Raw genomic sequence first — 115,343 nt, 5'->3', positions numbered from 1 at the left:
GTTCGACGAGTACCGCGCCGAGGAGGTGCGGGCCCGCAAGATCCCGGTCGACTACGCCTCGCACTCGCCGCAGGTGGAGGAGATCCGCGCGGAACTGCACCAGGCGCTCGCCGGGATCACCCCGCGCCGCAGCGAGATCGACTTCTACTCCACCGTCACCGGCGAACCCCTCGACACCACCCAACTCGACGCCGAGTACTGGTACCAGAACCTCCGGCAGACCGTTCAGTTCGAACAGGCCACCCGCAGACTTCTGGACGACGGCCACACCACCTTCATCGAGGTCAGTCCTCATCCGGTCCTCACCGTCGGCGTCCAGGAGACTGCGGACGACGCGGGACGCGACGTCACCGTCGTCGGAACGCTCAGGCGGAACGAGGGCGGGACGGAGCGGCTTCTAACGTCGTTCGCGACCGCGTACACCGGCGGAGCGACGGTCGACTGGGCACCGGGCCGCACCGCCGCGGACCCGTCGTCGGTGAAGCTCCCCACCTACGCCTTCCAGCGGCAGCGGTACTGGCTCGACGCCGCGGCGGGCGGCTACTCGCCTCCGGCCGGGCATTCGGGCACCGACCATCCCTTCCTCGGATCCGTCGTGGCCCTGGCGGGCGGCGAGGAGCTGGTGCTCACCGGGCGGCTGTCGGCGAGCGGCCATCCGTGGCTCGCCGAGCACACCGTGGACGGGGTGCCCGTGCTGCCGGGGACCGCGCTGGTGGAACTGGCGCTCGAGGCAGCCCGCGCGGCGGGCTGCGCGGGCGTCGACGAGCTCACGCTGGAGTCCCCGATGGTCCTGCCCGCGGACGGGGCCGTCCGGCTCCAGCTCCGGGTGGGGCCACCGGACGACTCCGGCAGGCGCGCGGTCGGCATCCACTCCCAGCCCGATGACGCCCCAATGGACGCCGACTGGGCGCGGCACGCGTCGGGAGAGCTCGCCTGCGAGGACGTCGCCGCCGTGCCCGAGCCGCCCGCCGTCTGGCCTCCGGAGGGCGCGGAGCCGCTGGACCTGGGCGCGCTGTACGAACGGCTCGCCGACCAAGGGTACGGCTACGGGCCCGCCTTCGGCGGCCTGCGGGAAGCGTGGCGGCTCGGTGACGAGGTATTCGCCGAAGTGCAGCTGGGCGACGAGCACGACGCCGCGGCCGCCCGCTTCGGCATCCATCCGGCGCTGCTCGACGCCGCGTTCCATCCCACCCTCGGGGTCATGAGCGCGGCGGACGGAACGGTGCTGCCGTTCTCCTGGAGCGGCATCCGGCTGAGCGCGCGCGGGGCGACGGGACTGCGTGTGTCGGTGTCCCCGGTGGGCGCGGGCGCGGTGCGGGTGAGCCTGACCGACCTCGACGGCGGTCCCGTAGCCACGGTCGGCTCGGTGGGCTTCCGCGCCGCCGCTTCCGTCAATCCGGGAGGTGGTGAGTCTCTTCTGCGCCTGGACTGGACCGAGCTCGCGACGTCCGGCGCGCAGGGCGAGGACGCCGCAGACGCGGCGAGTCGATGGGCCGTGCTGGGCCCGGACGGCGCCGGCATCCCCGGGGCCGCCCGCTACCAGGACCTTTCCGCCTTGCTGGAGTCGGCGGCGGATCCGCTTCCCGAGGTCGTGTTCGTCCCCTGCCCCGAAAGCGACGGCCTCGGCGGCGCGGCTCCCGAGGCGGTGCGGCAGGCCTGCCACGAGGTGCTGGCGCTGATCCAGGCGTGGCTCGCCGACGAGCGCCTCGCCGCCGCGCGGCTCGTCCTGGTGACCCGCGGCGCGGTGGCCGCGGGCGGGACCGTGCCCGACCCGGTGGGGGCGGCGCTGTGGGGCCTGCTCCGTTCGGCGCAGGCCGAACAGCCCGCTCGTTTCGTGCTCGTCGACCTCCCGGAGGCGGGCGCGCTCGCCGACGCGGCGGCGCTGCTACCGGGCGCGCTCGCCCTCGACGAGGCGCAGCTGGCGCTGCGCGGCGATGCCGTGCTCGCTCCCCGGCTGGTCAGGGAGCCGGCGGTTCCGTCCGCAGTGCCGGACGGCCTGGCCGGCGGCACCGTGCTGGTCACCGGTGCGACGGGCCTGCTGGGCGGCCTGGTCGCGCGGCACCTGGCGGCCGAGCACGGCGTCCGGCACCTGCTGCTGGCCAGCCGCCGGGGCGCGGACGCGCCCGGCGCGGCGGCGCTGGCGGCCGACCTCGCGGCGCTCGGCGCCGAGGCGTCGCTGGTGGCCTGCGACGCCTCCGACCGCACCGCGCTCGCCGGCCTGCTCGGCGCGGTGCCCGCCGAGCGTCCGCTGGTCGCGGTCGTCCACGCGGCCGGCGTGCTCGACGACGGGCTGCTGCCCTCGCTGACCCCCGATCGTGTGGACGCGGTGCTGCGTCCCAAGGTCGACGCGGCCTGGAACCTGCACGAGCTCACCCGCGACCTCGACCTGGCCGCCTTCGTGCTGTTCTCGTCCGCGACAGCCACGCTCGGTATCACGGGGCAGGCGGCCTACACGGCGGCGAACGCCTTCCTGGACGCGCTGGCCGAACGGCGCCGGGCCGCCGGCCTCGCCGCGACGTCGGCCGCGTGGGGTCCGTGGGCGGACGCCAGCGACATGACGGGCCACCTGGACGAAGCGGACCTCGGCGCGATGACGCTCGGGGCGATGGCGCCCCTGACCGCCGAGCAGGGGCTCGCCCTCTTCGACGCGGTCTGGGCGGGCGGCCCGCCCGCGCCGGTGCTGACCAGGCTCGACCCGGCGGCGCTGCGGGACCAGGGCCGGTCCGGCCTGCTGGCGCCGGTGCTGCGCGGCCTGGTCCCCGCTTCGGCGCGGCGCGCCGGAGGCGGCGACGGCTCGTGGGCCCGGCGGCTGGCCGGCGCCTCCGAGGCCGAACGGGACCGGTTGCTTCTGGAGCTGGTGCGGAACCTGGTCGCCGGGGTGCTCAAGCACGGCTCACCGGAGACGATCGCCGCCGACCGGCCGTTCAAGGAGGTCGGCTTCGACTCCCTCACCGCGGTGGAACTGCGCAACCAGCTCAGCGCCGCCACCGGGCTCCGGCTGCCCGCCACGCTGGTCTTCGACCACCCGACTCCGGGCGCGCTGGCCCGGCGGCTGCGCGACGAACTGCCGGGCCGCGAACGGAACGGGGCGGCGGCGCCCGCGCGGACGCCGGTGCGGGCGGCCACCGACAACGAGCCGATCGCGGTGGTGGCGATGGCGTGCCGCTATCCCGGCGAGGTCCGCACACCCGAGGACCTCTGGAGGCTGCTCGCCGACGGCCGGGACGCGATCGGCGGCTTCCCCTCCGATCGCGGCTGGGACGTCGACGGACTCTACGATCCGGACCCCGACGCCGCCGGCAAGGTGTACGCGCGCGAGGGCGGCTTCATCGAGGGCGCGGACGGGTTCGACGCCGAGTTCTTCGCCATGAGCCCGCGCGAGGCCATGGCGACCGATCCGCAGCAGCGGCTCCTGCTCGAGGCGTCCTGGGAGGTCGTCGAGCGTGCGGGCATCGACCCTGCGTCGCTGCGCGGGAGCCGTACGGGCGTCTTCACCGGCGTCATGTACGACGACTACCGCGGCCGTCTCAACCCGGCGCCGGAAGGCTACGAGGGCTACCTCGCGACCGCCATGACGACGAGCGTCGCGTCGGGCCGCGTCGCCTACAGCCTGGGGCTGGAAGGCCCGGCGGTGACCATCGACACCGCATGCTCGTCGTCGCTGGTCGCGCTCCACCAGGCGTGCCACGCGCTGCGGCGGGACGAGTGCACGCTGGCCCTCGCGGGCGGTGCGACGGTGATGGCGACGCCGACCGTCTTCCTGGCGTTCAGCCGGCAGCGGGGGCTGGCGCCCGACGGGCGGTGCAAGCCGTTCGCGGCCGCCGCCGACGGTACCGGCTGGGGCGAGGGCGCCGGGATCCTGCTGCTGGAGCGCCTGTCCGACGCCGAACGCAACGGACATCCGGTGCTGGCGGTGATCAGGGGCTCGGCGGTCAACCAGGACGGGGCCAGCAACGGCCTCACCGCCCCGAACGGGCCGTCGCAGCAACGCGTCATCCGCGACGCCCTCGCCAGTGCAGGGCTGAACACCGCCGACATCGACGCGGTCGAGGCACACGGCACCGGCACCACCCTCGGCGACCCGATCGAGGCGCAGGCCCTCATCGCGACCTACGGGCAGGACCGCGACCGGCCGCTCTGGCTGGGCTCGGTGAAATCCAACATCGGCCACACCCAGGCCGCGGCCGGGGTCGCCGGGATCATCAAGATGGTCATGGCCATGCGGCACGGCCTGCTGCCCAAGACCCTGCACGTCGACGAGCCCAGCCCGCACGTCGAATGGGACGGCGGCGACGTGGCGCTCCTCACCGAACCCGTCGCCTGGGAGCGGGGCGAACGTCCGCGCCGCGCCGGAGTGTCATCGTTCGGGATCAGCGGCACCAACGCGCACGTCATCATCGAACAGGCGCCGGCCGCGGCGCCTGCCGCCGAGGCTGCCGCGGAACCTGAAGCGCCCGACACGGCCGCGGCCACGGCACCGCCGGTCGCCTGGCCGCTGTCGGCCCGGACCGAAACCGCACTGCGGGCGCAGGCCGAGCAGCTCGACGTGTTCCTCGACGCCGAGCCTTCGGTGGAGCCCACCGGTGTCGCCCATGCCCTCGCGACGACCCGGACCGCGTTCGAGCACCGCGCCGTCGTCGTCGGCCCGGATCGGAGCGCCCTCCGCAGCGGTCTCGCGGCGCTGGCGCAGGGGGCGCAGGCACCGAACCTGGTGCAGGGTGCGGCGCGAGAGCCCGGAAAGACGGTGTTCGTGTTCCCCGGGCAGGGGTCTCAGTGGGTTGGGATGGCCACCCAGTTGATGGACGAACACCCCGCGTTCCGCGACCACATGCACGCCTGCGCCGACGCCTTGGCACCCCACACCAACTGGTCCCTCATCGACACCCTCAACGACACCCACCACCCCCACCTGGACCGCCTCGACATCGTCCAACCCGCCCTCTTCGCCGTCATGACCTCCCTAGCCCACCTCTGGCAAACCCACCACACCCACCCCCACGCCGTCATCGGACACTCCCAAGGCGAAATCGCCGCCGCCTACACCGCAAAAGCCCTCACCCTCACCGACGCCGCCACCATCATCGCCCTCCGCAGCAAAGCCCTCACCACCCTCTCCGGCCAAGGCGCCATGGCCTCCATCGCCCTCCCCGCAGACGAGGTCCAGGACCTTCTCGCACCACACCGGGAGCACCTCGATATCGCCGCCGTCAACGGCCCGTCGTCGACGGTCATCTCCGGCAAGGCCGGGCCGGTGGAACAGGTCCTCGCCGAGTGCGAGGCCAAGGGCGTCCGCGCGCGCCGCATCCCGGTGGACTACGCCTCGCACTCCCCGCAGGTAGAGGAGATCCGCGCAGAGCTGCTCGAGACCCTCGCCGGCATCACCCCGCACCGCAGCGAGATCGACTTCTACTCCACCGTCACCGGCCAGCCCCTCGACACCACCCAGCTCAACGCCGAGTACTGGTACCAAAACCTCCGCCAAACAGTGCAGTTCGAACGCACCACCCGCACACTCCTCGACGACGGCCACACCACCTTCATCGAGGCCAGCCCGCACCCGGTGCTGACCATGGGGGTGCAGGACACGCTCGAAGCCGCCGGAGCGGCGGACGGCACCGCCGTCCTCGGCACGCTGCGCCGCGACGACGGCGGGTTCGACCGGTTCCTCACCTCGCTGGCAGAAGCGCACGTCCGGGGCGTGCGGGTCGCGTGGAACACCTCCCACCCGCGGCCGGTCGCGCTGCCGACGTACCCGTTCCAGCGGCGGCGCTACTGGCTGGAGGATGTGCGGGAGGCGCCGATGCTGGACACGGTCGTCGAGCTCGCCGACGGCCGCGGCGTCCACTCGGGCAGGATCTCCCAGCGCACCCATCCGTGGCTGGCCGATCACGCCGTGACCGGCACCGTGGTGCTCGCGGGTGCGGCGTTCACCGCGCTGGCACTGCAGGCCGGAGACGCTGGCGGCCATCGGCGCGTGGAGGAGCTCACCCTGCGGGCGCCGCTGCCGATCCCCGAGCGGCAGCCGGTCGAGGTCCAGCTGACCCTCGACCCGGTGGACGACGCCGGCCGACGCGCGTTCACCGTGCACGCCCGCGCCGACGAGGACGAGCCCTGGACCGCCTACGCGACCGGCACGCTGGTCGCCGCCGCGGCGCCCGCTCCGGCGGCGCTCGGCGGGCAGTGGCCGCCCGCCGACGCGGTCCCGGTGGAGCTGGGCGGCTTCTACGAGCACCTCGCCGACCACGGCTACGAATACGGCCCCGCCTTCCAAGGGCTCACCGCGGTCTGGCGGGACGGCGACGACCTGTACGCCGAAGTGGCGCTTCCCGAGCAGGCGCACGGTTCGGCGGCGCATTTCGCGCTCCATCCCGCGCTGCTCGACGCCGCGCTGCATCCCCTGCTGCTGAGCGGTGTCTCCGACGAGCTGCGCCTTCCGTTCGCGTGGGAGGGCGTCACCGTGCACGCGACCGGCGCCACCGAGCTGCGGGTCCGGCTGTCTCCCACCGGTCCCAGAACGACCCGGCTGGCGTTGGCCGACGCGACCGGCGCGCCCGTCGCCGACATCGACGCCCTGACCGTCAGGCCCGTCCGTCCCGAGCAACTGGCCGGCGCGCTGAACGGGCCCCGCCGCTCCCGGCACCTGTACCAGCTCGACTGGCTGCCGGCGCGGGCTGCGGACGCGGCGCCCCCGGACACCTCGCTACCGGTGTACGGAGCGCCGCAGCTCACCGCGGCTCTGCGTCAGGCGGGACTGGCGGCGCACAACGTCACCGACCTCGACGACATCACCGAGCCCGCGACGATCCTCGTCGCTCCCCGGATCGAGTCCGCGGATCCGCCCGCCGCCGCTCGCCGCGCGGCCGAGCACATGCTCGGGCTGGTCCAGGAACTGCTGCCGGACACCGGCGGGCACCGGCTGGCGGTCATCACGCACGGAGCGGTCGCCGTGCGGGAGACCGACCGTCCCGACCTCGCCGCCGCTCCGGTCTGGGGGCTGCTCCGCACCGCGCAGACCGAGGAACCCGGCAGGTTCGCCGTCATCGACGTCGACGACGACCCCGCGTCCCTGCGGGCGGTCCCGGAAGCCCTCGCCGAGGACGAGCCGCAGGTCGCGATCCGCGGCGGCGTCCGGCACGTGCCCCGCCTGGCGCGGCGCCACGCCGACGGGGCGGGCACCGGCCCCCTCGTCGATCCCGGCGAGACCGTCCTGATCACCGGCGGGACGGGCGCCCTCGGCGCCCACCTCGCCCGCCACCTGGTCGCCCACCACCAGGCCCGCGACCTCGTCCTGGTCAGCCGGCGCGGACCCGACGCGGACGGCGCCGCCGAACTCCTCGCCGAGCTCACCCGGGACGGCGCCACCGTCACCATCGCCGCCTGCGACACGGCCGACGCGGCGAGCCTCACCGACCTGTTCCGCCGTCACCGCCCCACCACCGTCATCCACGCCGCCGGGGTCCTCGACGACGCCACGCTGCCCGCGCTCACCGCCGAGCGGCTGCGCACGGTCTTCGAACCCAAGGTCGACGCGGCCTGGAACCTGCACCTCCTCGCCCAGGACGACACCGTCAGGCGCTTCGTCCTCTTCTCCTCCATCGCCGGGTCGATCGGCCCCTCCGGGCAGGGGAACTACGCCGCGGCCAACGCCTTCGTGGACGCCCTGGCCGCGCACCGCCGCGCGCTCGGGCTCCCCGCCACGGCCCTGTCCTGGGGCCGGTGGCGAGAGGCGAGCGGCATGACCGGGATGCTCGCCGAGGCCGACCTCACCCGGATGTCCCGCAACGGCGTGGCGCCGCTGTCCACCGAAGAGGGACTCGCCCTGTTCGACCAGGCGGTGGCGGCGGACCGGGCGGTCCTCCTGCCCGCCCGCCTGGACCTGCCCGCGCTGCACGCGCAGGCCGACGCGGGGCTGCTGCCCGCGGTGCTGCGCGGCCTGGTGCGGTCGACGGCGCGGGCCCGCACGGCGAACGCCGCCGACCCGCGGGCGCTGGCGGACCGGCTGGAGCGCCTGGACGAGGCGGACCAGGAGCGGACGCTGGTCGAGGTCGTCCGCGAGACGGTCGCCACGGTCCTCGGGCACGGCGCCCCCGAGACGGTCGACGCCGGGCGGGCGTTCCGCGAGATGGGCTTCGACTCGCTCACCGCGCAGGAGCTGCGCAACCGGCTCAACGCCGCGACCGGCCTGCGGCTGCCGGCGACGCTGGTGTTCGACCATCCGACCGCGACCGCGCTCGCGCGGCACCTGCGCGGCGCGCTGGCCCCCGCGGGCGGCGGCGCCCGTCCCGGCGGGCTGTCGGCCGAGCTGGACAGGCTGGAGTCCGCGCTGGCGGCGCTGACGCCGGACGGCCTCCCGGAGGCGATCCCGGACGACGTCGAACGCGACCGGATCACGATGCGGATGAAGGGCCTGCTGGCCCGCTGGAACGACGTGCGGGGCGCCGGGCCGCGGGAGTCGGCCGAACTGCTGGAGTCGGCGAGCGACGACGAGCTGTTCGACTTCCTCGACCAGCGCCTCGGAGGCCGTCCTTAGGTCGGCTTAGCGGCGGCTTTAGCGGATCTGGCGAAGCTGGGACCCGAGCAACGCTGGAGGTCGCCCCATGGACAGGACGAGAGACTCTCGCACCGAATCCGGCACGGCTCGCGCGGTCCTCGAGGGAGGGCCCGTGGACCTTCCGACCGAGCTGCGCGTGCTCCGGCACGCGCCCGCCGGCAGGACGCTCAAGCTGCCGCACCGCGGCGGTTACGAGCACTTCGAGCTGGCCGAGGAACCGCGCACCGGGGACGGCGAAGGCCCGCTGGTCTTCAGCTGGACCATGCGCACCAAGATCGCCGAATAGCCCGGCCGAGAGGGGGCGCGTGCCCGCGATGGCGAACGAAGCAAGGCTCAGGGACTACGTCAGGCGGCTCGCGATCGAGCTGGAGGAGGCCCAGGAGCACGCCCGCAGGGTCGAGGCGAGGGCGCGGGAGCAGATCGCGGTCGTCGCGGCGGCCTGCCGCTACCCCGGCGGCGTCCGCTCCCCCGAGGACCTGTGGTCCCTCGTCGGCGGCGGGCGCGACGCCATCGGCGAGTTCCCCGGCGACCGCGGCTGGGACCTGTCCGCGCTGTACGACCCGGACCCCGACACCGCCGGCACGTCCTACTCCCGGCACGGCGGCTTCCTCCACGACGCCGCCGAGTTCGACCCGGACTTCTTCGGGATGAGCCCCCGCGAGGCCCTGGCCACCGACCCGCAGCAGCGGCTGCTGCTCCAGACGTCGTGGGAGGCCATCGAGCGCGCGGGCATCGACCCGGCGTCACTGCGCGGCACCGCGACCGGTGTCTACGTCGGCGTCATGTACAACGACTACCGCACCCGCCATCACCACACTCCCCACGGCTATGAGGGTCTGCTGGGGACCGGCAGCGCCGCCAGCGTCGCGTCCGGCCGGATCGCCTACACCTTCGGGCTGGAGGGTCCGGCCGTCACGGTCGACACCGCGTGCTCGTCCTCGCTGGTCGCCCTCCATCAGGCGTGCACCGCCCTCCGCAGCGGCGAGGCGACCCTGGCTCTCGCCGGCGGCGCGACGGTGATGGCGACGCCCGAGGTCTTCATCGAGTTCAGCCGTCAACGCGGTCTGGCACCGGACGGACGGTGCAAGTCCTTCGCGGCGAGCGCGGACGGCACCGGCTGGTCCGAAGGCGCAGGAGTGCTGCTGCTGGAGCGTTTGTCGGACGCGCAGCGCAACGGACACCCTGTGCTCGCGGTCGTGCGCGGGTCCGCGGTCAACCAGGACGGTGCCAGCAACGGTCTCACTGCACCAAACGGCCCATCGCAGGAACGCGTCATCAGGGCTGCGCTGGCGAACGCCCAGGTGCCCCCGGACCAGGTCGACGCGGTGGAGGCGCACGGTACGGGGACGACGCTGGGCGACCCGATTGAGGCTCAGGCGCTGCTGGCCACCTATGGGCAGGACCGTGAACAGCCGCTGTGGTTGGGGTCGATCAAATCGAACTTGGGGCACACGCAAGCCGCCGCGGGTGTTGCTGGCGTGATCAAGATGATCATGGCCATGCGACACGGTCTTCTGCCGCAGACGTTGCATGTCGACCAGCCCAGCCCGCACGTCGACTGGAACAGCGGCAAAGTCCACCTGCTCACCGAACCGGTGCCCTGGAAGGAGAACGGTCACCCGCGCCGCGCCGCCGTCTCCTCATTCGGCATCAGCGGCACCAACGCCCACGTCATCCTCGAACAACCACCGGCCCCCGCCGAACCTGACACCGCGCCCGCGCACTCCGGACCGTTCGTATGGCCGGTCTCAGGCCATACCGAAGCGGCGCTGCGCGATCAGGCGGCCCGGCTGCGCGATCACCTCACCGACGAGCCCGCGGACCAGGTCGGGTACTCACTGGCCACCACCCGCACCACCTTCACCCACCGCGCCCTCATCCTCGACAACCACCGCGAAGCCCTCGCAGCGCTCGCGGACGGCCAACCCCACCCCGCCATCGCCTCCGGAGTCGCCAGCACGGGCAAGGTCGCCTATCTGCTCACCGGCCAAGGCAGCCAACGCCCCGGCATGGGTTCGCAGCTCTACGACACCTTCCCCATCTACGCCGAGACGTTCGACCAGATCAGCGAACACATCGGCCTGGACTTGCGCGGCGTCGACCCTGAGCAGCTCAACCAGACCCTCTACACGCAGACCAGCCTCTTCGCTCTCCAGGTCTCCCTCGCACGGCTCTTAGAAAGCCTGGGGCTGCGGCCTGATTACCTGCTCGGGCACTCCATCGGGGAACTGGCCGCCGCCCACCTCGCTGGCGTGCTCACCCTCCCCGACGCCTGCACCCTCGTCGCCGCTCGTGCCCGTTTAATGCAGGACTTGCCTGGCGGCGGCGCCATGGTCGCCATCCAAGCCACCGAAAACGAAATCGATCCCGACCTCATCGCCGCCATCAACACCTCCGACTCCCTCGTCATCTCCGGCGACGATGACGTCATCACCCCCATAGCCGAAGAGTTCAAGGCGCGAGGACGCAAAACCAAACGGCTCACCGTCAGCCATGCCTTCCACTCCCACCACATGGACGGCATGCTCGACCACTTCCACACCACCGCCGAAACCCTCACCTACCGCGCACCCACCATCCCGGTGATCTCCAACCTCACTGGTCAGGCCATCGACGAATTCGACGCCGACTACTGGGTCCGCCACGTCCGGCACGCGGTCCGCTTCGCCGACGGCGTCACCACACTCCACAAACACGGCGTCACCACCTACATCGAGCTCGGGCCCGATCCCGTCCTCACCGCACTCGCCCAAGAAACCCTCACCGACAGCGACGCCGCCTTCGTCCCGGCGCTGCGAGCCAAAGAACCCGAACGGCGGACCCTTTTCACGGCCATCGCACACGCGCCGAGGCCGAATTGGGAAGAGCTGTTCCCTGAGCCGCACCCCGCCACGGTCGAACTGCCCACCTACGCTTTCCAGAACCAGCCCTACTGGCTCGACCAGGCGGCGGGGCGTCCGCTGGAAATGGCCGACGGCCGAATCGTCCACTCCGGGCGCATCACGCCGGCGTCGTGCGTCGAACTCGTTCTGCGGGCCGGTGACCGGGTCGACGAGCTCACGCTGGAGCGGCCGCTCGCGTCGCCCGTCCAGGGGCAACTCGTCGTCGAGCCGCCGGACGGGCAGGGCAGGCGCGCGTTCGCGGTCCACTCCCGGGCCACCGACGACGAACCGTGGGAGCGGTTCGCGACGGGAGTCCTGGCGCCGGACGCGGCCGCGGCGATGGTGCCCGGCGCGCTGCTGGACGGTCTCCTCGCGGAGCTCCCCGACGGCCGGTTCCCGCACCTGTGGAACGGCGTGACGTTCCACGACGCCGACGACACCACGAACCTGGTCGTCGACCTGGCCCCGACCGGCGAGGAGGACACGGTCTCGGTCCTGCTCACCGATCCCTCGGGCGCGCCCGTCCTCACCGTGGACAGGCTGGTCACCCGGCCGGTCGAGCCCGGTGAGGCGTCGGCCGTGACCCGTTACGACGTCCTGTGGAAGGCCGTCGCCGCGCCTGACGAGATTCCCGAGATGGCGGTCCTGGCCGACGAAGCGCTCGCGAACGAGCTCGGCCTCCCCGTCTGTTCCGACCTTCCGGCCGTCGATGGTGCCCTCGTCGTCGTGGTCCCGGCCCTCGACGAGCGAGAGATCCGGGAGCTGCTCGGCACGGAAATCCCCTCGGGTGTCCGGGTGGCGTTCCTGACGCGGGGCGCGGACACCGACCCCACCATGGCGGCGATCTGGGGCCTGGTCCGGAGCGCGCAGCTCGAACGTCCCGGACGTTTCGCAGTGATCGACGCCGATGCCGAGCCCGCGTCCCTGAACGCCGTCCCCGCCGCGCTGGCCACCGGCGAGGAGCAGCTCGCCGTCCGCGCCGGAGAGGTGCGCGTGCCGCGCCTCGGCCGCGCGTCGGAGCGGCCCGGCGACGCGCCCCAGGCAGCGGGCACGGTCCTGGTCACCGGCGGGACCGGCGCTCTCGGCGGTCTCGCCGCCCGCCATCTGGCGTCCGCCCATCGCGCCGAACGGCTCGTCCTGGTCAGCGAACGCGGGCCGGCGGACGAAGGCGCCCGCGGGCTCCGCGCCGAGCTCGCCGGCCTCGGCGCGGAAGTCCACGTCGCCGCCTGCGACGTCACCGACCTCCGGGCCCTCCGGCGGCTGGTCGACGAGCATCCGCCCACCGCCGTGGTGCACACCGACCCGTACGCCGCCGACGCCGCCCGGAACCTGCATCTGCTCACCCGCGACCTCGACCTGACCGCGTTCGTGCTCTTCTCGTCGGTCGCGGGCACGCTCGGCTCGTCCGCAGATCCGGACCTCGCGGCGGCGAGCGCGGCCCTGGACGCGCTCGCCCGGCACCGCCGGGCCGCGGGGCTGCCCGCCACCTCGATCGCTTGGAGTCCGGAGCCGCTGCCGGAGGACCGGGCGGCGGCCGTGTTCGACGCGGCGCTGGCCTCCGGCGAGCCCGTCTTCGTTCCGGGACCGCTCGACGCGGGCGGGTACGGCGACGCGCCGCCGGCCGTCCTGCGGGACCTGGCCCGGAGGCCCGCCCGGCGCCGCGGCGCAACTCCCGCCTCGCCGCTCGCCCAGCGCCTGGCCGGGCTGCCGGAAGCCGAGCAGCGCGCCCTCCTGCTGGATCTCGTCCGGTCGCGGGTGGCGGCGGTGCTCGGGCACGCCGACGCCGGGGCCGTCGACTCCGGACGGGCGTTCAAGGACATGGGCTTCGACTCGCTGGCGGCGGTGACCCTGCGCAACCGGCTCGCTGAGGCCGCGGGGGTGCGGCTTCCCGCGACGCTGGTCTTCGACCATCCGTCGCCGCGGGCGCTGGCCGAGCACCTGCGCGGCGCGCTGCTCGGGCAGGGCGCCGGCACGGCGGCGGACCTGCGGCCGGGACGGCGGGCGGCCGACGACGAGCCGATCGTGATCGTCGCGATGGGCTGCCGCTACGCGGGCGGTGTCCGTGCGCCCGAGGACCTGTGGGACCTGGTCGCCGCGGGCCGCGATGCGGTCGCCGAGTTCCCTGCCGACCGCGGCTGGGACGTGGAGGCGATCTACGATCCCGACCCCGGGCGGTCCGGGACGACCTACACGCGGGCGGGCGGGTTCCTCTTCGACGCGGCCCATTTCGACCCTGAGTTCTTCGGGATGAGCCCCCGCGAGGCCATGGCGACCGATCCGCAGCAGCGGCTGCTCCTGGCGACCACCTGGGAGGCGTTCGAACGCGCCGGGATCGAGCCGTCGTCGTTGCGCGGGAGCAGGACGGGCGTCTTCGTCGGAGTGGTCTACCAGGACTACGGCGCCCGGCTGCATCCGGCGCCGGACGGCTTCGAGGGCTCGGTGGACATCGGCAGCGCGGGCAGCGTCGCCTCCGGCCGGGTCGCCTACACCTTCGGGCTCGAAGGCCCGGCCGTGACCGTCGACACCGCGTGCTCGTCGTCGCTCGTCGCGTTGCACCAGGCGTGCCAGGCACTCCGCAACGGCGAGTGCACGCTGGCCCTCGCGGGCGGCGCGACCGTCATGGCGACCCCGAACACTTTCATCGAGTTCAGCCGGCAGCGGGGGCTGGCGCCCGACGGGCGGTGCAAGCCGTTCGCGGCCGCCGCCGACGGCACGGGCTGGGGCGAGGGCGCCGGGATCCTGCTGCTGGAGCGCCTGTCGGACGCGCGGCGCAACGGCCACCCCATCCTGGCCACGATCCGCGGGTCGGCGGTCAACCAGGACGGCGCCAGCAACGGCCTCACCGCCCCCAACGGCCCCTCGCAACAGCGCGTCATCCGCGACGCCCTCACCAACGCCGGCCTCACCCCTGCCGACGTCGACGCCGTCGAAGCGCACGGCACCGGCACCACCCTCGGCGACCCGATCGAGGCGCAGGCCCTCATCGCCGCCTACGGGCAGGACCGCGACCGGCCGCTCTGGCTGGGCTCGGTGAAATCCAACATCGGCCACACCCAGGCCGCGGCCGGGGTCGCCGGGATCATCAAGATGGTCATGGCCATGCGGCACGGCCTGCTGCCCAAGACCCTGCACGTCGACGAGCCGACCCCGCACGTCGAATGGGACGGCGGCGACGTGGCGCTCCTCACCGAACCGGTCGTCTGGGAGCGCAACGGTCACCCCCGCCGCGCCGCGGTGTCGGCGTTCGGCATGAGCGGCACCAACGCGCACGTCATCATCGAGCAGGGCCCAGAGGAGGCGGCGCCTGCCGCCGACGAGCCCGCGGATGCGGGCGGCGCCGGGGCCGACCTGCCGTGGCTGATCTCCGCGAAAACCGAGCAGTCGTTGCGGGCCCAGGCCGAGCGCCTCCGCGCGCAGGTGGCCGAGGACGACGGCATCGACCTGCGCGGCGTCGCGCGCACGCTCGCGGGCAGGGCGACCTTCACGCACCGGGCCGTGGTGGTCGCCAGGGACCGCGCGGGTTTCCTCGCCGGTCTCGAAGGACTCGCCCAAGGTGAGGAAGTGGCCGGGGTCGCGCGGGGTGTCGCGGCGGCCTCACCTGGCAAGACGGTGTTCGTGTTCCCCGGCCAGGGATCTCAGTGGGTCGGGATGGCCACCCAGTTGATGGACGAACACCCCGCCTTCCGCGACCACATGCACGCCTGCGCCGACGCCCTGGCCCCCCACACCAACTGGTCCCTCATCGACACCCTCAACGACACCCACCACCCCCACCTGGACCGCCTCGACATCGTCCAACCCGCCCTCTTCGCCGTCATGACCTCCCTAGCCCACCTCTGGCAAACCCACCACACCCACCCCCACGCCGTCATCGGACACTCCCAAGGCGAAATCGCCGCCGCCTACACCGCAAAAGCCCTCACCCTCACCGACGCCGCCACCATCATCGCCCTCCGCAGCAAAGCCCTCACCACACTCTCCGGCCAAGGCGCCATGGCCTCCATCGCCCTCCCCGCAGACCACATCACCGAACTCCTGCGGCCCTGGGAACACCGGCTGAGCATCGCCGCCGTCAACGGCCCCTCGTCCGTCGTCATCGCCGGCGACGCCGACGCCCTCGACGGCCTCATGGAGCACTGCACCGCCGAAGGCGTCCGCGCACGCCGCATCGCCGTCGACTACGCCTCCCACTCGGCCCACGTCGAAGAGATCCATGACGAGCTGATCGACCTCCTCGCCGGGATCACCCCGCAGCGCAGCGAGATCGACTTCTACTCCACCGTCACCGGCGAACCCCTCGACACCACCCAGCTCAACGCCGAGTACTGGTACCAGAACCTCCGGCAGACCGTTCAGTTCGAACAGGCCACCCGCAGACTTCTGGACGACGGCCACACCACCTTCATCGAAGTCAGCCCGCACCCCGTTCTCACGGTCGGGCTGGCCGAGACGTTCGACGCGGCGGGCGCGGACGGCACGGCGGTGGCGATCGGGTCGCTGCGCCGCGGCGAGGGCGGGCGTGCGCGGTTCCTCACCTCGCTCGGCCAGGCGCACGCGCACGGCGCGCAGGTCGACTGGGACACGGTCCTCCCGGACGGCCCCGCCCAGCCGGTGCCGCTGCCCACCTACCCGTTCCAGGAGCGCCGGTACTGGCTGGACGCCGTGCCGGCGCGGGACCAGGACGTGGCGTCGGCGGGCCTGGCGCCCGCAGGGCATCCGCTTCTGGGCGCCGCGGTCGAGGCGGCCGAGGACGACGAGCTGCTCTTCACCGGACGGCTCGCGCTGAGCACCCATCCGTGGCTCGCCGACCACGCGGTCATGGGCACCGTGCTGCTGCCCGGGACGGCCTTCGCCGAGCTGGCGCTGCACGCCGCCGCCCGGCTCGGCTGCGACCGGATCGAGGAGCTGACGCTGGGCGCGCCGCTCATCGTGCCGGACGAGGGCGGAGTGCGGATCCAGGTCGTCGCGGGCCCGGCCGGCGAGGAGGGCGACCGTCCGATCGCCGTGTACTCCCGGCCGGAGGACGACGAGGCCGGAGGACCATGGACCCGGCACGCGGTCGGCACCCTGGGCGGCGAGGGCGCGGTCGCCCCGCAGGAGGACACCGGCCAGTGGCCGCCGCCCGGAGCGTCCGCCATCGACGTCGGCCCGCTCTACGACGAGCTTCTCGACCTCGGTTACCAGTACGGTCCGGTCTTCCGCGGCCTGCGCGCGGCATGGCGGGACGGAGACACCGTCTACGCCGAGGTCGCCCTGCCCGAGGACGCCGACCCGGCCGGATTCGGCATCCATCCGGCGCTGCTGGACGCCGCATTCCACGCGATGGCCCTCGGCACCGGTTCCGAAGGCGGTACCCGGCTCCCGTTCTCCCTGTCGGGGGTCGCCCTGCACGCCACCGGCGCCACGACGCTGCGGGTCCGGTTGACCGTCACCGGCGCCGACGGCGCGACGCTCGCCGTCACCGACCCGGCCGGGCAGCCCGTCGTGACGATCGACGAGCTGACGATCCGTGCCGTGCAGCCGGAGCAGCTGGCGGCCGCGGCGACCGGCGCCGGACGGCGCGACTCGCTCTACCGGACCGACTGGGTCGCCCTCCCGCAGGAGGGAACGCCTCCGGACGGCGAATGGGCGGTCCTCGGCCCGGACCCGAAGGACCTCGCCGGAGCACTGCGCGACGCGGGGATCCCGGCCCGCACCTACCGCGACCCCGGCGAGCTGACCACCACCCCGGTCATGGCCCTCGCCTCGTTCACCGGGGACGGCGGCTCCCCGCACGAACCCGTCCACCGGGCGCTGGACCTGCTCCGGGCATGGCTCGCCGACGACAGGTTCGCCGCCACCACGCTCGCGGTCGTCACCCACGGTGCGGTGGCGGTGGGCGAGGACGAGGACGTCCCCGACCTGGCCGCGGCACCCGTGTGGGGCCTGGTCCGCTCGGCGCAGACCGAGAACCCGGACCGGTTCGTGCTGCTCGATCTCGACGGCGAGGAAAGCTCGCGGCGGTCCGCCGCGGCCGCGCTCGGCTGCGGCGAGCCGCAGCTGGCGATCCGGCGGAGCCGGCCGCTGGTGCCGCGGCTGGCGCGGGCCGCCGAGGACGGCGCGGCGCCGGCGCTGGACCCGGACGGCACGGTCCTCGTCGCGGGCGGGACCGGGGTCATCGGCGGACTGGTCGCCCGGCACCTGGTCGCCGAGCACGGCGTCCGGCACCTGCTGCTGGCCGGCCGCCGCGGCCCCGAGGCCGAGGGCGCCCGGGAACTGGCCGCCGAGCTGACCGCCGCGGGCGCCACCGTCACCGTCGCCGCGTGCGACCTGGCCGAGCGCGACGCGGTGGCGGGGCTGCTCGGCACCGTCCCGGCCGACCACCCGCTGACCGCGGTCGTCCACACCGCGGGCGTCCTGGACGACGGCGTCCTGCAGTCGCTGACCCCCGAGCGGCTCGACGCCGTCCTGCGTCCCAAGGTCGACGCGGGACGGAACCTGCACGAGCTCACCCGCGACCTGCCGCTCACCGCGTTCGTGCTGTTCTCCTCGGTCGCGGGGGTCCTCGGCGCCCCCGGCCAGGCCAACTACGCCGCCGCCAACGCCTACCTCGACGCCCTCGCCCACCACCGGCGCGCCGCCGGGCTGCCCGCCACCGCGCTCGCCTGGGGCCTGTGGGCCGAGGCCAGCGGGATGACCGGCCACCTTGAGCAGGCGGACCTGGCCCGGATGGGCCGGACCGGCGTGCAACCGCTGACGACCGGGGAGGGCCTGGCCCTGCTCGACGCGGCGCTGCGCACGGGCCGCGCGGCCGCCGTACCCGCGAAGCTGGACATGCGGGCGCTGCGCGCGCAGGCCGCCGCCGGCCTGGTCCCGCCGATCCTGCGCGGGCTGGTCCGCACCACGGCGCGGCGCGCCGCGGGCGACCGGCCGTCCGGCGGCGCGCTGCTCGACCAGCTGGCCGCCGTACCGGGGCCCGACCGCGAGCGGGTGGTCGCCGAATTCGTCCGCGGGCAGGTCGCCACCGTGCTCGGGCACGCCGGACCGGCCGCCGTCGACGCCGACCGCGGCTTCATGGAACTGGGCTTCGACTCCCTCACCGCCGTGGAGTTCCGCAACCGCCTCAACGCGGCAACCGGCCTGCGGCTGCCCGCCACCGCGCTGTTCGACCACCCCACGGTGACCGCGCTCACCGCGCTGCTGCTGGAGAAGATCACCCCGCCCGACGCCGACCCCGCGCGGGCCGCGCTGGACACGCTCGAGTCCGCCCTCCCGGACCTCCGCTCCGACCGGGACGCGCGGTCCCGGCTGTCGGACCGGCTGCGCGAGTTCCTCGTGCGCCTCGACCAGGAGGAGCACGCGCTGGCGACGGCCCCGCTGCGGGAGATCGGCTCCGCGACCGACGACGAGATCTTCGACTTCATCGACAACGAGCTCGGAATTGAGAGTTGACGTCGCATGGCCAACGAGGACAAGCTCCGCGACTACCTCAAGCGGGTGACCAACGACCTGCAGCGGGCCAGGCAGCGCCTGAACGAGGTCGAGGCGCGGGCGCGGGAGCCGATCGCGATCGTGGCGACGGCCTGCCGCTACCCCGGCGGCATCGGCTCGGCCGACGACCTGTGGAACCTGGTCGCCCGCGGCGAGGACGCCGTCAGCGACTTCCCCGCCCGGCCGGGCTGGGACCCGCGGCGCCTCTACGACCCCGACCCCGACCACCCCGGGACCGTCACCACCACCCGGGGCGGGTTCCTGCACCGCGCCGCCGAGTTCGACCCGGACTTCTTCGGGATGAGCCCCCGCGAGGCCCTCGCCACCGACCCCCAGCAACGGCTGCTGCTCCAGACCACCTGGGAGGCGCTGGAGAACGCCCGCATCACGCCCGCGTCACTCCACGGCACCGCGACCGGCGTCTACGTCGGCATCATGTACAACGACTACCGCACCCGCCATCACCACATCCCCCACGGCTATGAGGGGCTGCTGGGGACCGGCAGTGCCGCGAGTGTCGCGTCCGGCCGGATCGCCTACACCCTCGGCCTCCAGGGTCCGGCCGTCACCGTCGACACCGCGTGCTCGTCCTCGCTCGTCGCCCTCCACCAGGCCTGCCACGCTCTCCGCACCGGCGAATGCACGCTCGCCATCGCCGGCGGCGCGACGGTGATGGCCACGCCCGAGGTCTTCATCGAGTTCAGCCGTCAACGCGGCCTGGCGCCGGACGGACGGTGCAAGTCCTTCGCGGCGAGCGCGGACGGCACCGGCTGGTCCGAAGGCGCGGGAGTGCTGCTGCTGGAGCGTTTGTCGGACGCACAGCGCAACGGACACCCCGTCCTCGCTGTCGTGCGCGGGTCCGCGGTCAACCAGGACGGCCGAAGCAGCCAGCTGAGCGCCCCGAGCGGGACATCCCAGCAGCGAGTGATCCGGGCGGCGCTGGCCAGCGCGGGGCTGACGACGAGCGACGTCGACGCGGTGGAAGGCCACGGCACGGGGACGACGCTCGGTGATCCGATCGAGGCTCAGGCCCTGCTCGCCACCTACGGCCAGGACCGCGAACAGCCGCTCTGGCTGGGGTCGATCAAATCCAACCTTGGCCACACTCAAGCCGCCGCGGGTGTTGCGGGCGTCATCAAGATGGTCATGGCCATGCGCCACGGCCTCCTCCCCCGAACCCTGCACGTCGACGAGCCGAGCCCGCAGGTCGAGTGGTCGGCCGGAGCGGTCGAGTTGCTGACCGAGCCGGTTCCCTGGAAGGAGAACGGCCACCCGCGCCGCGCCGCCGTCTCCTCCTTCGGAGTCAGCGGCACCAACGCCCACGTGATCCTCGAACAGGCGCCCGCGATCGAGGAGCCGGAGGCCGACCCGACGGCAACGGGCCCCGCCGTCTGGCCGATCTCCGCTCGCACATCCGCCGCCCTGCGCGACCAGGCCGCCCGTCTCCGCGACCACCTCACCGACGAGCCCGTGGACCAGGTCGGCTACTCACTGGCCACCACCCGCACCACCTTCACCCACCGCGCCCTCATCCTGAACAACCACCACGAGGCCCTCGCAGCGCTCGCCGCCGGACAACCGCACCCCGCCATCGCCTCCGGAGTCGCCAGCTCAGGGAAGATCGCCTATCTGCTCACCGGACAGGGCAGCCAACGCCCCGGCATGGGCCAAGAGCTGTACGACACCTTCCCCATTTACGCCGAGACGTTCGATGAGATAAGCGAACACATCGGATTGGATCTGCGGGACATCGACCCCGACGACCTCAACCAAACCCTCTACACCCAGACCAGCCTGTTCGCCCTCCAGGTCTCCCTCGCCCGACTCCTGGAAAGCCTCGGTCTGCGGCCGGACTATCTGCTCGGCCACTCCATCGGGGAACTGGCCGCCGCACATCTCGCCGGCGCCCTCACCCTCCCCGACGCCTGCACCCTGGTCGCCGCCCGCGCCCGCCTGATGCAAGACCTGCCCGGTGGCGGCGCCATGGTCGCTATTCAAGCCACCGAAAGTGAAATCGACGCGGAACTGATTGCTGCTATCAACACTCCCGATTCCCTCGTCATCTCCGGAGACGATGACGTGGTCAGCAGGGTCGCCGAAGAGTTCAAGGCGCGAGGACGCAAAACCAAACGGCTCACCGTCAGCCATGCCTTCCACTCCCCCCACATGGACGGCATGCTCGACCACTTCCACACCACCGCCCAATCACTCACCTACCGGGCCCCCACCATCCCGGTAATCTCCAACCTCACCGGCCAAATCGTTCAACAATTCGACGCCGACTACTGGGTCCAACACGTCCGCCACACCGTCCGCTTCGCCGACGGCATCCACACCCTCCACCAGCACGGCGCCACCACCTACATCGAACTCGGACCCGACCCCATCCTCACCGCCCTGGCCCAAGAAACCCTCACCGACGCCACCTTCACCCCAGCACTCCGCACCGGACACCCCGAAACCCACACCACACTCACCGCCGCCGCCCACGCACCCAAACCCGACTGGGCACGCCTCTACCCCGAGCCGCGGCCCACGGTCACGCTCCCCACCTATCCCTTCCAGAACCGGCCCTACTGGCTCGAAGAGCGCGCCGAGGCAGGGCTGCTGGAGACCGTGGTGGAGATGCCCGACGGGCGGACGATCCACAGCGGCCGGCTCTCCCGGCGCACCCATCCGTGGCTGAACGACCACGCCATCGCCGGTGTCCTCCTGGTCCCCGGCACCGCGTTCGTCGAGTTGGCGCTCCACGCGGGCGACCATCTGGAGGAACTCGTCCTACAGGCGCCGCTTCCCGTGCCGGAGGACGGCGACGTGCAGGTGCAGGTCATCGTCGAGGTTCCGGACGAGTCCGGGCGGCGCGGCCTCACGGTCCACGCGCGTCCGCACGACGACGAGCCCTGGACGGCGCACGCCACCGGCACGCTGGCACCGGACGCGGCCGAGGCAACGCGGCGGCTGGAGCAGTGGCCTCCGCCGGGTGCCGTGCCGCTCGACCTGGAGGGTCTGTACGAGCGGCTCGCCGACCAGGGGTACGGCTACGGCCCGGCCTTCCGGGGCCTTTCGGCGGCGTGGCGGCTGGGCGAGGAGCTGTACGCGGAGATCGGCCCGCTCGACGAGGGCTCGGGGCATCGTCTCCATCCGGCGCTCCTGGACGCCGCGCTGCATCCGCTGCTGGCCGATCCGCAGGAGCCGGAGGTGCGGCTCCCGTTCACCTGGTCCGGGGTCGCGCTGCACGCGACCGGCGCGACGGCGCTGCGGGTCCGGCTGGTGCCGTCCGGCGACGACTCGGTGTCCCTGACGGCCGCCGATCACATGGGGGCTCCCGTCGCGACCGTCGAAGGGCTCATCACGCGCGCCGCGCGGCCCGTGCATACCGAGCCGATCTTCGAGCCCGGCTGGACCGCGGTCCCGGTCCCCTCCCCCGCGCCCGCCGGTTCCTGGACGGAGCTCGGCCCCGGCGACTCTCTCCCCACTGACGAGATCCCCGCCATCGTCGCCGCGTCCTGCCGCACCGAGGTGAACGGCGACGACGTCGCCGGGGCCGTCCGGGCGGCCACCGGCCGGGCGCTGCAGCTCGCGCAGGACTGGCTGGCCGACGACCGGTTCGCCGCCTCCCGGCTCGTCTTCGTGACCGAGGGCGCGACGGACGGGCGGGACCCGGCCGCCGCGTCGGTGTGGGGGCTGATCCGTTCGGCCCAGCTCGAACATCCGGGCCGATTCGCGCTCATCGACCTGGACGGCGAGGAGGTCACGGCCCAGGCGCTTCCCATGGCGCTCGCCGCCGGCGAACCGCAGGTCGCGGTGCGCGCCGGCGCGCTCTTCGCACCCCGCCTGACCCGGCTTCCCGCACCGTCCGACGAGCCGTCCTCCTCGCTCGCGGCGGGGGGAACCGTGCTGGTCACGGGCGCCACCGGGACGCTCGGCAGGCTGGTGGCCCGGCGGCTGGTCACCGACCACGGCGTGGACCGTCTGCTCCTGGTGAGCCGCCGCGGCGCCGAGGCGCCCGGCGCTTCCGGCCTGGAGGCGGAGCTGACCGCGCTCGGCGCGACGGTCCGGCTCGTCGCCTGCGACGTCGCCGACCCCGACCGGCTTCGTTCGCTGCTGGAGGAGATCCCGGCCGAGCATCCGCTGACCGCGGTCGTGCACGCCGCGGGCGTGATCGACGACGGCGTGATCGACGCGCTCACCCCGGCCCGGCTCGACACCGTGCTGCGGCCGAAGGCCGACGCCGCCTGGAACCTGCACCTGCTCACCCGGGACCTGGACCTGTCGGCGTTCGTGCTGTTCTCGTCCGCCGCGGGCACGGTCGGCAGCCCCGGGCAGGGCGGGTACGCGGCGGCCAACGCCTTCCTCGACGCGCTCGCGACGCACCGGCGGACCGAGGGCCTGCCGGCGACGTCGCTGGCCTGGGGGCTGTGGGCGCAGGCCAGCGGCATGACCGGAGACCTCGACGAGGCGGACCTGGCCAGGATCGCCCGGTCCGGCATGACCCCGCTCACCGCCGAGGAGGGCCTGGCCCTGTTCGATCGGGCGCTCGCGCTCGACCTGCCCGTGGCCGTCCCGGCCCGGATCGACATGGCGGCCCTTCGCGGCCTCGCCGGAACGGACCTGCTGCCCGCCCCGCTCCGGGGCCTGATCCGCGCGCCGGGCCGGCGGACCACCGCCGCGGGCGCCGGGACGGCGGCGCCCGGCCTGGCCGCGCTCGCCCCGGACGAGCTGGAGGACGCCGTCCGGGCGATCGTGCGCGCCCAGGTCGCCCTGGTCCTCGGTCACGCGGCGCCCGACGACGTCGACGAGTCGCGCGCGTTCAAGGAGCTGGGCTTCGACTCGCTGACCGCGGTGGAGCTGCGCAACCGGCTGAACGCGGCGACGGGGCTGCGGCTGCCCGCGACCCTGGTCTTCGACCATCCGACGCCCGCCGTGCTCGCCCGCCACATCCGGGACGAGATCGGGGGCGGCGGGACGGCGGCGCCCCAGGCGGCCGCCGCGGCCGTCGACGAACCGGTCGCGATCGTGGGCATCGGCTGCCGCTACCCCGGCGGCGTCGCCTCGGCCGGCGACCTGTGGGACCTGGTCGCGGGCGGGGTGGACGCGGTGAGCGGCTTTCCCGAGCAGCGCGGCTGGGACGTGGCCGCGCTGTACGACCCGGACCCGGACGCGAAGGGCAAGACCTACACCCGGCACGGCGGCTTCCTGCACGACGCCGCCGCCTTCGACCCCGGGTTCTTCGGCATGAGCCCGCGCGAGGCCCTCGCGACCGACCCGCAGCACCGCCTCCTGCTGGAGACCTCGTGGGAGGCGTTCGAGAACGCCGGGATCGATCCGGCCTCGCTGCGCGGCAGCCGCACCGGCGTGTACGTGGGCGTGATGTACAACGACTACCGCACCCGCCTGCACACCGCCCCCGAGGGCTTCGAGGGCTTCCTCGGCACGGGCAGCGCGGGCAGCGTCGCCTCCGGCCGGGTCGCCTACGTCTTCGGTCTCGAAGGCCCGGCCGTCACCCTGGACACGGCCTGCTCGTCCTCGCTAGTGGCCCTCCACCAGGCGGCCCACGCCCTCCGCCAGGGCGAGTGCACGCTCGCGCTCGCGGGCGGCGTCACGGTCATGGCCACGCCGGACGTGTTCGTCGATTTCAGCCGGCAGCGCGGGCTCTCGCCGGACGGGCGGTGCAAGCCGTTCGCCGCCGCCGCCGACGGCACAGGCTGGTCCGAGGGCGCCGGCGTCCTGCTGCTGGAACGGCTGTCGGACGCCCGGCGCAACGGCCATCCGGTCCTCGCGGTGGTGCGCGGGTCCGCGGTCAACCAGGACGGCGCCAGCAACGGCCTGACCGCGCCCAACGGCCCCTCTCAGCAGCGGGTCATCCGGGCGGCGCTGGCCAACGCGGGCCTCGGACCCGCCAACGTGGACGCGGTCGAGGCGCACGGGACCGGCACCACCCTCGGCGACCCCATCGAGGCCCAGGCGCTCCTTGCGACCTACGGGCGGGACCGCGATCGCCCGCTGTGGCTCGGCTCCGTCAAGTCCAACCTCGGGCACACCCAGGCCGCCGCCGGGGCCGCCGGGATCATCAAAATGATCATGGCCATGCGGGCGGGGACGCTGCCGAAGAGCCTGCACATCGACGCGCCGTCCCCGCACGTCGACTGGGACGCCGGCGACGTCAGCCTGCTCACCGAGGCCGTTCCCTGGAAGTACGAGGGGCGTCCGCGGCGGGCCGCCGTCTCGTCGTTCGGGATCAGCGGCACCAACGCCCACGTCATCATCGAGCAGGCTACCCTCGCCGACGAGGACGACCCAGCCGATGACGGCAACGACGATGGCGGCACCGTCGTCGCGTGGCCGCTGTCCGCCCGGACCGAGGACGCGCTGCGCGACCAGGCCCGGCGGTTGGCCGCCCACCTGGACGACCACCCGGAGCAGCCGCCCGCGGCGATCGGGTACTCGCTGGCCACCACGCGCGCCTCGTTCGAGCACCGCGCGGTCGTCGTCGGAGATGACCGCGCCGAACTCGCGGCGGGCCTGGCGGCGCTCGCCGCCGGAGATGGCGCGCCCAACCTGGCTCGCCCGCCCGTCTCGTCCGGCGGCACAGCGTTCCTGTTCACCGGCCAGGGCAGCCAGCGTCCCGGAATGGGCCTGGAGCTGTACGACGCCTTCCCGGTGTTCGCGGAGGCGTTCGACGAGGTGTCCGCGGGGCTCGGCCTCGACCTGCGCCGCGTCCTGGCCGACCGGAACGACCTGCTCGACCAGACCCTCTACACGCAGACCGGGCTGTTCGCCCTCCAGGTGGCGCTCTTCCGGCTCCTGGAGTCGTTCGGCGCCGAGCCGACCCACCTCATCGGCCACTCCATCGGCGAGCTCACCGCGGCCCACGTCGGCGGCGTCCTCACGCTGCCCAACGCGTGCGCGCTGGTCTCCGCGCGCGCCCACCTGATGCAGGAGCTGCCCGGCGGCGGCGAGATGATCGCGATCCAGGCCACCGAGGAGGAGGTTGCGCCGAGGCTCACCGGCGGGGCGTCCATCGCGGCCGTCAACACCCCCGGTTCCCTCGTGGTCTCCGGCGACCCCGCCGCCGTCACCGCCATCGCCGCCGAGTTCACCGGCATGGGCCGCAAGACCAAGCGGCTCAACGTCAGCCACGCCTTCCACTCGCCCCACATGGACGGCATGCTCGACGACTTCCGGACGGTCGCCGAGAGCCTCGCCTACCGGCCGGCCGCGATCCCGATCGTGTCCAACCTCACCGGCGAGCTCCAGCGCGACTTCACGCCCGGCCACTGGGTCGAGCACGTCCGCGGCACCGTCCGGTTCGCCGCCGGAGCCCGCCTGCTGGGCGACCTCGGCGTCACCACCTGCCTGGAACTCGGCCCGGACCCCACGCTCTGCGCCCTCGTCCAGGAGACCCTCGAGGACGGGCCCGTGGTCGCCGTCCCGGCGCTCCGCAAGGGACGGCCCGAGCCCCACACACTGCTCATGGCCGTCGCCCACACCGCCGCGCCCGACTGGCGCGCCCTCTACACCGAGCGCGTCCCCCGCACCGTGGAGCTGCCCACCTACCCGTTCCAGAACGAGACCTACTGGCTCCCCACACCGCCCTCCACCGGCAACGCGACCGACCTCGGGCTCGTCCCGGCCGAGCATCCGATGCTGGCGGCCGCGGTCACGCTCGCCAACGGCGAGGGCCATCTGCTGACCGGACGGCTCAGCGCGCACGCCCACCCCTGGCTCACCGAGCACGGCATCGCCGGGACGCCCCTGCTGCCGGGCACCGCGCTGGTCGAGTTCGCGCTGCACGCGGGGCGGCGGCTCGGCTGCCCCCGGGTGGAGGAGCTGATGCTCCGGGCGCCGATCGCGGTCGCCGAACCCGTCCACGTCCAGGTCCACGCCGGCGCGCCCGACGACGCCGGCCGCCGCCCGATCACCGTGTCCGCGCGCCACGAGCAGGCCGACCCCGACGACTGGACCACGCACGCGACCGGCACCCTGGCGCCCGCGCCCGAGGCCGCTCCCGCGTCCGGCGCCGCCGAATGGCCGCCGCCGGAGGCCGCACCGGTCGACGTCGACGACCTCTACGAGCGCCTCGCGGACGTGGGCTACCAGTACGGGCCACTGTTCCAGGGGCTCCAGAAGGCGTGGAAGGCCGGCGAGGACCTCTACGCCGAGGTGGCGTTGCCGGACGACGGCCCGGGCACGGGCGAGGGCGAGTACGCGATCCACCCGGCGCTCTTCGACGCCGCCCTGCACGCGAGCGTCCTGACCACGGAGGACGCCGCGCAGGCGCGCGTCCCGTTCGCCTGGTCCGACGTCACGGTTCATCAGGCGAACGCCACGGCCCTGCGCGTCCGGCTAAGCCCCACGGGTGAGGAGTCGATGTCCCTGACCCTCACCGATGCGGCCGGGGCGCCGGTGCTCACGGTCGGCGAGCTCACCGCACGGCCCCTCACGCGCGACCAGCTTCCCGGCAACGCGCACCTCAACGCGCTCTTCACGCTCGATTGGAAGCCCGCGCCGCTCCCCGCCGGGGACGGGGCCAGCGGCACGCTCGGGGTCCTCGGCGCCCCGGACCTCGCCGAGGACCTGGCGCGGAACGGCATCGACGCGACCGTCCACGCCGACCTCGACGCGCTGCGCGCCTCCGTCGCGGACGGCCCCGCGCCGCCGGCCGTCCTCACCGCCGGACGCGACGTCCACGACGCGCTCGCGCTGATCCAGGAATGGCTGCGGGCCGACGAACTCGCCGACCTCCCGCTCGCCTTCCTCACTCAGGGCGCGGTCGCCGCCGACGACGCCGACACCGTCCCCGATCCCGCCGCCGCCACGCTCTGGGGGCTGCTGCGCACGGCGCAGGTCGAGGAGCCCGACCGGTTCCTGATCGTCGACAGCGACGGCACCCCGGCCTCGCACCGGTCCCTGCCCGCCGCGCTGGCCTCGGGCGAGCCGCAGCTCGCGCTCCGCGACGGCGCGGCCCGCACGCCGGTCCTCGTCCGCCGCAAGCCGGCCGAGCCGGCCGACCCGGGCGCCGAGACCCCGGCGCGGTTCGACCCCGACGGCACCGTGCTCGTCACCGGCGCCACCGGCACGCTCGGCCGGCACATCGCGCGGCACCTCGCCGGCCGCCACCGCGCCGGGCACCTGCTGCTGGTCAGCAGGCGCGGAGCCGAGGCGGAGGGCGCGGCCGAGCTCAAGGACGAACTCGCCGCCCTCGGCGCCGACGTCCGCTTCGCCGCCTGCGACATCGCCGACGAGGCGGCGGTGCGCGACCTCCTCGGCGGCATCTCCCCCGACCACCCCCTCGCCGCGGTGGTGCACACCGCCGGCGTCCTCGACGACGGCACGCTCGCGACGCTCACCGCCGAGCAGCTGGACGCGGTCCTGCGCCCCAAGGTCGACGCGGCCTGGAACCTGCACCGGCTCACGCTCGACCACGCGCCGTCGGCCTTCGTGCTCTTCTCCTCCACCGCCGGGACGCTGGGCTCGCCCGGCCAGGCCAACTACGCCGCGGCCAACGCCTACCTCGACGCGCTCGCCCGGCACCGGCACGCCCGGGGCCTTCCCGCGACCTCGCTCGCCTGGGGGCTGTGGGCCGAGAGCGGCGGCATGACGGGCCACCTCGACGACGCCGACCTGGCCCGCATCGGCCGCGGCGGCATCGTCCCGCTCACCACCGAGCACGGGCTGGAGCTGTTCGACGCGGGCCTCGCGCTCGGCGAGCCGGCCGCCATGACCGCGCGACTCGACCTGCCGGCCCTGCGCGCGGGCGCCCGGTCCGGGAACCTGCCCTGCGTGCTGCGCGAGCTGGTGCCGGTCCGGGCCCGGCGGGACGCCTCGTCCGGCGCGTTCGCGCGGCGGCTGGCCGAGACCCCGGACGCCGACCGCGGGGCGCTGGTCCTGGACCTGGTCCGCGCGAACGTGGCGACGGTGCTGGGGCACTCCGACGCGTCGGCCGTCGACGACGAGCGCGCGTTCAAGGACCTGGGCTTCGACTCGCTCACCGCCGTCGAGCTCCGCAACCTCCTCGGCGCGGCCACCGGGCTCCGGCTCCCGGCGACGCTGGTCTTCAACCATCCGAGCCCGGCCGCGCTGGCCGAGTACGTGCTGGCCCGGCTCGGGCCGCCGGCGGCCGCGGACGACCCCGCCGAACGGCGCCTGCGGGCGGCGCTGCCGTCCATCCCCTTCGCCAGGATCCGCGACGCGGGGCTGGTGGAGGTGCTGCTGCGGCTCGCCGACCCGGCCGCCGAGGCCGGCGCGGGCGCGGGCGGCCCGGACGCCGCCGGCGCCGAGCCCGCATCGATCGACGCGATGGACACCGAGAGCCTGATCAGGCTGGCACTGCAGGACGACGAGGCGTAACGACGGCTGGAGGCTGGAGCGGGACATGACCACGGCACCGCAGGACATCGTCAAGGCGCTGCGCGCCTCCCTCAAGGAGAACGAACGGCTCAAGAAGCAGAACCGGCTTCTCGCGGCGTCCGCGCGCGAACCGATCGCGATCGTCGGGATCGGCTGCCGGTACCCGGGCGGCGTCCACTCCCCCGAGGATCTGTGGGACCTGGTCGCCGCGGGCCGGGACGCCGTCGTCGGCATGCCGGACGAGCGGGGCTGGAACGTCGAGGAGCTCTACGACCCCGAGCCCGGCCTCGTCGGCAAGTCGTACTCGCGCGAGGGCGGCTTCGTCGACGACGCCGACCACTTCGACGCCGACTTCTTCGGCATCAGCCCGCGCGAGGCGCTCGCCACCGACCCCCAGCAGCGGCTCCTGCTGGAGACCGCGTGGGAGGCGATCGAGCGGGCCGGGATCGACCCGGCGACGCTGCGCGGCAGCAGGACCGGCGTCTTCGTCGGGGTCATGTACAACGACTACGGCGCGCGGCTGCTGTTCAGGGGGTCGGCCGGGCTCGCGGCGTTCGACGGCAGCGCGGGCAGCGTCGCCTCCGGCCGGGTCGCCTACACCTTCGGGCTCGAGGGCCCGGCCGTCACCTTCGACACCGCGTGCTCCTCGTCGCTGGTCGCCCTCCACCACGCCTGCCTGGCCCTGCGCAACGGCGACTGCGGCATGGCCCTGGCGGGCGGCGTCACGGTGATGGCCTCGCCGATCGCGTTCCTGGAGTTCAGCCGGCAGCGCGGCCTCGCCGCGGACGGGCGCTGCAAGTCCTTCGCCTCGGCCGCCGACGGCGTCGGCTGGGGCGAGGGCGCCGGCCTGCTGCTGCTGGAACGGCTCTCCGACGCGCGGCGCAACGGCCACCCCGTCCTGGCGGTGGTGCGCGGCTCCGCGGTCAACCAGGACGGCGCCAGCAACGGCATGACCGCGCCCAACGGGCCCGCGCAGGAGCACGTGGTCCGCCAGGCGCTGGCCAGCGCCCAGGTGCCCGCCGACCAGGTCGACGCCGTCGAGGCGCACGGCACCGGCACCACCCTCGGCGACCCGATCGAGGCCGAGGCGCTGCTCGCCACGTACGGGCAGGGGCGGGAGCGGCCGCTCTGGCTCGGCTCGGTGAAGTCCAACATCGGGCACACCCAGGCCGCCGCGGGCGCCGCGGGCGTCATCAAGATGGTCATGGCGATGCGGCACGACATGCTGCCCAAGACGCTGCACGTCGACGCGCCGAGCCCGCACGTGGACTGGGAGAGCGGCCGCGTCAGCCTGCTCACCGAACCGGTTCCGTGGAAGGCCGACGGCCACCCGCGCCGGGCGGCGGTGTCGGCGTTCGGGGTCAGCGGCACGAACGCCCACGTCATCCTCGAAGAGGCCCCGGCCCCCGTGGAACCGGACGCCGACGATCCGGGCACCGGGGAGGCGGGCGCTGACGGGGTGGGCGCCGACGAGGCGCGGCCCGCCGCTCCCGCGACCGGCGTCGCGGCCTGGCCGCTGTCCGCCAAAAGCGAGCCGGCGCTGCGCGACCAGGCGCGGCGGCTGCACGACCACCTCACCGGGAACCCGGGCCAGAGCCCGGCGGACGTCGGCCACGCCCTGGCCACCACCCGGTCCACCTTCGACCGGCGCGCCGTGGCCGTCGGCGAGAGCCGCGACGACCTCATGGCCGCCCTGGAGTCCCTCGCCGCCGGCAGGCCCCACCCCGGGCTGGTCCAGGGCTCGGCGACCGGCGGGAAGACCGCCTTCCTGTTCACCGGGCAGGGCAGCCAGCGGGCCGGGATGGGCCTGGAGCTGTACGCCGCGTTCCCCGCGTTCGCCTCGGTGTTCGACGACGTCAGCGGGCTTCTCGACGTGGACCTCAGGCAGGTCATCGCCGAGCAGCCCGAGCTGCTGGACCAGACCTTCTACACCCAGACCAGCCTGTTCGCCCTCCAGGTTGCCCTCTTCCGGCTGCTGGAGACGTTCGGGCTGCGGCCCGACCACATGCTCGGCCACTCGATCGGGGAGATCTCCGCGGCCCACCTCGCCGGCGTCCTCACCCTGCCCGACGCGTGCAAGCTGGTCTCCGCGCGCGCCTGGCTGATGCAGCACCTCCCGCCGGGCGGCGCGATGGTCGCGCTGGAGGCGTCCGAGGACGAGGTCGACCCGGGCCTGGTCGCCGCCGTCAACACGCCGCGGTCGGTGGTCATCTCCGGCGACGAGGACGTGGTCGGCGCGGTCGCGGAGGACTTCAGGTCGCGGGGCCGCAAGGTCAAGCGGCTCCCGGTCAGCCATGCGTTCCACTCCGCCCGGATGGACGCCATGCTCGACGGCTTCGCCGAGATCGCCGGGGAGCTGCACCACGCGCCCGCCGCCGTCCCCGTGGTCTCCAACCTGACCGGCGAGACCCGGCACGAGTTCTCCGCCGACTACTGGGTCCGGCACGTGCGGGAGGCGGTGCGCTTCGCCGACGGCGTCCGCCACCTTCACGAGCAGGGCGTGACGACCTTCCTGGAGCTGGGTCCCGACCCCACGCTCACCGGGCTCGTTCAGGAGACCCTCGGCGACGCCCGGCCGACCGCCGCACCCGTGCTGCGGCGCGACCGGTCCGAGGCCCGCACCCTCCTCACCGCCGTCGCGCACGCCCACGCCGCCGGGCGGACGGTCGACTGGACCGTGCTCCACCAGGGCCGCCGGACCGCGCACGTGGCGCTCCCCACCTACGCGTTCCAGCGGCGGCGCTACTGGCTCGACGTCCCGTCCACCACGACCGACCCGGCCGACATCGGGCAGATGACGACGGGCCACCCCCTGCTGGCCTCCGCGGTGGCGATCGCCGAGGACGGCGCGTACCTGCTGACCGGGCGGCTGGCGGCACAGGGACACCCGTGGCTGACCGACCACGCGGTCATGGACACGGTCCTGTTCCCCGGGACCGGGTTCGTGGAGCTGGCGCTGCGGGCGGGCGCCGCAGTCGGCTGCCCGGCCGTCGAGGAGCTGACGCTGGAGGCCCCGCTGGTCATGCCCGAACGGGACGGCGTCCAGATCCAGGTCCGGGTCGCGCCGCCGGACGGATCGGGCGGCCGCGCCCTGACGATCTCCGCGCGCCCCGAGGACGGAGGAGACGACGCCCCGTGGACGCGGCACGCCGCCGGCGTCCTCACCGAGCAGCCGGCCACGCAGGAGGAGTCCGGCGCGGACCTCGGCGCATGGCCGCCGCCGGGCGCCGACCCCGTCGACACCGGCGGCCTCTACGAGCGGCTGGCCGAGCAGGGGTACGAGTACGGCCCGGCCTTCCAGGGGCTGCGGGCGGCGTGGCGGGACGCGCGCGGCGAGGTGTTCGCCGAGGTGAGCCTCCCGGCGGACCGCCAGGCCGACGCCGTGGCCTACGGCATGCACCCCGCGCTGCTGGACGCCGCGCTGCACGCGCTGGCCGCCGACGCCGAGGCGGGCGGCGGGTCGATCGGGCTGCCGTTCTCCTGGTCCGGCGTCGCGCTGCACGCGACCTCCGCCACGACGCTGCGGGTGCGGCTGTCACCGGACGGCGACGGGCGGCTGGCGATGCTCGCCGCCGACCCCGAGGGCGTCCCGGTGTTCACGGCCCGGTCGCTGGCCGTACGGCCGATCTCCACGCAGCAGCTCGCCGACCTGCGCGGCGAGGACCCGCTCTACCGGCTGGACTGGACGCCGGTCCCCGCGTCCGCGGAGGCCGCACCCGGATGGGCCGTCCTCGGCGACTCCCCGCTCGCGGCCGGCGGCCCCGTCCACCCCGACCTGCCCGCGCTCCTGGCCGGCGTGCCCGCCGGAGAGGACCTCCCCCGGCTCGTCCTCGCCCCCTGCTTCGGCGACCCGGCCGGCCGGAACGGGGACGACCTGCCCGCGACGGCGCGCGCAGCGACCGAACGGGTGCTGGAGCTCCTCCAGGAGTGGCTGGCCGACGAGCGGACCGCAGCGTCGCGGCTGGTGGTCGTGACGCGGCGGGCCGTCGCGGTCCGCGCCGGCGAGCACGTCGCCGACCTCGCCCACGCACCCGTCTGGGGCCTGCTCCGCGCGGCGCAGATCGAGAACCCGCACCGCTTCGTCCTCGCCGACGTCGACGATCCGGCGGCCCCGGAGACCGCCGCGGCGCTGGCCGCCGCGCTCGGCGCCGACGAGGTCCAGCTGGCCGTCCGCGACGGCGCGGCGTTCGCGGCGAGGCTGGCCAGGGCGGGCGCCGACCCCGTGCTGGCGCCGCCCGCCGAGCCCGCCTGGCGCCTGGGCAGCGACGGCACCGGCACCGTGGACAGGCTGGCGCTGGTCCCCCACCCCGACGCGCTCCGCCCGCTGGCGCCCGGCGAGGTCCGGGTGCGGCTGCGCGCGATCGGCGCGAACTTCCGCGACGTGCTCATGGTGCTCGGGCTGGTGGCCGACGAGCGGCGGCTGTCAGGCGAGGGCGCCGGGATCGTGCTGGAGGTCGGCCCCGAGGTCACCGGCTTCGCGCCCGGCGACCGGGTGATGGGCCTGTTCCCGGGCGGCGTCGGCCCGATCGTGGTCGGCGACCAGCACGGTCTCGCCCCCGTCCCCGCGGGCTGGTCGTTCGCGGAGGCCGCGGGCGCGCCGATCGTCTTCCTCACCGCCTACTACGGGCTGCGGGACCTCGCCCGGCTCCAGCCCGGCGAGTCCCTGCTCGTGCACGCCGCCGCGGGCGGCGTGGGCATGGCCGCGACCCGGCTGGCCCGGCACTGGGGCGCCGAGGTCTACGGCACCGCGAGCCCGGGCAAGTGGGGCGCGCTGCGCGCCGAGGGGCTGGACGACCGGCACCTGTCCTCCTCCCGGACGCTCGACTTCGAGGAGCAGTTCCGCGACGCCACCGGAGGCCGCGGCGTCGACGTCGTGCTGAACTCGCTGTCCGGCGAGTTCGTCGACGCCTCGCTCCGCCTGCTGGGGGACGGCGGGCGCTTCCTGGAGATGGGCAAGACCGACGTCCGCGACCGCGACGCGGTGGCCGCCGACCATCCGTCCGCCCGCTACCTTCCGTTCGATCTCGCCGATCCCGGTCCCGAACGCGTCAGGGAGATGCTCGGCGAACTCGCGGAGCTCTTCGCCGAGGGCGCCGTGCGGCCGCTGCCCGTCACCGCGTGGGACGTGCGGCGGGCCCCGGAGGCGATCCGGTATCTCAGCCAGGCCCGGCACGTCGGCAAGGTCGTCCTCACCCTGCCGGCCGAGCCCGACCCCGAGGGCGTCGTCCTCGTGACCGGCGGCACCGGCGGACTGGGCGGGCTGCTCGCCCGCCATCTCGCCGCCGGCGGGACCCGGCGGCTGCTGCTCACCAGCCGCCGCGGCACCGCCGCCGACGGCGCCGCGGAGCTGGCCGCCGACCTCGCCGCGCTCGGCGCCGAGGTCACGATCGCCGCGTGCGACGCCGCGGACCGCGAGGCGCTCGCCGCGCTGCTGGACTCGATCCCCGCCGCGCACCCGCTCACCGCGGTCGTCCACGCCGCCGGCGTGATCGGCGACGGGACGATCGACTCGCTGACCCCGCGGCATCTCGAGCTCGCGTTCCGCCCGAAGGCCGACGCCGCGTGGAACCTGCACGAGCTCACCCGCGACCTGGACCTGTCGGCGTTCGTGCTGTTCTCGTCGGCGGCGGGCACGCTGGGCTCGGCCGGGCAGGCGAACTATTCGGCCGCCAACGCCTTCCTCGACGCGCTCGCCCAGCACCGGCGCGCCCTCGGCCTGCCCGCCGTCTCGCTGGCGTGGGGCTACTGGGAGCAGGCCACCGGGATCACCGGGAAGCTGACCGCGGCGGACGTCGACCGGATGGCCCGCACGGGCATCGTGCCGATCCCCACCGAGTCGGGACTGGCCATGTTCGACGCCGCCCGCGACGCGGACGAGGCGGTCCTCATCCCGGTCCGGCTCGACCTGCGGACGCTGCGCGCCGCGACGCAGGCCGCCGCGACCGTGCCGCCGCTGCTGCGCGGCCTCATCCGCGCCTCCGCGCGCCGGGCCGCGGCAACCGCGGCGGCCGCGCGCGAGTCCGCCGACGCCCTGGCGCGCGAACTCGCCGGGATGCCCCCCGAGGACCGCAGGAGCAGGCTCGTCGAACTGGTGCAGGCGAGCGTGGCGCTCGTTCTGGACCATCCCTCCCCCGACTCGGTCGGCACCGAGCGCGCGTTCAAGGAGCTGGGCTTCGACTCGCTGACCGCGGTCGAGCTGCGCAACCGGCTCGGCGACGCCACCGGGCTGCGGCTGCCGTCGACGCTGGTGTTCGACCATCCGACGCCGGCCGCGCTGGCCGCGTTCATCGACGGCGAGCTGCACGCGGGCGGCGCCGCGCCGGCCGTGCTGGCCGACCTGGAGCGGCTGGAGGCGGCGCTGGCGGCGACCCCGCCCGGCGACGCCGTGCTGCCCGAGGTCGCCGCCCGGCTGCGCGTCCTCGCCGGGCGGTGGGACGCCGCGGCGCCCGCCGACGGCCCCGGCGCCGACAGTGCCGACGACCTGCGCACGGCCACCGACCAGGAGCTGTTCGCGGCCCTCGACGAGCTCGAGCAGAGCTGAACCGCGGAGAGGCGGACCGGAGAGAGAGCATGGAGAACCAGGACAAGCTCCGCGAGTACCTCAGGCGCGCGACCACCGACCTGCGGCAGGCGCGCCGGCGGCTGCGCGAGCAGGAGGACCGCGCCCACGAGCCCATCGCGATCGTGGCCATGAGCTGCCGGTACCCCGGCGGCGTCAGCTCCCCCGAGGACCTGTGGGAGCTGGTGGTCTCCGGCCGCGACGCCATCGGCCCCTTCCCCGAGGACCGCGGCTGGGAGCTCGCCGAGCTGTACGACCCCGACCCCGACCGGTCCGGCCGCACCTACGTCACCGAGGGCGGCTTCGTCGACGGCGCCGCCGGGTTCGACGCCGCGTTCTTCGAGATCAGCCCACGTGAGGCGCTCGCGACCGACCCGCAGCAGCGGCTCCTGCTGGAGACCGCCTGGGAGGCGTTCGAGCGCGCGGGCCTCGACCCGGCCGCGCTGCGCGGCAGCCGGACCGGCGTGTACGCGGGCGTGATCAACCAGAACTACGCGATGGGCGCCGAGGGCTTCGAGGGCCACATCATGACCGGCACCCTGCCCGCGGTCGCGTCCGGCCGGGTCGCCTACACCTTCGGGCTGGAGGGGCCGGCCCTGTCCATCGACACCGCGTGCTCCTCGTCGCTGGTCGCGGTGCACGAGGCGTGCCAGGCGCTGCGGCTCGGCGAGTGCGATCTCGCGCTGGCCGGCGGCGTGACGATCATGGCCACGCCGGGCGCCTTCGTGGAGTTCAGCCGGCAGCGCGGGCTGGCGCCCGACGGGCGGTGCAAGCCGTTCGCCGCGGCCGCCGACGGCACCGGCTGGGGCGAGGGCGCGGGCCTGCTGCTGGTCGAGCGGCTGTCGGACGCCCGGCGGCACGGCCACCCGGTGCTCGCGCTGATCCGCGGCTCGGCGATCAACCAGGACGGCGCGAGCAACGGGCTGACGGCGCCCAACGGGCCGTCCCAGCAGCGGGTGATCCGGCAGGCCCTCGCCGACGCGCGGCTGCTGGCCGCCGACATCGACGCCGTCGAGGGGCACGGCACCGGCACCACCCTCGGCGACCCGATCGAGGCGCAGGCGCTGCTGGCGACCTACGGACGGGGCCGGGACCGGCCGCTGTGGCTCGGCTCCGTCAAGTCGAACCTGGGGCACACCCAGGCCGCCGCCGGCGTCGCCGGGATCATCAAGATGGTCATGGGCATGCGCAACGGCGAGCTGGCCCGCAGCCTGCACGTGGACGCCCCGTCGCCGCACGTGGACTGGTCCGCCGGGAACGTCGCGCTGCTGTCGCGCAACCAGCCCTGGCCGGACGGCGGCCGGCCGCGGCGCGCCGCGGTGTCGTCGTTCGGGATCAGCGGCACCAACGGGCACGTCATCCTCGAACAGGCCCCGTCCGGCGACCCGGAGCCGTCCCCGGCCGGGCCCGGCGAGGAAGGCCCCGGCGAGGCACGACCCGGCGAGGCACGGCCGGCCCCGAAGGCGATCGGCCGGTCCACGGCCGTCGCCTGGCCGGTGTCGGCACGGAGCGAGGACGCCCTGCGCGCGCAGGCTGCGCGGTTGCGCGAGTTCGTGCTCGGCGACCCGGACGCCGACCCCGCCGACGTCGGGTTCTCCCTGGCCACCACGCGCGCGACGCTGGAGCACCGCGCGGTGGCCGTGGGCGCCGGCCGGCAGGAGCTCCTGCAGTCCCTCGCCGAGCTGGCCGCGGGCGGCGAGCCCGCCGCGGTCGTCCGCGGCGAGTCCCTCGGCCGGCCCGGGAAGACCGTCTTCGTCTTCCCCGGGCAGGGCGGGCAGTGGGCCGGCATGGCCGCCGGGCTCCTGGAGTCCTCGCCGGTGTTCCGCGAACGGATCGAGGAGTGCTCGGCCGCGCTCGCACCGCACGTCGACTGGTCGCTGACCGACGTGCTGACCGGGGCCCCGGGCGCGGCGTCGCTGGAGCGGGTCGACGTCGTGCAGCCCGCCCTGTTCGCGGTCATGGTGGCGCTCGCCGAGCTCTGGCGGGCGGCGGGCGTGCGGCCCGACGCCGTTCTCGGGCACTCGCAGGGCGAGATCGCGGCGGCTTGCGTCGCGGGCGCCCTCTCCCTGGAGGACGCCGCCCGCGTCGTAGCCCTGCGCAGCCGCGCGCTCGTCTCGCTGGCCGGTACCGGCGGCATGGCCTCGGTGGCGCTGCCCGCCGACCGGGTGCGCCCGATGCTCACGGACGGGCTCTCGGTGGCGGCGGTCAACGGACCGGGCTCGACCGTGGTGTCCGGAGACCCCGGCGAGCTGGACGGGCTGCTGGCGTCCTGCGAGGCGGACGGGGTGCGCGCCCGGCGGATCCCGGTGGACTACGCCTCCCACTCCGCCCAGGTGGCGGCGCTCCACGACCGCCTGCTCGCCGAGCTGGCCGGGATCGAGCCGCGCGCCGCCGACATCGTGTTCTGCTCGACCGTCACCGGCGAGCCCGTCGACACGGCGGCGCTCGACGCCGGGTACTGGTTCCGCAACCTGCGCCAGGAGGTGCTGTTCGAGCCCGCCGTGCGCGCCCTCGCCGAGCGCGGCCACCGGACGTTCGTGGAGGTCAGCCCGCATCCCGTGCTCACCGGGCCGGTCCAGGAGACCCTGGAGGACGCCGCCGCGGCCGGTGTCGTCGTCGGCTCGCTGCGCCGCGACCACGGCGGCTGGGACCGGTTCCTGACCTCGCTCGCCGAGGCGCACGTGCAGGGCGCGGCCGTCGACTGGGAGGCGGTCTTCGCGGGCACCGGCGCCCGCCGGATAGAGCTGCCCACCTACGCCTTCCAGCGCGAACGCTACTGGCTGGCCGCCGCCGGGCCGCGGCGCGGCGGCGCCGCGATCGACGACTGGCAGTACCGGGTCGCGTGGCGGCCCGTGAGCGTGCCGCCGCGGGCCGAGCTGCCGGGGAACTGGCTGGTGGCCGTCCCCGCCGGAGCAGGCGGCCCGGTGGACGAATGCCTGGCGTGGCTGCTGCGGGACGGCGCGCCGAAGACCGTCGCGATCTCCCCCGCCGACGGCCGCGACGAGGTCGCCGCGCGCCTGCGCGAGGCCGCCGGGGATGAGGCCCTCACCGGAGTGGTTTCGCTGCTCGCCCTCGACGAGCGGCCGCACCCCGAGCATCCGTCGCTCGGGTCCGGCCAGGCCGCCACGGCGCTGCTCGTCCGGGCGCTGGGCGAGGCCGGCCTGCCCGGCCGCCTCTGGCTGCTGACCCGCGGCGCCGTGCGGACCGGACGCGGCGGCGACGCCCCCGCCGCCCCGGCGCAGGCGGCGGTGTGGGGGCTGGGCCGTACGGTCGCGCTGGAGGAGCCCGACCGCTGGGGCGGCCTCATCGACCTGCCCGCCGACCTCGACGACGACGCGCTGGAGCGCGTGCGCGCGCTGCTGGACGGCGGCACCGGCGAGGACCAGGTGGCCGTCCGCGGCGCCGAGGTCCGCGCCTGCCGCATGGTCCGGGCCCCGGCGGGCGCCGCGCCGCGCACCTGGCGGCCCACCGGGACCGCGCTGGTCACCGGCGGCACCGGGGCGCTCGGCGCGCACGTCGCCCGCTGGCTGGCCCGCGCGGGCTGCCCCCGGCTCGTGCTGCTCAGCCGCCGCGGACCGGACGCGCCCGGCGCGGCCGAGCTGGCGGCCGAGCTCACCGAGACCGGGACGCAGGTCACGGTCGCGGCCTGCGACGTCACCGACCGGTCCGCGCTGGAGCGGCTGCTGGCCGGGCTGCCCGCGGACGAGCCGGTGACCGCCGTCGTGCACGCCGCGGGCGAGGTCACCGTGGAGACGCCGCTGGCCGAGACCGGCGCCGCCGAGCTCGCCGCCGTCATGCACGCCAAGGTCACCGGCGCCGCGCACCTGGACGAGCTGCTCGGCGACGTCGACGCGTTCGTGCTGTTCTCCTCCGGCGCCGGGCTGTGGGGCAACGCGGGGCAGGGTGCCTACGGCGCCGCCAACGCCTACCTCGACGGGCTGGCCGCCGCGCGCCGCGCCCGCGGGCTGCGCGCGACGTCGGTGGCCTGGGGCGCCTGGGCGGCCGGCATGGTCGACGAGGCCGTCGCCGACCTGCTGCGCCGCCGCGGCGTGCCGACCATGGACCCCGACCAGGCGATCGCCGCGCTGCAGCGGGCGCTCGACCGGGACGAGACCCATCTCGCCGTCGCCGACTTCGACTGGGACCGGTTCGTGCCCGCGTACACGATGGCGCGGCCGCGCCCGCTGCTGGACGAGCTGCCCGAGGTCCAGCGGATCCTGCGCGCCGAGGACGGCGCGGACTCCTCCGCCCGCGAGGGGCTGCGCCGCCGGCTGCTCGCCGCCGCGGAGGCCGAGCGGGACGCGATGCTGCTCGACCTCGTCCGGGCGCACGCCGCGGCCACCCTCGGGCACCAGGCGCCGGAGGCGATCCCGGCGGCCCGCGCGTTCAAAGAGCTGGGGTTCGACTCGGTCGCGGCGCTGGAGTTCCGCAAGCGGCTCAACGCCGCGACCGGGCTGCGCCTGCCGACCACGGTGGTCTTCGACGAGCCGACCCCGGAGGCGCTGGCCGCACGGCTGCGCGCCGAGGTGCTGGACGGCCCGGACGCCGGGCCCGCCGCCGCCTCCGCGGCGGGCCCGGCCGCCGCCGCGGCGGGCCCCGGCGAGCCCATCGCCGTCGTCGGCATGGCCTGCCGCTACCCGGGCGGCGTCCGCTCGCCCGAGGACCTGTGGCGGCTGCTGGTGTCGGAGACCGACGCGATCGGCGCGTTCCCCGCCGACCGCGGCTGGGACCTGGAGGCGCTGTACGACCCCGACCCCGGCCATCCGGGCACCAGCTACGTGCGCGAGGGCGGCTTCCTCTACGACGCCGGCGACTTCGACGCCGGCTTCTTCGGCATCTCGCCGCGCGAGGCCGCCGCCACCGATCCGCAGCAGCGGCTGCTGCTGGAGACCGCCTGGGAGGCGGTCGAGCGCGCCGGGATCGACCCCGCATCGCTGCGCGGCAGCGCGACCGGCGTGTTCGCCGGAGTGATCTCCCAGGAGTACACGCCGCGCGGCGTGGCGAAGGAGTTCGAGGGCTACCTGCTGACGGGCAACACCGCGAGCGTGGCGTCCGGCCGCGTCGCCTACACCCTCGGGCTGGCCGGGCCCGCGGTCACGATCGACACCGCCTGCTCGTCCTCGCTCGTCGCCCTGCACCTGGCCTGCCAGGCCCTGCGCGACGGGGACTGCACGCTCGCCCTGGCCGGCGGCGCGACGGTCATGGCGACGCCCGGGCTGTTCACCGAGTTCAGCCGCCAGCGCGGCCTGGCCCCGGACGCGCGGTGCAAGTCCTTCGCCGCGCAGGCCGACGGCACGGCGTTCGCCGAGGGCGCCGGGCTGCTGCTGGTCGAGCGGCTGTCGGACGCCGAGCGCAACGGCCACCCGGTGCTGGCCGTGATCCGGGGGTCGGCGATCAACCAGGACGGCGCGAGCAACGGCCTGGCCGCGCCGAGCGGCCCGGCCCAGCGGGAGGTCATCCGCCGGGCGCTGGCCGCCGCGCGGCTGGCGCCGGGCGAGGTCGACGCCGTCGAGGCGCACGGCACCGGCACCGCGCTCGGCGACCCGATCGAGGCGCACGCCCTGCTGGCCGCCTACGGCGGGGAGCGCGACGCCCCGCTCCGGCTGGGCTCGATCAAGTCGAACATCGGCCACGCCCAGGCCGCCGCGGGCGCCGCGGGCGTGATCAAGATGGTCATGGCGCTGCGGCACGGGCTGCTGCCGCGGACGCTCCACGCCGCCGAGGCCTCGCCGCACATCGCGTGGGCGACCGGCTCGGTCGAGCTGCTCACCGAGGCCGCCGCGTGGCCCCGCAACGGCAGGCCGCGCCGGGCGGGGGTGTCGGCGTTCGGGATCAGCGGGACCAACGCGCACGTCATCCTCGAGGAGGCACCGCCCGCCGAGGACACCGGCGCACCCGCCGAGGACACCGGCGCACCGGCCGCGGACGAACCCGGGCCCGGTGAGGGGCTGGCCGCCGTGATCCCGTGGACGCTGTCGGCCGCGAGCGAGGACGCCCTCGCCGCGCAGGCCCGGCGGCTGCTGTCCCACCTGCGCGAGCACCCCGGCCTCGCCCCGCAGGACGTGGGCTTCTCGCTCGCGACGACCCGCGCCGTCCTGCCGCATCGCGCGGTCCTGCTCGGTGACGACCGGGACGAGCTCCTCCGCGAGCTCGCCGCGCTCGCGTCGGGCGAGACGCCGCGCGACGGGAGCACGGGCGCGGCGGGACCCCCGGCCGGTACGGCGTTCCTGTTCACCGGACAGGGCAGCCAGCGCCCGGGCATGGGTGCCGAACTCTACCGCGCCTTCCCCGCCTACGCCGAGGCACTGGACGCGGTGTGCGCGTGCCTGGACGAGCATCTCGACCGACCGGCCCGCGACCTGGTCTTCGCGGGCCCGCTGGACCGGACCGAGCACGCGCAGCCCGCGATCTTCGCGGTCGAGGTCGCGCTGTTCCGGCTGGTCGAGTCCTGGGGACTGCGGCCGGACCATCTGATCGGCCACTCGGTCGGCGAGCTGGCCGCCGCGCACGTCGCCGGGATGCTCTCGCTCCCGGACGCCTGCGCGCTGGTCGCGGCGCGCGGCCGGCTGATGCAGGCAGCGCCGGAGACCGGGGCGATGGCGGCCGTCCAGGCGAGCGAGGAGGAGATGGCCCCGCTGCTCGCCGGGCTGGAGGACGCGGTCTCGCTGGCCGCCGTCAACGGGCCCGGCGCGGTCGTCGTCTCCGGGGACGCGGCCGAGGTGGCCCGGCTGGCGGACCACTGGCGGGCCGCCGGCCGCCGCACCAAGCGGCTGGCGGTGAGCCACGCCTTCCATTCCCCGCACATGGAACCGGTGCTGGAGGACTTCCGCCGGGTCGCGCGGTCGGTGAGCATCGCGCCGCCCTCGATCCCGATCGTCTCCAACGTGACCGGCCGGGTCGCGGGCGCCGCCGACCTGCGCTCCCCCGACTACTGGGTCCGGCACATGCGGGAGACCGTCCGGTTCGCCGACGGGATGCGCACGCTCTGGGACCGCGGGGTGCGCCGGTTCGTCGAGCTCGGACCCGACGCCGTCCTGTCGGCCATGGGCCGCGACTGCCTCCCCGAGGACGGCGCGGTGATCGTCCCCGCGCTGCGCGCCGGCCGCCGCGAGGACCGGACGCTGGTCGCCGCGCTCGGCGCCGCGCACGTCGCCGGCGCCCCGGTCGACTGGTCGGCTCCCCTCGCCGGCCTGGGCGGGCGCCGCGTGGACCTGCCGACGTACGCGTTCCAGCGCAAGCGGTACTGGCTCACGCCGGGCAGGTCCGGCGATCCGGCCGCGCTCGCGTTGACCGCCGCCGGGCACCCGGTCCTGGGCGCCGTGCTCGGCCTCGCCGACGACGACCGCACCGTCCTGACGGGCTCGCTCGCGCTGCGGGATCAGCCGTGGCTCGGCGACCACGCCGTCGCGGGCACGGTCATCCTCCCGGGGACGGCCTTCGTGGAGATGGCGCTGGAGGCGGGCCGGCACACCGGCTGCGCCCGCATCGACGACCTCACCCTGGAGATCCCGCTGGCGATCCCGGCGGACGGCGACGTGCGCCTTCAGGTGATCGTCGGCCCGCCGGACGGATCGGGACGGCGCCCGGTCGGCGTCCACAGCGGCTCCGCCGAGGGAACGTGGACCCGGCACGCCGCGGGATTCCTGGCCGAGGAGACCGGCCCCGTCCCGGCGGGCGAGCTGAAGGCATGGCCGCCACCGGGCGCGGCACCGCTCGACGCGGACGGCCTCTACGACCGCCTCGCCGACGCCGGGTTCGACTACGGCCCGCTGTTCCAGGGCGTCCGGTCGGCATGGCGGGACGGAGAGACCCTGTACGCCGAGGTCGCGCTCCCCGAAGGCGGCGACGCGGATGGGTTCGGCATCCACCCGGCCCTGCTGGACGCGGCCCTGCACCCGCTCGCCCTCGCCGCCGGCGCGGCCTCGGACCAGCCGGACACGGTCCGCCTGCCGTTCTCGTGGAGCGCGGTGACGGCGTACGCCGCGGCGCCCACCGAGATACGGGTGCGGCTGGTCCCCGCCGGCCCGGACGCGCTGTCCATGACGGTCGCCGACACCGAAGGCCGGACCGTGCTGGAGGTCGGCGGGCTCGTCATGCGGCCCGTGGCGGCGAACCGCCTGGGCGCCGGGGCCGGCGACGCCCTCTTCCACGTCGCGTGGACGCCCGTGCCCGTACCGGAGGACGTCCCGCAGGCGACGGCGGCGGTGGTCGGCGACACCGATCCCGGCGTGAGCGGCACCCGGCACCCCGATCTGCGCTCGCTGGCCGCCGCGGGCCCGGTGCCCGAGACCGTCTACGCCTCCCTCCCGGACCAGGAGGACGACGCCGCCTTCGACGCCCTCGACCTGGTGCGGACCTGGCTCGGCGACGAGCGCTTCGCCGCGTCCCGCCTGGTCGTGGTCACCCGGGGCGCGCTCGCGGTCCGGGACGGCGAGGGCGTGCCGGGTCTCGGCCAGGCCGCGGTGTGGGGGCTGGTGCGGTCGGCGCAGTCGGAGAGCGGCGACCGGCTCGTCCTCGTCGACCTCGACGAGGATCCGGCCTCGGCCGCCGTCCTGCCCGCCGTGCCCGCGACGGGCGAGCCGCAGCTGGCCGTCCGCCAGGGCGTGCTCCACGTCCCGCGGCTGGCCCGGGTGCCCTCCGGGGCGCCGCCCGCCCCGGCCGGTGCGGCACCGGACCCGGACGGCACCGTCCTCATCACGGGCGGCACCGGAACCCTCGGCGCCCTGGTCGCCCGGCACCTGGTGACCGCGCACGGCATGCGGCATCTGCTGCTGGCGAGCCGGAGCGGCCCCGAGGCCGGCGGGGCCGCGGCGCTGGCCGAGGAACTCGGCGCTCTCGGCGCCGACGTCCGCATAGCGGCCTGTGACACGGCCGACCGCGCGGCGCTGGCGGACCTGATCGCCTCGATCCCGGCCGACCGGCCGCTCACCGCGGTGGTGCACACCGCAGGGGTGCTGGACGACGGGCTTGTCACGGCCATCACCCCCGAGCGGCTGGAGGCCGTGCTGCGCGCGAAGGCGCGGTCGGCCCGGCACCTGCACGACCTCACGCGCGACGCGGACCTGCGGTCGTTCGTCCTGTTCTCCTCGCTCGCCGGCACGGTGGGCAACCCCGGGCAGGCCAACTACGCGGCGGGCAACACCTTCCTCGACGCCCTGGCGCAGCACCGGCACTCCCTCGGCCTGCCCGCAACGGCGCTGGCGTGGGGTCCGTGGGCGCAGGCGGGCGGGATGGCCGGCGAACACGACCGGGCGCGGCTCGGCCGTGCGGGCGTCACGCCGATGGCGGCCGAGGAGGCGCTGGACCTGTTCGACGCGGCGCTGGCGACCGGGCTTCCGGCTCTGGTGCCGGCGCGGTTCGACCTGGCAGCCCTGCGCGCGCTCGCGTCGGCCGGCCCGCTGCCGGCCGTGCTGCGCGGCCTCGTCCGCCGGCAGGCCCGGCGGGCGGCCACCGGCGACCTCGCGGCGCGGCTGGCGGACCTTCCCGAGGACAAGCGCGACGCGTACCTGCTGAACGAGGTCCGCACGCATGTGGCCGCCGTCCTCGGCCATCCCGGCCCGGAGGCGGTCGAGGCCGAGCGGCCGTTCAGCGAGCTCGGGATGGACTCGATGGCCGCCGTCGAACTGCGCGACCGGCTGGCCTCGGCGACCGCGCTGCGGCTGCCGGCGACCCTCGTCTTCGACCACCCGACGCCGGCGGTGCTGGCCGCGCAGCTGCGGGCCGAGCTCGGCGGGACCGCCGCACCGGCGGAACCGCCGGTGCTGGGCGAGCTCGACCGGCTGGCCGCGGTGCTCACCGGGCTCCCGCCGGCCGACGATGGCACCGACGCCGCCGTGACGACGCGCCTGCAGACCCTGCTCTCCCTCTGGCTGGACCGGCGGGCGGAGACGGGCGGCGCCGCCGAGGTGTCCGACCGGATCGAGACGGCGTCCGCCGACGAGATCTTCGACTTCATCGACCAGGAACTGGGACGCGGCGCGAGCTGAGCGCCGCGGAAGGGACCGGCCCCATGGCCAGCGAGGACAAGCTCGTCGACTACCTCAAGTGGGTCACCAGCGACCTGCACCGGACCCGCCGGCGGCTGGCGGAGCTGAAGGCCGGGCGGCAGGACCCGGTCGCGATCGTGGCGATGTCCTGCCGGTACCCGGGGGGCGTGCGCGACCCGGACGGGCTCTGGGACCTGGTCGCCGCCGGCACCGACGCGGTCTCGGGCTTCCCGGCGGACCGCGGCTGGGACCTGGAGGCGCTGTACGACCCCGACCCGGACCGGCCCGGGACGAGCTACGTCCGGGAGGGCGGGTTCCTGCACGACGCCGCGGAGTTCGACGCGGGCTTCTTCGGGCTGAGCCCGCGCGAGGCCCTCGCGACCGACCCCCAGCAGCGGCTCCTGCTCGAGCTGGCCTGGGAGGCGTTCGAGCGGGCGGGCATCGACCCCGCGGCGCTGCGCGGCAGCAGCACGGGCGTCTTCGCCGGGATCATGTACGCCGACTACGGCGGCCGGATGGTGAACGGCTCCCCCGACGGCTTCGAGGGCCTCCTCGGCAACGGCAGCGCCGGGAGCGTCGCCTCGGGCCGCGTCGCCTACACCTTCGGCCTGGAAGGCCCGGCCGTCACCATCGACACCGCCTGCTCGTCGTCGCTCGTCGCGCTCCACCAGGCGTGCCGGGCGCTGCGGGACGGCGAGTGCACCCTCGCCCTCGCCGGCGGCGCCACCGTCATGGCGACGCCCGGGATCTTCGTGGAGTTCAGCCGCCAGCGCGGGCTCTCCCCCGACGGCCGCTGCCGGTCGTTCGCCGCCGCGGCCAACGGCACCGGGTGGGGCGAGGGCGCGGCGCTGCTGCTGGTGGAGCGGCTGTCGGACGCCGAGCGCAACGGCCATCCCGTGCTGGCGGTGATCCGCGGCACGGCCGTGAACCAGGACGGTGCGAGCAACGGGCTGACCGCGCCCAACGGCCCCGCGCAGCAGCGCGTCATCCGGGCGGCGCTCGCCGGGGCCGGGCTGGACCCGGCCGACGTCGACGCCGTCGAGGCGCACGGCACCGGCACCACCCTCGGCGATCCGATCGAGGCGCAGGCCCTGCTCGCCGCGTACGGGCGGGACCGCGAGCGCCCCCTGCGGCTCGGCTCGGTCAAGTCCAACATCGGGCACACCCAGGCGGCCGCCGGGGCGGCGGGGATCATCAAGATGGTCATGGCCATGCGGCACGCGACCCTGCCGCAGACCCTGCACGTCGACGCGCCCACCCCGCAGGTGGACTGGACCGCCGGCGACGTGTCGCTGCTGACCGCGCCGGTCCCCTGGGAAAGCGCCGGCCGCCCGCGGCGCGCGGGCGTGTCGTCCTTCGGCGTGAGCGGCACCAACGCCCACGTGGTCATCGAGGAGCCGCCCGCCGTCCAGGACCCCGAAGACGACCGCGGGCGGGACGGCGGCGCGGGCGGGGCGCCATGGGTGATCTCCGCGCGCAGCCAGGAGGCGTTGCGGGCGCAGGCGCGCCGGCTGCGCGAGCACATGTCGGCCGAGCCGGCGCCGGACCCGGCCGACGTCGCCTTCTCGCTGGCCACCACCCGCGCGCACTTCGACCATCGCGCGGCGATCGTCGCCGCGGACGGCGAGGGGATGCTGCGCGGGCTCGCGGCGCTCGAACGCGGCGAGCCCGCCGCCGGGCTGGTGCAGGGCAGGGTCGCGCCGGGCGGGCTGGCGTACCTGTTCACCGGCCAGGGGAGCCAGCGCCTCGGCACGGGCCGCGAACTCCACGGCGCCTTCCCGGTCTTCGCCGAGGCCTTCGACGAGGTGTGCGGGCATCTCGACCCCCACCTGGACGTCCCGCTGCGGGAAGCCGTGTTCGACCGGCCCGATCTGATCGGCCAAACCGTCTACACCCAGACCGGCCTCTTCGCTTTGCAGGTCGGGCTCTACCGGCTGCTGTCCGCGTTCGGCCTCTCTCCCGACGTGCTGCTGGGGCATTCCATCGGCGAGCTGTCCGCCGCCCATGTCGCGGGGGTGCTGTCCCTGCCCGACGCGTGCACGCTGGTGGCCGCCCGGGGGCGCCTGATGCAGTCCGTTCCCGACGAGGGGGCCATGCTCGCCGTACGGGCGCCGCTGGAGAACCTCCTTCCCGCGCTGGAGGGCCGGGAGGCCGAGGTCTCCGTCGCCGCCGTCAACGGCCCCGACTCGGTCGTCCTGGCCGGGGACGCCGCGGCCGTGGACGAGCTCGCCGCGCGCTGGTCGGCCCAGGGCCGCAAGGTCAGGCGCTTGCAGGTCAGCCACGCCTTCCACTCCCCGCACATGGACCGCGTCCTGGAGGAGTTCCGCGCGGTCGCCGAAGGGATCACCCCCTCCGCGCCCGAGATCCCCGTCGTCTCCAACGTCACCGGCGACCTGCACCGGGACTTCGACGCGGACCACTGGGTCCGGCACCTGCGGGACACGGTCCGGTTTGCAGACGGGGTGGCGCGCGTCCGCGACCTGCGCGCCGCCACCTACCTCGAGCTCGGCCCGGACGGGACGCTGTGCGCCATGGCCCGCGAGTGCCTCGCCGCCGCCGGCGACCGCGACGGCGCGCTGGCGCCCGTGCTGCGCGCCGACCGGCCCGAGGTCCAGGCACTGTCCGAAGCGCTCGCTCTGGCGCACACGCGCGGGAAGGACGTCGACTGGTCCGCCGGCTTTCCCGGACGGCGCGTCCCCCTGCCGACGTACGCGTTCCAGCGCAACCGGTACTGGCTGGATCCGCCGGCCGCCCCCGCCGGCGCCGGGTCCGCCGCCGACGCGGGGTTCTGGAGCGCGGTCGACGAGGGCGACGTCGCCGGGCTGGCCGCGACGCTGCGGCTCACCGGCGCCGAGAAGGAGGCGCTGGAGCGGATCGCGCCCGCGCTCGGGCGGTGGCGCCGGCAGCGACGCTGGTGGCACCGGCTGGTCTGGAAGGCGGTCCCGCCCGTCCCCGTCCCGGCCCTGCACGGCTCCTGGGTCATCGTGGCGGTGCCGGGCGCGGCCGACGACGCCTTCGTGAACGCGCTCGCCGGCGCCCTCACCGCGCACGGCGCCGGCACCGTGAAGGTCCTCACCGACACCGGGGACGACGCGCTCCGCGGCGACCCGCCCGAAGGCGTGCTCTGGCTGGGCGGCGGCCCGGCCGCGCCCGCGGGCGTCCCGGCACCGGTGTGGACCGTCACCCGCCGCGGTGTCGCCGCCGTGCCCGCCGATCCGCCCGTCGACCCGGCCCCGGCGGCCGTGTGGGACCACGGCCGGATCATGGCGGTCGAGTCCGCGCGGCCGCCGGGCGGGCTGGTCGACCTGCCGCCCGAGCCGGACGAACGCGCCCTGGCCCGGCTCGCCGCGGTGCTCGGCGGGGCCACCGGCGAGAACCAGGTGGCGATCCGCGGCACCGGGATCCTCGCCCGGCGCCTGGTCCGCGCCGCCGCCCCGTACGGGCCCGCGGCGTGGCGCCCCGAGGGCACCGTGATCGTCGCGGGCGACGGGCCGCTGCGCGACCCGGTCGCGGACTGGCTGGCCACCGGCGGCGCCGAGCGCGTCGTCCTGCTCCCCGCGGGCCGCGACCCCGCGGACGAGCTCGCCGCCGTCCCGCCCGGGGACGCGCTGAGCGGCGTCGTCGTCGTTCCCTCCGCGCGGGCGGAGGCGGCGGCCGACGCCGCGGAACGGCTCGACGCGCTCACCCGGGACCGCGACCCGGGCGAGTTCCTGGTCCTCACCTCGGCCACCGGAGTGTTCGGCGCCGAGGGCCCGGAGGCGGTGGCCGCGCAGGCGGCGGCGCACGCCCGCCTCGACGCGCTCGTCCAGCGCCGCCGCGCCCTCGGCCTGCCCGCCCGCGTCGTCGCGCTGGGCCCGTACGAGGGCGGTCCCGAGGACCTGGGCGCGCTCGGCGTCCGCCCGGTGGCGGTCGGCCCGGTGCTCACGGCCCTGAGCCGGGCCCCCTGGCGCGAGGCCGCGTCCTGGATGGTCGTGGACGCCGACTGGGCGCGGATGCCGCCCTTCCGGCTGCTGGAGGACATCCCCGAGGCCGTCCGTCCCGCGTCCGCGCCGGCGTCGGAGGCCGACGGGGCCGGCTGGCGCGACCGGTTCGCCGCCGCGTCCGAGGCCGAGCGGGAGGAGCTCCTGCTCGACCTGGTCCGGACGCACGCAGCGGCCGTCCTCGGGCACGGGTCGGCGGAGGCCCTGGACCCCGAGCACGGCTTCGTGGAGCTCGGGCTGTCCTCGTTCACCGCGCTGGAACTGCACGGCCGGCTCGTCGCCGTCCTCGACCACGACCTCCCGCCCCTGGCCGTCTACGACCACCCCACACCGGCCGCATTCGCCGCGTACCTGCGGACGGAACTCACCGGCGCCTGACGGCGGCCGCCAACGAAAGGAACCTGCCATGGACAACGGCATGGACAACGACACGGGCACCGGGGCCGGCGCCCCGGACGCCTCCGTCGTCATCGTCGGGGCCGGCCCGGTCGGGCTGATGCTCGCCTGCGAGCTCGGGCTCGCGGGCGTCGACACGGTGGTGCTCGACCGGGCGCCCGACCGGGAGACCGGCGAGAACCTGCGCTCCACCATGCTGCACGCGCGGGCGGCCGACCTGCTCGACCGGCGCGGCCTGCTCGACCGGCTCCGCCGGATCGAGGAGCCCGCCAAGTGGCCCATGATCCATTTCGCCAACTTCTGGCTGGACCTCACCGAGCTGCTCGACCACGAGTACTCGCTCATCGTCCCGCAGCTGCACACCGTCCGGGTGCTGGAGGAGCGCGCCCGCGAGCTCGGGGCCGACATCCGCCGCGGGCACGAGGTGACCGGCCTCGACCAGGACGCGGCCGGCGTCACCGTGCGGGTGCGCACGCCGTCCGGCGACCGGTCCGTCTCCGGCCGCTACCTGGCCGGCTGCGACGGCGAGGACAGCACCGTGCGCGAGCTGGCCGGCTTCGAGGCGCCGCCGAGCGGAGCGCCCTGGTACGGCATCCTCGCCGACTTCGAACGGCTCGACGCCCAGTGGGGCTCGACCATGTACCCGGGCGGGCTCCTCGGCATCACGCCCCACCCGTACAAGAAGGACTGGGTGCGGATGATGACGGTGGAGTTCGGCGTCACCGGGCCCGGGCGCAACGAGCCCGTCACCGCCGCCGAGCTGGGCGAGAGCCTGCGCCGGGTGAGCGGCGAGGAATGGACGCTCGAACCGCCCGCCTGGATGTACCGCTACAGCGGACGCACCCGCCTGGCGTCCGCCTACCGCCGCGACCGGGTGTTCCTGGCGGGCGACGCGGCGCACGTGCACTACTTCGGGGCCGGGCACGGGACCAGCACGGGCCTGCACGACGCGGTGAACCTCGGCTGGAAGCTCGCCGCCGAGATCCTCGGCTGGGCGCCGCCCGGCCTCCTCGACACCTACCACGCCGAACGGCACACGGTCGGGCGGCGGGTCCGCATGAGCCAGCAGGCGCAGCTGGCCCTGCAGTACCCGCTCGACCGGGTCGAGCCGCTGCGCGAGCTGTTCGGCGAGCTGGTCGGGCTGCAGGACGTCAACCGGCTGCTCGTCGGGCTGGTGACCGACGTCCGCTACCCGGTCGACGGCGCGCACCCGCTGGTCGGCCGCCCGGTCCCGGACGCGGCGCTGTTCACCGCGCGCGGCGAGACGCGCACCGCCGAGCTGCTCCGCGCCGGGCGCGGCGTCCTCATCGACCTCTCGGACGGCGCCGCCACCGGCCTCGGCCCGGCCGCGGAGTGGGCCGGGCGGGTCGAGGCCGTCGCGGCCAAGCCGGTCACCGAGATCGACGCCGCCGCCGTGCTCGTCCGCCCCGACGGGCACGTGGCCTGGGCCGACCCCGAGGGCACCGACGAGGACGGGCTGCGCGCCGCCCTCGGAACCTGGTTCGGTGCGCCGCAAGCGGCGCTTTAGGGCCGGTGCCGACGATGAGGGGCATGCACTCCGCCGACGTCCTCCTCCGATCGGCCGGGACCGCCCTGCCCGGCCCGCCGATCGACAACGCCGCGCTGGCCCGGCGGTTCGGGATGAGCTCCACCTGGGAGCAGTGGGTCGACGCGTTCGTCGGCACCCGCAGCCGCCACCTGGCCGTCGACCTGGAGACCGCCGAGGTCCGGTACTCGCTCGCCGACCTCGGCGAGACCGCGGCGCGCCGGGCGCTGGCCGCGGCCGGGCTGGGCACCGAGGCCGTCGACGTGGTCGTGCTGGGCACCTCCACGCCCGACCAGCTGATGCCGACCACGGTCAACGTCATCGCCGACCGGCTGGCCCTCAACGACCTGCCGACCTACCAGCTGCAGTCGGGCTGCACCGGCGCGGTCCAGGCGCTGGACGTGGCCTGCCGGCTGCTGGCCGGCGGCGGCCACCGGACCGCCCTGGTCATCGGCGGGGACGTGTGCGCCAAGCACTACGACATGAGCGTCAACCCCGCCGAGCTGCCGCCCGCCCAGCAGATCAACGGGCTGCTGTTCGGCGACGGGGCGGGCGCCGCCGTGCTCAGCACCGACCCCGGGACCGGCGCGCCCGGCACGACCGGGACGGCCGCGGTCCGCGACGTGCGCGTCCGCTTCACCGGCATGAACCGGCCGCCCGGCCAGACCGTCGAGTGGTTCGGCGCCGCCGACCGCGGCTCGGACCGTCCGGGCGCGGTCGAGGACTACAAGGCGATCGAGGAGTCGGTGCCGGCGATGGCCGCGGACACCCTCGAGGAGATGCTCGCCGACCTGGACTGGAAGCGCGACGACCTGGCCTTCCTGCTGCCGCCGCAGCTGTCGGGGCGGATGACGGCCCGCATAGCCGAGCGGCTCGCGGTGCCCGGCGCGCAGGAGGTCACCTGCGTCGCCGACACCGGCAACACGGGCAACGCGCTGCCGTTCTTCCAGCTGGAGCGGGCCCTGCCCCGGATGGTCCGGGGCGACCGCGCGCTGGCGCTGGCGGTCGAGTCGAGCAAGTGGATCAACGCGGGCCTGGCGCTGGAGGCGGTGTGACCGGCGGCGGGACGAACACGGCAGGTCCGACGGGCGAGGAGGGCCCATGAACATCGACGACTTCGTCGCGCTGGTCCGCGACGAGCTCGGGCTGCCGGTGACGGCGGCGGACGCCGGGCGGTCCTTCGACGAGCTGCCCGGCTGGGACTCGGTCCATCTGCTGTGGCTGCTGACCACGCTGGAACGCGAGACCGGCCGCCCGCTGTCGCTGCCGGACGTGCTGGAGGCCGGCAGCCTCGCGCAGCTGCACGCGCTGGCGGTGGCGGCATGACGCCCGCGGCCGGGCCGCGGCCGATGGCGCCCGAGCGCCGGCACACCCTCTACTTCCTCGGGTCGATCCGGTCCTTCTCCCCCGTGTTCCTGGACACCGAGGTCGACATGGGCCGGGTCGCCGCCCACCGGCAGGCCGCCCGCGCCGGCGGCCGCCGCTACTCGGTGGTCGCCTACGTGCTGCTGGCCGCGGCGCGGGCGCTGGCCGCGCACCCCGAGGCCAACGCCGCCGTCCGCGGCCGCCGCCGTCCGCGGGTCGCGCGCTACGAGAGCGTCTGCGCGAAGCTCACCCTCGACCGGACCCTGAACGGCCGGCGGATCGTCCTGTCGGCGGTCCTTCCCGGGCTGGAGTCGGCGGACCTCGACGCCGTCCAGGAGCAGATCGACCACTTCCGCGACGGGGACCCGGCCCGGATGCCGGAGTTCGCCGGGGCGCGGCTGCTGCACAGGCTCCCGTGGCCGCTCGGCCCGCTGGCGTTCCGGCTGGCGTCCGCGCCGCTGCGCCGGCGTCCGGAGCTGCTCGGCACCTTCGCGGTCACCTCGCTCGGGCACCGCCCCGTGGACGCCTTCCACTCGGTGGGCGGCACCACGGTCACGCTCGGCGTCGGCCGGATCGCCGACCGGCCGGTCGCCGTCGACGGCGAGGTGGCCATCGCGCCGGTCATGCGGCTCAGCCTGGCGTTCGACCACCGGGTGATCGACGGCGCGGAGGCGGCGGACGTGCTGGCCGACATCAAGGACGGGCTGGAGCGGTTCACGGTGGCGAAGGCGATGGTGGAGGCGACCGGTGAACGATCCGGCTGAGCTCAAGGAGTTCGCGGCGCTGCACGCCCGGAACCAGGACATCTCCGGCTACGAACGGCTGCTGGGCCGGATCGGGTCCGACGACCCCGACCGTCCCGACGCGTGGGTCCGGGTCTGGTCCGAGGCGGCGGCCGAGCACGAGGCCGCCGGGCGCCTGCTCGACGCGTGCCGGCACTACAACATGGCGCGTTTCCCCTACGTCGACGGTCCCGCCCGGCAGGCCGCCCTGGAGCGCTGCGTCGACGCGTTCGACCGGTGGCGCGGCGACCGCGGGATCGAGCGGATCGACCTGGAGGTGGACGGGGCGCGGGTCGGCGCCTGGGCGGCGGGGCTGTCGGCGGACGACCCGAAGCCGCTGGTCGTGGTCATGGGCGGCATCGTGAGCATCAAGGAGCAGTGGGCCCCGGCGATGGCGGGACTGCGGCGGCTCGGCATGGCCGCGGTCGTCACCGAACTGCCGGGCGTGGGCGAGAACACGCTGCGCTACACCCCGGACGGGCACCGGATGCTCAGCGCCGTGGTCGACGCGGTGGCCGGCCGCGCGGACACCGCCCGGACGTACGCGCTGGCGTTCAGCTTCGGCGGCCATCTGGCGCTGCGCTGCGCCGCCGACGATCCGCGGATCCGCGGCGTGGTGACCGCCGGCGCCCCGGTCCACGACTTCTTCACCGACACCGAATGGCACGGGCGGGTCCCGCAGGTCACCGTGGACACGCTGGCCCACCTGACCGGGACCAAGCCCGAGGACGTCCTCGGGTCGCTCGGCGACTGGGCGCTGCCCGCCGAGCGCCTGGCCGCGCTGAGCGTCCCCGTCCACTACATGGCCAGCGCCCGGGACGAGATCATCCCGCCCGGCGAGACCGCGTTCCTCCGGCGGCACGTGCGCGACCTGGACCTGCTGCGGCACGACGACGTGCACGGGTCCCCGGGCCACGTCGCCGAGACCCGCCTGTGGACCGCGTGGTCGCTGCTGCGCATGCGCGGCGAGCTCCCGGTCCAGCGCGCGGTGCTGGGAGCCCTGCTGCGCGCCCGCAGGGCGCTGGGCCGCTGAACGCGCGGGTGCCGCCGCCGCGGCTCTGCGAACGGACCGTTGTCGACGATGCCCGCGGACGCGCGATCGGAGGCGCTCGATGATGCAGGTGCGCTTGGGGCGATGCGGGCTGACGGTCAGCCGGCTGAGCCTGGGGACCGTGAACTTCGGCGGCAGGGTCGAGGAGGAGGACGCCCACCGGCTGATGGACCACGCGGTCGCCCGGGGCGTCACCCTGATCGACACGGCCGACATCTACGGCTGGCGGGTGCACAAGGGGTACGCCGAGGAGGCGATCGGCCGGTGGCTGGCGGCGCGCGGGCGCCGCGACGACGTCGTGCTGGCCACCAAGGTCGGCAACCCGATGAGCGAGGCCCCGAACGACCGCGGGCTCTCGGCGCGGCACATCGTCGCGGCCTGCGAGGACTCGCTGCGGCGGCTCGGCACCGACTGGATCGACCTCTACCAGATGCACGCCGTGGACCGGTCCGTCGGCTGGGACGAGATCTGGCAGGCGATGGAGCTGCTGGTCGCCCAGGGCAAGGTCCGCTACGTCGGCTCGTCCAACTTCGCCGGCTGGCACCTGGCGGCCGCGCAGGAGGCCGCGCGCGCCCGTCACTTCGTCGGGCTGGCGTCCGAGCAGTGCGTCTACAACCTGGTCACCCGCCACCCCGAGCTGGAACTGGTCCCGGCGGCCGAGGCCTACGGCCTGGCGGTCCTGGTCTGGTCGCCGCTGCACGGCGGCCTGCTCGGCGGCGTGCTGCGGAAGCTGGCCGAGGGCACGGCGGTCAAGTCGGCGCAGGGGCGCGCCGCGGCGGCGCTGGAGACCCACCGCGACACGCTCGTCGAATACGAGCGGTTCTGCCAGGACCTGGGCCGGGACCCGGCGGAGGTGGGGCTGGCCTGGGTGCTCGCCCGTCCCGGCGTGACCTCGGTCGTCATCGGGCCCCGCACCCCCGCCCATGTGGACGGCGCGCTCGGTGCGCTGGACAAGCCGCTGGCCGCGGACGAGCTCGCCCGGCTGGACGAGCTCTTCCCGCCGGTCGGCAACGGCGGGCCCGCGCCGGAGGCCTGGCTTTCCTGACCTTCCAGCACCGAGCACCGAGCACCGAACAGGAGACGAGCCGCATGACCGAGCCGCAGTACAAGGACCCGCACATCATCCCGCACGAGTCCCCCGGGGAGCGCGACTCCCGCGAGCGGCTCGCCAAGCTGCTGGCCGAGACGCCCATCCCGCCCGAGTACCTGATCGACAACCTGCCGGTCTACCTGCGCCGGCAGCAGCTCAGCGACCTGCTGTCGATGGACGCGCTGTACCGGATGATCGCCGGCGTGCCCGGCGTGATCATGGAGTTCGGGGTGCTGCACGGCCGGCACCTGGCGGCCTTCACCGCGATGCGCAGCATCTACGAGCCCTACAACTCGCTGCGCCGGGTCATCGGGTTCGACACCTTCACCGGGTTCCCCGACGTCGCCGAGGTCGACCGGGTCAGCCCGAGCGCGGTGCCGGGGCGGTTCGCCATGCCGGCGGACGAGGTCGACCACCTGCGCGAGGTGCTCGCCGCGCACGAGGCCGGCGAGCCGTACGGGCACACCCGGCGCAGCTTCGTGGTCAAGGGCGACATCCGGGAGACGGTGCCCCGGTACCTGGAGGAGAACCCGGAGACCGTCATCGCGCTCGCCTACATCGACGTCGACCTCTACGAGCCGACCCGCGAGGTCCTCAAGGCGATCCGGCCGCACCTCACCAAGGGCAGCATCGTCGCCTTCGACGAGCTCGCCCATCCGAAGTGGCCCGGGGAGACCACGGCGGTGCGCGAGCTGCTCGGTCTCGACCACGGCCGGCTACGCCAGCTCCCGGGCCGCGAGCCGCCCGTCATCTACCTGGAGTGGGGGGTCTAGAAGGCCCCGGAAGCGCGCCCTTGCCGCTCCTTCCGCATGATGTTATCGTCTAACAGTATAGTCACTAACATTTTGGAGGGGGCATGGCCGGGCAGAGCCTGCGGCGGCAGTGGTGGGGCATGGGCATGATGTGCCTCGCGGTCGTCATGATGGGGATGGACTTCTTCATCATGAACGTGACGCTCCCGGCGATCTCCCGCTCCCTGGACGCGAGCACCACCGAGATCGCCTGGATCGTCGGCGCCTACAGCCTCACCGGCGCGGGGGGCATGCTGCCCGCCGGCTCGCTCGGCGACCGGTTCGGGCGCAAGCGGCTGCTCCTCATCGGCATGGTGCTGTTCGGGGCGGGCTCGGTCTGGGCGGCGCTGTCGGGCTCGCCGGGCGAGCTGATCGCCGCGCGGGTGGTCCAGGGCGTGGGCGGCTCGATCATCCTCCCGCTGACCCTCGCCATCACCTCGGTGACCTTCGAGGGGCCGGCCCGGGTCAAGGCGCTCGCGCTGAGCGGCGGGGCCATCGTCGTCGGCATGCCGCTCGGGCCGATCATCGGCGGCGTGCTGCTGGACCACTTCTACTGGGGCTCGGTCTTCTGGATCAACGTCCCGTTCCTGCTCGTCGCCCTGGTGGGCAGCGCGCTGCTGCTCGACGAGTCGCGCAACCCGGCGGCGCCCTGGCTGGACGTCGCCGGGGCGGTGCTCGCGGTCGGCGGCATCGTCGCGCTCTGCTACGGCGTGCTGAACGAGGCGGACCACGGCTGGACCGCCCCCTCGACCTACGGCCCCGTCATCGGCGGCATCGCCGTCCTCGCCGCGTTCCTGGCCTGGGAGCGCCGCTGCGCGCACCCGCTGGTCGACCTCGCCCTGTTCCGCAACCGCCAGTTCACCTGGGCGACCTGGGCGACCGTGGTCGTCTCGCTCGTGCTGTCGGCGGTGCTGTTCCTCATCCCCATCTACTTCGAGTCGGTGGCCGGGAACTCCCCGCTCAGCGCCGGGCTGCGCCTCATCCCGCTGATAGTGACGATGCTGGTCGGCGGCTCGGTGGCGCCCGCTGTCAACAAGGCCGTCGGAACCCGGCTCACCGTGGCGATCGCGCTGGTCGTCACCGCCGCCGGGCTGGTCCTGCTGTCCCGCGTGGGCGCCGGGACCGGCTACCTCGAGACCGCCATCGGCCTGGCCGTCTGCGGGCTCGGCATCGGCGCGGGCACGGCCCCGGCCATGGACGCGGCGCTGGCTGCGGTGGGCGGCGGCGAGGCAGGCGCGGGCGCCGCGCTGACCAACACGCTGCGCCAGGTGGGCTCCTCCTTCGCGGTCGCCGGGGCGGGCACGATCGTGTCGAGCACCTACGCCCGGCACCTCGACCCGCACCTCGGCGGGCTCCCCGGACCGGCCGCCAAGGCCGCCCGCGAGTCGGTCTCGGTGGCCGGGGCCGTCGCCGACCGGCTCGGCCCGGCGGGCGACGCGCTGCGGCACGCGGCGGGCGCCGCCTTCAGCGACGGCATGTCGCTGGCGATGCTCGGCTGCGCCGCCGTCTCCGTGGCGGGCGCGGTGCTCGTCCAGGTCTTCATGCCGGCCGAGGTGGTCGAGGAGAGCGACGCCCGGGAGCCGGCCGAAGAACCCGCCGCCACGCACTGACGGCGGCCGTGAACACCGGCGTCCCGGTCTGCCCCCGTGGCCGGGGCGCCGGCTCACGTCTCGCGCGGCACCCGTTCGTGCAGTGCGCGGCACGTCCGGTAGTCGGGCAGCCGCCCGGCGGCGGCGACCTGCCCCAGGGTCGGGGCCGCGGCGTCCTTGGCGGACCGCAGGGGCGGTCCGGTGAGGCCCCACGGGATGCCGAGCTCGGGGTCCAGCGCCTGCACGTCGATCATCCGGCCGGGGGCGTACTCCGTCGAGCACAGGTAGCTCACCCGGGCCTCGTCGGTGAGCGCCAGGAAGCCGTGCGCCAGCCCCTCGCCCAGGTAGACGGACGTCCCCGACGCCTCGTCCATCCGGGTGACCTCGAACACGCCGAAGGCCGGAGAGCCGCGGCGCACGTCCAGCGCCACGTCCAGGATCGCGCCCCGCACGCAGGTGACGAGCTTCGCCTCGCCCGGAGGGGTCACGGTGGCGTGCAGGCCGCGCAGCGTGCCGCGGACCGAGACCGAGTAGTTGACCTGGCGGATCACGAACGGACGGCCGAGCACCTCGCGCAGCGCGTCGTCGCGGTAGGCCTCGTGGAGGCCGCCGCGCTCGTCGCGGTGGTGCTCGGGCTCGATCCGGAACGCGTCCGGGATCGCCATCTCACGGAACCTCACCGGTCGCCTCCTCCTCGCGGGGCCACGCCCGCCACAACGCCCTGAGCGAATCGTCGAGCCCGTACCGCGGCTTCCAGCCCAGCAGTTCCGCGGCCCGGCCCACATCGAGGGCCTGCCTGTCCCGCCCGCCGTGCCCGGCGCCGCGGTCGGGCGGCCGCTCGCGGACGTCCGCGGCGACCCCGCTCGTCGCGACCAGGCGCGCGACCACCTCGCGGACGCCGATCGCGGCGCCGCGGCCGATGTTGATCGCCTTGCCGGCGACCGGGGCGTCCGCCGCGGCGACGACGGCCCCGCCCACGTCCCGCACGTCGACGAAGTCGCGGTGGGCGTCCAGGGCGTACAGGTCGAGGACCGCCCGCCCGCCGGCGCGCGGAGCGGCGGCGAGCGCGGCGGCGACGGTCCCGAGGAGGCTCTGCCGCGGCATCCCCGGGCCGATCGCGTTGCTGACCCGGAGCACCACGGCGTCGACGCGCCCCGAGGCCGCCGCCGCGAGGATCGCGGTGGCCGCGCGCGCCTTGCCCTGCCCGTACGGCGAGACCGGGCGCAGCGGCGCGTCCTCGTCCAGCGCGGCGCCCGGAGGCGCGGCACCGTACTCGTGCAGCGTCCCCAACTGGACCAGGCGCGGACGTACGGGTGCGCGCGCCAGCGCGTCGAGGACGCGCTCGACCAGGACCTCGTTGGACACCGCCATCTCGGCCGGGGTGCAGCCCCAGAACGCGCCCGCCGCGTTGACCACCGTTCCGGGCGCGAGGTCGGTCAGCAGCCGGGTCAGGTCCGCGGTGCCCGCGGCGGCCGCGTCCAGTGCCAGCGGGCGCGCCCCGGCCGCCCCCGGCACCCGGCCCGCGCGCCGGGACACCGCCACCACCTCCCGGCCCGCGGCCAGGAACGCCGAGCAGACGTGCCGCCCGACGAAGCCGGTGGCGCCGAGGACCAGGACGGGCCCGGCCTGCGGCCCGCTCACCACAACGTGTGCAGGGCCGCGATGAGGCAGCGGGCCTCGATGTTGAACAGGTTGCCGTAGCGCACCAGGTCGCAGAGCTGGCGGACCGTCATCCAGACGTAGTCCTCGGGAACCTCGACCGGGAACCGCTCGTCCGCCTCGACGATGAGGTAGCGGTTCTGCGCGTGGTACAGCCGGCCGCCCTCCTCCGACTGGACGGTGTCGTGCCGGATCTGCGACGGGCGCGCCGACAGCACGTCGCCGAGGAACGGCACGGCGTCCGGCCCCGCGGCCCTCAGGTCGTCGGGCGAGCACTGGACGGTCGGCGCCATCTCCACCAGGTCGAGCGTGCCGCCCTCGGTGCGCGCCTGGATCAGCACGTGCAGGACGCCCTCGATCCGCCGGGTCACGAACGCCAGCAGGCCGCGGCCCGCCGGCGCCAGCATGGGCTGGGCCCAGCGGGCGACCTCCCGGTTGGCGGCCTGCACGTCCACGCCGATGATCGAGAATCCCCCGCCGTCCGCGCGCTCGATCCGCCCGCCGGTCCTGGTCCAGGAGCTCACCTTGTTGAGCGGGATGCGCCGCCGCTGGAGCCGGTGCCGCGTCTTGGCGTCGGTGAACCAGCTCAGCAAATGGGAGGTGTCGTGCAGGCCGCCGTACCACCCGTTCAGCGAGCGCTGCAGGGCGGCGCGGTAGGCGTCCTCGGGCGGGACGGCGTGGTGGTCGTGCGGCGGGAGCGGCGGCGTGCCGGACAGCACCGTCCGGGTGTCCATGTTGACGAGGTCGTCCGTCCGCAGCAGCTCCCGCAGCTGCGACAGCCCGACCCAGTGGAAGTCGTCCAGGACCGGCACGTCCCCGTCCACCTCGACGATCATGTTCCGGTTGCGCTTGTGCAGGTACCAGGCGCCCTGCTCCGACTGCAGGACGTCGAAGACGACCCGCCCCCGCCGGGAGGTGAAGTGCTCCAGGTAGGGCGGCGTGCCGCCGTCGTGGACGCGCGTGTAGTTGCTGTAGGTGGCCTGGACGGTCGGCGAGAGCTGGATCCCGTTGACGTTGCCCGGCTCCATCTTGGCCTGCAGCAGGTAGTACGTCTCACCGCCGACGTTCCTGGACAGCAGGCCGAGGATCCCGAACTCGGGCTGCACGATGATCGGCTGCGTCCACCCCTTCGCGGAGCGGCCGGCGGTGCCGCCGGCGGCGGTGACCTCCAGGCCCTCGATCGAGAAGAACCCGCCCTTGTGGTGCACCAGGTTCCCGGTGCCGCCCTGCACGGACCACCCGTCGAGACCGTCGATCGGCACGGGTTCGACGCGGTAGGGGTTCAGCCGGCGGCGCTCCCCGAGCCACTCGCACAGCGAGGACGTCCCCGTCCTCGGCATGACCGAGTCCGTCATGATCGCAGGCCTTCGAGTCCGGCCACCATCGCGGCCGGGGCGGGCTGGGCGAGCATCTCGTCCCGGAGCCTGCGGGCGGCATCGGCCTGGCCGCCGCCCGCCAGGGCGCTCGCGGCCGCGGCCTTCATCGAGTCGCGGTCGGCCTCGCCGGGCTCCAGCGAGACCCCGGCGCCGGTCCCCGCCAGTTGCCGCGCGCAGAACGCCTGGTCGAAGATCTTCGGGACGGTGATCTGCGGGACGCCGTGGTAGGCGGCGGTGAGCATCGTCCCGCCGCCGCCGTGGTGGATGATCAGGTCGCAGGACGGCAGCAGCAGGTTGAGCGGCATCTCCGACACCACCCGCACCCCCTCGGGCACCGGCCCGAGCAGGTCGCGGTCGGCGGCGCCGACGGTCACCACCGGCTCGACGTCGAGGCCGGCGAGGGCGTCGATGATCGCGGGCACGGCGAACTCCTCCGCCTCCTGCCCCGCCTGGGCCGCGCTCACGGTGCTCCAGCTGACGCAGACCCGCGGCCTGTCGGCGGGGCGCCGCAGCCACTCCGGAACGGTGCTCGGGCCACCGTTGTAGGGGATGTAGCGGAAGGCGACGCGGCCGGCGATGCCCGGGGACTGCATGCTCTCCGGGCAGGGGTCGAGGGTGAACTCGGCGGGGTCGGCGCGCATCTCCGCCTTGTACTGCTCGAACAGCGCCACCAGGTAGTCGGGCCAGTCCTCGGGGGCGAGGCCGAGCCCCGGGAAGCCCATCTTCATCAGCAGGTCCGGCCCCCACAGGATGCGCACCAGCGGGGCGCCGACGGTCTCGGCGGCCAGCGTGCCCGCGATGACCAGCGGGTCGGACACCACCAGGTCGGGCTCCCAGTCGCGGGCGAACGGCACGAGCTCCTCGGCCATCGCCTCCGCGAGCCGGTGGTGCGTGGGCAGCACCACCTCGTTGTTGATCCGCTTCTTCTCCGCGGGGTCGAGCGCCACGAACTTGTCGAGCGTCCCCGCGTGCTTGAGGTCCTCCCGGCGCGTGTTGCGCCGGTACTCCTCCATCTGCTGCTCGCGGCCGTACCCCGTGCCGACCGGCACGAAGGGCAGGCCGGACGCGGTGACGGCGCCGGCGATGAGGGGCTGGGCGGCGACCCGGACCTCGTGGCCGGCCGCCCGCAGCGCCCACGCCAGGGGCACCATCCCGTAGAAACTGTTCGGCTGGGCGAAGGGGGTGAAGAGAACGTGCACGACGAGCCTCCTAAGGGAGCGGAAGGGCCGGGGGGCCGGGGCGGGCGGTCACGTCAGCCGGCCAGTTCGACGCGGCAGTCGTCGGCGAGCAGCAGGGTGTGCGTCCGGCGCCCGGGCGCGGCCCGGCGGACGTCGCCGGCGCGGCCGATGACCGAGGACCGGATCGGGCCCACCCCGTGGATGGTCGCCCGGTCCAGCACGATGGAGTGGGAGATGTCGGAGTCCACGAGCGAGCAGCCGTCGCCGAGCGCGGTGTAGGGCCCGATCCGGCTGCCGGAGACCAGGCTTCCCGCGCCGATGATCGCCGGGCCGGTGACGACCGACTCCTCGACGAGCGCGCCCGGCTCGATGGCCACCGGCCCCCGGATCTCGGTGCCCGGCCCGACGCCGCCGCGCCGGGCGGGCTCCAGGCCGTCCAGCATCGCGCGGTTGCAGTCGAGCAGGTCGTCGACCGTGCCGGTGTCCCACCACGGGTCGTTCAGCACCGTGGCGCGCACGTCCGCGCCGCGCTCGACGAGCCACTGCACCGCGTCGGTGATCTCCCACTCGCCCCTGCCGCCCGGCCGGATGCCGGCGATCGCCCGGTGGATCTCGGGGGTGAAGAAGTAGGCGCCGGTCACCGCGAGGTCGCTGCGGGGCGCAGCCGGCTTCTCCCACAGCCCGACGACCCGTCCCCCGTCGCCGAGCTCGGCGACGCCGTACTGCCGCGGATCGGACACCTTCCGGACGACGAGCTGGGCCGCCGGGCGGTGCGCGCGGAAGTCGGCCAGCGGCGCCGAAACCCCCTCGCCGAAGACGTTGTCGCCGAGGTAGAGCACGAAGTCGTCGTCGGCCAGGAAGTCGCGGGCGATCGCGACGCAATGCGCGAGCCCCAGCGGCCGTGCCTGCGGCAGGTAGGTGACGGCCAGGCCGAACCGGGACCCGTCGCCCACGGCGTCGCGGATCGGCCGGCCCTCCCCGCTCACGACCATGCCGACGTCGCGGAGACCCGCCGAGCGCAGCGCCTCCAGCGCGTGGAACAGCACCGGTCTGTTCGCGACGGGGACCAGTTGTTTGGGAAGTCCGTGGCTCAGCGGCCGGAGCCGTGTTCCCGCGCCCCCGGACAGGACAAGTGCCTTCATGCCTACCTCGTGCTGCTCTGAGGGGACGGCCCCTCGCCGACGTGGTCGTGGTTCGGTGGATTGCCGATCGGTCAGGGACGGGCCGCGGTCTCCCCGTCGGGACGGGGGCTCTCGCGCGTGCGCGAGAGCTCGCGGCGGGCCAGGTCGATGTCCGGGAAGTTCTTGAAGGCGCGGGTCTCCCCCGTGTCGGTCACCACGACCAGGTTTCCGGCGCCCAGCCGCCGCTGGACCCGCCCCGCCTCGACGGAGAAGCTCCGCACCCGGGCCAGCGGGACGCTCCAGATCCTGCTCCGCAGGACGCCCTGCCGCAGGGCCAGCCGGTCGCCGGTGAGCACGTGCCTGCACCGCAGCCAGCGCAGCACCGGGACGACGCCGACCACCAGGAGGACCTTGACCGCCTGGACCAGGATCGCGAGCTTGACGAAGCCGAGGAATCCGCCGCCGGGGAGCAGCCGCATCCCGGCCCACACGGCGAGCGCGGCCACCCCCGCCTTCGCCAGCGGGCGGACCAGCGTCCACCAGCACGGCCGCCGGTCGAGGAGGGGCTCCCCGTCGCCGGCGGGCCCCCCGTCAGCGCGGTCCATGGCGGTCGTCCACGGAGATGGCCGCGGTGGGGCAGCGGTTCGCCGCCCGGCGGGCCCGCTGCGCGTGCGCCCCGTCCGGGTCGGGGAGCAGCAGGAGCACGAGGCCGTCCTCGTCGGTGTCGAAGACGTCCGCCGCCGTGAGGACGCACTGGCCGGTGCCGATGCACCGGTCCCGGTCCACGCTGATGCGCATGATCCTCCGTTCGTCCCCGCCGCTCACCAGGTCACGGGGAAGCTCTGCAGGCCGAAGATCTGCCCGTCGTACTTGCACGCCAGCTCGTCGACGGGGACGGCCGGGCGCAGCCCCGGCATGCGGTCGAACAGCGTGCGGTAGGCGATCTCCAGCTCGGCCTGCGCGAGGTTGCGCCCGATGCACTGGTGCACCCCGTAGCCCCAAGCCAGGTGCTGGCGGGCGTTGCGGCCGACGTCGAACTCGTCCGGCCGGTCGAACACCCGCTCGTCCCGGTTGGCCGAGGCGCCCAGCACGAAGATGCCGTCGCCGGCGCGGACGGCCTGGCCGCCGACCTCCAGGTCCTCGGTCGCCATCCGGTCCATGGCCGCCCAGTCGGTGACCGTGTGGAAGCGCATCAGCTCCTCCACCGCGGCGGGCCACCTCGCCGGGTCCTCCCGCACCGCGGCGAGCTGGTCGGGGTGCTCGCACAGCGTGAGGACCCCGAGCGGGATCATGTTCGCGGTGGTCTCGTGCCCGGCGACCAGGAGCTGGAAGACCATGCCGACCATCGCGTCGTGGCCGAGCTCCCCGGTGCTGCGCCGCTGGGCGGCCAGCCGCCCGATCAGGTCGTCGCCCGGCTCCTTCTCCGCCGCGGTGACCAGGTCGTCGAGATAGGTGCGCAGCTCCTGGAACGCGCCGATGGCCCCCATCGGGTCGACGTGCACGTTCAGCATCCGCGCGGTGCAGGACTGGAAGAACTCGCGGTCCGCGTACGGCACCCCGAGCAGCTCGCAGATGGCCGCGGCCGACACCGGGGAGGCGAACGCGGCGACCAGGTCGGCGGGCCGCTCGCCGGCGAGCATGGCGTCGATCAGCTCGCCGACCGCGCGCTCGATCCCCGGCCGCAGCCGCTTGACCCGGGTGAGGCTGAACTCCGAGATCACCATCCGCCGGTAGGTGTCGTGCTCGGGCGGGTCCATGTTCACGAACTGGCCCTGCCGCAGCCGGGCGAGCTGCTCGGCCTGCTCGGGGGTCGGTTCCGGCGCCCCCGGCGGCGCCACGCTCGGGAACCCGGGCCGGGTGGGGTCGGTGCTGATCCGCGGGTCGGTCAGCACCTGCTGCGCCTCGGCGTGCCGGGTGACCGCCCACGCCGTGCTCCCGTTCGGCAGCCGCACCCGCACCAGGGGCGCGGCCGCGCGCAGCCCCGCGTACTCCGGCGGGGGCTCGAACGGGCAGCGCCGCGGCATCGGGAAGCCCTGCGCATCCGGGCGTTGGTCGACCGTGTCCATGCTCCACCTCTCACGCGCCGGCCGGCGGGGACGCCATTGTCGGAACCGCCGCTAAAGGAGATCTGAAGGCCGCGGCTCAGCCGGCCGCGGCGAGTTCGAGCTGTTCGTCGGCCTCGAGGATCGCCTGGTGGACGCTCTGCAGCAGCCGGCACGGCTCCACCCCGAGCTCGGTGTTGAGGGTGCGCCGGGCCAGCTGGTACACGTGCAGGGCCGCCGCCTGGGACTCGGACCGGTACAGGGCGAGCATCAGCTGCCGGTAGAAGGCCTCCCGCAGCGGGTGCTCGGCGATGAGCGACCACAGCCGGCCCGCCAGCTCCCGGTGCCGGCCGAGCTCCAGCTGGGCCTCGATGAGCATCTCGGTGCACTCCAGGCGCGTCTCGGCCAGCGCGGTGAAGAACCCGTCGACGACCGGGCGGTGCCGCAGGTCGGCGACTAGGGAGCCGTGCCAGAGGCCCAGCGCGTTCTCGAACGACGCGGCCGCCTCGGCGAACCGCCGCCGGCGCATCCGCTCGCGGCCGCGGTCCATGTGCCGCAGGAAGTCGTGGAAGTCGAACTCGTCGTCCCCGAGCCGCAGGACGTACCCGAGCGAGCTGGTCTCGATCGGGCTCGCGGCGCGTCCCGGCCGGTCCAGGAACTTGCGCAGCTGGGAGATGTAGACGTGCAGGCCGGCGGTGGCCCGGCGCGGCGCCTGGTCGCCCCAGATCTCCATCATGAGCTGGTCGGTCGTGACGATCTGGTCGCAGCGGACCAGCAGCGCCGCCAGCAGCGTCTCGATCTTCGGCGCGCTGATCGTGGAGACGCGCTCGCCGTCGGCCACCCGCAGCGGCCCCAGAATCTCGTACCTCACCGTGGGCTCCCGTCATCGGACGTTCGAACGGACTGGGTGATCGCCGCGGTGACCTCGGCGCGGCGCTCGTCGAGATAGAAGTGGCCGCCGGGGAAGACGCGCAGGTCGCACGGCCCGGTGGTGTGCTCGGCCCACGCCGACGCCTCCTCCAGCGTGGTCTTGGGGTCGCGGTCGCCGACCAGCACGGTGATCGGGCAGTCCAGCGGGGGCCCCGGCGGGCAGCGGTAGGTCTCGATGGCCCGGTAGTCGTTGCGGAGCACCGCGAGGATCGAGGCGCGCAGCTCGGGTTCGGCGAGCACGCGGGGGTCGGTGCCGCCCACCTCGCGCAGCTCCGCCAGCACCCCGGCGTCGTCGCGGGTGTGCACGGTCTCGTCCCGGCCGCGGCTCGGCGCGCGGCGGCCGGAGACCAGCAGCCGGACCGGGCCGGTCCCGCCGCCGCCCGCCGCGGCGGCCGCGTGGAAGCGCCGGGCCACCTCGAACCCCAGGATCGCGCCCATGCTGTGGCCGAAGATCGCGAAGGGCGGCTCCACCGCGCGCGCCAGCACCTCGTACAGGTCGTCGGCGAGCGCGGTGACGCTGGGGACGAGGGGTTCGCGGCGGCGGTCCTGGCGGCCCGGGTACTGCAGGGCCAGCACCTCGATCTCCGGCGCCACCGCCCTGGCGAGCTCCAGGTAGTAGCTGGCCGCGCCGCCGGCGTGCGGGAGGCAGACCAGCCGCAGCTCGCTCTCCGGCGCGGGCTGGAACCGCCGGATCCAGAGGTCGTCGACGACATTGTTCGGCATCGGGTCCGGTCCCTTCCTCACAGCGTGATGCCGCCGCGGGCGCCGGAGCGCGCCGGGCCGGCCGTCGGGGACCCGCGCAGGCCGGCACGGACGGTCCGGCCGCCCGGAAGCGGGTTCTGCCGGAGTTCGACGTCGCAGTTCTCGAGTTCCTTGCACTTGCAGGCATTTACCGGGTCCGGCATGCCGCTCCTTAGATAAGGTCAACGTGTCGGCACATATTGCGGAGACTAGGAACGCCGCGAGTTTTCCTGAAACCCCTACCGCCCCCTACCGACCCCTACGCGTTCGGGTGGACCCCTATAACGGCCTAACGGCCGGGCGCATGGTCGTAGTGGCATGTCACCGCCCGATCGTTGATCATGTCGGGGCGGTGCGGTCCGCGGGTCCGGCGCCACCGAGCGTTCGCCCGCTTCGGCGGGCGGCCGGCGCGGGCGCGCCCGGCGAGCCGGGTACGCACCGTCGGCACATCAAGATCATTAGTTGCGATGATCTCGGCAGGGGGGCGGTTCCGGCGCCGCGCGATTCAGTTGACGACCGATCGGTAAGCAACGATGATGGCGCTGACCCGCCCGGTGCGCCGTCGCGGACGGGCCCGGGAAGCGCAGGCAGAGCCGCTCACCAGGGGGATCTCCGCGCAGCGCTCCCAGCTCCCGCGAGGCGCCGATCCACCGAACCAGTCGAAGCCGATCACCCACCGACATCGATCGATATGGCTGCGTACATGCTCCCGCTCTCACACTGGATCCCGACCGTGCCGCACACGACCGAAACCGCTCGGGAACAGGCCCCTTAACGCCTCCGCAGCGTGACCGGATCCGGTCGCCTCGATATGGCGCCCCTTTCTTGTAACACGTAATTAACGCGCCCGCCGGCCGAAGTGACAGATCACGAGTGATCTGTTTCACATCCCCGCACTCCATTACCGCTCGTCGCCATTCGATGACGAACCGTCGCCCGCACGGCCTCCTTGACACCGAGTCGCGAATCGCATTCAGGCGGCGGTCAAAGACCCGGAACCCGCGCAACTTATACTGGACTTCCTCGATACCCGCCGCCCGCCTGGCGGGCGACAAAAGAAGACGGGCAAACGGGGAAGGCAAAGATCATGGGGCTTGTGGAGAGGACCGAGCAGCTTTCGGCGCTCGACTCCGCGCTTTCCGGTTCCAGCCGGGGGACGAGCAGGCTGGCCATAGTCGACGGGCCGGTGGCCACGGGGAAGACGTCGCTGCTCGAGGCGTTCGTGGAACGGGCCACCTCGCGCGGCGCGCTGGTGCTCGGCGCGCGCGCCTCGCACGTCGAGCGCTCGCTCCCGCTCGGGGTCATCGGGCAGCTCCTCGACACCCGCGAGGTGCCGGCGGCGACCGCCGAGCACGCGGCCCGGCTCCTCAACGACGGCACCGCGTTCCTCATGGTGCGCGAGACCCCGGCCGCGGCCCAGGCGAAGACGATCGCCCTGCACGAGCTGTGCGTGGAACTGCTCGACCTGGCCAGGCGGCGGCCCCTGGTGATCTGCGTCGACGACGTCCACAACGCCGACCCCGACTCGCTGGCGTGCTTACTCCTGCTCATCCACAGGATGAAGTCGTCGAGGGTCATGGTCGTCCTCACCGAGGCGCCGCAGATCCAGCGCTCCGAGCCCTCCTTCCACGCCGAGCTCCGCCGCCTGCACCCTTTCGACCGCCTGCGCCTGCGCCCGCTCTCGCGGCCGGGTGCGCTGTCGGTGCTCGAGGCCCACCTCGGGCAGGCGGTCGCCCGGCGGCTGGAGGGGCCCGCCTACGAGGTGTCGGGCGGCAACCCGCTGCTGCTGCGCGCCCTGATCGAGGACTACCGCTACGGCTCGAAGAACGATTCCGAGCTCGTCGTCGGCGCGACCTTCGGCCAGTCGCTGGTGGGCTGCCTGTACCAGTGCGAGTCCACCATCCTCGACATCGCCCGGGGGCTCGCGGTGATCGGCTCCACCGCCACGCCCGCCGTGCTTGCCAAGCTCCTCGGCGTTGCCGCCGACACGGTCGCGCAGGCGATCCGGATGCTGAACGACGCCGGCCTGCTCGACGGCGCCGCGTTCCGGCACCACGACGCCCGCATGGCGATCCTGCGCGACATGTCCCCCCGCGACCGCGCGGCCCTGCACGCCAGCGTCGCCGGCCTGCTGCACACGGAGGGCGCGCCTTCGGTGGTCGTCGCGCGGCACCTCACCTACGCCGAGCGCGTCGACGAGCCCTACGTCGTCCCCGCCCTGCTGGAGGCGACCGAGCAGGCACTCCTCGCGGGCGAGATCACCATCGCCCTGCGCTTCCTGCGGCTGGCGCAGAAGCAGACCACCGACCCCCACCAGCAGGCCACGATCACCGCGCAGATCGCCTGCTCGGAGTGGCAGCTGGAGCCGCGCACCGCGACCCGCCACGTCTCCCAGCTGCGCGCGGCGGCGCGCGCCGACCGGCTCGGCGTCCGGTGCGCGCTCCGGCTGGTCGCGCTGCTGCTGTGGTACGGGCGGACGGCCGAGGCGGGCCAGGAGCTCGACCGGCTCGACCGGGCCCGCGCCCGGCTCGGCACCGAGGACGCCGCCGACCTGTACACCGTGCGGACCTGGGCGTCGTTCCTGTTCCCCGACGACATCACCCCGGCGGAGGACACCGGGCAGATGGCCGAGGCCGCCCCGAGCCCGCGCAGGCAGGCGGCGGGAACGCTGACGGCCGTCCTGCAGAACCGCGCCGGGGACGACGCGCTCGACCGGGTGGACAACGTCCTCACGCTGCTGCGCGACGAGCCGGGCGTGGGGTGCGAGACCAACGCGATGTCCGCGCTCGCCCTGCTGTACTCCGACCGCGCGGACGAGGCGGCGCCGCTGTGCGAGCCGCTCCCCCGGCTGCTGCCCGCCGAGTCGGCCACCAAGCGCGCCTGGTGCGAAGCGCTCCGCGCCGTCATCGACGTCCGGCGGGGCGAGATGGCCGGGGCCGAGCGGCACGCGGCGGCCGCCCTCGCGGGCATGGCCAACGACAGCTGGGGGGTGTTCGGCGGCCTGCCCGTCGCCGCCATGGTCACCGCGCTCACCGCGATGGGGCGGGACGAGGAGGCCGCCGAGTTCCTGCGCGTCCCGACCCCGGAGGTGCTCTACCGGAGCCTGGTCGGCCTGCACTACCTGCAGGCCCGGGGGCACCATTTCCTGGCCACGGGGCGGTACGAGACCGCCCTGCACGACTTCCAGACCTGCGGCGAGCTGATGCAGACCTGGAAGCTCGACCTCCCGGCGATCGTTCCGTGGCGCACCGAGGCGGCCCGCGCCCACCTGGGGCTCGGCAACCCGAAGGCGGCCATGGACCTCGCGCGCGAGGAGCTGTCCCGGCTGAAACCCGGCCCCTCCCGGTGCCGCGGTCTCGCGCTGCGCGTGCTGGCCGCCGCCTCCCCCGCGACGGAGCGCGCCGTCCTGCTGTGCGAGGCGGCCGAGGCGCACCGCCAGGGCGGCGACCGCCTGGAGTACGCCTACACCCTCGCCGAGATCGCGCGCGGACGGTGCGGGACGGACGACTCCGGCCTGCGCGAGGCCCGGCGCCTGGCCCGCCTGTGCGGCGTCGAGGACATCGAGCGGGGCCTGCTGGCCGGGTACGGTCCGCCTCCGGCGGCGCCGCGCGCCGCCGCCGACCTCGACTGCGGGCGGCTCACCGAGGCGGCCAACGGATCCTCGGCGGCGCCCGCCCTGCCCGGCGCCCCGCAGGCCGGCGCGGGCCATGCGGCCGCGTCCGAGACGGCCTCGAAGAGCGCGTCGAAGAGGTCCACCCGGAAAGCGTCGACGGTGGGCTCCGGCGCGCCGTCGAGGGCCGTCGCGTCGTCGGGGCGCGATCCCAGGAACGGGCTGACCGACGCGGAGCGGCGCGTCGCGGCGCTCGCGGCCCACGGCTACAGCAACCGGCAGATCGCGCGCGAGCTGTTCATCACGGTCAGCACCGTGGAGCAGCACCTGACCCGGGTCTACCGCAAGCTGAACGTCGGGCGGCGGGCCGAGCTCGCCGCCGGTTTCGACTTCGGCATCGCCGACTCCGCCTGAGCCGGCCGCAGAGTCCGCGCACCGCTACCCGGCGAGATCCGGGCCCTTCGGCGCGCCTCGACTTGACTCCTTGACATTACCGCGACATTACCCGTCTACCGTCCTCTGGACGCGGCGGAAACATGGTGGCAAAGTTACTTACCGAACGGTCGGCAAGCATGGGAGGAGCACCGTGCAATGGCGTGGACCTCGCATTGTCCGCATTCGGCAGAGATCCCACTGCGAGGCACAGCTGGTGTGCGTCCCGCATGTCGGCGGCTCGACGAGCTTCTTCCTCCCTCTCCTTGACGGAGTCGCACGCGCCATCGACGTCCTTGCGGTGGAGCACACGTCCCCCGGAGAACTGACCGACGATCGGATCGGCCCGCTCGCCGCCGAGATCGCCGACGCGCTGCGGCCGCGGATCGACCGGCCCGTCGCCCTCTTCGGGCACGGCACGGGCGCGCTCCTGGCGGTGGCCGCGGGCCGGTTCCTGGAGCGCCGCGCCGGCATCGTCCCGGTCGCCCTGCTCCTGTCCGGGCGGTCGGCGCCCCCGCCGCCCGCGGCCGGCGACGACCGGCTGACCTGCCCGATCCTCGCGCTGGCCTGCGACGCCGATCCCACGGCGAGCATCGCGGGAATGGACCGCTGGCGCCGGCACACCACCGGACCGTTCACCCTCCGCGTCTACCCCGGAGGCGGCCAGTGCCTGCTCGGGCACCGGTCCGAGATCTGCGGGCAGATCGCCCGCGAGCTCCTCCCCGCCGAACCCGCGCAGCCCGCGCAGCCCGGGACGCCGGCGCGGTGCCGGGACGAGGACGGCGGCCGGTTCCGGTAACTTCCGGACGCCGATGCCGTGGTGCATCCCCCGGAGGCCGTGGAAAATGGGGGCACGGCTCTGCCTGCCGAACGTTCGTCAAGTAGGGACATCAGGGCGGAGAGGTCCAATGGTGGATGTCAAAGCGAACCGCACGCGGGAGCGCATCCTTGCGATCTCCGGGGAGTTGTTCCGCCGTCAGAGCTACGCGGGGACGTCCATCGCCGACATCGCCGACCGGCTCGGCACCAGCAAGGCCGCCATCTACTACCACTTCTCCTCCAAGGAGGAGATCCTCAACGCGATGATCACCGAGCCGATCGCGATCTACGAGGACATCGCGGTGCGCGCGGCCGAGGGGGCGTCCGCCGAGGAGCTGCTGGGCCGGCTGATCGACCTCATGGCCGCGCCCGGCGCGCACTGGGCGATGCTCGAGGCCGACCCCTCCATCCGGTACGCGATCGACGAGCGCGCCACGCAACACCGGCTGCTCGACAAGACGAGCCAGATCATCGACACCCTCCGCGGCACCGACACCTCCCGGGCCGCCTGGGTCCGCGCCGCCGCCGCGTTCGCCATCACCAAGGAGGCGACCCGGGTGATGATGTGGGAGGAGGGGACGCTGAGCGGCGCGGACCGCGCGGCCCTGCTGGCCGCCGCGCTCGACGCGCTGGCCCCCGGGCCGGGCCGCCCGCTGGAGGCCGCGGACGCCGCCCAAGAGGGGCTTTAGCCGGCCCGCCGATCATTGCGGACGACCGGTCACGGGCTGGAGAGGAACGGGTCGGGGATGGTCGTCCGCACGAATCCGGTCGAGGCGCTGCTCGACCTTCATCGCACCGGAGCGCTCGCCGCACGCTACCCGGAGGTCCGCTCCCTGCTCGCCGGGCATTCCGACGGGGAGCTCGCGCGGGCCGGGCACCTGCTCGCCCGGCTCGACACCGACGAGGTCCTGCGGGTGCACCCGGACACCCCGTCGGTCACCGTCGCGATCACCGGGCACGGGACGCTGGCCCAGCTGGCGCCGCTGGTCACCGCCGAGCTCGCGCGGCACGGGCTGCTCGCCCGCACGCACGTCTCGGACTTCGACGGCTACGTGTTCGACCTCGGCGATCCGGGCAGCACGCTCTACTCCACCGGCGCCGACCTGGTCCTGTGCGTCCTGGACCCCATGATCGTCCTGGACGGGCTGCCGGTGCCGTGGCGGGTGGAGGACGTCGAGCGGATCGCCGCCGAGAAGGTGGGCCTGATCGAAGGCCTCGCCGCCCGGTTCGCCGGGGCCGGCCGCGGCACGCTCGTCCTCAACACGATGCCGTTGCCGCGCGCGTACGCCGCCCAGCTCGTCGACCACCGCTCGCGCGCCCGCCTCGGCGTGGTCTGGCGCGAGGCCAACGCCCGGCTCCTCCGGCTGGGCGAGGCGTCGGCGGCCGTCGTCCTCGACCTCGACCCGCTCGTGGCCGAGGGCGCCGCCGCCGTCGACCCCCGGTTGAGCCGCTACGCCAAGGTCCACCTGTCTCCTGCGCTGCTGGCCGCCTACGCCCGCGAGGCCGGGCACCTGGCGCGGCAGGCCGCCGGGCGGACGCGCAAGGCCCTCGTGCTCGACCTGGACGGAACCGTCTGGGGAGGCGTCCTCGGCGAGGACGGCGTCGAGGGCATCGAGGTCTGCGACGGGCACCGCGGCGAGGCCTTCCGGTCCTTCCAGCGGGTGGCCAAGCAGCTGGCCTCGCAGGGCGTGCTGCTGGCCGTGGTGAGCAAGAACGACCCGGAGCCGGTCCGCGCGGCGCTGCGCGACCATCCGGGGATGACGCTGACCGAGAGCGACCTGGTCCGCGTCGTGGCGAACTGGCGCCCGAAGCACGAGAACCTGAAGGAGCTCGCGCGCACGCTCAACATCGGGACCGACAGCCTGGTCTTCGCCGACGACAGCGCGTACGAGTGCGGCCTGGTGCGCCGGGAACTGCCGGAGGTCGCGGTCGTCCAGCTCGGCACCGAACCCGCGCTCCACATCGGGGCGCTGCTGCGCGACGCCTGGTTCGACGTCCGGGAGCTCACCGACGAGGACCGCACGCGCGGCCGCAAGTACCGCGAGGACCTGGACCGCCGCGACTTCCTCGACGCCTTCGAGTCGATCGAGGACTACCTGCGCGAGCTGGAGGTGACCGTCCGGCTGGGCGACCTGGCGGAGGCCGACGTCGGCCGCGTCTCCCAGCTCACCCTGCGGACCAACCAGTTCAACATGACGACCCGCCGGATGCGGCCCGACGAGGTCCGGAGCTTCCCGGGACGGGTCCTGACCGTGCGGTCCGCCGACAGGTTCGGCGACAATGGCCTGGTGGGCGCCATCTTCACACGACGGGACGAGGACACCGTCCGGATCGACAACTTCCTCCTCAGCTGCCGGGTCTTCTCGCGCGGCATCGAGCAGGCCGCGCTGGCCGAGGTCCTGCGGCAGGCCCGGGAGTCGGGCGCGAAGACCGTCACCGGCCACTACCGGCCCAGCGCCAAGAACCACAAGGTCAAGGACTTCTACCTGCGCAACGGCTTCACCGAGGTCGGCAACGGTGCCTTCCGCCACGACCTCGACGAGGACGCCGCGCCGCCCGGCCACGTCCGGCTGATCGTGGAGGGCGGCCCATGACGGGCAGCCACTGGACGGTCCGCTCCGAGGCGCCGCTCTACCGCGACGAGTGGCTCGACATCCGGCTCGCGAACGTGGAGACCCCGGCCGGCCCCCTCGACCACCGGGTGATCCGCACCGGCGAGGGCGCGGGGGCGCTGGTCGTCGACCGGCGGGACCGCGCCCTGCTGATCTGGCGGCACCGCTTCATCACCGACTCGTGGGGGTGGGAGATCCCGGCGGGCGGCGTCGAGGCCCACGAGTCGCCCGCCGAGGCTGCGGCGCGCGAGGTCGAGGAGGAGACCGGCTGGCGCCCGGGCCCGATGCGGCCGCTCCTGTACACCGAGCCGAACAGCGGCATCGCCGACACCAGGCACCACGTCTTCCGCGCCGACGAGGCGACCTTCGTGGGCCCTCCCACCGAGACCGGCGAGTCCGAACGCGTGGAGTGGGTCCCGCTGGCGTCGGTCCCCCACCTCATCGGCACGCGCGCCATCGTCTCGGGCACCACGATCGCCGCCCTGCTCCTGGCCCAGTGCCAGCGGCCGGCGGTCCGTCCCAGCTAGCGTCGGGCGAGCGCGGCCCGGCGGGCGGCGGGTTCGTGGCCCGGCCGAGGTGCGCGCCCGGCGCCGATGCTCCTATGATCTTGGCTGCGCGCCTGCCGGGCGTAACCGCCGACGACCTGGCCCGGTGGGCGCCGCGCACCCACCGGGCCGTGCCCGGCCGGGTCACCCGCCCGCGCGCCGCCGCCGGAGCGTTCCGGCCAGTGCCCGGGCGCGGGCGGCGACGGACGCTCGCCGGTCAGCTTTTGATCGCCCTCTGGTCGCCGCCCTGGACGGCGATCTTGCGGGGCTTGGCCTGTTCCAGGACCGGGATGCGGACGGCCAGGACGCCGTTGTTGTAGGCGGCCTCGATGGCGTCGGCGTCCAGGTGCTCCGACAGGTAGACGCGGCGGGTGAAGGCGCCCATCGTGCGCTCGCGCACGAAGACGCGCTCGTCCTCGCCGAACTCCTCCTCGCGGCGCGCGCTGACGGTCAGCACGCCGCGGTCCACGGTGACCTCGATCGAGCCGGGGTCGATGCCCGGCAGGTCGAACCGCAGGACGACGTCGTCCGCGCGGCGGACGCCGTCCATCGGCATGCCCGCGCCCTCGCCGCGGCCGCTCAGGCCCGCCTGCCGGATCGCGCGGTCGAACTGGCGCTCGAACTCCTGCACGAATGGGTCGATCGACGTCAGCAGCATCGTTGCCTCACCTCCGAAGATCCCCGGGGCCTCCAGACCCGGGATGCCTGTGCCTTGCAGAGAGGAACCCTGCAACTCAAATTATAAGTACTCTCCAGCGCAGGTTGTCAACAAAGCTCGTCACGTTGGGTTGCGCTCGCCGGGGGCCGCGTCCCCTACGCCGTGGCCTCGTGGACCGTGAGCGCCAGCTCGACGGTCGAGTAGATCGAGAGGAACCGGGTGAAGCCGGTGGTGCGCAGCACCTCACGGATCCGCAGGTTCACGGCGGCCAACGCGAGCGTGCCGGTCTCGGAAGGGCCGGAGTCGGTGTGGGCGTCCGCGCTCAGCAGCCGGTAGATGACCGCGAGCACGCCGAGCCCGCTGGAGTCGATGAACGCGACGCCGCCGAAGTCCAGCACCAGGTGGCGGGCGCCGCGGGCGAGGAGGGTGGCCAGGTGGTCCCGCAGGTGCGCGGCGGTGTGGACGTCCACCTCTCCGACCACGGTCACGATGGCCAGATCGGTGTGCAGCGGATCGAACCTGCTCTCCACGATCAAGCCCATACGGATCACATCCGAGTCGTCCGGCGTGGTACACCGGCATACCCGCCCCGGCCCCGCTCATTCGATTTTCCCGTTTTCGGGCCGGTTTGACCGAAAGACCGAAACGTCGGGCCGGGGCGTCGAGGACGATTTCCGCGGCGGCGCCCGGAGCCGTCAGCCGGGCCGGTGGAGCCAGCTGGTCACGGCGGAGGCGCGGTCCGTCACGGTGGTCACGGTGCCCTCCATCATGCCCGTCATCACGCCGGTCACCGTGGCGGCGGCCTTGGCGCGGGCACGGGCGGTGCGGCGCTTGGCCAACCACGCTCCGGCGACCAGCGGCGTGCCGGTGAGCGCGTAGACGCCCAGCAGGCCGAGTCCTTCTCCCCACGTGCCCTGCAGCAGGTACGCCAGCCCGAAGACCGCGCATCCGATCGAGGTCAGCGTCAGCCCGCACACCAGCGTGCCCGCGGCCGCGATTCCCGCACCCACCATGATGACGCGCATCCCCGACCACGCCATGGCCCGCATCCGCGCGGCGGCGGCGGTCGGCGGGGCGGCGCCGGCCTCCCTCCCGTGCCCGGAGGTTCGCGTCTTGTCTGGTCGCCGGTTCGTGCCCTGCCCGTGGTCATCGGTCGCCGTTCCCGGTCGCGCCGGCACTGCCGCCCACCAACCTCTCGTCTCGCCTGGTACTTGCGCGCTGACTGAACGTAACAAGCGTTCCACGCTGTCAGATCATCCGGCGGACGGCCCGGACCGGGCGATGACGGGCGTGTCGCCTACGCATCCGGCCTCGGCGCCCGATGACGGTGGATGCGGTGGAGAACCGGTCGGGCAACGCCCGTGAACGCTAGGGTTCGAGGACCTTCGCCGCGGACGACGACATGGGGTGTGGCCAGGCCATGGGCAGACGGATTGTGGTGGAAGTGTCCGGCTACACGCGGGCGGCCGAGGGCGCGGCCGGTTACGGGGTGGCGATCGTCGACGAGGCCACCGGCGAGCTGATGGCCGAGGCCGCCGAAGGGATCGGCGCGGCCACCATGGCCGTCGCGGTCTACCGGGGCGTGTGCACCGGGCTGCTGACGGCGACCTCGACCGACACGGCCGCGGCGCTCGAGGTCCGCACCGACTGCCGCAGCGTCGTCGAGGAGCTGACGCGCCGGGCCGACACCGGCGACCCGTCGGTACAGGCGCTGCGCGACGAGGTGATGCACGCGGCCGCCAGCTTCGGCCCGGGCGGCGTCGTCTTCTCCTGGGTCCCGCGCGACCGCAACGAACGCGCCGTGGAGATGGCGCGGCTGGCGTGCGACTCCAATGACTGGGAACGGCCGTGGGTACGCACCGCCACCGTCGAGGTCCCCCAGGCCGAACCCGAGTCCCAGCCTCCGGCCGAGCCGTTGCAGGCGCTGGTGCCGCCGATGCCGTCCACGACGCTGCTGCTGGTCCGCACCGCCGAGACCCTGATGTCGCGCGAGCGCCGCTTCGCCGGCGACCAGGACGGCGACCTCACCGACGACGGCGTCGCCCAGGCCCGCGCGCTGGCGTCCCAGCTGTTCATCCGCGGCGACGTCGACGTGATCGCCTGCTCGGACCTGCGTCCCGCCACGGCGATGGCGCAGATCCTGGCCGAGGTGCTGGGGCTGGCGGTGGTCACCGTCCCCGATCTGCGCGAGCCCGGCTACGGCGAGTGGGAAGGGCTGACGTTCACCGAGGTCCAGGCGGCCTGGCCCGACGAGGTCTTCCAGTGGACCGCCGACCCGCACACCCCGCCGCCGGGCGGGGAGAGCCTGGCCGCCGCGCAGGCCCGCATCGAAGCGGCCGTCGACACGCTGGTCGAGCGGTTCCCGCACCGCACCATCGCCGTCGTCACCCATGTGACACCGATCAAGATGGTCGTGCGGCGGGCCCTGGAGGCGGCTTCGGTCGCGCTGCACCGCATGCACCTGGACGCCGCGAGCCTCACCGAGATCGACGTCCATTCCGAAGGCGCCGTCGTGCGCAGCCTCAACGACACGCGCCACCTCGACCCGGCCGCCGGCACCTCTCCGCAGACCGGCTGACCGGCCGGCCGACCCCGATCAGGCGGCGGGCCGCCCGGCGGTGGAAAGCCGTGGCCATTTCGCCAGGAAGGCCCGCCGTCCTCCAAGGCCGCGCGCGGACCGGCTGTATCGTGGCACGCTGCGAGCGCAGGCAGCCTGCGCCTCGAGGCTCAGGGGGACCCGGTGGAACTCACGCTGATGCTGTGCCTGCCCAGGGACGCGGAGACGGCGCATGTGACGCGGGAGGTGCTGGACGCCGCGCTCAAGGTCCTGGGGTGCACCGCCGGGACCCGCTCCGACATCGCCCTGGCCATCGGCGAGGCGTGCGCGAACGTGATCCAGCACGCCCACCCCGGTGACGAGTACGAGGTCCGGATCCACATCATCGACCGCAGATGCGTGATCGAGGTCGTCGACACCGGTCGCGGCTTCGACGCGATCGCCCTGGAGCAGGCCGCCCAGAGCCCCGAGGCCACCGCCGAGCACGGGCGCGGCCTGCAGATCATCAACGCCCTCGCCGACGACCTCCAGATCGCCAACCGGCGGGTCCAGGGCGCCATCGTCCGCTTCGAGATCCCGCTGAAGTGGGAGGCCGAGTCGGCGGGCGGCCACCTGATCACCGACGTCGGGACGGTGGTCTAGGCCGGGAGGCGCTTCCGGGTCCGAACGGAGGGCCACGACCAGCTTTACCTTCCGTTGAGACGGGCATAACGGCGGCGTTAGGAGCGTGATCCCATGGAGATGGTGGCCGATCGGCGGGCCCGTAAAGCAGTGTTCAGCGTCGACCGGTGCGGTGAGTGGTCGCAGGTCACCGTGACCGGAGAGCTGGACCTCACCACGGCGGCGACTTTCAAGGACCATCTGACGCAGGCGATGGCCGGCCGCGCCGAGCCGCGGGTGTCGGTGGACGTCAGCAGGATGAGGTTCTGCGACTCGTCCGCCCTGAACGAATTCCTGCGAGCACGGAAGCGGATCAGCGCTCTGCGCGGGCGGCTGGTCCTGCTGAATCCGACCGACCGTTTTACCCGGATCCTGCGGACCATGGGCTTGGACCGCGTCTTCGAGATCCGCGAAGCGCTGCCGGCCTGACCGCCTGACCGGTCGGTCGCCGTCCATGCGTGCGGTCGCCGGTGCCTTGGGTGTCGTCGGGGCAAGACCGGACATGGACCGGCGCGCCTTTTCTTGGCTGCGGCCGGCGGCGCTCAGGACGACGCGCCGTAGCGCGCGGCGATCGCGGCGGCGCGGTCGCGCAGGGAGGCGCGCAACCACTGCGGGTCCAGGGCCTCCGCGTCCGTGGCGAGCTGCCACAGCGCCCATTCGGCGTGTCTCGAATCTTGGAAGGTCACCTCCAGCCGTAGCCGACCGTCCGGGTCGGCCTCTTCGGCGCGGACGGCCAGCGCGGTGTCCAGCAGTTCCTCCCGCCGTGCCGGGTTCAGCCGCAGCAGCACGGTGACCTGGTCTCCCCCGGCCCGGAACCGCGTGCTGCGTTCCTGCCACGCCCGGTCCAGATCGATCCGGTCCGGTCGCTGCGCGGGTTCGTCGAGCTCCTCGGCGGCCAGGACGCGGGACAGCCGGTACGTACGGTCCGCGCCGGACCTCGTGGCCAGCAGGTAGCCGCGGTCGCGCACGGTGACCAGGCCGATCGGGTCCACCGTCCGCCACTCCGGCGGCCGGCCCGCGGCCGCGTAGTGGATCCGCAGCTTGTGCCCGGCGAACACCGCGCGCCGGACCTCGGCGACGATGGTGTCGGGCACCTCCTCGTCGACCACGCGGCGCGACAACAGGTCGATCTCCGGGTCGATGAGCAACCGCTCGGCAGCACCGGCCGCGATGTTTCGATGGCTAGCGGGCAGCGCGTCGACCACCTTGAGCATGGCCGAGGCGAGCGCCGAGCCGAGGCCGAACGCCTGCGCGCCGCGCCGCGATCCGGCGATCAGCAGGGCGAGGGCCTCGTCGTGGTTCAGGCCGGTGAGCTCGGTCCGGAAACCGGGCAGCAACGCGAACCCGCCGTGCCGGCCGCGTTCGGCGTAGACCGGGACGCCGGCCGCGGACAGCGCCTCGATGTCGCGCAGCACGGTGCGGGTGGACACCTCCAGCTCGCCGGCCAGCGTGGCCGCGGACAGCCGACCGTGCCGGCGCAGCAGCAGCACCAGCGAGACCAACCGGTCGGCGCGCATACGCGGACCTTAGCGAAATACACGACAGAGGATGTCGTGATTCATTGCGAGGCTTTCACCACGACGTCAAAGGCGGCCACCGGGCCGATGGACGTACGTCTCGACGGATCGAACGGAGCTGATGTGGTCATGGAGCGAACGGCGGTCAACCCGTGGACGTGGTCGGTGGAGCTGGGCTACAACCAGGGCGAGATCGTCTCCGGGCACGCCCGGACCCTCTATTGCGCAGGGCAGACCGCGATGAGCGGCGACGGCAAGCCCCAGCACGCCGGTGACATGGCGGCGCAGCTGGCGCTCAGCCTCGACAACCTGGAGGCCGTCCTCGGCGAGGGCGACATGTCCCTTGCAGACCTCGTCCGGCTCAACGTCTACACCACCGACGTCGATCTGCTCTTCCAGCACTACGGCGTCCTGGCGTCGCGGCTGGGCGCCGCCGGGGCGGCGCCGGCCACCACGATGCTCGGGGTGACGCGGCTGGCGATCCCCACCCTGATGGTCGAACTCGAGGGGACCGCCGTCGCACCGATCAGCCCCTCTCCGGACGCCGCCCGCTCGGCGGAGCCAGCCAGGTCTGGAGGGCCCAGCGCCAGGTGAGGGCGCGGCCCAGCGTCTCGCCCGGCGGCGCCTGGTGCGCGAAGTCGGTGAGGACACCGAACCGGCGCAGGCGGTGCTTGACCGTGTTCGGGTGGATGTGCAGGGCGTCGGCGGTGCGGCCCGGGTGCTCGCCGTGGTCGAGGTAGGTGAGAACCGTCTCGGCCAGAAGGCGGTGGAACTCCTCGGCCGGGTCGAGCCGCGCGAGATACTCGCGGGCGAGGACGGCGCCGAGGTCGGGACGGGAATCCAACGCGACCGGCATGGCGAGGTCGGTGAGGCGGCGGAGGCCGTCCAGGCCGCGGCGCCGCGCCGAGGCGAGCGCCGCGCGGCAGAGCCGGTAGACGTTCGCGAGGTCGGACGGGCGTACCGGCGGCCCGGCGATCGCGAGGAGGTCGATGCGGGCGGGCAGCCGGGTCGTGACGGCGCACCAGTGGCCGTCGACCAGGCCCGAGACGCCGTCGGGCAGGGCCACGGCGGCCTCGGTGCGGCGGGCCTCGCGCGGGTCGCCGATGTCGGTGACCAGGCAGTGGTACCGGCGGGTGGCCGACAGGCCGGCGTCGGCGGCGCAGGCGGGGCCGCCGCCGAGCAGCTCGCGCAAAGCCTGGACGCGGGCGGCGTGCGCCGACTGGGCGAGGCTCAGCTCGGTCTCGCGGTAGGCGTGGATCAGCCGGTTCTGCAGGCCGTTGGCGTAATGGTCCAGCTCCATGATCTCCTCGATCATGGAGTCGAGGGACACCCCGGCCGCGCGGGCCTCCTGCATCAGCCGCGTCAGCACGTACGAGCGGGCCGCCTGGAAGCCGTCGAGCAGGGCGGCCAGCGGGACGCCCTGCAGCGCGCGATCGGTGGCCAGCCGGTCGGCGGCCCTGGTGTCCTCCTCGCTCAGCCCGGACATGTCGATGAACGCGGCGGACACGACGGCGAGCAGCGCGGCGATGTGCCGCCGCACCTCCTGCACCGGCAGCCCGGCGATCGGCGGGGACTCCGCGCGGGCCGCCTCGACGACGGCGTCGAGCAGGCCGGGGTCGGCGCGCATGCGTTCCATGAGGCGGCGGAGCACGGTGCGTTCCGACATGTTCACTCCCGCATGGGGCGTCGCGAGGATCCCGCGACGCCCCAGTCTGCCCGGTTCAGCCGGCGGGCGTGAGCGCCGCGACGGCCTCCGGGGCCGCCAGGCCGGTGCGCTCGCGCTGCGGGAAGACGCCGACGGGCACCCGGGCGACCTCCTTCGCCGTCGCGTAGTCGATCACCGAGACGGCGTTGGCCTTGCTGAGGGAGACGAAGCAGCGGGTCCCGTCGGCGCTGGTCGTGCCCCAGTACGGGAGGCTGTTGACGGGGTAGCTGAAGATGCCCTTGGTGGACAGGTCCGAGGTGTTGACGACGGCGGTGTAGTCGTCGATGGTGCCGACGTCGCACAGCTGCCGTCCGTCACCGGACAGGGCGAGGCCGTGGTGGGCGGAGTTCTGCGGGTAGTCGTCCGGGCTCAGCGACTTGCCATGGTCGCTGTAGGGCATGGTGACCGTGTTGACGATCTTCCCCTGGTTCAGGTCGTACTTGATGAACCCGTTGAGGTAGGACTGCTGGGCGTAGAAGGTGTTGCCGTCCGGGGCGATCAGGTTCGGCCGGATGCCGTGCGGGAACCTCCACGTCTTGACGACCTGGAGCGAGTTCGCGTCGACCTTCTCCAGCAGGAAGTCGCCCTTCAGCAGTTCGAGCGACTTCGGCAGCGACGTGATGCCGATGCTGGTGTTGTAGATGTAGCGGCCGTCCGCGGTGAAGTCGTTCTGGTGCGGATAGGTCCCGGTGCCGAACTTGCCGATGACCGCGCCGGTCCTCGGGTCGAGCACCTCGGCGACCTGCGCGGTCGTCGCCGAGATCACGTACTTGGTGCCGTCCGGCGACAGGGCGGCGTGGTCGGCGTGGAAGCCGTCCAGCCGGGTGTGCCACAGCTCCCGGCCGGTGGCGACGTCGAAGGCCGCGGCGTCGTCGAGGTTGCCGCGCGACACGTACAGCGTGCGGCCGTCGGCGGCGAGCTGGACGTCGTCGACGAACCGGTCACCGCCCTCGATCTGCTTGACGGTCTCGTATCCGGCGCGCTGGACGAGCGTCATCTCCGCGAGGCGCTGTTGCAGGTCGGGGATGACGTTGAACGATCCGAGGTTCTGGTAGGTGCGGCCGTCGATGAAGCTCACGCTCCCCGACTGGCTGTTGCCCACCAGCAGCACGTCGCGCATCGCCGCGGCGTCCGCGGGCGCGGCGCCCGCGCCCACCGGGACGGCCAGGGCCGCGGCCGTTCCCGCGCACGCCACCAGGGCCTTCAGTCTTCTGCTGGACATGACGCCTCCTCCGGAAGTCGCCTCCGTCAGAACGAGTAGCGTCAAGTGTGCGGAGCCCGGCGGGCGCGGCAAAGGTCGCGGGAGCCAACGTACGGGCGTCCGGATGTCGGGAGCCGACAACCGGCCCGGCCGCGGGAGTGGATCGCGCGATGAGGACGGGACGCGCCGCCCGCGCATTCCATCGAACGCGCGGGCGGCGACGGATCAGCCGTTGATCCTTGCGGCGGCGAACTGGGCGCCCTGCGGGACGGTGCCGTTCGTCGCGTAGGTGAGGTGGGCGGAGATGTCGACGCCGTTCGCGCAGACCGGGTCGCCGAGGTTGCAGAACTCCTTGGCCTTCGGGCCGTAGAGGGAGCTGGCGGAGTTGATCGTCTGGCCGTAGAGGCGCAGCGGGTTGCCGTAGACCACGACGGCCTTGACGCGCGGGGCGAGGCTCGTCGGGATCGTGCCGCCGGTGCCGAGCAGGGTCCGGATGCCGATCGCGATGTCGGTGACGCTGGCGCCCTGGGAGTACCCGCCGAGCACGAACGAGGTGCCGGGGCAGGACGCGGCGACGGACTTGACGTGGTTGCTCATGTCGGTGGCGCCGGGTCCGGCGCTGGTCTGCGCGAGGTCTGCGGCGTAGTTCACCGCGTAGGAGCTCACCGACTTGCCGGGCAGGTCGCCGCGCAGGGAGCTGACGAACGGCGTCCCGACGATGCCCAGGCCGGGCAGTTCGCCGCTGCCGCGGGCGAACACGACGTCGACGTCGGAGCAGGCGGCCGACGCGGGTGCGGCGGAAACGGCGGCCAGGCCTGCGGCGCTCACGGCGCCGGCGAGGGCGACGGCCGCGAGCCGCCGGAGGGAGGGGGTGAGGGACATGCGGGCCTCTTTTCGTGCGCGGTGCGCGCGGGGGACGGATTCCGGGCCCCGACCGTTCGGGGCCGGTCAGCCCAGCAACGTAGAACGCCGCGGCCCGCGCGGCATCGGCAGAATCGCCGGTCTCTTCTCCGGTGTCGGCGGCGGGCGGATGCGGCCCCCGGGACTGGCGATTTCCCCGATGCCGGGACGGGCGGGGCGGCCGACACTGTGCTTCCCCCCGACCTGTGCTTCAGGAGGCAACGTGCGACCACCCCTGCGCTCCCCCCGGCGGCGGGCCACCGCCGCCGTACTGGGAGCGGTGCTCTTCAGCTCCTTCATCGGCGCGGCGCCCGCCGCGCACGCCGCCGCCGACGACCCGGCCGTCAGCGTCCCGCCGGCGGGCAGCCACGGATTCCCGTTCCTCGCCGCGGCGGAGGACCTCGGCTCGTTCGGCTACACCGAGAACGAGTACTTCATCTCCGGCACCGCGAAGTCGTACGGCAAGTCGGGCCTGTGGGGCTCGGACGGACGGTGGAACGTGCGCGAGACGGGCAGCGCCGCGTACAAGACGCGGCTGCTCGTCCGGCGGCCCACCGACCCGGCGAAGTTCAACGGGACCGTCGTCGTCGAATGGCTCAACGTCAGCGGGCAGCTGGAGCTGTCGCCCGACTACTGGTTCGAGCGCGACGAGCTGCTGCGCGAGGGGTACGCGTGGGTCGGCGTCTCGGCGCAGGCGGTCGGCGTCAACGGCGGGCTCGGCGAGATCAAGGGCCTCAAGGGCTGGGACCCGGCGCGGTACGGCACGCTCGTGCATCCGGGCGACGCCTACTCCTACGACATCTTCTCCCAGGCCGGACAGGCGCTGCGCGCGCCGGACGGCCCGGACCCGCTCGGCGGGCTGCAGGTCAAGACGCTGCTCGCGGACGGCGAGTCGCAGTCGGCCGGGTTCATGACGACCTACGCCAACGCCGTGCAGCCGGTGGCGGGGGTCTACGACGGGCTCATGATCCACAGCAACAGCGCGGTGGGCGCGCCGATCACCGGCGAGCTGGGCGACACGCTGTCGATGCCGAACCCGTCGCGGATCCGGACGGACCTGAAGGTGCCGACGTTCGTCGTGCTCACCGAGACCGACGTCCCGCTGGCGTCGGTGGCGCGGCAGCCGGACACCGGCAGCGTCGTGCACTGGGAGCTGGCCGGCACGTCCCACGGCGACCAGTGGGCGTACGACCTCGGCGACCCGACGCTGAAGAAGTCGGCGGGGTCGGCGGCGCCGCAGGCGGACTGCTCGCCCGGGACGGCGCCGTTCAACGACGGCCCCGGCCACTACTCGATGAACGCGGCGCTGCGCCATCTGGCGTCGTGGGCGCGGGGCGGGGCCCGGCCGCCGAGCGGCGCGCCGCTGAACACGGTGCTGCGGGACCCGCGCACCGGCCTCGCCACCGGCGGCGTCCGGCTGCCGGACGTCACGGTGCCGACGCGCACGCTCACCGGCCTGCGGAACATCGGCCTCAACGACGGGGTCTTCTGCGGCCTCTACGGCGCCCGCGACCCGTGGAACGGCGACAAGGACGGCTGGGACCGGCACGACGCCGGCGACCCGTCCGACCCGACGCTCCCGCCCACCGCCGAGCCCGTGCTGAGCCGGCTCTACCCGACGCACGCCGGGTACGTGAGCAAGGTGCAGGCGGCGGCGCAGCAGTCCGTCGACGGCGGGTACCTGCTGCCCGAGGACGCCGCGGCCATCGTCAAGGCCGCGCAGGACTCCGGCATCGGCGGCTGACCTCGAAGGACGGCGCGGCCGGCGGGCGCCCGGCGATCACAGGCCCCCGCCGGCCGCGCGTCGCGCCGTGACGCGGGGCATTGACGGGACGATTGTGCCAGTAGATGCTGGCGTCATGAGACGGTCATGCGGGTGGCGGGGTGCGGTCGCGGCGGGTGCGCTGGCGGTGCTGGGGATCGGTGCGGCGCCGGCGCGGGCGGACACCGGATGGCATTCGGTGGCCTCGCCGTTCGTCCCGGGCGGCACGCTCGCGGGGGTCGCCGCGATGGCGCCGGGCGACGCCTGGGCCGTCGGGACCTACTACCACGTCGGCTCGACGGTCTTCGACCATCCGCGGCCGGTGATGCAGCGCTGGACGGGCTCGGGCTGGCAGGGCTACCCGCTGCCGAACGGGCAGTACGACGCGAGCCTGGACGCGGTGGCGGCGACGTCGCGCACCGACGCGTGGGCGGCCGGGTACACCAGCAGCGCCTACCAGGTCGGGAAGAACTGGATCCTGCACTGGGACGGGACCTCGTGGACGCAGGTCCGCATCCCCGAGGGCGACGACGCGGCGGCGGGCAAGGCGTCGGTCGACGCGAGTCCGGGGAACGCATGGGTGTCGTTCGACTATCACGAGGTCTTCCGGATCAGCGGCGGCGCCGCCGAGCGGGTCCCGCTGACGGGCCCCGCGCAGGAGATCTCGATCGCGCGGATCCGGGTCGGCGACGGCACCTGGATAGCCGGCCGGCACGAGCATTGGGACGGCCAGTGGGCGTACTACCCCGACACCGCGCAGTGGGACGGCCGCACCTGGACCGAGCACCCGATCACCGTGTGGCCGGCGACGGCGCGCGCGACGGACGTCCTGCCGCTCGGCACCGGCGACGTGTGGGCCATCGGCCAGTCCGACGACCCCTCCGGCCCGCCCTTCCTCGCGCACTGGGACGGGACGGCCTGGCGCAACGTCCCGCTTCCGGGAGCCGGACCGGCGACGCGGGCGACGCTGGCGCCGGACGGCCGGGGCGGCGCCTACGCGAGCGGGATGGCCGGCGACGTGCCGGGCGCGCCGATGATCTTCCATCTCGACGCCGCCACGGGCACATGGTCGCGGGTGCAGGTGCCGCAGTCGGCCGGGACGTGGAACTCCGTGCTGACCGCCCTCAGCGTCGCGCCCGGCGGGACGACGATGTGGGGCACCGGCAAGAGCGCCCTCGGCACGCTGGTGATGACGACCGGCTGAGTCAGCTCGTGTCGACGGAGCGCTGCTGGCCGGGGTAGCCCGGCTTCTGCTCGGGGAGCCCCACCATGTCGTCGTCGAGCGACCCGGCGGTGAGCGGCAGCTCCGGCGGTTCGGGCTCGGGGCCCTCGGGCTTCTCGCCGGACGGCGGGGCGTCCACCGGGCCGCCGGCGTTCACCCCCTGGGACTCGACGAGGTCGTCCTCATGCTGTTCAGGCATGTTCGCCCCCTTACCCACTGGACGCCGGAATAGCCGGATGTCCAGCGGGGACGCGTCCTCGCTGCGGGACAATCGGAGCATGGCGAAGAAGTGCGCGTGCGGGTCCGGGGCCGCCTACGGGGAATGCTGCGGGCGCCTGCACCGGGGCGAGGCGCAGGCGCGGACGGCCGAGGAGCTGATGCGGTCGCGGTTCAGCGCGTTCGCCGTCGAGGACGAGGACTACCTGCTGAGGAGCTGGCATCCGGCGACCCGGCCCGGCCACGTCGGCTTCGACCCGGCGATGCGCTGGACGCGGCTGGAGATCGTCCGCGCCGAGGACGGCGGCCCCGGCGACGGCAAGGGCGTCGTGGAGTTCCGCGCGCACTACGCGGCCGGCGGTGAGGACGGCGTCCTGCACGAGATCAGCCGGTTCGTCCGCCATGACGGCGCCTGGGTCTACGTCCGCGGCAAGACGCTCTGACCCTCGGTCGTGCGCTTCAGATGTTCAGGTTCTTGAAGGCGGCCACCTGCTCGGTGATGGCCCGTTCGGTCGGCAGCCGTTCGACCGAGGAGGCGCCGAAGAACCCCACGACGCCCTGCGTCCGCCGCAGGACGTAGGCGGCGTCGTCCGGTTCGGCGATCGGGCCGCCGTGGCACAGGACGAGCACGTCGTCGCGGACGGCGGCCGCCGCGTCCCGCATCGCCTGCACCCGCTCGACCGCCTCGTCCAGGGTCAGGGCGGTGCCGGCGCCGATGCTGCCCTTGGTGGTGAGCCCGACGTGCGGGACGAGGACGTCCGCGCCCGCCTCCGCCATCGCGCGCGCCGAGTCCTCGTCGAAGACGTAGGGGGCGGTGACGAGGTCGCGTTCGCGGGCGAGCCGCACCATCTCCACTTCGAGGTCGTAGCCCATGCCGGTCTCTTCGAGGTTCTGCCTGAACACGCCGTCGTACAGGCCGACGGTCGGGAAGTTCTGCACCCCCGCGAACCCCATCGCCTTCAACTGGTCGAGGAAGACGGGCATGACCCGGAACGGGTCGGTGCCGCACACGCCCGCGAGGACCGGAGTGTCCCGCACGACCGGCAGCACCTCGGCCGCCATCTCGACGACGATCTGGTTCGCGTCCCCGTACGGCAGCAGGCCCGCCAGGGAGCCGCGCCCGGCCATCCGGTAGCGGCCCGAGTTGTAGATGATGATCAGGTCGACGCCGCCGGCCTCCGCGCACTTGGCGGACAGGCCGGTGCCCGCGCCCGCGCCGATCACCGGCTTGCCCGCCGCGACGGCGGCGCGCAGGCGTTCCAGGACGGTCCGGCGGTTCACTGCTCTCCCCCTGTGATCAGTTCGTGCAGCCGGTCGGCCATCGCGCGGCCGAACGACGGGTCGTTGATGTTCACGTCCAGCCTCTCGGTCTCGACGGCGCCGTCCATCGCCGCGAAGCAGGCGGCGTCGGCGTCCGGGTCGTGGAACGGCATGCCGGGCGCGTCCAGCGCCGACACCCCGCCGAGCGGGACGAACAGCACCGTCGGCCCGGTCGCCGCGGCCAGCTTCGCCGCGACCCGCCGCCCGAGCTCCGCCATCTCCTCCGGCGTCGTCCGCATCAGCGTCACGGTCGGGTTGTGGACGTAGAGGTTGCGGCCCGCGAACCGCTCCGGGACGGTGCCGCGCGGGCCGAAGTTCACCATGTCGAGCGCGCCCGGCGCCACGACCTGCGGGATCCCGTGCCGGCCCGCCGCCGTGAGCCGCTCCGGGCCCGCCGACAGCACCCCGCCGACCAGATCGTCGGCCAGTTCCGTCGTCGTCAGGTCGAGGACGCCCGCGATGAGCCCGCTGTCGACCAGACCTTCGAGCGCGCGCCCGCCGGCGCCGGTCGCGTGGAAGACCAGCACCTCGTAGCCCAGTTCGTCGAGCCGTTCCCGCGCCGCGTCCACCGCCGGGGTCGTCACGCCGAACATCGACGCCGCCACCAGCGGCCGCTCGTCCGCCGCCTCCCGCGGCGCCGCCGCGTACGCCTGCGCCATGCCCGCCGCCGCTGCCGCCGCGTTCCCGAGGATCAGCCGCGACACCCGGTTCACGCCCGCGATGTCGACGACGCTGTAGGTCATCGTGACGTCCTTCGCGCCGACGTAGGGAGACACGTCCCCGGACGCCATCGTCGACACGATCAGCTTCGGCAGCCCGATCGGCAGGTCCCGGACGGCCCGCGCCGCGATCGACGACCCGCCGCTGCCGCCGACCGCGAGGACCGCGTCCACGCGTCCCTGCGCGATCAGCTCGGCGAGGACGACCGCCGCGCCCTCGCCCATCGCGGTGACCGCCGGGCCCCGGTCGCCGGCGTCCCGCAGCACCTCGATCGACGTGCCGCCCGCCCGCGCGACCCGCTCCGCCGGCACGTCCGCCGCCGCACGCGGCTCGCCGACGCCCGCGTCGACCAGGACGACGTCGCAGCCCAGCTCCCGGAGCCGGTCGCGCAGCCAGTCGTACTCGGCGCCCTTGGTGTCGAGCGTCCCCACCAGCACTACGGTCGCCACGCCGCGCCCTCCCGTCCCGGATCCCGCCTTCGAGGATCCTGCCCTGCGCGCGCCCGCACAACCGGCCTCAGAGGGCCGGCACCGGCGCTTCGGTGATCTTGCCGTCCTCCAGGTGCAGGACGCGGTCGGCCTCCGACAGCAGCGCCTGGTCGTGCGTGGCGACCAGCACCGTGACGCCCTCGCCGGCGACGACCGCGCGCAGCAGCGGCATGATCGCGGCGGCGGTCTCGGAGTCGAGCTGGCCGGTGGGCTCGTCGGCGAGCAGCAGCCGCGGCCGGTTGGCCAGGGCGCGGGCGATCGCGACGCGCTGGCGCTGCCCGCCCGACATCTCGTAGGGCCGCTGCGCCGCGTGGTCGGCGAGGCCGACGAGCGCGAGCAGCACCCGGACGCGCTCGTCGCGCTCGGCGGGCGCGGTGCGGGCCAGCCGCAGCGGCACCTCGACGTTCTCGGCGGCCGACAGCACCGGGATGAGGCCGTGCGACTGGAACACGAAGCCGATGTCGTCGCGGCGCAGCGCGAGCAGCTCGTCCTCGGAGAGGGCGCCGATCTCGCGGCCGTCGACGCGGACGGTGCCGCCGTCCGGGACGTCCAGGCCGCCGATCAGGTTCAGCAGGGTCGTCTTGCCGGAGCCGGACCGGCCCTTGATCGCGACGAGCTCGCCGGGCGCGACGCGGAACGACGCGCCGCGCAGCGCGGGCACCTCGACCCGGCCGGTGCGGTAGGTGCGGACCAGGTCGTCGACGGCGACCATCGGCTCGGTCATGCGCGCTCCTCGGGACGGTCGGGCCAGACGCCGACGTGGTCGCTCTCCAGCGCGAGCCGGACCCGGTCGCGCATGCCGAGCGACTCGGTGAAGCCGCGCGGCAGCTGGACGCGGCCGACCCGGTCGAGCACGGCGTACTCCTCGGCGGTGCGGGTGCCGTCGGCCTCGTCGCGGCGGCGGACCTCGCTGCTGGTGCGGCCGTCGCGGATGCCGACGGTGCGGTCGACCCGCTCGGACACCCCCGTGTCGTGCGTGACGATCACGGTGGTGGTGCCGAACTCCTGGTTGACGCGGCGGAACGCGGCGAACACCTCGGCGGCGGTCGCGGTGTCGAGCTCGCCGGTCGGCTCGTCGGCGAGCACGACGTGCGGCTCGTTGGCGACCGCGACGGCGATCGCGATGCGCTGCTGCTGGCCACCGGACAGCTCCGCGGGGCGGCGGCCCGCGCACTCGCCGACGCCGAGCATGCCCAGCAGGTCGGCGGCGCGGGTGGCGCGCTCGCGGCGGGACCGTCCGGCGAACCGCATCGGCAGCTCGACGTTCTGCGCGGCGGTCAGGTACGGCAGCAGGTTGCGGGCCGTCTGCTGCCAGATGAAGCCGACCTTCTCGCGGCGGAACGTCAGTCGCTCCCTGGCCGACATGGTGAGCAGGTCGGAGCCGGCGACCCGGGCGACGCCCGCGGTCGGCACGTCCAGCCCGGACAGGATGTTCAGCAGCGTCGACTTGCCGGAGCCGGACGCGCCGACGACGGCGATCAGCTCGCCGGGGTCGACCAGCAGGTCCAGGCCCTGCAGCGCGACGACCTCGATGCCCTCGCTCTTGTAGATGCGGACGAGGTTGTCGCACACGATGTGCGCGCCCTCGCCGTAGGCGGGGCCGCGCTCGACGGCGCGGCGTTCGAGTTCGGCCAGGTCGGGTGCGTCGGCCACGTCTGCTCCTGTCCGTGCGGGGGGCCTCCCCCGGTCCTCTTCGCTCACTTCAGTCCCCCGTTCTCAGGACGTCGCCCAGGGCCGAGCGGTCGAAGGCGCGGTCGACGGCGAGGGCCGCAGCGGCGGCCAGCAGCAGCGCGGCGAGCAGCGCCAGGAGCGCGGCGGCGCCGGGCGTGTGGCCGGTGGCGGCGTACCCCGAGGTGTAGGGGCGCAGGTCGACGACCGGCCCGGTGATCTCGGGCAGGAACAGGCCGAGCACCCATCCGGCGGCGACCGCGCACAGCAGCACCGGTGCGATCTCGACGAGTGCGAGGACGCGGGACCGGCGCCGGTCAAGGCCGAGGACGCGCAGGTGCGCGACGGTCCGGGCGCGGGCGCGCGCGCCGACGACCAGCACGAACAGCACGGCGAGCAGCCCGTAGCCGCCGGCGATCAGCGCGGCGTCGCGGAAGGTGCGGTGCACGAGGTCGATCGTCGGGACGTCCGTCATGTCGTGCAGGACCTCGCTCCGCAGTTGCAGGCTGCTGGTGGTCTCCTTCGGGGAGGAGGCGGCGAGGACCCTGCCGAGCGCGGCGCCGTCGACGCGGTCGCCGCCGATGAAGATCTCGGAGGGCCGCTGCATGGAGTCCAGCGCCTTGTAGGGGACGATGACGAACGCGGAACCCGGCGCCACGGAGGGGAACTCCTTGATCGTCCCGGTCGGCTCGACGCGGATGGGGCCGGCGAGGGAACTGGTCAGCGTGACCGTCCTGGACCCGGTCTTGAGGATGCGGTCGGCCTCCGGCGAGACGAGCTGCCCGTTCGGCGCGCCGGGAACGCCGGGAACATGGGGGAACGCCGCGCGGTAGGCGGCCAGGTCGACGCCGACGACGGTGATCGGGGTCTGGTCGCCCGGCCCGGTCGCGCCCTCGACGACGCGGGCCGGGACGGCGGCGGTGACGCCGTGGACCGCGCGCGCCTTGGCGACGGCGCCCGGGTCGAGGGCGGCGGACTCCAGCCGGGCGTCGCCGCCGATCGTGCTGTAGGAGGCGCGGACCTGCCCGTCGCGCAGGGTCGTGTCGACGGTCGCGCTGAACCCGGCGACGGCGGCGGCGAGCAGCAGCACGACCAGCGGCAGCGACCCGATCATGGTCTGCCGGGAGGCGCGCGCGAGGCCGACGAACAGGACGGCGCCGCGGCCGCGGCGCAGCGCGGGCGCGGCGGCGCGCAGCAGGTGGGGGTAGGCGCGCAGGACGAGCATGCCGAGCGCGGCGCCGAGCAGGACGGGGACGGCGGCGACGAGCGGGTCGGCGCCGGACGCGCCGCCGCGCCGCCGCAGCACCACGACGCCGGCGACGGCGACCGCGACGAGCAGCACGTCCAGGACGAGGCGGCGCGGGGAGCTCCGGGCGGCGGTCAGGTCGCCGCCGCGGGCGGAGCCGAGGCCGCCGCCGCGTTCGCGCAGCGCCGGCGCGGCCGACACCGCCAGGACGACCGCGACCAGGCCGGCCACGACGACGATCGAGCGGGACTGGGGCGGGCCGGCGTCCAGGAGGCGCCCGGCGGCGTAGCCGAGCGCGGCGGCGGGGACGACGGCGAGCGCACTGAGCCCGCAGGCGTATCCGGTGAGCGTGCGCAGCGACGCGCCGCGGGCGCGCATCGTGCCGAGGACCGGGCGGATCCGCTCGCCGAGCAGCCCGGTGGCCAGCAGCAGCACGCCGGCGGCGACGGCGGCGAGCCCGGCGAGCGCCGTCCCGAGGATGGACCGGGCGGTGCGCAGCCGGACGTCGAAGCCGTGCAGCCGGCCGTCCAGCGCGGTCACCGCGGTGCAGGAGAACGGGCCGGCCTGGCCCTGCACGGCGGTGCGGTAGGCGTCGAGATCGCCGCGGACGGCGTGGGCGCGGGCGTTGTCGAAGGCGGCGGCGCGGAAGGGGAACCGCCAGGTGAAGGTGAAGGTCCGGTCGGCGCCGTGGGTGAGGACGGTGTAGCCCCGCGCGTCCATCAGCGCGGTGCCGACGTCCCCCTCGGCGCCGTCCGGGCTGATGATCTTCCTCATGGCCTTGAGCAGGCCGGGGCGGGAGGCCCAGTACGGGTCGCGGGGATCGGTGGGCGCGAACAGGCCGCTGATGCGGACGTACAGGGGGCCGCGCGCGTCGGGGTCCCTGAGGGTCGCCCGGTCGCCGGGACGGTAGCCCATGGCCTGCGCGTACTGCTGCGCGACCAGCACCTCGACCTCCTGGCCGGCGGCGGGGACGTCGCTCGCTGGAGGCTTGTTCACCGGCGGCCGGCCGGCGACGAGGCGGACGCGCTTCCAGGCGCCCGGGTCCCAGTCGAAGCCCATCAGCCGCGGCCGTTCGAAGTCGCCTTCCATGAACATCTGCCCGGTGGCGGCGACGGACGCCTCGGGCGGCCCGGTGACCTCGCGCAGCGAGCCGGGCAGCAGCTGCTGCCAGCTGAGCCCGTTGGACTCCAGCACCACCTCGTCCGGGACGGCGACGGCGGCGTCGGTGCCGTGCGACTTGCCGGTGACGCGCAGGTCGGCGTCCGCGCCGACGGCCGCGGACGCGCCGCGGTCGTATCCGGCGGCGGTCGCGGCCGGGACGGTGACCGCCAGCACCGCCGACACCAGCGCCAGCACGGCGAGCGCGGCGAGCGGCGCCCACTGCGTGCGGGCCAGCCGCAGCCACGGTCCGGCCTGCAGGGCCCGGCTCATCATTCCTCCCCCGCGCGCAGTCCGGCGCCGACGTTGCGGCGGCGCAGCACCCGGATGACCGGGGGCAGCACCAGCGCGAGGACGGCGGCCGTCCCGGCGAGCATCGCGGCGACCAGCGGCCACTGGACGATCAGGACGGCCGGCGGGTACGGCTCGGTGGTCTGCAGCCCGACGACCAGGTGCGGGACGACGAGCCGGGCGACGACCAGGCCGAGCACGGTGCCGCCGGCGAGGCCGGCCACGACGAGGAACGCCTGCTCGACCGCGAGCATCCCGGCGACCTGCCGCGGGTGCACGCCGAGGGCGCGCAGCACCGCGAACTCGCGGGACCGCCGCCCGGCGGTGACGGCGGCGTTCACCACGAACGCGATGACGGCGAACGCGAGCGCGGACCCGAACCCGAGCACGAGGACGCCCTGGAGGGTGGCGCCGAGCGGCGCGTCGCGCAGTTGCGAGCGGAGCGCGGCGCGGTCGGCGGCGACCTCGCCCCATTCGTGGTGGTCGCCGACGGCCTGCGCCGCGGCCCGGGTGCGGCCGCCGGTGGTCGAGGCCCACCATTCGGTGGGCTGCGTGCCGCCGGCTCCGGACTGCCCGGCGGCGATCCGTCTCTGCGCGAGGGTGGGCAGGTCGACGAGGACGGCCGGGGTGCCGGGCGCGACCGTCGGCAGCGCCTCGGCGATCCCGACGACCCGGACGGGCTGGTCGCCCTCGCCGCCGCTCAGCGTGACGGTGCCGCCGACGCCGACCTTGGCGCGGGTCGCGGCGGCGGTGCTGACGACGCCCGGCACGACCGGCAGGAGACGCGGGTTGCCGGCGTGATGGGCGGGCGGTGTGCCGGTGCCGAGCACCGCGTGCACGACGGTTCCGCTGGTGGGCAGCTCGGCGCCGTACACGAGCTGGCCGGGCGGGGTCGTCGGGATCGCGATCCGGAGGAGCCCGCCGCCCGTCCCGGGTCGCGGGCGCACCGGCTTGGCGGGGTCGACGGGCTCGGCGAAGACGTCCCAGCTCGTCTTGGCGGGCATCGCCGCGTCGCCGGTGCCGTCGCCGCGGATGCGCTCCACGGTCAGGTCGAGGGGCCCGCTGTAGGGGTTGGCGTCGTAGGAGTAGTCCAGCGCGCGGACCGACAGCGGGTAGCTCGGCGCGCCGCCCGGCCCGGTGACGGCGGCGGCGTCGACCGCGATCGTGTGGGTTCTGCCGTCCGGCGGGACGCCGCCGAGGGCGACATGGCCGACCACGCCGCGCGCGTCGGCGACGCTCAGCTCCGCCGTGAAGGTCGGGCCCCGCTTCACCATCGCGTCGGGAGACCGCTCGGGGGTGGGGCCGGTTCGCTTCAGCCGCACGTCGACCAGCAGCCGTCCGGGCCTGCCGGGGATCACCAGCGCCGGCGCGCCGGGACGGGCGCCGGCCAGCTCGCCGAGCGCGAGGGCGTCGCGGAGTCCGGGGCGGACCCGCAGCATCGGCTCCAGCGCCCGCGCGTCGGCGGCGAGCATGACGGCGGACGCGGTGCCGATGGTGCCGTCGGTGCGTACCACGCCGGTCGTGGCCGTGACGCCGGGAAGCGCGGCGATCCGCGCGCCGGTCCCGAGCGGGGTCGCGCCGCCGACGCCGTTCACGCCGGCGACGCGCAGGTCGGTGCCGCTCTGGAAGTCGGCCTGGTCGGTCTGCGAACGGCGCCAGGTCGCCATCGTGGTGACCGACAGCACCCCGACGGCGATCGCCATGACCAGCAGCAGCACCGGCCCAGCGTAGCGCGAGGGCCGGCGGCCGACCTGGCGGGTGCCGAGGGCGGGGGCGAGGCCCCGGCCGCGCCCGACGACCCGCTCGGCGGCGCCGGACGCCAGCGGCACGGCGCGCAGCAGCAGGACGCCGCCGGCGAGCACCCCGAGCGCGGGCCCGGACACGATGACCGGGTCGACCCCGGTGGCGCCGCCGGAGCCGGTGGCGCCGTCCACCCCGTACCGGGTGAGCTGCCAGATCGCCAGCCCGGCGACCAGCAGCAGCGCGAGGTCGGCGCCCGATCCGCGCAGCCTGCCGCGGGCGGCGCGGCCCATTCCGGCCTGCGCCTCGACGAACGTCCGGTTGGCGCCGCGCAGCGTCGGCAGGCCGAGCGCGACGGCGCCGGCCAGCGCCGTGGCGACCGAGACGCCGAACAGCGGGAGGAGCGGCCCCGCGTCCAGGTGCAGGCCGGAGTCGCGGATCGCGGGGACGCGTCCGGCCAGGTGCAGCAGCGGCCCCGCCAGCAGCGGCCCGCACACCGCGGCGGGCAGCACGATCAGCGCGCCCTCGGCGACGCCGAGCCGGGTGAGCTGGCGCATGCCGAGGCCGCGGGTGCGCAGCAGCGCGACCTCGCCGCGCCGGTGGTCGGCCAGCAGCCGGGCGACCAGCATCCACGCGCACCCGGCCAGCAGGATCAGCTGCAGCACCGGGATCAGCAGCGTCGACCGGGTGACCCGCATGGCGTGGCCCAGCCGGCCGGTGAGCTCCGGCAGGTTCGTCACGGCGGTGTACTGCGCGCCGCCGAGGGCCTTGCCGTAGACGTCCCCGCCGTGCGCGACGCGGTCGCCGAGCGGGTCGAGGTCGCCTGCGTCGAGACGCCCCAGGGACGGCATGATCGTCCACCCGACGGCCACGCCGGTGCCGTTGAAGCGGGCGGCGAACACGTCCTCGGGCACCACGAGCGGACCGTAGGCGGTGTACTCGCCGCGCTCGACGCCGGTGGTGACCAGCCGGTCACCCCGCCAGAAGTAGTCGTCCGGCTCCGGCACGTCGAACAGCCCGACGATCTTGGCTCGCACGACGGCCTTCTCGTCGATGCGGCCGTGCAGGGTGAGGACGTCGCCGACCGAGGCGTGGACGAGGCGGGCGGCGGCGGCCGGGAGCGCCGCCTCGACCTCCGCGTCCTTTCCGGCCCCGGCACCCGGCGCGGGCCAGCGTCCCTGCGCGAGCCGGCCGTGCCGGTCGATGCCGGTGTAGGTCGCGAACGCGGTGAGCTCCGGATGCGGGCTCTTCTCCTGGCCCGGCAGCGTGTAGGAGTCGCTGCGGACGCCCATCGAGACCGTCACCGGAACGGTGCGGTAGACCTTCTTCACCGCGCCGTCCACCTGCTGCCGCGCGGCGGGCAGGCCGCCCGCCGGGACGGTGGTGCTGAGCGTCGTGCCGGCCGAGGCGAACGTCGCCTGCGCGAGCGTGCGCCGCAGTCCCTCGCGGGTCGTGGTGCCCGCGTAGCCCACCAGCGCCGCCAGCACGGTGGTGGCGAACAGCGCGGTGGCGCACGCCGCGAGCACCAGTGTCCGGTCGGCTGCCATGCGGCTGACGACGAGCCCCCGTTGCCCCATGGGCGTTCATGATCAATGCCTGTGACCGGGACAACAAGACCTGGTGACTTTCTTTTACTGATCGCAATATTTCCGATACTTGACCATGATCACGACAGGATCGGCCGCCGCTCAGCCCTCGCCGCGGCGCAGCGCGATGAGGCGGTCCAGGACGTGCGCGTCCGCCGACAGCCCGTTGTGCGCGTACTCGCTGGTCACCCACGTCCGGATGCCGGGGATCACCGCGGCCGTCGCCATCGACATCTCGCGGTCCACGTACATGTCGTCGTAGTAGACGGCCGCCGCCACCGGCACGGTCGTGGACGCCAGCCGGTCCGCGTCGTACAGCGCGGGCCACTCGTGCGCCGCCACCAGGTCGGCGCACTCCCGCAGCGGCGCCAGCGCCGGGTCCTCCTCGAACAGGAACGGCAGGATGGTCTCGCCGAGGAAACGGAACGGTCTCGCCCGCGGCTCGAACTCGGGGAACTCCGCGAGCACCCGCGCCGCCGCCCAGTTCGACGCCGTCCCGTTGCTGACGCACGACTCGTGGACGAGCGCGTACAGCGGCTGCGCGGCGAACGAGACGATGCCGTCGACGCCCCGCAGGAACGTGTCGGACAGCCGCCCACCTGCGACGAACGCCTCCTCCAGCAGGTAGTGCAGGTTGTCGAACTGCACGGAGTGGCCGAGCCCGATGCCGACCGTCTGGAACCGGCGCGCGGTCAGCCGCTCCCCACCCGGCAGCCGCTCGTCGTTGTCGTCCAAGTGCGCTGCGATGCGCGCGGCGACATCCTCGTCCTCGGGATAGCGCGCGAAATACCGCTCGTTGGCCGCCGCGATCCGCGGGTACGCGGCGCGGTACCAGTCGTCGGGCGTCCCCGTCAGGCTCGGCAGGCCGCCGGTGATGAACACCTCACTCAGCCCCTCCGGCGCGATCGACAGGTACGTCACCGCGCAGAACCCGCCGAAGCTCTGCCCGAGAACGCTCCACGGACGGTCGCCGGCCAGATGGCGGCGCAGCAACTCGGCGTCCCGCACGATCGAGTCGGCGCGGAAATGCCCCAGGTATCCGGCGGCGGCCTTCGGGTCGGCGGGCAGCGTCTGCCGGTTCGCGGGCGTGCTGCGCCCGGTGCCGCGCTGGTCGAGCAGCAGCACCCGGTACTCCCGCAGCGCCCGCTCCAGCCACGCGGCGGGCATCGCCCCCGGCCGCGGCGCCTTGTTCCCCGGCCCGCCCTGGAGGTAGAGCAGCCACGGCAGATCGTCGTCCCGCCTGCCGGGCGCGACCACCTCGCGCGCGTAGACCTGGATCGCCGGCCCCGACGGGTCGGCGTGGTCGAGCGGAACGTCCAGGACGTGATCGGTACAGGCGTACCCCGGCCCGGTGAACGAAGTCGGCATGCCTCCCACTATCGCCGACACCCCCACCTGCCCCGACATATGGTGTGCCGATGAGCGGAGGCCACGCCCACTACGTCATCGTCGACCGGGACGGGCACCGCGTCTGGTCCCGCCACCGCGGCGCGAGGACCCTCCAGACCGACCTGCTGTCGGGGCCCGATCGCACCCTCGAGTTCGTCCGCGCCCAGAAGGGCGGCACTCCGGACTTCTGGATGAACTCGGTGTGGTGGCGGGCCGTCCTCCTGCTCGACCTGCGGCGCCGGCGCCTGCTCGTCCAGATCGCCGACGAGGTGTGCGCCCCGTCCGTCCCCGAGATCCGCGCGTGGCTGCGGATCGTCCGCGCGTTATGGCCGGGCTGGGACGTCCGCTGGGCCGCGCGCGGCCTGCACGAGGTCATGGACTACCTCGGCCTGCCGTACGACACCGTCCGCTACCTGGACGACCCGCCGCGGCCCCTGCCCGAGCAATGGGCCGACCCTCCGAACGACGACGACCTCACCGAAATGCCCGAGACGCTCATAGCCGTCCGAAACGACGAGGGCCGCCTCTCCCTGGCCTCCACCTGGATCCGCACCCCGGACGCCGCACTCCTCGCCGGCCCGGACGCCCTCCTCGTTCCCCAAGACCAGGCAACGGACACGGCCGTCCTCGAAGGCGTCCCCTGGAACGGCCTCTACGTGGACGCGCCCGCCCGCCGCGCCCACTGGTGGGCGACCGACCTCCGCCTGGACCTTCGCCGCCTCCCCGCCCTCTGGCCCGCCTGGACCCTAACCGACCACGCCGACGCCTACGAGCAGGTGGCGGCCCTCATAGGCCCCACCCTCCTCATCGACCCCCCACCCGCGCGTTGAGTTGCGGCGAGTCGTTGTTATGGGCGGCCGGATAACAACGACTCGCCGCAACTCAACGTCAGAACAGTGACCGGTGTGCATGGTGGGCCTCTCCGATCCGCGTCCGCTGCGGGAGCAGATCACATCGCTGATCACGCGGCGGATCGCCGACGGCACCTACGCGGTCGGGTCGAAGATCCCGACCGCCCGCGAGCTCGCCCGCGAGTGCGACGTCAGCGAGCGGACGATCGCCGAAGTGATCAGGGGTCTCAGGGAGAGCGGCGTCCTGCGCGGGATACCGGGGCGCGGCGTCTACGTCCTGCGCATGCCGGACGACGGCGACGCCTGACCGGCCCGGGGTGGGGTTAGAGGGTGGCTAGGACGGTCTCTATGAAGGTGGGGGTGCGGGCCGGGGGTTCGGCTTGGACGCCTAGGCGGTTGAGGACGTCGCGGTAGCGGGTGACGTCGGACGGGCGGTCCGGGTACGTCGCGCCGGCGAGCTGCTCCAGGTACACCACGTCCGGCAGCTCAGGTTCGGCGAAGCGGAGCAGCGTGAGCGGGCCGCTCTCGCCGGCGTGCCCGCCGATGGCGAACGGCAGCACCTGGACGGTGACGTTCGGCAGCCGCGCCATCTCGATCAGGTGCCGCAGCTGCGCGCGCAGGACCTCGGGGCCGCCGACGGCGCGGCGCAGCGCCGCCTCGTCCAGCACCGCCCACAGCTTCACCGGCTCGGGCCGGTGCAGCACCTCGCGGCGGCGCATCTGCAGCTCGACACGGCGCTCGATCTCGTCGCGGCCGGCGTCGGGATGGCGGGCGGCGAGGAGCGCGCGGGCGTAGTCATCGGTCTGGAGCAGGTCCGGGACGTTCTGCACCTCGAACACCCGGACCAGCACCGCGCCCTGCTCCAGCCCGAGGTACGGCTCGAACCAGCCGGGCACGAGGTCGGCGTACCGCTGCCACCAGCCCGGCCGGTTCGCCTGCTCGGCCAGCTCCAGCAGCGCCTCGCGGCGGGCCGGGTCGTCCACCCCGTAGAGGGTGAGCAGGTCGGCGACGTCGCGCTCCTTGAACCCCACGCGGCCCAGCTCCATCCGGCTGATCTTGGAGTGGGAGCCGCGGATCTCGTACCCGGCGGCCTCGGTGGAGATCTCGGCGGCCTCGCGCAGCCGGCGCAGCTGCGCGCCGACGACCATCCGCAGCACGGTCGGCCCGGACGCGGCCGCGCCGAGCGCCGCGCCGGAGCCGCTCGCGGGCGCCTCGCCCGGATGCGGGACGCTCATGACGCCTTGCGCCCGACGGCGCAGAACTCGTCGACCTCCGGCGGCTCGCCGAACGGGCCGGGCTCGGACCGCCACCGCGACACCGACACGACGCCGGGCTCCAGCAGCTCCAGCCCCTCGAAGTAGCCGGCGATCATCTCCGGGGTCCGCAGGTGGTAGGCGGCGGGGCTGGCCTGGTTCCACATCTCGATCGCGCTGCGGAACGCCTCGCCGGTGATGACGTCGGTGCCGTCGGCGACCGCGAGGTGGCTGCCGGCGGGCAGCGCGTCCATCAGCCGGCCGACGATCGCGCACGCCTCCCGATGCTCGGCGACGTGGCCGAGGATGTTCAGCAGCATCAGCGCGATCGGCCGGTCGAAGTCGAGCGTGCGGGACGCCTCGTCGACGATGCGCTCGGGGTCGCGCAGGTCGGCGTCGATGTAGTCGGTGGCCCCCTCGGGTGCGCTGGTCAGCAGCGCGCGGGCGTGCGCGAGGACGAGCGGGTCGTTGTCGACGTAGACGATGTGCGAGCGCGGCGCCACGCGCTGCGCCACCTCGTGGGTGTTGTCGACGGTCGGCAGCCCGGTGCCGATGTCGAGGAACTGCCGGATCCCGGCCTCGCCCGCCAGGTACCGGACGGCGCGGGCGAGGAAGGCCCGCGAGTGCTTGGCGACGTCCACGATCTGCGGGTAGACGGCGACGAACTGGTCGCCCGCGGCGCGGTCCACCGGGTAGTTGTCCTTGCCGCCCAGCCAGTAGTTCCAGATGCGGGCGGACTGCGGGACGGACGTGTCGATCTCGGGCGCCGGCGGCGGGTCCGGTTCTCGCTTCGGGTCTCCCACGGACGCCTCCTCCGGCGCACGGCGACGTGCCTACGGAGAGAAGTTACCCGTCGGCGGCGCGGTTGCCCAATGCACCGTGACGGACCGTTTCGTGGGATTCTCAGCCGTCCTGTGTCGCTTCATCCGGCGCCGACCCGCGGTGACCTGGCACGATACGAGCCCGCGAGAAAAGCCCGAAAAAAGTCGCGGCGGATGTCGATCCGGCCCGCGCCCGGTCGACGCGTTGGTGAAGGGCCCGGAAGGACCGGCCCGCGGCAGGACAGAGGAGACGACGATGCGGTTCATGATGATGACCACCGACAACGCCGAGCAGCAGGGCCCGCCGCCGGACGAGAAGACGCAGGCCGAGATGGGCGCGTTCATCGCCGAGATGGCCAAGGCGGGCGTGCTGCTGGCGACCGGCGGCCTGGAGCCGGGCGGCACGCACATCTCCGCCTCCGGCGGCAAGGTCTCCGTGACCGACGGCCCGTTCGCCGAGGCCAAGGAGACCGTCGTCGGCTTCGCGCTGGTCGAGGTGCGCACCCGGGAGGAGGCGATCGAGCTGTCCAAGCGGTTCTTCCAGATCGTCGGCGACGGCGAGGGCGTGATCAAGCAGGTCTTCGGCCCCGAGGACGCCCCCGGCGCGTGAGCGCGTGACCCGCGCGGCGGCGCGGGCACGTGACCCGCGCGGCGGCGCGGGCGCCGGGGTTGCGCGGCGGTCGGCGCGGGTGCTGTCATCGGCACCGTGACACCTTCCGCCGTCCCGGACGGCCCGCCCGCGCCGCACGCGGATCGCCCGCCCGCGCCGCCCGCGGATCGCCCGGGCGGCGTGCACGCGAGCATCGACGCGGTCTGGCGGCTGGAGTCCGCCCGCATCATCGCCGGGCTGGCCCGGCTGGTGCGCGACGTCGGCCTCGCCGAGGAGCTGGCGCAGGACGCGCTGGTCGCCGCGCTCGAGCAGTGGCCGGAGTCGGGCGTCCCGGACAACCCGGGCGCCTGGCTCATGGCGGTCGGCAAGCGCCGCGCCATCGACCGCATCCGCCGGCAGCAGCGCCTGGAGAGCAAGCTCGAGGAGATCGGCCACGGCCTGGAGCCGGAGGCGGCGGACGCGCCGCCGGAGTTCGACCTCGCCGCCGACGACGAGCACATCGAGGACGACGTGCTCCGGCTCATCTTCACCGCGTGCCATCCGGTGCTGTCCACGCAGGCCCGGGTGGCGCTGACGCTGCGGATGCTCGGCGGGCTGACCACCGAGGAGATCGCCCGCGCGTTCCTGACCTCCGAGCCGACGGTCGCGCAGCGGATCGTCCGGGCCAAGCGGACGCTGTCGGAGGCCGGCGTCCCGTTCGAGGTGCCCGAGGGCCCCGACCGGGCCGCGCGGCTCGCGTCGGTCCTGGAGGTCCTCTACCTGATCTTCAACGAGGGGTACGCGGCCAGCGGCGGCGCCGACTGGGTCCGCGCGGACCTGTGCCTGGAGGCGCTGCGCCTCGGCCGGATCCTCGCGGGCCTGGCTCCCGGCGAACCCGAGGTGCACGGGCTCGTGGCCCTGATGGAGATCCAGGCGTCCCGGACGCGGGCCCGCACCGGGCCGTCCGGCGAGCCCGTCCCGCTGCACGAGCAGGACCGCGCCCGCTGGGACCGGCTGCTCATCCACCGCGGTTTCGCCGCGCTGCTGCGCGCCCGCGAGATCGGCGCGCCGCCCGGCCCGTACGTCCTGCAGGCCGCGATCGCCGCCTGCCATGCGCAGGCCGCGTCCGCCGAGGACACCGACTGGGCGCAGATCGCGTCGCTGTACGGGATCCTCGCACGGGTCGCGCCGTCGCCCATCGTGGAGCTGAACCGGGCCGTCGCCGTCGGGATGGCGGACGGTCCCGAACGGGGGCTCGCGCTCGTCGACGCCATCGCCGCCGAACCGGCGCTGCGCGGCTACCCGCTGCTGCCCGGCGTCCGCGGCGACCTGCTCGCCCGGCTCGGCCGCGGCGCCGAGGCCAGAAAGGAGTTCGAGCGCGCCGCGGAGCTCACCCGCAACGCGCCCGAACGCCGTGTCCTCCTCGACCGGGCCGCCGCCCTGGACGGCGCTCAGTAGTCCCGCACCGTGAACGAGTTGACGATCTCGCCGAAGTCCTGGAAGTCGACGACCTCGGTCTCCACGCCCATCTGCGCGTCGCGCTGGGCGTCCACCCGCGCCTTGTTCGTCAGCGCCAGCTCCTGGTTCGCCGCGACGTACCCGCGCAGCTCGCGCTCGTAGCCCGCGAACGCCGCGCGGTGGTCGCCGCCGGCCGCCTTCAGCTCGCCGGCCAGGACGTACGCGCCGACCATCGCCATGCTGGTGCCCTGCCCCGACAGCGGCGACCCGCAGTATCCGGCGTCGCCGAGCAGGACGATCCGGCCCTTCGACCAGGAGTCCATGTGGATCTGCGCCATCGAGTCGAAGTGGAAGTCCGGGGCGTCCCACATCGCGTCCAGCAGCCGCGGCAGCTCCCAGCCGCCGCCCGCCAGCGCGTCCGCGAGGATCTTCTTCTGCGCGGCGGAGTCGCGGTAGTCGTAGGCGATCGGCTGCTCGGACTCGAAGCCGAGGTAGACGCGGACCTCCTCGTTGTCGCGGACGCTCATGACGCCGCCGCCCCACGCGCTGCCCGGCATCTGGTGGAACACCTGCCAGCGGTCCAGGCCGAGGAAGTTCGGCGCCGTCCACACGGCGAGGTAGGTGCCGAGGTGGGAGATGAACTGCTCCTCCGGCCCGAAGACGAGCCGCCGCGTGTTGGAGTGCGCGCCGTCCGCGCCGACGACCAGGTCGAACGTGCGGGTGGTGCCGCTGCGGAACGTCACGTGGACGCCGTCGTCGTCCTGCTCCAGCGCCGCGATCGAATCGCCGAACAGGTACTCGACGCCTTCGCCCGCCGCGTCGGCGATGATGCGGGACAGGTCGTCGCGGAGGATCTCGATGTCCGCGCTGTTCAGGTCGCCGGAGGTGATGGTGTGCTCCTCGCTGCGGTACAGCTCGTTGCCGTCGGCGTCGACCATCGACATCCCGCGCATCTGGACGCGCTGCTCGCGGATCCGGTCCAGGATCCCCATCCGCTCGGCCACCTCCAGCGCCGGGCCGCGCACGTCGATCGCCTGCCCGCCGGCCCGCAGCCCGTCCGTGACCTCGACGATCGTGACGTCGAACCCGTAGCGGTCCAGCCAGTAGGCCAGGGCGGGCCCGCCGATGCTGGCACCGGAGATGAGGACCTTGGTGTTCTCCATGAGTGACTCCTCGTCAGTCGGCGGGGGGTGTTTCCCGCGTCACTCAGGAGATTGGCCTCGTTCGCTGACCGCGCCCGCACCGTCCGCTGACGGAGCGGTCACCGCGAAGACGGGCGGCTAGGGGCGGGATCCGGCGGCGTGGGCGGCGTCGATCTGCTCCCAGGCGACCTGCAGCAGGGCGGCGCGCTTCTCCTCCGGCGTCCCGTCCATGGACGAGATCGCGAAGGTGCCGAAGTAGACGGTGAACAGCGCGCTGAGGGAGCGGACGCGGTCCAGGACGGGACTCTCCGGATCGGTGAGCAGCGTGCCGAGTTTCTGCATGCGGTCGCGGAAGGTCTTGGGCCCGGCCCGGCCGCGCAGCGCCGCCTGGTTCTCCTGGAGGAACTGGAACACCGGGGCCCATTCCTCCAGCGCCTCGTTCAGGCGGCGCAGCAGCTCCCGCCTGGTCTCCAGCGTCGCGGGCTGGTCGCGGGCCCAGGCGATCAGCTCGTCGAGCCGCTCGCCGATGCCGCCGACGAGGGCGTCGAGGATGTCCTCCTTGGTGCGGAAGTGGTAGTAGAGCGCGGCCTTGGTCACGTCGAGCCGCTCGGCGATCTCCCGCAGCGAGGTCTGGTCGTAGCCGCGTTCGAGGAAGAGCTCCAGCGCGATGTCCAGGATGCGCTGCCTGGTGTCCTTGCGGCGCGTCTGCGGCTTGCCCACGGTGTGCCCTCCTCGGCGGTCCTGCTGGTCCCCACCGTATCGCGGCAACTTACTTGACGCCCGGCTAGTTAGCGCGGCTAGCGATCCGGGCGCGACCGGTACCCCACGGATCGCGCCGAACGCCAGGAGCATTTGCCCGGGATGGTACTGATTGCAGGTGCGGACGCCGCGTCCGCGGAGAGGAGCCTCCCGTGATCGAGCTTCCGGACGTCCGGGCCGCCGCCGGACGCGTCGCCGGGCGCGTCCGCGAGACGCCGCTCCTCGCGATCGACCCGGCGCCGCTCGCCCCCGCCGCGCGGATGTGGCTGAAACTGGAACACGCGCAGCACACCGGGTCGTTCAAGGCGCGCGGCGCGTTCAACCGCATCCTCGCCGCCCGCGCCGAGGGGCGGCTCCCGGCCACGGGCGTCGTCGCGGCGTCCGGCGGCAACGCGGGCCTCGCCTTCGCCTACGCCGCCGCGCAGGTCGGCGTGCCCGCCGAGGTGTTCGTCCCCGAGACGGCCCCGGCGGTGAAGGTCGCGCGGCTGCGCGCGCTCGGCGCCGCCGTCGTCCAGGTCGGCACCCGCTACGCCGAGGCCCAGGACGCCGCCACCAAGCGCGCCGCCGACACCGGCGCCCTGTTCTGCCACGCCTACGACCAGCCGGACGTCTGCGCCGGCCAGGGCACCCTCGGCCTGGAGATCCTCGACCAGACCGGCGGCGCCGTCGACACCGTCCTGCTCGCCGTCGGCGGCGGCGGGCTGATGGCGGGCGTCGCCGCCGCCCTCGAAGGCCGCGCCCGCGTGGTCGGCGTCGAACCGGAGACCATCCCGACCCTCGAACGGGCGCTGGGCGCGGGCCGTCCGGTGGACGTCCCGGTCTCCGGCGTCGCCGCCGACTCCCTCGGCGCCACCCGCCTCGGCGACATCGCCCACGCGGTCGCCACCCGCACCGGGGTCGTCCCGACCCTGGTCACCGACGACGCGATCATCGAGGCCCGCCGCTTCGTGTGGGAGGAGTACCGGCAGGTCGTCGAGCACGGCGCCGCCACCGCCGTCGCGGCCCTCCGCACCGGCGCCTACCGTCCCGCACCCGACGAACGCGTCGTCGTCGTGCTCTGCGGCGCCAACACCGACCCCGCCGACCTGGTCCCCCGCCCCGCCGCGGACCCGCGTTAACGCAGCTGCGCGGCAAGCACACCGGCCTCGCGGACGAGGTTCGACGCCCCCCTCCGCGCGGCGAGTTCGTCGATCTCGGGATGGGCCCGGTCGCCTTCGCCCAGCGCGCCGTCCTGGTGCCGAGCGCGATGAGCCGGTCGTGGGCGAACAGCGGCCGCCGCCCCGGCTCCGGGTGCAGGACGGGCAGGGCGGCGGCGATCACGTCCCATACCTGCGCGAACGCGCCCGCCTCCGCCGCGTGCTCGAGCGCCTCGCGCCAGTACGTCCAGTTCCAGTTCCCGTCGGTGCCCGGCGACCTCGCGGCGCCCGGCCGCGTCCAGGGCGAGGACGGCGTCGGCCACCGCCTCCGCCTTCTGGGCGTCGATGAGCGCGGCGACCTCGTGCCACGCGGTGCTCGTCATGCCCCGGCACGGTAGGCCACGCCACCGACATTCCGGAGTCAGGCTCCGATATAGGCGCCGCCGTTGAGGTGGACGACCTGTCCGGTGATGTGGCCGGCGCCCGGTGAGGCGAGGAACGAGGCGAGCGCGGCGACGTCCGCGGGGGTCCCGGCGCGCTTGGTGGCGGTCTGCCCGATCAGCATGGCGCGCCGCTCACCGGTGAGCTGGTCGCCGAAGAACTCGGTGTCCTCGATCAGGCCGGGGGCGATCAGGTTGGCGGTGATGCCGCGTTCGCCGAGCTTGACGGCCAGTTCGGCGTTCCAGACCCGCATGCCGGCCTTCGCCGCCCCGTAGGATCCGCCGCCGCGGCCGCCGGCGATCGAGCCGAGGCTGATCACGCGTCCGTCGCGCGCGAGCCGCGGTTCCAGCGCCGTCGTGACGAGGACGGCACTGACCAGGTTGGTCTCGAGGTTGGCGAGCCAGGCGTCGCGGACGGCGGCGAGGCCGGTGGGCGCGGGTCGCCCGGTGTCGGTGTTGCCGCCGGCGTTGTTGACCAGGACGTCGACGCTCTCGGGGAGTTCGGGGAGCGCGGCCTCGATCCCTTCGGGGTCGGTCGCGTCGAAGACCACGGGCCGGACGCGGGGGCCGAGGTCCGCGGCGGCCTCGGCGAGCACCTTCTCGCGCCGCCCGGTGATCACCACGTCCAGGCCGTCGGCCGCGAGGGCCGCCGCGACGGCCCGGCCGATGCCGGTCCCGCCGCCGGTCACCACTGCGTTGCGCGTCATCGGAACCTCCTTTGTTTAGGTCTAAACTTCGTCCTAAACTAGGCGGCGTGGACGACGAGCGCAAACAGCCGGACCCGGTCGACGCGATCGCGGAGGCGTGGGCACGGGAGCGTCCGGGCATGCCGGTCGGCTCCATCGGGATCATCACGCGGGTGTGGCGGGCGGCGAAGCTGCTCGGCGACGAGCGGCGCCGCACGCTGGCGCGGCTCGGCATCGACACCGCCACCCTCGACCTGCTGTCCACGCTGCGCCGGCACGGGCCGCCGTACGCGATGACGCCCGGCGAGCTGCGCGAGGCGTCGCTGCTGACGGCCGGCGCGATCACGCAGCGGGTCGCGCGGGCGGAGCGGGCGAGGCTGGTGGAGACCGTGCGCGGACCGCGGGGGCGCACCTCGTCGGTGCGGCTGAGCGACACCGGGAACCGGCTGATCGAGGACAGCGTGCACCGGCTGCTCGCCCACGAGGACTCGCTCCTGGACCATCTGGACGAGGACGAGCGCGCGCGGCTCACCGAGCTGCTGCGCCGCCTCCTGGACGGGCTCGTCGAGCGGCTCGGGGCCGACGACAAGCCCGGCCAGGTGGGCGAGTGAGGGTCAGCCGAGCAGGTCGGCGAGGGTCTCCCGGCGGGACGGGTGGCGCAGCTTGTGCATGCCCTTGGACTCGATCTGCCGGATGCGCTCGCGGGTGACGCCGTAGACCTTGCCGACCTCCTCGAGCGTCTTCGGCTCGCCGCCCGCGAGACCGAACCGCATCGAGATGACCCCGGCCTCGCGCTCGGTGAGCGTCTCCAGCACGGCGTCGAGCTTGCCGCGCAGCATCGAGGTCGCGACGACGTCGGCGGGGTCGCCGCCCTCCGGGTCCTCGATGACATCGCCGAGCTCGCCGTCGCCGTCCTCGCCGAGCGGGGTCTGCAGGGACAGCGGCTCGCGGGCCTGGCGGCGCAGCCACTCGACCTTCTCCGGCGTGACGTCCAGCTCGACGGCCAGCTCCTGCGAGGTGGGCTCGCGGCCGAACTCCTGCATCATCCGGCGGCGGACCCGGGTCATCCGGTTGAGCACCTCGACGACGTGCACCGGGATGCGGATCGTGCGGGACTGGTCGGCGAGGGCGCGGCTGATCGCCTGCTTGATCCACCAGACGGCGTAGGTGGAGAACTTCAGGCCGCGCCGGTACTCGAACTTCTCCACCGCCCGGATCAGCCCGAGGTTGCCCTCCTGGACGAGGTCGTTGAGCGGCAGGCCGTGGCCCATGTACCGCTTGGCCAGCGACACCACCAGGCGCAGGTTCGCCTCGACCATGTGCTCCTTGGCGCGGCGCCCGTCGGCGGCGATCCAGGCGAGGTCGTCGCGGTCCTGCGGGGACAGGGCGTCGCCGAGGGTCTCCAGGCGTTCACGCGCGAACAGCCCGGCCTCGATCCGCTTGGCCAGCTCGACCTCCTGCTCTGCGGTCAGCAGCGGGGTCCGGCCGATGCGGGAGAGGTAGTCCTTCATCGGGTCGACGAGGTCACGGGTCACGGACGCGCCGCGTGCGGAGGCGCCCCGGGCGGTGCCGCGGGCGGCGGCACGGGCTGGGGACGCGGCGCGGGGGGTGCTGGCGTTCAGGGCGGTGTCCTTTGCTCGTCCGGCCGGGAGGGAACGGGTCACGCGATCTCGGTACCCGGCAGCCCGGCGGCATAAACTTAGGTCGAGCCTAGAACTGTGTCAACTATAAATTTAGGTCGACCTATGAGAGGATGGCCGGCATGGGACTGCGGGAACTGAAGAAACAGCAGACGCGGCAGGCCATCTCGCACCAGGCGACCCGCCTGTTCCTGCGGCACGGCTTCGACCGGGTGACCATCGCCGACGTCGCCGCCGCCGCGCAGGTGGCGAAGATGACGGTCACCAACTACTTCCCGCGCAAGGAGGACCTGGCGCTCGACCTGCACGAGGAGTTCGTCGCGCAGCCCGCCCGGACGGTCGCCGGCCGCGCCCCGGGCGAGTCCGCGCTGGCCGCGCTGCGCCGCGCGTTCCTCGACGCTGCGGCCCGGCACGACGCCGTCATCGGCTTCTCCGGCGCCGGCTTCGCGCGCATGATCACCGGAAGTCCGGCGCTGGTGGCGCGGCTGCGCGAGTTCCACGAGGAGCGCGAGGACGCGCTGGCCGCCGTCCTGGCGGAGGAGGCCGGGACGAGCAAGGACGACGTGCTGATCCGGGTCGTCGCGGCGCAGCTCATCGGCGTCCACCGCGTCCTGTTCGAGGAGACCCTGCGCCGCACCCTGGCCGGTGAGGACCACGACGAGATCGCCGCGGCCCTCACCGAGTCCGCCAAGGACGCCTTCGGCCTCCTCGAACCGTCCCTGGGCGACTACGCCGTCCGCCCGGAGTCCTGAAGTCCGGGGATCAGCCGATGACGAGGAGGAGGTCGCCGGCCTGGACGGGGGTGGCCTCGGGGACGGCCAGCCGGGCGACGGTGCCGGCCACCGGGGCGGTGATCGCGGCCTCCATCTTCATCGCCTCGATCGTCGCGACCACGTCGCCCGCCTCGACCTGATCGCCCTTGGCGACGCGCAGCGTGACCGAGCCGTCGAACGGCGCGCCGACGTGGCCGGGTTCGGACGGATCGGCGCGCTCCACCGGCGGCGCGTCCGACGCGACCGACTTGTCGCGGACCGACAGCGTGCGCAGCTGGCCGTTCACCGTGCAGATGACCTGGCGGACGCCCGCCTCGTCGATGGCGCCGACCGCTTCGAGCCCGGCCAGCACGCGCACGCCGGGTTCCAGGTCGAAGGAGACCTCGTGGCCGGTGCGCAGCCCGTAGAGGAACGCGCCGGTGGGCAGGACGGACAGGTCGCCGTACGCGGCGCGGGCCTCCCGGTAGTCCTTCGCCGGGCCCGGGAACAGCAGGCGGTCGAGGGTCTCGCGCACCTCCGCCCCGGCGAGCGCCTTCTCCTCCGCGCCGTCGAGTTCGGCGCGGGCGGGGGTGTACTGGCGTCCGGCGAGCGCCTTGGTGCGGAACGGCTCGGGCCAGCCGCCCGGCGGGTCGCCGAGCTCGCCGTTGAGGAACCCGATGACGCTGTCGGGGATGTCATAGCGCTCCGGGTTCTCGGCGAAGTCGTCCGGATCGGCGCCCGCGGCGACCAGGTGCAGGGCGAGGTCGCCCACGACCTTGCTGGACGGGGTCACCTTCACCAGGCGGCCGAGGATGCGGTCGGCGGCGGCGTAGCAGCGCTCGATCTCCTCGAACCGGTCGCCGAGGCCGAGCGCGACGGCCTGCTGCCGCAGATTCGACAGCTGCCCGCCGGGGATCTCGTGCTGGTACACGCGTCCGGTCGGCGACGGAAGGCCCATCTCGAACGGCGCGTACAGCTTGCGCACCGCCTCCCAGTAGGGCTCCATCACGGTGAGCGCGTCGAGGTCGATTCCGGTGGCGCGTCCGGTGAAGTCGGTCGCGGCCACGATCGCCTGCAGGGGCGGCTGGCTCGTCGTACCGGAAAGGGGCGCGGCGGCGCCGTCCACGGCGTCGACGCCCGCTTCGATGGCCGCGATGTAGGTGCCGAGCTGCCCGCCCGCGGTGTCGTGGGTGTGGAGGTGGACGGGCAGGTCGAAACGCTCGCGCAGAGCACTCACCAGTGTGCGCGCGGCAGGGGCGCGGAGGAGGCCGGCCATGTCCTTGATGCACAGGATGTGGACGCCCGCCTCCACCAGCTCCTCAGCGAGGCGCAGGTAGTAGTCGAGCGTGTAGATGCGCTCGTCCGGGGACGACAGGTCGCCCGTGTAGCAGAGCGTGCCTTCCACCAGCGCGTGCGTCTGGAGCACCGCGTCGATCGCGGGACGCATGCGCTCGACGTCGTTCAGAGCGTCGAACACCCGGAAGATGTCGACGCCCGTACTGGCGGCCTCCTTGACGAAGGCCCGCGCCACCGAATCCGGGTACGGCGTGTAGCCGACGGTGTTGCGGCCGCGCAACAGCATCTGGATGCACAGGTTCGGTGCCGCTTCCCTTATGGCGGCGAGCCTGTCCCAAGGCGATTCCCCTAGGAAGCGGAGCGCGACGTCGTAGGTGGCGCCGCCCCATGCCTCTATAGATAGGAGCTGCGGAGTCATGCGCCCGAGATAGGGCGCCGCGGCGACGAGGTCGTACGTGCGAACCCGCGTCGCCAGCAGCGACTGGTGCGCGTCCCGGAAGGTGGTGTCGGTGACGGCCAACGCGTTCTGCGCGCGCAGCTGCTCGGCGAACGCGCGCGGGCCGAGAGCCAGCAGGCGGTCGCGCGAGCCTTCCGGGAACGGCCCGTCGAGCTGGAGCGGCGGAAGCTTGGTCGCCGGGTCCAGGGTCGTGGGCGCGTCGCCGTGCGGCTTGTTGACGGTGACGTCCGCAAGATAGCGGACGAGCCGCGTCGCACGGTCGCCGGACGACCGGGCCGTCAACAGCTCGGGATGGTCGGCGATGTACGACGTGCTGATGCCGCCCGCCCGGAAGTCCGCCTCGTCCAGCAGCGCCTGGAGGAACGGGATGTTCGTCGCGACGCCCCGGATGCGGAACTCGGCGACGGCCCGGCGCGCCCGCCGCACGGCCTCCTCGAACGTCCGGCCCCGGCACGTCAGCTTCACCAGCAGCGAGTCGAAGTGCGGCGACACGATCGCGCCGCCGTGCGCCGTGCCGGTGTCGAGCCGGACCCCCGCGCCGCCCGGCGACCGGTAGGCGGAGATCTTGCCGGTGTCGGGCCGGAACCCGTTCGCCGGGTCCTCGGTCGTGATCCGGCACTGCACCGCGAACCCGGACACCGCCACGTCCCGCTGGGAGATGCCGAGGTCGTCGAGGGTCTCGCCGCCCGCGATGCGCAGCTGGCCCTGCACGAGGTCGACGCCGGTGACCTCCTCGGTCACGGTGTGCTCGACCTGGATGCGCGGGTTCATCTCGATGAAGACGTGCTCGCCCCGCTCGTTGACGAGGAACTCGACGGTGCCCGCGTTGACGTAGCCGATCTCGCGGGCGAACCTCACCGCGTCCTCGCAGAGCCGCTCCGCGACGGCCGCGTCCAGCCGCGGCGCCGGCGCGATCTCCACGACCTTCTGGTGCCGCCGCTGCACCGAGCAGTCGCGTTCGCGCAGGTGGACGGTGTGCCCGGCACCGTCCGCGAGGACCTGCACCTCGATGTGGCGGGGCCGGTCCACCGCCTGCTCCAGGAAGACCGTCGGGTCGCCGAACGCGCTCTCGGCCTCGCGGCGCGCCGTGTCGACGGCGGCCTCCAGCTCCTCGCGGTGGTCGACGCGGCGCAGCCCGCGCCCGCCGCCGCCCGCCGCCGCCTTCACGAACAGCGGGAACCCGACCTCGTCGGCCGCCTCCAGCTCCCGGCCGGGCTCCGGCGTCTCCGACCGCAGCACCGGCAGGCCCGCCCGCCGCGCCGCCGCGACCGCCTCGATCTTGTTGCCCGCCAGGCTCAGCACCCGCGACGGCGGGCCGACGAAGGTGATGCCGTTGCGCTCGCACGCCTCCGCCAGCTCCGGGCTCTCCGACAGGAACCCGTAGCCGGGGTAGACCGCGTCGGCGCCGACCCGCAGCGCCGTCTCCACGATGCCGTCCACGTCCAGGTAGGCGCGGACGGGGTGGCCGTGCTCGCCGATCTCGTACGCCTCGTCGGCCTTCTGCCGGTGCAGCGACAGCCGGTCCTCGTGGGCGTAGACGGCGACGCTGGAGATGCCGAGCTCGTACGCGGCGCGGAACGCCCGTACGGCGATCTCGCCGCGGTTGGCGACGAGCAGCTTTGTGATCACGTGTTCTCCCAGGAGACGGCTCGGGCGCGTCCGCCCGCACCCGACGGCCTCCCGGGCTCGGCGCTGAGCGTCGCAGAAGCATGGGCCGGTCCGGCGGGCGAACCGAATCTTCGGATACCTACCCAGTTGACCGGTGTGCCGTTACCCCGGACAGCCCGTTCCCTTGTGAACAAAGTGATAGATCGCGTCTAGCGGGAAAAACGCCGTTTCGTTCCGTCGGCGGCGAGGAGGGTCTCGGCGATCGCCCTGGCCCGGTGCGCGGGCGCGGCCGACCGCTCGCGCAGCGCGGTCACGAGCGCGCCGTCCAGCAGCAGGACGAACTGCCGCGCCAGCTCCGCGGCGTTCGCGCGGTGCCCCGCGCCGGCGAGGAGGCGCTCGAAGAACGCGGCCACCGCCCGTTTGTGCTCGTCCGCGAGCCGCCGCACCTCGGCGTCGGTCCCGGCCGTCTCGGCCATCGCGTTGATGAACGAGCAGCCGTGGAAGTCCGCGCTCTCGAACCGTCCGGCCATCACGTCGAAGACGTCGAGGGGATGTCCGCCGCGCTCGGCGACGGCCTCCTCCAGGCCGCTCCGCCACGTGCGGTCGCGCTCGCCGAGGACGGTCGCGACGAGGTCGTCCTTGCCCTGGAAGTGCCGGTAGAAGGACGCGCGCCCCACACCTGACGCGGCGAGCAGCCGTTCCACGCCGACCGCGCGGATGCCCTCGGCGTAGAAGAGCTCCTCGGCGGCCTGGACGAGGCGGTCGCGCGCACGGGTGGGCATGGCCCCAGCGTATCCGGCTTTGACGGCATTCGGAACCGACCGGTACCGTTTTGAAAACGGAACCGATCGGTACCGTCTTGTGCGTCCAGCCGAAGGAGACTTCCCAATGAGGTTGTCAAGCCGCGACCGTGACGGGCGGTGAGTGGTGGTAGCACTCACCGTTGCGGATCATGGCCCACAGCACGTTGACGCGGCGACGGGCCAGCGACAACAGCG

At 74.5% G+C, this 115,343-nt stretch carries 67 protein-coding genes and 2 pseudogenes (1 of these 69 running past the window's edge); 35 read left to right on the top strand and 34 right to left on the bottom strand.

What is annotated here, in order from left to right:
* From QP089_RS14285 to QP089_RS14215, 15 genes are all read left to right on the top strand, one after another.
* Positions 1-8,530, top strand: the 3' portion of a protein-coding gene (locus QP089_RS14285) for a type I polyketide synthase (RefSeq protein WP_285912059.1). The gene continues 2,270 nt to the left of window position 1, outside the view; 8,530 of the gene's 10,800 nt are visible here — the last part of the coding sequence; its start codon lies beyond the left edge, outside the window; it ends in the stop codon at positions 8,528-8,530.
* Positions 8,531-8,663: 133 nt separating this feature from the next.
* Positions 8,664-8,837 carry a DUF5988 family protein gene (locus QP089_RS14280; protein WP_446474029.1) on the top strand — a complete coding sequence of 58 codons (174 nt, stop codon included), beginning with the start codon at positions 8,664-8,666 and terminating at the stop codon, positions 8,835-8,837.
* Between the two features lie 28 nt (positions 8,838-8,865).
* Positions 8,866-18,864 carry a type I polyketide synthase gene (locus tag QP089_RS14275; RefSeq protein WP_285912057.1) on the top strand — a complete coding sequence of 3,333 codons (9,999 nt, stop codon included), beginning with the start codon at positions 8,866-8,868 and terminating at the stop codon, positions 18,862-18,864.
* Positions 18,865-18,870: 6 nt separating this feature from the next.
* Positions 18,871-29,253 (top strand): type I polyketide synthase, encoded by a 10,383-nt coding sequence (locus QP089_RS14270; RefSeq protein ID WP_285912056.1) that lies wholly within the window; start codon positions 18,871-18,873, stop codon positions 29,251-29,253.
* A gap of 25 nt (positions 29,254-29,278) precedes the next feature.
* On the top strand, positions 29,279-35,794 hold the full coding sequence (locus QP089_RS14265) for a type I polyketide synthase (RefSeq protein WP_285912055.1): 6,516 nt from the start codon (positions 29,279-29,281) through the stop codon (positions 35,792-35,794).
* Between the two features lie 29 nt (positions 35,795-35,823).
* Positions 35,824-45,798: a type I polyketide synthase gene (locus QP089_RS14260; protein WP_285912054.1), complete on the top strand. Its 9,975-nt coding sequence runs from the start codon at positions 35,824-35,826 to the stop codon at positions 45,796-45,798.
* 23 nt (positions 45,799-45,821) lie between these two features.
* Complete coding sequence (locus QP089_RS14255; protein WP_285912053.1) at positions 45,822-50,156, top strand: type I polyketide synthase; 4,335 nt, start codon at positions 45,822-45,824, stop codon at positions 50,154-50,156.
* 28 nt (positions 50,157-50,184) lie between these two features.
* The gene (locus QP089_RS14250; RefSeq protein ID WP_285912052.1) at positions 50,185-51,702 is read left to right on the top strand and encodes an FAD-dependent monooxygenase; all 1,518 of its coding nucleotides are present in this window, start codon (positions 50,185-50,187) and stop codon (positions 51,700-51,702) included.
* Positions 51,703-51,725: 23 nt separating this feature from the next.
* A complete protein-coding gene (locus QP089_RS14245; RefSeq protein ID WP_285912051.1) occupies positions 51,726-52,775 on the top strand; it encodes a 3-oxoacyl-ACP synthase III family protein in 1,050 nt (349 codons plus the stop codon).
* Between the two features lie 46 nt (positions 52,776-52,821).
* A complete protein-coding gene (locus QP089_RS14240) occupies positions 52,822-53,046 on the top strand; it encodes an acyl carrier protein (RefSeq protein ID WP_285912050.1) in 225 nt (74 codons plus the stop codon).
* Positions 53,043-53,849, top strand: coding sequence for a 2-oxo acid dehydrogenase subunit E2 (locus tag QP089_RS14235; protein ID WP_285912049.1), 807 nt, complete (start codon positions 53,043-53,045; stop codon positions 53,847-53,849). The genes QP089_RS14240 and QP089_RS14235 overlap by 4 nt, the downstream gene beginning before the upstream one ends.
* Positions 53,833-54,900, top strand: a complete 1,068-nt coding sequence (locus tag QP089_RS14230; RefSeq protein ID WP_285912048.1) for an alpha/beta hydrolase family protein — start codon at positions 53,833-53,835, stop codon at positions 54,898-54,900. The genes QP089_RS14235 and QP089_RS14230 overlap by 17 nt, the downstream gene beginning before the upstream one ends.
* A gap of 79 nt (positions 54,901-54,979) precedes the next feature.
* On the top strand, positions 54,980-55,963 hold the full coding sequence (locus tag QP089_RS14225) for an aldo/keto reductase (protein WP_285912047.1): 984 nt from the start codon (positions 54,980-54,982) through the stop codon (positions 55,961-55,963).
* Between the two features lie 44 nt (positions 55,964-56,007).
* Complete coding sequence (locus QP089_RS14220; protein WP_285912046.1) at positions 56,008-56,781, top strand: class I SAM-dependent methyltransferase; 774 nt, start codon at positions 56,008-56,010, stop codon at positions 56,779-56,781.
* A gap of 83 nt (positions 56,782-56,864) precedes the next feature.
* Positions 56,865-58,409: an MFS transporter gene (locus QP089_RS14215; RefSeq protein ID WP_285912045.1), complete on the top strand. Its 1,545-nt coding sequence runs from the start codon at positions 56,865-56,867 to the stop codon at positions 58,407-58,409.
* A gap of 53 nt (positions 58,410-58,462) precedes the next feature.
* Here QP089_RS14215 and QP089_RS14210 read toward each other — a convergent pair whose 3' ends face one another.
* The 11 genes from QP089_RS14210 to QP089_RS14160 form a co-directional block, all read right to left on the bottom strand.
* Positions 58,463-59,068: a dTDP-4-dehydrorhamnose 3,5-epimerase family protein gene (locus QP089_RS14210; protein ID WP_285912044.1), complete on the bottom strand. Its 606-nt coding sequence runs from the start codon at positions 59,066-59,068 to the stop codon at positions 58,463-58,465.
* Positions 59,055-60,029 carry an NAD-dependent epimerase/dehydratase family protein gene (locus QP089_RS14205; RefSeq protein ID WP_285912043.1) on the bottom strand — a complete coding sequence of 325 codons (975 nt, stop codon included), beginning with the start codon at positions 60,027-60,029 and terminating at the stop codon, positions 59,055-59,057. Before QP089_RS14205 ends, QP089_RS14210 begins: the two co-directional genes overlap by 14 nt.
* Positions 60,026-61,402 (bottom strand): NDP-hexose 2,3-dehydratase family protein, encoded by a 1,377-nt coding sequence (locus QP089_RS14200; RefSeq protein ID WP_285912042.1) that lies wholly within the window; start codon positions 61,400-61,402, stop codon positions 60,026-60,028. Before QP089_RS14200 ends, QP089_RS14205 begins: the two co-directional genes overlap by 4 nt.
* A complete protein-coding gene (locus QP089_RS14195; protein WP_285912041.1) occupies positions 61,399-62,622 on the bottom strand; it encodes a nucleotide disphospho-sugar-binding domain-containing protein in 1,224 nt (407 codons plus the stop codon). The genes QP089_RS14200 and QP089_RS14195 overlap by 4 nt, the downstream gene beginning before the upstream one ends.
* 53 nt (positions 62,623-62,675) lie before the next feature.
* Complete coding sequence (locus QP089_RS14190; RefSeq protein ID WP_285912040.1) at positions 62,676-63,743, bottom strand: glucose-1-phosphate thymidylyltransferase; 1,068 nt, start codon at positions 63,741-63,743, stop codon at positions 62,676-62,678.
* Between the two features lie 71 nt (positions 63,744-63,814).
* Positions 63,815-64,327, bottom strand: a complete 513-nt coding sequence (locus QP089_RS14185) for a PH domain-containing protein (RefSeq protein WP_285912039.1) — start codon at positions 64,325-64,327, stop codon at positions 63,815-63,817.
* Positions 64,314-64,520, bottom strand: a complete 207-nt coding sequence (locus QP089_RS14180) for a ferredoxin (protein WP_285912038.1) — start codon at positions 64,518-64,520, stop codon at positions 64,314-64,316. The genes QP089_RS14185 and QP089_RS14180 overlap by 14 nt, the downstream gene beginning before the upstream one ends.
* Positions 64,521-64,543: 23 nt before the next feature.
* A complete protein-coding gene (locus tag QP089_RS14175) occupies positions 64,544-65,788 on the bottom strand; it encodes a cytochrome P450 (RefSeq protein WP_285912037.1) in 1,245 nt (414 codons plus the stop codon).
* A gap of 76 nt (positions 65,789-65,864) precedes the next feature.
* Positions 65,865-66,635 carry an AfsR/SARP family transcriptional regulator gene (locus QP089_RS14170; RefSeq protein ID WP_285912036.1) on the bottom strand — a complete coding sequence of 257 codons (771 nt, stop codon included), beginning with the start codon at positions 66,633-66,635 and terminating at the stop codon, positions 65,865-65,867.
* On the bottom strand, positions 66,632-67,417 hold the full coding sequence (locus QP089_RS14165) for a thioesterase II family protein (RefSeq protein ID WP_285912035.1): 786 nt from the start codon (positions 67,415-67,417) through the stop codon (positions 66,632-66,634). Before QP089_RS14165 ends, QP089_RS14170 begins: the two co-directional genes overlap by 4 nt.
* Before the next feature lie 17 nt (positions 67,418-67,434).
* Positions 67,435-67,599 (bottom strand): hypothetical protein, encoded by a 165-nt coding sequence (locus QP089_RS14160; RefSeq protein WP_285912034.1) that lies wholly within the window; start codon positions 67,597-67,599, stop codon positions 67,435-67,437.
* Positions 67,600-68,531: 932 nt separating this feature from the next.
* Between QP089_RS14160 and QP089_RS14155 the strand changes: the two genes are divergently transcribed.
* The 5 genes from QP089_RS14155 to QP089_RS14135 all read left to right on the top strand — a co-directional run bounded on the left by QP089_RS14155 (position 68,532) and on the right by QP089_RS14135 (position 75,435).
* Positions 68,532-71,459 (top strand): helix-turn-helix transcriptional regulator, encoded by a 2,928-nt coding sequence (locus QP089_RS14155; RefSeq protein ID WP_285912033.1) that lies wholly within the window; start codon positions 68,532-68,534, stop codon positions 71,457-71,459.
* Positions 71,460-71,631: 172 nt separating this feature from the next.
* Entirely contained in the window at positions 71,632-72,276 is a 645-nt protein-coding gene (locus tag QP089_RS14150; protein WP_353070582.1) for a thioesterase II family protein, read from the top strand.
* A gap of 109 nt (positions 72,277-72,385) precedes the next feature.
* Positions 72,386-72,985: a TetR/AcrR family transcriptional regulator gene (locus tag QP089_RS14145; protein ID WP_285912031.1), complete on the top strand. Its 600-nt coding sequence runs from the start codon at positions 72,386-72,388 to the stop codon at positions 72,983-72,985.
* A gap of 57 nt (positions 72,986-73,042) precedes the next feature.
* Positions 73,043-74,890 carry an HAD-IIIC family phosphatase gene (locus QP089_RS14140; RefSeq protein WP_285912030.1) on the top strand — a complete coding sequence of 616 codons (1,848 nt, stop codon included), beginning with the start codon at positions 73,043-73,045 and terminating at the stop codon, positions 74,888-74,890.
* Positions 74,887-75,435 (top strand): NUDIX domain-containing protein, encoded by a 549-nt coding sequence (locus QP089_RS14135; RefSeq protein ID WP_285912029.1) that lies wholly within the window; start codon positions 74,887-74,889, stop codon positions 75,433-75,435. Before QP089_RS14140 ends, QP089_RS14135 begins: the two co-directional genes overlap by 4 nt.
* A gap of 235 nt (positions 75,436-75,670) precedes the next feature.
* Here the strand turns inward: QP089_RS14135 and QP089_RS14130 are convergent, their stop codons facing one another.
* The 3 genes from QP089_RS14130 to QP089_RS14120 all read right to left on the bottom strand — a co-directional run bounded on the left by QP089_RS14130 (position 75,671) and on the right by QP089_RS14120 (position 77,289).
* A complete protein-coding gene (locus tag QP089_RS14130; RefSeq protein ID WP_285912028.1) occupies positions 75,671-76,111 on the bottom strand; it encodes an Hsp20/alpha crystallin family protein in 441 nt (146 codons plus the stop codon).
* A 155-nt stretch (positions 76,112-76,266) separates the two neighbouring features.
* Positions 76,267-76,653, bottom strand: a complete 387-nt coding sequence (locus tag QP089_RS14125; RefSeq protein ID WP_285912027.1) for an STAS domain-containing protein — start codon at positions 76,651-76,653, stop codon at positions 76,267-76,269.
* 153 nt (positions 76,654-76,806) lie between these two features.
* Positions 76,807-77,289 (bottom strand): hypothetical protein, encoded by a 483-nt coding sequence (locus QP089_RS14120; RefSeq protein WP_285912026.1) that lies wholly within the window; start codon positions 77,287-77,289, stop codon positions 76,807-76,809.
* A gap of 242 nt (positions 77,290-77,531) precedes the next feature.
* Between QP089_RS14120 and QP089_RS14115 the strand changes: the two genes are divergently transcribed.
* The 3 genes from QP089_RS14115 (at position 77,532) to QP089_RS14105 (ending at position 79,757) form a co-directional block, all read left to right on the top strand.
* The gene (locus QP089_RS14115; protein WP_285912025.1) at positions 77,532-78,689 is read left to right on the top strand and encodes a histidine phosphatase family protein; all 1,158 of its coding nucleotides are present in this window, start codon (positions 77,532-77,534) and stop codon (positions 78,687-78,689) included.
* Between the two features lie 162 nt (positions 78,690-78,851).
* Complete coding sequence (locus QP089_RS14110; RefSeq protein WP_285912024.1) at positions 78,852-79,310, top strand: ATP-binding protein; 459 nt, start codon at positions 78,852-78,854, stop codon at positions 79,308-79,310.
* A gap of 93 nt (positions 79,311-79,403) precedes the next feature.
* A complete protein-coding gene (locus QP089_RS14105) occupies positions 79,404-79,757 on the top strand; it encodes an STAS domain-containing protein (RefSeq protein WP_285912023.1) in 354 nt (117 codons plus the stop codon).
* A 113-nt stretch (positions 79,758-79,870) separates the two neighbouring features.
* On the opposite strand, the gene QP089_RS14100 is transcribed toward QP089_RS14105, so the two are convergent.
* Positions 79,871-80,845 (bottom strand): helix-turn-helix transcriptional regulator, encoded by a 975-nt coding sequence (locus tag QP089_RS14100; RefSeq protein WP_285912022.1) that lies wholly within the window; start codon positions 80,843-80,845, stop codon positions 79,871-79,873.
* 129 nt (positions 80,846-80,974) lie between these two features.
* Between QP089_RS14100 and QP089_RS14095 the strand changes: the two are divergent.
* A pseudogene (locus QP089_RS14095) lies at positions 80,975-81,367 on the top strand (RidA family protein); the annotation flags it as partial.
* Positions 81,368-81,371: 4 nt separating this feature from the next.
* On the opposite strand, the gene QP089_RS14090 reads toward QP089_RS14095, so the two are convergent.
* The 3 genes from QP089_RS14090 to QP089_RS14080 all read right to left on the bottom strand — a co-directional run bounded on the left by QP089_RS14090 (position 81,372) and on the right by QP089_RS14080 (position 84,633).
* The gene (locus QP089_RS14090) at positions 81,372-82,511 is read right to left on the bottom strand and encodes an RsbRD N-terminal domain-containing protein (protein ID WP_285912021.1); all 1,140 of its coding nucleotides are present in this window, start codon (positions 82,509-82,511) and stop codon (positions 81,372-81,374) included.
* 55 nt (positions 82,512-82,566) lie between these two features.
* Complete coding sequence (locus QP089_RS14085) at positions 82,567-83,772, bottom strand: YncE family protein (RefSeq protein ID WP_285912020.1); 1,206 nt, start codon at positions 83,770-83,772, stop codon at positions 82,567-82,569.
* Positions 83,773-83,976: 204 nt separating this feature from the next.
* Positions 83,977-84,633: a cutinase family protein gene (locus QP089_RS14080; RefSeq protein ID WP_285912019.1), complete on the bottom strand. Its 657-nt coding sequence runs from the start codon at positions 84,631-84,633 to the stop codon at positions 83,977-83,979.
* A 241-nt stretch (positions 84,634-84,874) separates the two neighbouring features.
* Here QP089_RS14080 and QP089_RS14075 point away from each other — a divergent pair, with 241 nt between their 5' ends.
* Both QP089_RS14075 and QP089_RS14070 read left to right on the top strand, forming a co-directional pair.
* A complete protein-coding gene (locus tag QP089_RS14075; protein WP_285912018.1) occupies positions 84,875-86,395 on the top strand; it encodes an alpha/beta hydrolase domain-containing protein in 1,521 nt (506 codons plus the stop codon).
* A 115-nt stretch (positions 86,396-86,510) separates the two neighbouring features.
* The gene (locus tag QP089_RS14070) at positions 86,511-87,617 is read left to right on the top strand and encodes a hypothetical protein (RefSeq protein WP_285912017.1); all 1,107 of its coding nucleotides are present in this window, start codon (positions 86,511-86,513) and stop codon (positions 87,615-87,617) included.
* 1 nt (position 87,618) lies between these two features.
* Here QP089_RS14070 and QP089_RS14065 read toward each other — a convergent pair whose 3' ends face one another.
* Positions 87,619-87,834 carry a hypothetical protein gene (locus tag QP089_RS14065; RefSeq protein WP_285912016.1) on the bottom strand — a complete coding sequence of 72 codons (216 nt, stop codon included), beginning with the start codon at positions 87,832-87,834 and terminating at the stop codon, positions 87,619-87,621.
* Positions 87,835-87,913: 79 nt separating this feature from the next.
* On the opposite strand from QP089_RS14065, the gene QP089_RS14060 reads away from it, so the two are divergent.
* The gene (locus QP089_RS14060; protein ID WP_285912015.1) at positions 87,914-88,294 is read left to right on the top strand and encodes a YchJ family protein; all 381 of its coding nucleotides are present in this window, start codon (positions 87,914-87,916) and stop codon (positions 88,292-88,294) included.
* Positions 88,295-88,310: 16 nt separating this feature from the next.
* On the opposite strand, the gene QP089_RS14055 is transcribed toward QP089_RS14060, so the two are convergent.
* The 7 genes from QP089_RS14055 to QP089_RS14025 form a co-directional block, all read right to left on the bottom strand.
* Positions 88,311-89,132, bottom strand: a complete 822-nt coding sequence (locus QP089_RS14055; protein WP_285912014.1) for a phosphoenolpyruvate hydrolase family protein — start codon at positions 89,130-89,132, stop codon at positions 88,311-88,313.
* Positions 89,129-90,340, bottom strand: coding sequence for a Tm-1-like ATP-binding domain-containing protein (locus QP089_RS14050; protein ID WP_285912013.1), 1,212 nt, complete (start codon positions 90,338-90,340; stop codon positions 89,129-89,131). The genes QP089_RS14055 and QP089_RS14050 overlap by 4 nt, the downstream gene beginning before the upstream one ends.
* 67 nt (positions 90,341-90,407) lie before the next feature.
* On the bottom strand, positions 90,408-91,103 hold the full coding sequence (locus QP089_RS14045; RefSeq protein WP_285912012.1) for an ABC transporter ATP-binding protein: 696 nt from the start codon (positions 91,101-91,103) through the stop codon (positions 90,408-90,410).
* Positions 91,100-92,032, bottom strand: coding sequence for an ABC transporter ATP-binding protein (locus QP089_RS14040; RefSeq protein WP_285912011.1), 933 nt, complete (start codon positions 92,030-92,032; stop codon positions 91,100-91,102). Before QP089_RS14040 ends, QP089_RS14045 begins: the two co-directional genes overlap by 4 nt.
* Positions 92,033-92,081: 49 nt before the next feature.
* On the bottom strand, positions 92,082-94,724 hold the full coding sequence (locus QP089_RS14035) for an FtsX-like permease family protein (RefSeq protein WP_285912010.1): 2,643 nt from the start codon (positions 94,722-94,724) through the stop codon (positions 92,082-92,084).
* Positions 94,724-98,059: an FtsX-like permease family protein gene (locus QP089_RS14030; protein WP_285912009.1), complete on the bottom strand. Its 3,336-nt coding sequence runs from the start codon at positions 98,057-98,059 to the stop codon at positions 94,724-94,726. Before QP089_RS14030 ends, QP089_RS14035 begins: the two co-directional genes overlap by 1 nt.
* Before the next feature lie 111 nt (positions 98,060-98,170).
* Positions 98,171-99,436, bottom strand: a complete 1,266-nt coding sequence (locus QP089_RS14025) for an alpha/beta fold hydrolase (protein ID WP_285912008.1) — start codon at positions 99,434-99,436, stop codon at positions 98,171-98,173.
* 50 nt (positions 99,437-99,486) lie between these two features.
* Between QP089_RS14025 and QP089_RS14020 the strand changes: the two genes are divergently transcribed.
* Both QP089_RS14020 and QP089_RS14015 read left to right on the top strand, forming a co-directional pair.
* Positions 99,487-100,287 carry a hypothetical protein gene (locus QP089_RS14020; RefSeq protein ID WP_285912007.1) on the top strand — a complete coding sequence of 267 codons (801 nt, stop codon included), beginning with the start codon at positions 99,487-99,489 and terminating at the stop codon, positions 100,285-100,287.
* Positions 100,288-100,366: 79 nt separating this feature from the next.
* Positions 100,367-100,615, top strand: coding sequence for a GntR family transcriptional regulator (locus QP089_RS14015; RefSeq protein ID WP_285912006.1), 249 nt, complete (start codon positions 100,367-100,369; stop codon positions 100,613-100,615).
* 16 nt (positions 100,616-100,631) lie between these two features.
* Here QP089_RS14015 and QP089_RS14010 read toward each other — a convergent pair whose 3' ends face one another.
* Both QP089_RS14010 and QP089_RS14005 read right to left on the bottom strand, forming a co-directional pair.
* Entirely contained in the window at positions 100,632-101,543 is a 912-nt protein-coding gene (locus QP089_RS14010; RefSeq protein ID WP_285912005.1) for a Sco1979 family transcriptional regulator, read from the bottom strand.
* Positions 101,540-102,364: an SAM-dependent methyltransferase gene (locus tag QP089_RS14005; RefSeq protein WP_285912004.1), complete on the bottom strand. Its 825-nt coding sequence runs from the start codon at positions 102,362-102,364 to the stop codon at positions 101,540-101,542. The genes QP089_RS14010 and QP089_RS14005 overlap by 4 nt, the downstream gene beginning before the upstream one ends.
* 274 nt (positions 102,365-102,638) lie before the next feature.
* Here QP089_RS14005 and QP089_RS14000 point away from each other — a divergent pair, with 274 nt between their 5' ends.
* Positions 102,639-102,992, top strand: coding sequence for a YciI family protein (locus QP089_RS14000; protein ID WP_285912003.1), 354 nt, complete (start codon positions 102,639-102,641; stop codon positions 102,990-102,992).
* A gap of 180 nt (positions 102,993-103,172) precedes the next feature.
* Positions 103,173-104,429 carry an RNA polymerase sigma factor gene (locus tag QP089_RS13995; protein WP_285912388.1) on the top strand — a complete coding sequence of 419 codons (1,257 nt, stop codon included), beginning with the start codon at positions 103,173-103,175 and terminating at the stop codon, positions 104,427-104,429.
* Here the strand turns inward: QP089_RS13995 and QP089_RS13990 are convergent.
* Positions 104,423-105,592 carry an FAD-dependent monooxygenase gene (locus QP089_RS13990; protein ID WP_285912002.1) on the bottom strand — a complete coding sequence of 390 codons (1,170 nt, stop codon included), beginning with the start codon at positions 105,590-105,592 and terminating at the stop codon, positions 104,423-104,425. The two genes, QP089_RS13995 and QP089_RS13990, sit on opposite strands and share 7 nt — an antisense overlap.
* A 117-nt stretch (positions 105,593-105,709) precedes the next feature.
* On the bottom strand, positions 105,710-106,291 hold the full coding sequence (locus QP089_RS13985) for a TetR/AcrR family transcriptional regulator (RefSeq protein ID WP_285912001.1): 582 nt from the start codon (positions 106,289-106,291) through the stop codon (positions 105,710-105,712).
* Positions 106,292-106,482: 191 nt separating this feature from the next.
* Between QP089_RS13985 and QP089_RS13980 the strand changes: the two genes are divergently transcribed.
* Together QP089_RS13980 and QP089_RS13975 are read left to right on the top strand one after the other, a co-directional pair.
* Positions 106,483-107,448 carry a threonine/serine dehydratase gene (locus tag QP089_RS13980; protein WP_285912000.1) on the top strand — a complete coding sequence of 322 codons (966 nt, stop codon included), beginning with the start codon at positions 106,483-106,485 and terminating at the stop codon, positions 107,446-107,448.
* Between the two features lie 80 nt (positions 107,449-107,528).
* Positions 107,529-107,864, top strand: a complete 336-nt coding sequence (locus tag QP089_RS13975) for a hypothetical protein (protein ID WP_285911999.1) — start codon at positions 107,529-107,531, stop codon at positions 107,862-107,864.
* Positions 107,865-107,887: 23 nt separating this feature from the next.
* Here QP089_RS13975 and QP089_RS13970 read toward each other — a convergent pair whose 3' ends face one another.
* Positions 107,888-108,613, bottom strand: coding sequence for an SDR family oxidoreductase (locus tag QP089_RS13970; protein WP_285911998.1), 726 nt, complete (start codon positions 108,611-108,613; stop codon positions 107,888-107,890).
* A gap of 47 nt (positions 108,614-108,660) precedes the next feature.
* On the opposite strand from QP089_RS13970, the gene QP089_RS13965 reads away from it, so the two are divergent.
* Positions 108,661-109,203 (top strand): MarR family winged helix-turn-helix transcriptional regulator, encoded by a 543-nt coding sequence (locus QP089_RS13965; RefSeq protein ID WP_285911997.1) that lies wholly within the window; start codon positions 108,661-108,663, stop codon positions 109,201-109,203.
* 3 nt (positions 109,204-109,206) lie between these two features.
* Here QP089_RS13965 and QP089_RS13960 read toward each other — a convergent pair.
* Positions 109,207-110,172 (bottom strand): annotated as a pseudogene (locus QP089_RS13960) (RNA polymerase sigma factor); the annotation flags it as partial.
* A gap of 182 nt (positions 110,173-110,354) precedes the next feature.
* On the opposite strand from QP089_RS13960, the gene QP089_RS13955 reads away from it, so the two are divergent.
* Entirely contained in the window at positions 110,355-110,984 is a 630-nt protein-coding gene (locus QP089_RS13955; protein WP_285911996.1) for a TetR/AcrR family transcriptional regulator, read from the top strand.
* A 10-nt stretch (positions 110,985-110,994) separates the two neighbouring features.
* Here QP089_RS13955 and QP089_RS13950 read toward each other — a convergent pair whose 3' ends face one another.
* A complete protein-coding gene (locus QP089_RS13950) occupies positions 110,995-114,366 on the bottom strand; it encodes a pyruvate carboxylase (protein WP_285911995.1) in 3,372 nt (1,123 codons plus the stop codon).
* Between the two features lie 188 nt (positions 114,367-114,554).
* Positions 114,555-115,127: a TetR/AcrR family transcriptional regulator gene (locus QP089_RS13945; protein WP_285911994.1), complete on the bottom strand. Its 573-nt coding sequence runs from the start codon at positions 115,125-115,127 to the stop codon at positions 114,555-114,557.
* Between the last annotated feature and the right edge of the window lie 216 nt (positions 115,128-115,343).

It is taken from the genome of Actinomadura opuntiae (assembly GCF_030283205.1).
GTDB lineage: Bacteria > Actinomycetota > Actinomycetes > Streptosporangiales > Streptosporangiaceae > Spirillospora.
The sequence above is the reverse complement of the archived record's forward strand: the minus strand, read 5'-3'. Positions and strand labels throughout refer to the sequence as shown.

Bases quoted from the DNA above. Each gene is read 5' to 3' on its own strand.
- QP089_RS14225 (WP_285912047.1), top strand. From the start codon at position 54,980: ATGATGCAGGTGCGCTTGGGGCGATGCGGGCTGACGGTCAGCCGGCTG.
- QP089_RS14270 (WP_285912056.1), top strand. From the start codon at position 18,871: ATGGCCAACGAGGACAAGCTCCGCGACTACCTCAAGCGGGTGACCAAC.
- QP089_RS14185 (WP_285912039.1), bottom strand. From the start codon at position 64,327: ATGGACCGCGCTGACGGGGGGCCCGCCGGCGACGGGGAGCCCCTCCTC.
- QP089_RS14035 (WP_285912010.1), bottom strand. From the start codon at position 94,724: ATGAGCCGGGCCCTGCAGGCCGGACCGTGGCTGCGGCTGGCCCGCACG.
- QP089_RS14240 (WP_285912050.1), top strand. From the start codon at position 52,822: ATGAACATCGACGACTTCGTCGCGCTGGTCCGCGACGAGCTCGGGCTG.
- QP089_RS13975 (WP_285911999.1), top strand. From the start codon at position 107,529: ATGGGCCCGGTCGCCTTCGCCCAGCGCGCCGTCCTGGTGCCGAGCGCG.
- QP089_RS14080 (WP_285912019.1), bottom strand. From the start codon at position 84,633: ATGTCCCTCACCCCCTCCCTCCGGCGGCTCGCGGCCGTCGCCCTCGCC.
- QP089_RS14245 (WP_285912051.1), top strand. From the start codon at position 51,726: ATGCACTCCGCCGACGTCCTCCTCCGATCGGCCGGGACCGCCCTGCCC.
- QP089_RS14265 (WP_285912055.1), top strand. From the start codon at position 29,279: ATGACCACGGCACCGCAGGACATCGTCAAGGCGCTGCGCGCCTCCCTC.
- QP089_RS14105 (WP_285912023.1), top strand. From the start codon at position 79,404: ATGGAGATGGTGGCCGATCGGCGGGCCCGTAAAGCAGTGTTCAGCGTC.
- QP089_RS13955 (WP_285911996.1), top strand. From the start codon at position 110,355: ATGGGACTGCGGGAACTGAAGAAACAGCAGACGCGGCAGGCCATCTCG.
- QP089_RS14025 (WP_285912008.1), bottom strand. From the start codon at position 99,436: ATGCCGACTTCGTTCACCGGGCCGGGGTACGCCTGTACCGATCACGTC.
- QP089_RS14165 (WP_285912035.1), bottom strand. From the start codon at position 67,417: ATGCCGAACAATGTCGTCGACGACCTCTGGATCCGGCGGTTCCAGCCC.
- QP089_RS14000 (WP_285912003.1), top strand. From the start codon at position 102,639: ATGCGGTTCATGATGATGACCACCGACAACGCCGAGCAGCAGGGCCCG.
- QP089_RS14215 (WP_285912045.1), top strand. From the start codon at position 56,865: ATGGCCGGGCAGAGCCTGCGGCGGCAGTGGTGGGGCATGGGCATGATG.
- QP089_RS14260 (WP_285912054.1), top strand. From the start codon at position 35,824: ATGGAGAACCAGGACAAGCTCCGCGAGTACCTCAGGCGCGCGACCACC.
- QP089_RS14090 (WP_285912021.1), bottom strand. From the start codon at position 82,511: ATGTCGGAACGCACCGTGCTCCGCCGCCTCATGGAACGCATGCGCGCC.
- QP089_RS14180 (WP_285912038.1), bottom strand. From the start codon at position 64,520: ATGCGCATCAGCGTGGACCGGGACCGGTGCATCGGCACCGGCCAGTGC.
- QP089_RS14200 (WP_285912042.1), bottom strand. From the start codon at position 61,402: ATGACGGACTCGGTCATGCCGAGGACGGGGACGTCCTCGCTGTGCGAG.
- QP089_RS14070 (WP_285912017.1), top strand. From the start codon at position 86,511: ATGAGACGGTCATGCGGGTGGCGGGGTGCGGTCGCGGCGGGTGCGCTG.
- QP089_RS14115 (WP_285912025.1), top strand. From the start codon at position 77,532: ATGGGCAGACGGATTGTGGTGGAAGTGTCCGGCTACACGCGGGCGGCC.
- QP089_RS14250 (WP_285912052.1), top strand. From the start codon at position 50,185: ATGGACAACGGCATGGACAACGACACGGGCACCGGGGCCGGCGCCCCG.
- QP089_RS13945 (WP_285911994.1), bottom strand. From the start codon at position 115,127: ATGCCCACCCGTGCGCGCGACCGCCTCGTCCAGGCCGCCGAGGAGCTC.
- QP089_RS14130 (WP_285912028.1), bottom strand. From the start codon at position 76,111: ATGCTGCTGACGTCGATCGACCCATTCGTGCAGGAGTTCGAGCGCCAG.
- QP089_RS14010 (WP_285912005.1), bottom strand. From the start codon at position 101,543: ATGAGCGTCCCGCATCCGGGCGAGGCGCCCGCGAGCGGCTCCGGCGCG.
- QP089_RS14085 (WP_285912020.1), bottom strand. From the start codon at position 83,772: ATGTCCAGCAGAAGACTGAAGGCCCTGGTGGCGTGCGCGGGAACGGCC.
- QP089_RS14255 (WP_285912053.1), top strand. From the start codon at position 45,822: ATGGCCAGCGAGGACAAGCTCGTCGACTACCTCAAGTGGGTCACCAGC.
- QP089_RS14065 (WP_285912016.1), bottom strand. From the start codon at position 87,834: ATGCCTGAACAGCATGAGGACGACCTCGTCGAGTCCCAGGGGGTGAAC.
- QP089_RS14145 (WP_285912031.1), top strand. From the start codon at position 72,386: ATGGTGGATGTCAAAGCGAACCGCACGCGGGAGCGCATCCTTGCGATC.
- QP089_RS13990 (WP_285912002.1), bottom strand. From the start codon at position 105,592: ATGGAGAACACCAAGGTCCTCATCTCCGGTGCCAGCATCGGCGGGCCC.
- QP089_RS14045 (WP_285912012.1), bottom strand. From the start codon at position 91,103: ATGACCGAGCCGATGGTCGCCGTCGACGACCTGGTCCGCACCTACCGC.
- QP089_RS14100 (WP_285912022.1), bottom strand. From the start codon at position 80,845: ATGCGCGCCGACCGGTTGGTCTCGCTGGTGCTGCTGCTGCGCCGGCAC.
- QP089_RS14175 (WP_285912037.1), bottom strand. From the start codon at position 65,788: ATGGACACGGTCGACCAACGCCCGGATGCGCAGGGCTTCCCGATGCCG.
- QP089_RS14020 (WP_285912007.1), top strand. From the start codon at position 99,487: ATGAGCGGAGGCCACGCCCACTACGTCATCGTCGACCGGGACGGGCAC.
- QP089_RS14140 (WP_285912030.1), top strand. From the start codon at position 73,043: ATGGTCGTCCGCACGAATCCGGTCGAGGCGCTGCTCGACCTTCATCGC.
- QP089_RS14125 (WP_285912027.1), bottom strand. From the start codon at position 76,653: ATGGGCTTGATCGTGGAGAGCAGGTTCGATCCGCTGCACACCGATCTG.
- QP089_RS14015 (WP_285912006.1), top strand. From the start codon at position 100,367: ATGGTGGGCCTCTCCGATCCGCGTCCGCTGCGGGAGCAGATCACATCG.
- QP089_RS14190 (WP_285912040.1), bottom strand. From the start codon at position 63,743: ATGAAGGCACTTGTCCTGTCCGGGGGCGCGGGAACACGGCTCCGGCCG.
- QP089_RS14160 (WP_285912034.1), bottom strand. From the start codon at position 67,599: ATGCCGGACCCGGTAAATGCCTGCAAGTGCAAGGAACTCGAGAACTGC.
- QP089_RS14220 (WP_285912046.1), top strand. From the start codon at position 56,008: ATGACCGAGCCGCAGTACAAGGACCCGCACATCATCCCGCACGAGTCC.
- QP089_RS14275 (WP_285912057.1), top strand. From the start codon at position 8,866: ATGGCGAACGAAGCAAGGCTCAGGGACTACGTCAGGCGGCTCGCGATC.
- QP089_RS14235 (WP_285912049.1), top strand. From the start codon at position 53,043: ATGACGCCCGCGGCCGGGCCGCGGCCGATGGCGCCCGAGCGCCGGCAC.
- QP089_RS14060 (WP_285912015.1), top strand. From the start codon at position 87,914: ATGGCGAAGAAGTGCGCGTGCGGGTCCGGGGCCGCCTACGGGGAATGC.
- QP089_RS14030 (WP_285912009.1), bottom strand. From the start codon at position 98,059: ATGGGGCAACGGGGGCTCGTCGTCAGCCGCATGGCAGCCGACCGGACA.
- QP089_RS14135 (WP_285912029.1), top strand. From the start codon at position 74,887: ATGACGGGCAGCCACTGGACGGTCCGCTCCGAGGCGCCGCTCTACCGC.
- QP089_RS13970 (WP_285911998.1), bottom strand. From the start codon at position 108,613: ATGACGCGCAACGCAGTGGTGACCGGCGGCGGGACCGGCATCGGCCGG.